This is a genomic window from Limnospira fusiformis SAG 85.79 (assembly GCF_012516315.1).
Taxonomy (GTDB): Bacteria; Cyanobacteriota; Cyanobacteriia; order Cyanobacteriales; family Microcoleaceae; genus Limnospira; species Limnospira fusiformis.
Window position 1 is genome coordinate 2,015,226 of sequence record NZ_CP051185.1, and the last position, 115,343, is coordinate 2,130,568.

A 115,343-nucleotide genomic window follows, 5' to 3' on the forward strand; every position below is an offset into this window, starting at 1 on the left:
AAAAGGCTTTGAAACTAAAGGTTGGAGGGTTAGAAGCAGATTTAGACTTTGAAGACGTTTCTGTTTCAGAACTTGACTGAGATTGGAGTTTGGCTGCATCCTCTAATTCAGTGCGAGAGTTTAGGAACTTCTGATAGCGTGGAAATTCTCGGATCTCCACATCTCCATTCTCATTACTCAAGCGCAATTCCCGCGTCACCAAGTCCTCAATTTCGTCACAATCCTGTTCACTGTGACTAATCGCCAAGATCGTTTTTCCTTGCTGTTCAAACTCCCGCACTTGTTTCCAGAAATTCGCCCGCGCTTCCACACTAAGATTGTTAGTCGGCTCATCGAGAATCAAAATATCAGGGTTTCCCACAATAGCTAGGGCAAAATAGAGGGATTGAGCTTGACCTCCCGCCAGAGTTGTGGCGAAATCATTTTGCTTACCTGTTAGGCGCGATCGCTCTATCGTTTCAGCTAAACCCAATGGCTCAGGATAATAACTTTGAAACAGATGAATAGTCTCTTTTACTTTCAACCCTTCCACAGGTTTCGCTCGTTGCAACATCGTTCCGAGTTTAAGATGTGCTTGAGGGTCTTCGGGAGATTTGCCAAAAATTGCAATCAACCCCTCATCAGGAGGCTGCAAGCCACAAATTAGGTTGACGAGCGTTGTTTTGCCCGAACCATTATCACCCCGTAGCAAGATAAACTCGCCGGGCAAAATATCGAGACTCACGTTATCTAAAACCTTTTGTTTTTGTTGGTTGATCACGTAAGTTTTGGACACATTCCGAATCTTGATAGCAGTTTCCATGGGATAAATCCTACAATAAGCAAAGAGATAAATGAGATTAATGCATCTGAAACCAACCTAGATTATGAAGCAAAAACCACACCCCACAACCAGACAATAATGCCAGAGGTAGGGGAATTGGAAACATACTCATTAAAATCAATGCCACTACTCCACCAATCGCCAGTTCTGGGGTGACAATTCCAGAAGTAGTAGTTGTGCAAGTTGAGAAAATACAAACTTGGCTAGAGAGAAAAAAAGCGATTAGCAAAAATACCACTAACCCAGCTATAATTTTTGCCAAACTTTTAGGAATGCCGAAGATTTTATCTGAGTCATTCATGAGTTCTGCTCCAATAATTTATAGGGAGGTTTCTAATTTACCTGATCATATACCCAACAAATTCCACTAGCAGCCGCACTTCCCGCCGCTACCGCTATGGGAGGAGGAACCAATAAGGCAGCGCTTCCGACAGTAACCGCCGCCCCAATCGCCGCCGCCGCAACAGGAGAACATCCCCCAGAGTTGACAGTCACCTTAACCACAGCCACCTGATTGGAATTACTGACTGAACTAGCCTTAACCTTAGTTTTCCCTTTCTTCACCCCAGTCAAAATTCCCTGTGCATCCACTTGAGCAATTTTGGCATTCTCTGAACTCCAAGACACAAGTTTGTTGAAATCGCCTCGTCCATCAAGTATTGCCTGAACCTTGGTCTGGCTATTTACTCCAAATTTTACTGAAGAGGGTTTAACGGAAATATTAGTGACGATAGGATCTACAACCTTAATGGTAAGAGAGCGGGACTGACTATTATCGATAATTGAAGTCGCGGTTAGGGTTACTTCTCCCGCGTTTGAGGTGTTGATATCTCCATCAGAGGAAATCATCGCCAGGTCAGGATTATTGGAAGACCAGTAAACTCGGGTATCCGCCACCGTACAATTTCCCTGACAACTTGCTTGTGCGTCCAGATGAGCCGTCTCGCCAACATAGAGTGATAATGATTTGGGGTTAGATAGAAATTCTATCCCGGTAATTCGAGGTGGATTCTCAAGCACAGAAACCTGAATGGTCTGACTCACACGAGGGTCTTGTGTCCAAACGGCTTTTAGGGTTGTGGTTCCAGTTTTCAGAGCTTTAACTCGATTGTTTCCATCAACTTGGATCAGGTTAGGATTGGCGACTTGCCAATCAATAGACTTATTCTTGGGCTTGTCAATACCGATTAAGTTAACCTCAAATTGCTTATCGCTACCTTCTTTAATCCGTAACTCTGGCGGTTTAATGCTTAAACTCGGCAAAACTTCGATGGGAACTTGAAACTGAACAGAGTTCTCGGCAGACATCTTATTTTCTAAGCCAATTGTGGCGGATATTTCTGTTTTCCCCGCACTTTTTGCTGTAACTGAAACCTCTTTTCCCTCGTCTTTTTCCTCTAAAGAGGCGATCTTTTCATTTTTCAATTTCCAGTTAATTTCTGGACTATAGTAGCCTGTCCCCGTCGCTTTAGCTTTTACTGTGGCACTTTCCCCCGGTCTGAGTTCTAAGGATGTGGGTGTGACTGAGGTTTGCCAACAGCTTACCTGATCACCCTGTTGCCACCAGATAATGGCACTACAGCCATGTTGCTGGACTAGGGTATAGGTGGTTAGGATGATAGTCCAAATCACAAAGATAGCAATCCAACCCCTAGAATACTTAGGAACTTGTGTCGGAACTCCTGAGTTGGAAGGAGATTCTGACGAAACTTTTGTAGTCATGACTAGCGGATTTTGTTTTAAGTTTAGAGTTTACTTGATCTCGTGCCTTCTGCAAGTCAAAACGAATACTAATATCCGAGATAATCCTGATTATATCACCATGACACAAGCATCAACACAATCAGTCTGAGTCTCTTGAGAGTTTGCCAGAATTTGGGCAACCAGTTCAGCATCTGCAAGACTGAAGGAAATCACTTGAAATCGGCTTTGCTGGACCGAGATAGCCGAGCCATGTGATCGCCACAATTCAACTACTGTCAGAGTCCCCACATCTCGTCCCTCAAAATAGGCAATTTCCATCAGTGCAGGTTGAGGTAGGGCAATGGTTGACTATTGTTTATAAATGGTGACAACAGGACTATGATAACGATCCTTACCCTTGAGTAAGGTAAGCACAAATCCAGTATAAGCGATCGCCCCTATACCCTTTCGCCTTAATTATCGCTAACCGTTGAGTTGGCAGAACTTTGCCCCTCTCTCCCCTCAACCCCAAATGATTTACCATCTTCAGCTTTTCAATCCCCGCAAATACTCTCGATATTTACTCAACCCAATCCGCGATTTTCGGGTAAATATTCTGAACATTAGCCGCAGCTTGCCACCTAGTCTCATCATTTATATAGACTCATACCTATGTTCGCAAATTTCACCATAGCGACAGGTTTGGCAGTTTTCTCGTGATGGTTTGGGGGGATAGTATCCCTCTACTATATCTCGAACTATGCTTTCTGCCTCGTGGGCAGTTTTGGCTAATATTTCCGGTGAAAAAGAGTAGCATTTTTTATGGCGTAAATAGGCAATATGTGCCTCGGAACAGTTTAAGGCTTTAGCATAAGCCCATAGTTGTAGATTATGGTGTTCTGGGCGCATGACTTTATCGGTTTTATAGTCTAGCACCCAATTATCCCCAATTAAATCGGCTACGCCATTAAAGGTAACCCCTAATATATCTAATTTTAACTCAACTTCTCGCTGATTTTTGGGGTGTATGAATCTTTTAAATTCTTCAGTATTATCAAACTCTTGAGCGAGGTAAATTGCCTCCCTGAGTGATTGTTCATTACTGCCATTTTGGGCGAATTTGCCGAGTTGATCAATGTCTCTGATATCATATTCTAAAGCGTTGTGAACTAACTGACCAATTATCATGCCTTGATTGGCTTCTTCTGATAAGCCTGGATGTCCGAGAATATACATGAATTGAAACCGGGCTGGACAACGTTTATATTCACTTAAAGAGGTTACAGGAAGTTCAAATAAACCAGAGGTCATCGCGTTGGTCAGTAGGGGATGGTTAATGGCTGGAGGTGGGGGACTTGGGGGGACTGGCGGGATGATATCATCACTATTAATTTCTAGGGTGGTTATGGGAATATTGGCGGCTTGTAACCCTAAGTATAATTTATCTAAATAATTACCTTTTTCCTGGGGGGCGGTTAATAAGATATAATCCCGACTGCGAGTTAATGCTACATAAAGTATTCGCAAGGCTTCGGCTTCTTCTCGCTGTTGATTTCGATATTTTAACCAGTTGTAAAGAACTGGATCTTTCAGGTCTTTGTCGTCGTCTTTGCAGCGGATAGCGACACCATATTCTGGGTCAAAATAAACGGGTACTGATGAGTTGGGACTTAGGCGGCTGAGGTCGGCTACAACTACCATCGGCCATTCTAATCCTTTGGCGGCAAAAATGGTCATTAATGATACTGCATTGCTGGTATTAATGGGGGGACGTTCTACGGTTACGGCTTTATCTTTTAGGCGCTTGAGACGGCGAACTACTCCGAATAAATCATCGGTTCCTTGTTCTAAAATTTGCACTAATTCTCGAAATCCACTAAAGTCGGCTAGGCGACGATTAGAGGCTGGTAAATTGGCGATTATGGCTGTATATCCTGTTAATTGATCTGCTATTTGTAAGAGGCGAGATGGTGGCTCAATCTGGCGTTGTTTGAGCAGTGTTTTTAAAGTATCGATCGCCTTAGCAAATTCGGCGGGTGACGCAGTGGTTAAAATTTGCCACCAACTGATATTTTCTGATGTGGATTTGTGGGATAATTGAGATTGTCTACTAACATTGAATAAAAGGCGATCGCTAATGGCAAAAAAGGGACTTCTTAACAGGGCTACTAATGCGATATCATCTCCAGGGTCGGCTAAGAATTTTAGCAGTGACCAAGCATCTTTAGCTTCTTGGGTTTCTAATAGGTTTCCACCTCCTGAAGGCGCTAAGGGTATTTGGGCGGCGGCTAGGGCTTCTCCATAACTGTCTAAGGGTTCCCAAGTGCGGGTTAAAATAGCGATATCGCCTGGTTGAATAGGTCTTAATTGTTGAGTTTGTTTATCAAATACTGGGATTTGATTATCTAACATTTCTTTTAAGGTTTTAGCAATCAAGTTTCCTTCTGCTATCCGTCTTTGATTAATATCAGTTTCGGCGGTTTTAGGTATCACAAATACTTGCAATGTTTCCCTAGGGGATGGCGGGTCAATGCGGACAGCTTCCAAGTCTTGTCTTAAATCTCCTAATAACGGAGAAAATACCTGATTAATTTGATTGATTAATTTCTGATGAGTCCGGAAACTTTGATTAAGAATTATCTCATCTCCCTGATGATCAATAATGCGTTTTCTAAATTTATTAAAAACCCCAATATCTGCCCGCCTAAACCCATAAATTGACTGTTTTTTATCCCCCACTATAGTTAAATCTCCTGTCTGGGTTAAAAGTTCTAAAATTTCCCCTTGAATAGGGTTGGTGTCTTGAAATTCATCAACTAAAAAGCTGCGCCAGCGTTGTTGATAATAGAGTTGAATCGTGGGATTATTTTGTAATGCGGTCAATGCGCCAATTTCTAAATCTGCAAATGTCAAAACTCGCCCTTGCCATTTTAACTTTTGTAAATGGTCTTTAACTTCTCGGTAGGCTTCTTTTAAGGCGGCTAACATTTCGGCTAGTTTGTGGTCGGCTTCCCCAACTTCTGCATTGATTAAATTTTCGTTGAGAGAAGGTTTAACTAATTCTTCTCGTAAGGCTTTTAAGGCATCTTTAACAGTTTGTATATTTTCCCCCCAGTTTTTTTTGCTACCATATCTGATATCGATTTTATATAAAACTTGCATATTCTCCGAGATATTATCACCGTTTTCTAGGGATAATATGGCGCTAACTGTCCCTTGTCGGATGGCTTCGAGTTTGTCTTCTGGTTTGCCAATATTTGACGTTAAAATGTCTTTTAATTCCCGCCATTGGGGATGATTTACGAGGTCTTCTAAGGCGCGATCGCGCAATTGTTGGGCTAACTCTGACCAGTCTATTTGTTGATTTAATGACCTTTCTGCCATCAAGGGGTCATCTAATAAGGTTGCCAAAATTCGCGATAATAAAGAATAAGGTATGGTTTCAAAAACCTGAATAGGCAATTTAGATAAAGCAGTTTCTAACCCTTCATAAAGCCAGATTTTGCCTTCTAAATCTTCTAAAACTTGGAAGTCAGCAGCAACGTTAGCCGCCTGGGGATGTTCGCGACAAATACGACTAGCTAAAGCGTGAATTGTACTAATGGGGGCGGCTTCTAATTCGGCTAGGATATCGGGACGGTTAGGAAGTTGTTGCCTTACCTGTGAACGAATACGCGATCGCAATTCCTGGGCGGCTTTTTCAGTAAATGTAACCGCCACTATTTCCAAGGGAGAAAGTCCCTTTTCTACTAAATAATATAAATACCTTTCTACTAACATATAAGTTTTGCCAGTCCCCGCCCCGGCTGTGACGATAATACTTTGAGGACTGGTAGCAGCGGCTTGTTGTTCATTGGTTAAACTCATGGTTAATTAATCCTTACAAATTGACGAAAAATCTGGAATTATTTTGATGATGTTTTGCGACTTAGACGGTTACCCTTACGACAAACAGAGTCAAATTCACAATATTGGCAGACTTGCTGTTTCTGGTCTGGCGCTACTGGATAATTACCCTGTTGTAGGCGTTGTTTAACCTCCTCGGCAAAGGCTTCTAAAATGGCGGGTTCGGTGACTTTCGCCTTTAAGTAACGCTGTTTGTTAAGAGAATACAACTTGACATCTACCTCTGGGACTTCGTTAAAGTTTTGGGCGATCGCCTGTTGATATAATGGCATTTGAATATTGATTTTGGCTTTTCCAGAATCATCTTTAATTCCCAATGGTGAGCTACTGGTAGTTTTATAGTCTAACACTAATAGACCCGTGGGGGTGCGATCAATGCGATCGACCCTAGCAATTACCTTTAACCCATACCATTCAGCATCAAAGTAATTTTCACGACTAATAATTTCGGCATTAGCCTGCAAAAAATCTTCAGCTTGTAAATTTAATTCTAACATATTTAAACCTTCTAATCGGCGCGCTTCCCAACCTATAAACTTGTCAAAATTCACATTTTCTTCAGCTTGTAACGCCGCTTCTGCCTGAGATAATGCTTGGTTAATATCTTGTATGTCTAACCGCCTTAAATCCGTTTGAGTTTTGATGTCTTTTAACAAAATTTCTAAGCAGCGATGATATAACCGACCTCGGAGACTGCCAGTGATTTCTGCTTCCGCTTCCGATGGTTCTTTTAAGCATAGTAAATAGGTGGCAAACCACTTAAACGGACATTGACCTAATGCCGTTAATTGCGATGCACTAAAAATCCGATTTTGATAATCAACTCCTATGCCAATAACCCCATCATATTCATCAGGAGATTCGCCACTTTCTCGGCGCTGTTCAACTTGCCAATTTTTGATGATATCATTAACTATAACATCATTAGATAACTGGTATGGCTGCTGTAAGTAATAGCGTCTAGCTTCCTCAATACTGGCTAAATTCAATAGGGGTGGGGGAGTTGTTTCTATTCCTAAACGGGTAGAATAAGGACTAGGTAACAGCGGTTTTTTGTGATGCTGTTCGGCACAAGAAAAAGTCAAAGATTTTGTGGGTATTCTTAATAGTTCATAAAAACATAATTCATTCCGTTGGGCGATATCTATAGCCGTTTCTAGGGTAATGTTGAATTGAGATAGTCGCCGGGATTCGTAAAAGTCTAAAACTGGATCATTTTCAATGGCTGCGGGTAGGATACCTTCCTGAAAACCGATTAAAAAAACATGGGGATAACTCGCACCCTGTAGAGATAATGGGGTGTGAACTTCTATCCCTCCTTTTCCTGGTTGCATGGGGACTTTTAGCTTGGTGATTATCTCTAAAATATCTTGAAAAAACTCTTGTCGATTAAGGCGATCGCCATCAAGTTTTGATAATTCCAGCCAAGCTGTTTCTAGTTGATTAAAGGCGACTATCTCCCGAGACCATTGGCTGCTATTTTTGCGGATATCAAAGAATTTTAAAACTTGTTTGATCCGGTCTACCCAATTTGGTAGGGTATCGCTTTGGGGGAATTTTAATAATGATAAATTTAACCCTAATTCTTCCCATTCAGCTAGGTTATTTGGTCGCTTTTGTCGCGCTTCTAACCATTGTTTATATGTTAAATATCGGGCTAAAGGATGATGCAAAAGTTTAGCGGTAGACTCAAAGGGAAAATTATTTTCGATGACTTCTATCAATAATGCGATCCAATACCCCAGGCGAATATTCCGCAAGGGAATTTTATAAAATAATCGCAGTGGTAACTGATATTCCCAAGCAATATCTAATAATAAAGGCGCATAGGTTTTTTCATCCTGGGTCACTAGGACAATTTTACTGGCTGAGACTCCATCTATTATTAACTGCTTAACTTGGGAGAGAACCCCCCTAATTTCTGCCTCTAAATTTGGGTAAATATGGCATTGGACTTTATGGGGAAGTTCCCCTTTACCCAAAAAGCAGTTTTGCAGTTTTTCTCCTAAGCTAAAGTTATCATCATTTTCCTGATAATTGACCTGCCATCCTTTACTCTCTAAATAGGCGATCGCCTCTCGATTTTTGGCAAAAATTTCCTCTGTTCCTGTCGGTAAAACCCAGATGCTACCTTCCCCTGCTACTAGGTTAATAAATTTTACCTGATCAAGTTGAGGTTGAAAATAACCATAAATTAATAAAGTTTGTGCTGGAGTTGGTGCTTGGGTTTGATAATTAATGGCTTCCCAAAATAATTGATCCTGGTCAATATAGCCCTGATCGTGTAATTCTTGTTTATAGAGATCAGTTACTTTGGCTAAATCCCTAATTCTCCGAGAATTATGATTAGTTAATAAGTTTAAGTCTACTCCAGATTTTAAGAGTTTTTGGCGGGAGGGTATTAACATTTTCGCGATACCATCAGGGTCATTACTGTTGATATTCTCAGCCACAATGCGCCGCCAAGTTCGATCCATAGTTAACACTGGCGCTATGGTAATTTCATGATTATTTATAGTTTTGATAGCCAGCTTGTCTAAAGATTTATAAGGGACTTTTAAACAACGGGCTACTGGTTGAGTTGGGGTAATAGTAGTTATTTGTGATGGTAGATGGTTTAAATTGTGGGGATTAACAATAAGCGATCGCATAATTAATTACACTCGTTGACAGTATGATAATTTTACCCATAAGTGGCTGTTCTAGTCAAATAGGTGCTGATGATTGTTAACATTTCCCAATTTTCTGGTAACATTAGTCAAGGCTGACCGTCAAATTGAATGCTGAGTTAATCCCTTGAACTTCCCAAAATGATTAATACTGCGCTGCTGTCAGGTCAAATTCTCCGCCACCACTATCTGATCATTCGTGAATTAGGTCATGGTGGCTTTGGACGCACCTATTTAGCTAAAGACCAACACCGCTTTGATGAGTTGTGCGTGTTAAAAGAATTCGCACCCCAACTCAAAGGTAATTATGAGTTAAAAAAATCCCGAGAGTTATTTCAACGGGAGGCGCAAACTCTCTACCAACTTAAACATCCGCAAATTCCCAGATTTCAAGAAATATTTGAGGAACAAATATGCGGTCAAATTTATATGTTTGTAGTTCAGGATTATGTCCAGGGTTTCACTTGCCGAGAATTACTCAAAGAGCGACTGCAAAAAGGTGAATTTTTTAGCCAAGCTGAAATCACCGAAATTCTGTTAAAATTGCTGCCAGTGTTGGATTATATCCACTCATTAGGAGTTATTCACCGTGATATTTCCCCCGATAATATCATCTGCAGAGACTCTGATGGGTTGCCAATTTTGATTGATTTTGGAGGTGTAAAACTGATGAAAGCGCACATCAATTCCGAGTGGTCTTCTCAGAGTTTACACCCCAGCCCCGCCACTCGATTAGGAAAGTTCGGCTATGCGCCAGATGAACAAATGCAGATGGGTATTGTTTATCCCCATAGCGATTTATATTCTTTAGCGGCGACTTTGTTAGTGTTGCTAACTGGTAAAGAACCTCAACAACTTATTGATAGTTATAATTCTACTTGGAAATGGGAACCATATCTAACTTTAAATCCTGAGTTATATCGGATTTTTCATAAAATGTTAGCACGTCAACCTAGCGATCGCTATATTTCCGCGCGTCAAATTTTACAGGATCTTAACCAGATCTCAATATCTCCTCAACCTATTCCCACTCAACCGCCACCAGAGTCAGTCACCCCTGACATATTACCGCCCCCAAAAAACCAGCCCCCTGTGGCTAATTTTAGTCCTCCTACTGTTCAACAAATAACCAAATTCGAGTTTTCTCCTAGGTTGAAAATGGCGAGTTTAGTCCTGTTGTCAATGGTGGTAATGGGTAGTTTTGGCTGGTGGGTGGGTAATGTTTGGGCCGATCGCTTTTTTGTTATGGAAACAGCCAAAGATGAATTTGGTAAAATGTCCGAACTTGAAAGGATAGAAATATTACGCGATCGCCGTCGCCATTTAGGTGTTAATTATAACTTTTTTATGACTTTAGTCAATGAAGAGTTTTATTTTCGCTACCCCCAACAACAAGGGCGACTATTAACTAATGATCCTGTTGATTTCGTTTGGCGAAAACGTTGGGATCAAATCGCCCATGAAGTCTTAAATGAGTTAGAAACCCTCAGTTATGAATCTCGACAAGGTTTAGGAACCTATACCCAAGCCGATCTAAATAGTTGGATTAGTACAGCCAACCGCCTTAATCTTAGCACGGCTGAACTGTTTAATTTAGCCGATACTCAATTCTATCAACTCTTCCCAGAAAGACGTGATCAAGGCTCCATAGAAGCTGAACCTTTAATTCAAATATGGCGGGGAATTGTTCGCGATCGCCTCTCTAATTGGGAATCAATTAATCGTGAAAGTTGACATGGGCGGCATCAATACATCATCTAAGGCTTGGCGATCGGGTAGAGAAGACTGCGCCCCTACCTGGGTAGTCGATAAAGCCCCCGTTGCCGCCCCCCAGAGAATCGCCTCCTTTAGCGATCGCCCTTCGTCTAAAGCCGCCGCCATTCCCCCATTAAAAGCATCTCCCGCCGCCACAGTATCCACCGCATTAACCGCAAAAGCCGGAACCCAAAAAGATTCTGATTTAGTCGCCCAAAATACTCCCTTAGACCCCAACTTAATTACAGCAGTTTTTACCCCAAAATCCAACAGAGTATCCGCAGCTTTTTGGGCAGTTTCTACATTATTGACCGCAAAGCCCACCAGTTGACTCGCCTCCGTTTCGTTGGGGGTAATAATATCCACCAACGGATATAATTGTTGAGGGAAAACATCAGGGGCTGGGGCAGGATCAAGAATTACTCTCACTCCCGCATTTTTAGCCGCATGAATAGCCGCTTCCACTGCTTTTAGGGGAATTTCTAATTGCAATAATAAAGATGTTGCTTCCTCCCATAAAGGTTCTAGTCTCTGCACATCTTCTGGACCAACACAACCATTAGCACCAGGAATAACAATAATCTGATTTTCGCCGTTATTATCTACTGCAATAGTCGCTAAACCAGAATGGGTACAATTATCGCGCAAAACCCCTTCACAACCGACGCGATTAGCTTTTAATCCCTCCAGAAGTTCTTGAGCAAAAGCATCCCCGCCAACTCTTCCTACCATCTCAGTTTTTGCCCCTAACCGCGATGCTGCTACGGCTTGATTTGCACCCTTTCCACCTGCTACCGATAAAAAATTATATCCGGTTAAAGTTTCCCCAGGTTGAGGGAGTCGAGGAGTTTGCACCACTAGATCCATATTGATGCTGCCAAAAACTAAAATACTCATAGTTTGCTGTTAATATTGGGGTGATTAAGGGGATTATTTTTGCTTTAAAATAATCAAGGTAATATTATTAAATATTCGCTGACGACCAATATGCTCAAAAACATCAGAAACAATGGCATTTTTTCTGTCTTCAGATGTCTGTTCATGATGACATAGTGCCACTTCACACAAGCGGTCAATGCCATAATGTTGGCCATAGCTATTTTCCCCCTCAGTAATCCCATCTGTAAATAATATTAGCACATCTTTGGGATTTAGTCTAACCGTAATTTTATGGACAAATTGACTAATATCTGGTTCCAAACCCACAGGAAATCCTAAATCAATGGTATCTATAATTTCTACTTGAGGATCATCACCCGATCGCAGTCAAATCGCTTGTTCATGCTGGCCACTAATTTCTAATCATCCCTGACAATAATCTAACAGCATGAGAGTTCAATTTTGAGCACAATTCATCCGAGCCACATTCTCATAACTCGTCAAGCTGGAGTGACTGACGAATTATCAGAGCAATTTCAGCTACAATATTAGATGTTTCGGATTGCAGCCATCAGGGGGGTGTGTTGACGGTCATGGGTTAATTTTACCTAAAATAAACAGCTTAATTATATCCTATCTAAGATACAGATCGGCTAATTTTCAATTGTAGAATGCGATCGCCAATATCCACTCGAATCGGCATGACAGACAAACGATTACCCCGCCGCACCAGTAACAAGTCATCAGGATCAAATTGCTGTTTGAGGTCGCCAAGAGAAATCATCTGGGGAAATTTATCAATAAACTCTACTCTGACCGTATACCAACGAGGATGGTTAGCCGTAGCTTTCGGGTCATAATAGGGGCTATTTTCATCAAATTGAGTAGGATCAACTATATCAGATTCAATGACTCGCACCAAGCCGACAATCCCCGGAATTTTGGTATTAGAATGATAAAAAAAACACAAATCATTAACTTGCATTTTCCGCAAGAAATTCCTAGCCATGTAGTTACGAACACCATCCCAAATACAAGTTGTATCCGACTGCATTTGGTCAATACTATAAGTTTTTTCCTCAGATTTGATCAACCAATAAACCATTGATCCCAACTCCCGCTGGCCATGATGCTACAATTACTTTAATCCTAGCCGTCTTTCGGAAGCGACTCTCAAAAATTTAATTTTTCTTAATCTAATCTCTAGTTAGAGTTGAGCATCGACTTTCATGGCTGGTATAATATTAATAATGATTTAAGATAAGTCCCTAAAAATCACCCCAAAAAATGATAGTATAGAAAGATTTGGCTCCCACACAATGACTGATAATCAACAGAGTTCCTGCTGTTCATGCAATGGAGACGATCGCCATTCTGATAATCTGGTATCCGAAGTGATACCCCTGGCAATAATCACCGCCATTTATATCCTAGCCTTAATCTTCAACAATTGGCTCAAACTCGCGGTTTGGGGTTGGGGGGAATATATAGTATTAATTCCTGTATATTTACTCACAGGCTGGGAAATCTTAGTCAGCGCCGGAAAGAATATCTGGCGAGGTCAGATATTTGATGAAACCTTTTTAATGAGTTTAGCCACCCTGTGCGCCATTGCTATTAATGAAGTTCCCGAAGCCGTGGCTGTCATGCTATTTTATCGAATTGGGGAAGGTTTCCAAGAGTTTTCTGTGCAGCGTTCTCGGCGTTCAATTAAATCATTATTAGCAGTACGTCCAGACAATGCAAACCTGCTAATAAATGGCGAAATAAAAACCATGTCTCCGCAGTTAGTAAATGTCGGCAGTAGTATTGTCGTCAAAGCCGGAGAAAAAATCCCTTTAGACGGAGAAATCATATCTGGAACCTCCCAAATTGACACTTCACCCCTCACCGGAGAATCCTTACCTCGTGCCGTTAAACCCGGAGAAATAGTCCTAGCGGGAACCATCAATCAAACCGGACTACTAACCATTAAAGTAACCAAACCATTTAACGAATCTTCGATTAGCAAAATTTTAGAATTAGTAGAAAGCGCCCAAAGTCGGAAAGCCAAAACCGAAAAATTTATCACCACCTTCGCACGTTATTATACCCCAATTGTGGTAAGTTTAGCCATAGCGATCGCCTTAATTCCTCCCCTAGTCAATTTGGGCAGTTTTCAAGAATGGTTTTCGCGGGCATTAATTCTCCTAGTAATTTCCTGTCCCTGCGGTTTAGTAATTAGCATTCCTCTAGGCTACTTTGGGGGAGTCGGAGGAGCAGCCCAGCAGGGAATCTTAGTGAAAGGCTCGACATTTTTAGACGATTTAGCTGCCGTTAAAACCGTGATATTTGACAAAACAGGAACCCTGACCGCTGGCGTATTTGAGGTGACAAAAATCGTCCCTCATCATCACTTTACCGAAGCAGAATTAATCGAGATTGCCGCCAAAATAGAATCCCTATCTAACCATCCTCTCGCCCAAGCAATTCGTGAATACTATGGAGATTCACCTACCGAAACCTTAATCGAAGATTATCAAGAAATCCCCGGCTGTGGAGTCAAAGGAAACCTGCAAAATCGGACAGTAATTGCGGGAGGCGATCGCCTGTTACACTTAGAAAAAATCGACCATCCTCTCTGTGATGTAGGCGGCACAGTAATTCATCTAGCCGTAGACTATCGCTATGCCGGATATATCCTAATTGCCGATAAAGTTAGACCCGATTCTGTGGCTGCTATTAAAGCCCTCAAAAAACAAGGAGTGCAGAAAATAGTCATGCTAACCGGAGATAATCAAACCGTAGCCGATCGCCTAGCCAAAACCTTAAATATTGATGAATATTATGCCGAATTAAGGCCCGAAGATAAAGTCAAGCAACTGGAAAAACTACTAAGTCCAGATCATCGTAAAGTTGCCTTTGTCGGAGATGGAATCAATGATGCGCCAGCCATTGCTAGGGCTGACGTAGGTATAGCCATGGGAGGTATGGGTTCAGACGCAGCCATTGAAACTGCCGATGTAGTAATTATGACCGATTCTCCCTCTTATGTCAGTCGTGCGATCGCCATCGGACGAAAAACCCGCCGCATTGTCTGGCAAAACATCGGTTTAGCCATGGGAATTAAAGGCTTTTTTATCATCTTAGGAATTTTCGGACTAGCCAGCATCTGGTCAGCAGTATTCGCCGATGTGGGAGTAGCATTATTAGCCATTCTCAACGCTACCCGCATCTTGGGGAAACCAGTTAATTGATAGCCCTCCACCGCTGAATTGTCATGCAATCAAAACTCAACGATCAGCGGTTTGTCAGATATCTGGCAGAATAGGGAGGTATTAAGTTTAGATGCAAATTGGCTTTTATGTCCCTTATCTCTGCTAAACCAGCTTTACTGGTTCTGATTGATGGTACCAGCTATCGAGGTTGGTCCTTTGGCGCTCCAGGTACAGTTTTAGGTGAAGTGGTGTTTAACACCGGAATGACAGGTTATCAGGAAGTTTTGACTGATCCAAGTTATTGTGGTCAGATTGTCACCTTTACCTATCCTGAATTAGGGAACACAGGAGTTAACCCAGAAGACGAAGAATCCCAAAGACCCCAAGTCCGAGGCGCGATCGCCCGTAATATTTGCACCCGTCCCAGTAACTGGCGTTCTACCCAATCCTTACCGGACTATCTCAAAGAACATAATATTCCCGGCATTTATGGCATAGATACCCGTGCCTTAACCCGCAAACTGCGAACTGTCGGGGCCATGAATGGTGGCATATCCACCGAAATTCTCGACCCCGCAGAATTATTATCCTTAGTCGAACAGGCTCCCAATATGGATGGGTTGAACCTAGTTAAAGAAGTAACTACACCAGAGAGCTACGAGTGGTCTGAGTCCACCGATACAGTTTGGGAATTTAGCCCCAGCTTGGAATCAAAAGACAGCCCAACACCCCCACCCCGTTATACAGTAGTTGCCATTGACTTTGGAGTAAAGCGTAATATTCTACGTCGCCTAGCTAGTTATGGTTGTCGGGTGATCGTAGTTCCCGCCAGCACCCCCGCCGCCGAGATCCTCAAATATAATCCCGATGGCATTTTCCTCTCTAACGGTCCAGGAGACCCGGCGGCCGTTTCCGAAGGTATTTCCACAACCCAGGAGTTACTGAAAAGTAACAAACCAGTATTTGGGATCTGTATGGGACATCAAATCCTCGGTTTATCCCTAGGTGCGAAAACCTTTAAGCTAAAATTCGGACATCGGGGATTAAACCAACCTGCTGGTTTAGAAAAGCGTCAGGTGGAAATTACCAGCCAAAATCACGGCTTTGCTCTCGATCCTGATAGCCTAGCGGAGGATGTAGAAATAACCCATCTGAACCTGAACGATCGCACTGTTGCTGGTCTCAAGCACAAAACCCTACCGCTATTTTCAGTGCAGTATCACCCAGAAGCCAGTCCCGGTCCCCACGACGCTGATTATCTGTTTGAGCAGTTCGTTAAGGAAATGGAAAAAGGCAAGTAATTACCTAGCCAGGTTATTGGGGGACAAGCCGATCACTCGTCCCCCTGTCTCTTGCTAATCTCAAATTTGATCCAACCGAATCAGATACCATAGACAATTATGGCAAAAATGGAATATACTAATAAGGCAGTATATGTGCTATCCAGTTAGGAGGGGGCTATTCCTGAGCAACTACACCTGACCGTTAGCCTCAGAGGGACTCGCGACGTTAAAGATAACTATCAAATATTTCGTCTGACCGGATTACTCGATGCCTTCTCAGAAGGTACGTTTCGGAAAATTATGTCCAAGTGTATCGATAATGGACCAAAACACATTGTGTTGGATCTTTCCCAGATAGACTTCGTAGACAGTTCCGGTTTGGGCGCTTTGGTACAACTCGTCAAGAAGGCTCAGACTAACGGAGGAACTTTACAAATTGTTTCTAATCCTCGCGTCACCCAAACCGTGAAACTGGTTCGTTTAGAAAAGTTTCTATCTCTACAGCAAACCGTTGAGGATGCTGTGGCGGCGGTAAAAAAAAGTTGAGTGACTGCTAGGAGTCTACCTATTTCCAGTAGACCGATAGGGGGTTTCTCTGTCGGTCCTACTATTTGTTGATTAAAAATTGCCTAATCTTCGAGGGTTTTTTAATGAGACCTCCTTCATCTCCCCATCGCAAATCTGGCCCGAACCGAGGAAAGGTTAAGCCTTCTTCTAAGCCACCGCATTCTCCTCGGGAAGATAAACCAGCTATCCATCCCCGTCGTCGCGATCGCCCTGTGGCTTCAGCAGAGACAGAACCGCCAGAGGAAGATCTAATTTATGGCCGCCACACAGTCTTAGCAGCCTTAGAAAACGGCCGATCGCTTAACCGAGTTTGGGTAATTTCCCAATTGCGATCGGATACCCGGTTTCAACCTCTCTTACAAGAGGCGAAAGCTAAAGGTGCTATTGTAGACGGAGCCAGCTATCAGCGCCTAGACCAAATTACCAGAGGCGCTAACCATCAGGGAATTGTCGCACAGGTTACACCGTATAAATATTGGGATTTAACCACCCTAATTACCCAGGCTAAATCTGCCAATAGCCAGCCTGTCCTAGTCGCGGTTGATGGTATCACTGACCCCCACAACTTAGGCGCGATCGTTCGCACCGCTGAAGCGATCGGAGCGCAAGGCTTGATTCTACCCCAGCGCCGGGCTGTTGGTATTAATGCTACAGTGATGAAAGTAGCGGCCGGAGCCTTAGAGACTTTCCCGGTAGCGCGGGTGATCAATCTTAACCGTAGTCTAACTGAACTCAAATCAGCCGGATTTTGGATTTATGGGACAGTAGCCGGGGAATTTCAACCCCTGTATAATGCCAATTTAACCGGAGCGATCGTTCTGGTGGTTGGTAGTGAAGGGGAAGGATTGAGTCATGCGATCGCCGAAAACTGCGATGTACTACTTTCTATTCCCCTACAAGGAACAATCCCTAGTCTGAATGTCTCAGTAGCCACTGGTATGGCACTTTATGAGATATTCCGCCAGCGTCAGAATCAGAATCAGAATCAGAGTCAATAGCGATCGCTGCTGAAAATATGGAGTAAATTATTCGGTAATTACAGGTTCTTGAACCAAAACGCCCAGATCCGCCGATTCCAATAGTTTACTCCAAGCCTCTGAGACTGCCGGATCAGGATTACCATGAGACCGCAACTCAGCCAAAGTTGACATAGCATCAAACCACAGCCCAGCCTTTAAATATAGATCCACCTTTTCTAGTGGACTGGCTTGGTTGATTTGACTAGCCAATGCTGGGTCTATTTCTGCCCACCGGATGCCACCTTCGACTATGATATCCTCCGAACGGTTATCAGGATTACAAACGATGGAAAAGTACCACTTGTAATTATTGTTGGTTTTAATGTTTTGAGTGCTGTGTGATGGTATAGTCACACCCATAATTCCAGCTTTACCTCCGATTTTCAGGGTCTCTTCATAAATCACTGTGTCATTGGTGTTATCAATCAGCACAAACTCTGCCGTTTGGACAGTTTCCATAGCAGGTAAGTAAAAATATAACCTAGGAGAGGCTTGAGCGGTTAATCCTATTGATCGAGAGGGAGCGATCGCCATCAAGGGAGTTTGATCAAATCTACAATTAGGGTTGCCACTCCTAGTCCCTCCTCCCACCAAGCGACCTGGGGGCTGATCATCATCACCTAGCACAGATTCTATTAAAGGTGGTGTCATAGAAACCGCTAACAGAGACACCGTACCGAGGACAACCCCTATCGGACCCGCAAAAAGTTTAAGTTTCATAGTTATATCCCGATTATTCCCTGATTCCGAACATTATGATTATAGCAAGGTCATTAACAGACAGCCATCAATCAAATTACTGATCCTTAACCATGGTGAGTTAAATATATTAAGCGCCATAGTTAACTCAATCGTCAGGATGATCAACTATTTTGAGGATAAATAAAAATAAGTAAGTCATCATGATTACCATGTATTTCCACCATTGGCAGCCTAAACTCAATGGCTTTTGTCGTCGTATCTTCAAACACTTAAATCAGTATAGACCGATAAAAGCGCATTTACCATCACTAAAAAAGCTAATTAGTATCATTCTAGCCAGTCTATTAAGCACAGGATTAATATCGGGAATTAGGACTTTGGGAATTTTACAACCCCTAGAATTAGAATCCTTTGATAGAATCATGCGCTTAAATAGTGATAATATTCCTGACCCTCGCCTATTAATTGTAGAGATTACAGAAGCAGATATTCAAACCTACCAAAAATGGCCGTTTTCCGATGAAATTTTAGCCCTAGCCTTAGCCAAACTGCAAGAATACCAACCTAGAGTCATTGGTTTTGATATTTATAGAGATGTTCCACAACCTCCGGGACATTTACAAATTGTCGAACAATTCCAAGCAGATAATATTATTGCCATTAAACAAATAGGAACAGTTGATCCACCGCCATCTATATCAACTAATCAAGTGGGCTTTAACGATTTGGTTTCCGATTTAGATAATACTATTCGCCGCAACTTAATGTATGTTCGCTATGATGGGGAAGAACTTTATTCTTTTGGCGTAAAAGTTAGCCAAAAATACTTAGAATCTCTCAAAAATCACCCAATTATCCTTGATGCACAACCCGGCTTACTGCAAATAGACGAAACTATTTTTCCGGCTATCAGATCTAATTCTGGTGGCTATCAACTACCCGCATCGGAAGTTGGGGGTAGACAAATATTGATGGATTATCACACCAAAGAAATAGCTAAAACTATCACCATTACCGAGCTATTACAGGGAGAAATTGACGGGAATTTGGTCAAGGATAAAGTGGTGTTAATAGGCACAACAGCCACCAGTTCAAGAGACCTGCATCCCACCCCTTTTAGTGCGGCTAAAACTACTCATCATTTAATGCCAGGAGTAATGATTCATGGTTACATGATTAGCCAAATTCTGAAAGTGATTTTAGAAGGAGAATCTTTATTTTGGTTCTTGCCCATGTGGGGGGAGGTTTTATGGTTGTGGCTTTGGTCATTTTTGGGGGGGATTTTGGTAGTCAAATTTCATCGCCCCTTGTCTTTGGGATTACTAATTAGTATCAGCACGATCGCTCTATGGACTATCTGTTTTATAGTATTTTGTCAAAAGGGATGGATTCCCCTAATTCCCCCAGCTTTAGGCTTATTATTTACTGGTGCAATTGTCTTGGCTTATAAAGTTATTTATGGTTTATCCTATGATATTCTTACCGATTTACCTACCCGGATCCTACTCAATCAAAAAATTCAGCGCCTTAGTAATCAGTCTAAATATACCCAAATCGCCCTGTTGTTTTTAGATTTAGACCGCTTTCGTCTCATCAATGAAGGTTTTGGTCATGCCATCGGTGATCAACTGCTAATTTCCACTACCCAACGCATGAAAAAGTGTTTATATTCTCAGACAATTTTGGCGCGAGTTGGCGGGGATGAATTTGCGGTAATGATGCCGAATATCCAGAATATTGACCAGGCAATCGCCATGGCAAATAAACTGCAAAAAGCTCTCGCCGCGCCCTTTTATCTCAACGGTCAACAGGTATATACCACCATCAGTATTGGCATTGCATATAGTAACCAAAATCAAGATTTAGTTGCCCATGATTTATTGAGAGATGCCCATACAGCCATGTATCGCGCCAAGGCTTTGGGAAACAGTCGTTATCAGGTGTATATCTCCACCATGAAATCTCATGCTTTGCAGCAGTTACAACTAGAAGCCGACCTGAGAGAAGCCATTAAAAATCAAGAATTTCAACTGTATTATCAGCCGATTATCAATTTAAAAACTAATCAGATCGCTGGTTTTGAAGCCTTAGTGCGTTGGATATCTCCCCAGCGGGGGTTTGTGTCTCCTGGGGAATTTATCCCAGTTTCTGAAGAGAGTGGTTTAATTATTCCCTTGGGGGAGTGGATTTTATTAGAAGGCTGTCGTCAGTTGGCAATCTGGAATCAAAAATATTGCCAAAATGACCCTTTTATGTTAAGCATAAATCTGTCAACCCGTCAATTTTCCCAAGTTAACTTGATTGAATGTGTCGATCAGATTTTGACTCAGACTGGGGTTGACCGCAGTTGTATTAAATTAGAAATTACCGAGAGTGCAATTATGGATGATGTCGATGAGGCGATCGCACTATTAGAAAGATTAAAAGCCCTAGGTATTAAACTGAGTATGGATGATTTCGGCACTGGTTATTCATCCCTCAGTTATTTGCATCGCTTTCCCATAGATACTCTCAAAGTTGATCAATCCTTTGTGCGTCGGATGGATGACAGCCAGCAAAATACAGAGATTGTCAAAACTATTATTATGTTAGGGCATAACTTAAATATGGATATCGTCGCGGAAGGTATAGAAATCGAAGGTAATGTCCAGACTTTGAAAAACCTAAATTGCGAATACGGACAAGGGTATTTTTTCTCCAAACCTTTGCCGGTCACAGCCTTGGAAGACCTGTTAAATAAGACCCTGTATCAATCATGAACTTAACCATAATTTAAGAATGACGCTTGCGGAACAGACCAAAACCCAAGATCCCCAAAACTAAGAAGCCGATCGCGCTATTAGGTTCCGGTATACTCACCTGGTAACCCATCAGGTTATTGGCAGTTAAATCACCTTCTCCATTGAAATTCATCCACCAGCGGAAGCGGTTATTAGCAGCATTTTGGTTAGCCGCAGAAGGTAAACGCAAATATCTGCACCCCCTCTAGGTTGAGTCTGGTTTTGATTGCCAAATATGGTATCCAAATTAGTGATCTTCACATCCCAACCCAATATATCCATTAATTGGCGATCGCCATACCACCCCCTCGAATGATGGCATATATGCTATCATTTGATTGAGTTAGCGATCGCCGGCAATGGCGAGGCAATTGTCACCCAGAATGTTAAAGAGTTTCAGCAGCGCGAACTCATCTTTCCCCAGCTTTCTATTATTTCCCCTGAAGCATTGATTAGGGAGTCAGTACAATATGGCAACTTTAACGATTCGTTTACCCGATGAAAAACATTCTCGCCTGAAAGCACTGGCTCAATCTCGTGGCATCATTGTGAATAAATTAATGGAAGAACTCTCGGCGCTTGCACTAGCTGAGTTTGATGATCAGACACGCTTTCAAGCCTTGGCAATGCCGGGTGATGTGGCGCGGGGGTTCGAGATTTTGGATCGGTTAGATGCTTTCAAGGCAACGACTTTGTTATAGTTTATGAAATGGAATGTTATATTCGATCCCGATTTTAAGCTCTGGTTTTATCAACAGGAACAAGAACTTCAAGATGAAGTCTTTTCGGTTTTAATTCTGTTGATGGAATTCGGCCCGTCTTTGGGCAGACCGAGAGTTGATACTCTTAAAGGCTCTTCAATTAAGAATATGAAAGAGCTTCGCATTCAATATAAAGGAGAACCTTGGCGGATTTGATTTGCGTTCGATACCGAACGACAAGCTATTTTACTGGTTGGTGGCAACAAAACGGGTAACAAGCGATGGTACAAGGAAAATATTCCTATAGCAGAGCGACGTTATGAACACTATCTTGAACAACTGAAGCAGGAAGAACAATGAAAGACTATACAACCTTATCATCAGAGTTAGCCAAACTTTCTCCAGAACGACAGGAACGGATTAAAGCTAGAGCGGATCAAATTTATCTTGAAGAATTGACTTTCAAGTATCTGCAAGAGAAGTTAGGATTGTCTGAAGACGAGTTGGAGCAATATTTTACTGAATCGGATCTCGGAAAAGCAAAACTGGAAAGTCGGGAATGTCTGGACTTACATACACTTCACGAGGTGGTCAGTGCATTAGGGGGAACTCTGGAAATTACGATCAAAATTCCCCAGAAAGAGCCTTTTGTTCTGATCGGCGAATAGTAGAAACTAGAGCAGATAAACCGTAGGGTGGGCAATGCGGTGGGAAATGCCCACTCTACCAGTTAAATTTTTGTCTGAGATAATCTTCAAGCTGTTGGTTATACGGTCGAAAATATTTTGTAAGCTGTTGATGTAACTGTCGGCTAATGGCGTTGTATTTTCGAGGATTAAGATTGCGATATTCCGGTAAGGGGTGATGTTCCAGACCTAAAAAGTTGTAAATCTGTTGCATAGTGGCGGGGGAATTTTGAAATAAGTCTTCGCTGGGAAGGACGAGAATCTGTTCTCTGGGAAACTGCTCAAACCACTGGGGGAGATAGCGGATATACTGACTAAAGGCTAAGTGATGAGCTAAGTTTAAACTGATGTCAGTTTGATCAATTGCCTGTTGTTTCAGTAAACATTGCAGCCAGCTAACTCCTGTTGGTAAGGCAGTATAAGTTTGTTCGGAAATGGCGGGATTTAACGCACCGATTAGGGAGATTCTTGTATTCATCCTTTCCGCCTTGGCTTCGAGGTATAATGTGGTCTACCTCAACTAAATCTGATGGGGTAAAGTATTGCCCGCACCAGTTACACTTGCCTTTTTGCGTATTGAGTAATTTGGCTACCCTGTTAGGCGTGTCAATTGCTTGTCCTTTTCTGGTTGCCCAGTAAGTCCAATTTCGGTCATGTCGATGAGGCGATCGCACTATTAGAAAGATTAAAAGCCCTAGGTATTAAACTGAGTATGGATGATTTCGGCACTGGTTATTCATCCCTCAGTTATTTGCATCGCTTTCCCATAGATACTCTCAAAGTTGATCAATCCTTTGTGCGTCGGATGGATGACAGCCAGCAAAATACAGAGATTGTCAAAACTATTATTATGTTAGGGCATAACTTAAATATGGATATCGTCGCGGAAGGTATAGAAACCGAAGGTAATGTCCAGACTTTGAAAAACCTAAATTGCGAATACGGACAAGGGTATTTTTTCTCCAAACCTTTGCCGGTCACAGCCTTGGAAGACCTGTTAAATAGGACGCTGTATCAATCATGAAACGAAAACAGGTAATGGTGCTATCGTTGCATTATCCGGAACCGAAAAAATGTCGCGTAAATGTATCAGTAGAGAACTTAGTTGACACTCCCCTCCCTGCCTAAAGGGGAGGGGATTCTTGATTCATAGACCCAACTGGCTTTGACAGGATTGCAAAAGCCAGAGTAATGGTCGAATCTCAGTCGCACGTTTGCTACGCAACGTTTCACGAACGGGTCTACGACCCTTCGCGCTTGCCCTAGCGTACACAAGGCTTCCTTGAGGATGTTGATCGCAGCATTCCAAATTAGTCACCACCCGCCGAAAATCCCAGAGTCCCATATCCGGCACGGTTGCTCAGGAAGCCTTGAGCCGAAATCGCTTTGTGGAAATGGCGCTCGGACAAAAACTAGCGGGTTCCGGTCGTTTGTTGGACAATACCCAAGTGGCGATCGCCCATCCTGACACTTTTCTAGGACAACTGGAATTGTCAAACGGGTAGGCAATGCCCTCCCTCCTACTACGACTTACCCCAAACTCGACGCAAATCTAATACAAAACCAGGTAACAGGTTCTCTCCGGATAACTCAGTTGGATTGGATAGCATTTCTACGTCCGAATCGGCTCGATAAACTTCTACTATTCGACGTTGCGGGTCGATTAACCACCCCAATTTTGCGCCATTTTCTAGATACTCTTGCATTTTTTCTGGCAGCGATTTTAGAGTATCCGAATCAGAACGTAACTCTACGACAAAATCCGGACAAATCTCTGGAAAAGTTTTCTTTTGTTCCTGGCTTAGTGCATCCCAACGGTCTTGACTCACCCAACAGGCATCGGGAGAACGATTTGCCCCATTGGGTAAAATAAACCCCGTGTTACAGTCGAATGCTTTCCCTTGTTGATAATTTTCGTACCAACAATACAATTGCCCAATGATACTAAAATTACGTTCTCCGGTTTCCCAACCCGTTGGTGGATTCACAATTAACTCTCCTGTGGCGGTTCTCTCCAGTTGTAATTCTCGATTACTGGCGGCTAGGGCGGCAAATTGTTCTTGGGTGACGTGAAGTTTCAGGGTTTTGGGGTATGCCAGCAATAGGGTATCGGTTTCCGATGTTTGAGGGGTCTGTACCATTTTGACTTCTCCGATGTAGAGATAGGCTAGTTAAATTTTAGGCGATCGCCCCCACTCCCTCTACCGACATCAGCCGCGATCGCCTCTAACCCAAGCAACACCGGCTTCAACCCCGTGGTTTCCGGTGCGGGGGCTCGAACTCTTTGCCGGTCATCTACGACCGGCGAACTGGATTCTACAGGTCAAGCTGGTGATATCACTATCAATACTAATCAATTAACTATTTCCGGTGATGGGGCGACTATTTTCAGTGCTACACAAGGTAGCGGTCAAGCGGGGAATATTAGCATTCAAACCCGACAACTACAAGTTAATAATGGCGCTCAAATAGTTGCCACTACTCTCGGTGACGGACTAGGCGGAAATATTGACCTTTTGGCTGAGTCTATCCAGTTAGTCGGAACTTCCCCCACTAGGGAAAATCCCAGCGGCTTATTGACTTCTACGGGAACCCCAGACCGGTTTGGTCAAGGAACCGCACCCGCCGGAAATATCCAAGTAAGAACTGGACAATTACAAATTTTAGACGGCGCTCGCATTTCCGCATCTAGTCAAAATCAAGGGTTAGGAGGAAGCCTGAATATTATCGCTTCCCAAGGGGTAGAATTTACCGGAACTTCACCGGATGGCTTTTTCCGTAGCGGCTTATTTGCGGAAAGTCGCAGTGAAGGAGAAGGGGGAAATATTCACCTCAGCGCGCCGAATGTGCGACTAGACAATGGCGGGACTATTACCACGGAAACAGCATCTAATAATGGGGGTAATATCAGTTTGGCGATCGCCGATACCATCACCCTCCGTCGCCAAAGTAGCATATCAGCCACCGCAGGTAGAAATAGCGGTCAAGGTGATGGCGGAAACATCGATCTAAACACCAAGTATCTATTTGCTATCCCCGTGGAAAATAGCGATATAACCGCCAATGCTTTTTTCGGAACTGGGGGTAATATTACCATCACAGCTAGGGGGATTTTTGGCATTGAGTTTCGCCCAGAATTAACTCCCTTGAGTGATATTACCGTTAGTTCCGCCTTTGGGGTTGATGGGGTAGTGACAATTAATAATCCCGACGCTGACCCCAGTCAAGGACTGTTTTAACTACCCACCAGACCCATTGATGCGTCTCGGTTAGTCATTCTTAGTTGTTTACCGGGGTCGGATAATAATCAATTTATTGTCACCGGACGCGGCGGTTTACCACCCAACCCCACCACCATACACACCGGAGAAACTCCCCTAGAAGATTTGGGTAATATAACTTTAGAATCATCAAATCTACAAGGTAGTGCTACAATTTACCAAGATTTTCCCACAGTAGGCAATTCTAGCCTAGTTGAGGCTCAAGGGTTAGTGGTGCATTCTGATGGTCGAGTTAGTTTAATTGCGCGTAGTCCTCATTCTTCCTCGCCTTCTATTCCCTGGCTGAACCCTCAATGTCGTCCTACTGTAATTCCCTAATCGTGTTGTGCCAATTCTATGAAATATCCTAGGCGTTTGACTTTTACCCTGCTGATTTTCTTGGGTTTATTGATTAGCCTGCTGTTAGCAGATACGATCTGGAAACCGGGTTTAACCGAAATTGTACCCACTAAACAGACTCCCATAATTAGCCAAGCCTCCCAGGGGTTACAGGAGGAACAACGGGGACGCGATCGCTATCGACAGGGGGATTTTCAGGAGGCGATCGCTATTTGGGAGTCCGTCGCGCAAACCTACGGAAACGAAGGATATTTCATAGCCCAAGCGCGGGTTCTTAGTAACCTATCTCTGGCTTATCAACACCTGGGAAAATGGCAACTAGCCACCGAAGCGATCGCGCGCAGTATCGCGTTATTAGAGAATGCCGGACTCTCTGGCTTATCTGTTTTCGCCCAAGCCATGAATACCCAAGGTCAATTATATCTGGCGACAGGAAACCCAGAAGCCGCCTTTAGTGCTTGGGAAACCGCCGAAGAGTTATATCATCGCGATCGGCAGGAAATGGGAGTGTTTAAAGCCAGAATTAATCAAGCCACAGCCCTACAGCAACTGGGATTATATCGCCGCGCTTCTTTACTGTTAGCCGATATTAACAACAATCTCCAGCAGCAAGAAACCTCCCCCGAAAAAGCGATCGTCCTCATTCGACTCGGCAACCTACTTAGTACCCTCAGCCGTTTTAATGAAGCCCAATCAATCCTACAAGAGGGTTTAACTATAGCCACCAATTTAAACCTAAACTCCGAACAAGTTACCGCCCTCATTGGTTTGGGAAATGTCGCCAAAAACCGTAAAGATTATACCACAGCTTTAGACTATTATCAACAAGCCCTAAATAGATCTCCTTCTCCTCAACAGCAGGCGGTTATAGAACTCGCTAAATTAAGTTTATTTGCTGAAAATCAACAATGGCAAGCCTTTAGTCAACTATTACCCCGCACCAAATATAACCTAAATCAGTTACCATCAAACCAGACAACTATCTATTATCGTCTGAACCTAGGAAAGCATTGGTCAGCCTTTCACCAAGCACAAAATCCCCAATCATCTTGGCAGGATATTCTGGAACTGTATACCCAAGCCACTCAAGAGGCGATCGACCTAGGAGACCAACGCGCACAAGCCTTTGGGTTAGGTTATATAGCCAGTGTTTATGAACAAACCCAACAATGGCAAATTGCCCCAAATATCACCCAAAATGCCTTAATCTTGAGTCAACAAATTAAAGCCCCAGATATTTCCTACTTATGGTTATGGCAATTAGGTCGCATTCAACAGGCACAAGGAAAACCAGAAAAAGCCATATATTCCTACTTGGAAGCCGTCAACCTCATTGGCTCCCTAAGTCAAGATATCGCATCCGTCGGTCGAGAGTTTCAGTTTTCTTTTCAAAATAGTATTGAACCCGTATATCGAGAATTAGTATCCTTACTATTAGAAACCACACCGCCGGGTAATTCTATCAGTCAGAATAACTTATCCCAAGCTATTAATGTAATCGAGTCTTTAAAAGTTGCCGAATTAGATAAGTTTTTTAGGGCTGATTGTGTAGATATTGTCACTAGAAAAATAGATGAAATAGACCCCAGCGCCGCCGTTATCTATCCCATCATCTTAAAAGATAATCTTCATGTGATTGTCAGTAAACCCAATCAACCCCTAGTTCATCATCAAATTAATGTCAGCCAAACCGAAGTAGAAGCCACCATTAAACAACTCTCTGAAGCATTAGTTATTCGCAGCCGCCGCGATTTTTATGAACCAGGACAAAAACTCTATAATTGGGTAATTCGACCCATCGCTGAGGAAATTAATCCCGAACAAATTAAAACCCTTGTTTTTGTCCCTGATGGTTCCTTCCGTAATATCCCCATGGCAACCCTTTATGATGGCGAAAAATATCTCATAGAGACCTATAGTATTGCCATTACTCCCGGCTTACAACTACTATCCGATAAATCCATCAAACAGCTAGATTTAAAAGTTCTAGCCGGGGGATTAACCGAAGAAAGATATGGCTTTAGTCCTCTGATTTATGTAGCCGACGAAATCGCCACTATTCAATCAGAAACAGCCAGCAAAGTCCTACTTAATCAAGATTTCACCAATCAATTAATCCGCCAAAAGCTAGAATTAACTAACTACCCAATCGTTCATTTTGCTACCCACGATCAATTTAGTTCTCAGCTAGATGAGACATTTATTTTGGCTTGGGATGGCAGTTAAAGCCGGATCCCGCAGTACAGTTGGCACTCTCTGGTCAGTGAATGACCAAGCCAGCAGTGAGTTAATGAGTCAATTCTACAGATTTTTAAACCAAAAGCAATTAAACAAGTCCGAAGCACTCAGGGAAGCGCAATTAAAACTCTTAAACACTTCCTTGTTCCGCCATCCCTTTTATTGGAGTCCCTATATTTTAGTCGGTAATTGGTTATAAACATTTCTCCCCACTGATGGTATAATCATCTAACACCGATGTTGACCAAACACCTGGCTAAGACCCATGACCACCTCAACCGCTAAAACAACCTTTATCGACCTATTTTCCGGAGCCGGAGGGATGTCCTGTGGCTTGGAAATGGCAGGTTTTGAATGTTTGTTAGGTGTCGATTTCGATAAATCTGCGATCCAAACCTTTCAAAATAATCACCCTCAAGCGGAAACAATTTGTGGCGACCTGCGGGAGATTTCTACCGAGCAAATTAGGGAATTAATTGGCGATCGCCATATTAACTTAATTTGTGGAGGTCCCCCCTGTCAAGGTTTTTCCACCATTGGGAGTAACAATAATCTGGATAAACGCAATTTTTTATTTTTAGAATTTCTACGGTTTGTTGAACAACTTAAACCCGACTATATCATCATTGAAAACGTCACGGGTTTATTATCCCGAAAAAACGAAAACACCCTCACATCAATTTTAACTTGTCTACAGAATATCGGATATACTGTTGATGTCCGGGTCCTATCTGCTCATCATTACGGAGTCCCCGAAAAACGCAGGCGCACCATTTTTTTAGGTAATCGTTTCGGCGTACCCAATTTATATCCATCCCCACAATTTCAAGATAATGAACCGGATTTAGACTTTCTTCCTGCTGCTAAAACCGTAGGATTTGCTTGGGAAAATTGGTTAGAATACCAGGGAAAAACGTACAACCACGACCTCAGCACCGCCCAAATTCCCAATCATTTAGAACGTCAAAGAATCCAGCATATTCCCGAAGGTAAAGGCGTTCGTTATCAACCAGACCAACAAGCTTATTTGCCCCCCGAATTATGGTATGATATAGATTGGGAAAAGCTGCGAGAATCCCGATTTAGGGAAACCAAACTTAAACGCCTAGCGCGAGATAGTTATTCTCCCACCATCAACACCAGTCGCACCACTTACTATCACCCCACAGAAAACCGTTATCTGACCCCCAGGGAAGCCGCAGCCATTCAGTCTTTCCCCCCCAATTTCATCTTTTACGGAACCGTTACCCAACAGTGGCGACAAATTGGCAATGCTGTTCCCCCTTTATTAGCCAAAGCATTAGGGAAAGCCATGTCAAAATTAGATTTAAAATTAGATAACTCCCAAAACTCAGGAGATAGTCTGAATACAGAATCAGGTATTGAGCAAATTAGAGCTAATGCCTTTAATTATAAAACCAGTGCCTGAGCTTAAAAATTATCGGGTTATTTGACAGATAGGGTACTAAGTCTTAGTACCCTACTGTTAGACTAAGCCATCACAGAATGTTCTGGACGGGCGAAAATCATGCGGCCGGCCGAAGTTTGCAGAGAACTGGTGACAACTACCCGCAGTTGGTCGCCGAGGTATTCGCTACCCGATTCTACCACAACCATCGTGCCATCCTCAAGATACCCAATTCCTTGGGAAGGTTCTTTACCCTCCTTGCGGATTTTCAATTCCAGAATATCCCCAGGTAAATAGGACGGACGCACCGCCTGGGTGAGATCATTAATATTCAGCACTGGAACCTGTTGGACGGTTGCCACTTTAGACAAATTGTAATCATTAGTCAGCAGAAACCCATTAATTTCTTGAGCAAACCGCACTAATTTCGCGTCTACAGTGGCAATATCCTCATAGTCCGCCGAGTGAATTTGAATTCGTTCTGGGTATTCTTCCCGGATACGGTTAAGGATATCAAGTCCCCGTCGTCCCCGCGCCCGTTTTTGATCATTAGCAGCATCAGCTACCAATTGCAATTCTTGCAGAATAAACTGAGGCACGAGAATTTTACCTTCCAGAAATCCAGTTTCTAGTAGAGGTTCAATGCGACCATCAATGATGCAACTGGTATCGAGAACTTTGGTATGAGCAGATTTGAGAGTTCCCTCAGCCAGTAGTGTAGTTTCCAAACTATTGGGGTTGATTAGCTGTAGAAAAGCCCGTCCATGGGTATCAGCCAGGTTAACCCCAGTGTAGCCAAATAGAACACTACATAACACAGCCCCCAGGGGTTTGATAAAGCCAACCTCTTTAGGAATGGGTAACAAAAAGAGGGGAGCGAGCATGAGGTTAGCAATCAGTAAACCGATTACCATACCAATAGAACGGGTGAGTAATACCTCAAGAGGCATTTGGCGGATTTGTTCCTCGACCCGGTGATAAGTGGTTTGTACGACTAAACCGATTACCATACCAATTAGGCCAGTAAAAGCGGCGGTGACAGACCGTAATCCCTCAATATTAGTTACCTGTTCTAGGACACTGCTGGGAAGCAGTTCTATCCCGTAAAAGCCGGTTCCGGCTCCTGCTATGATAAATAAAATGATAATGGTGGCATCTAGCATAGTTCTGGAGAATCCCAATTAAATCTCAATTCCCCTAGAGGGATTGAGTGGTTTTGTATTTTGCTTAATTATATCTTTCACTGGCTAACCGATTTAGTTGTGGGTAATTTCGGTAATCACGACTGGTCTGGGGGTGTTAGTGGTTTTCCTGTCTGAGGTTTCGGGTGTTGATAAATTCCTATATTGGTTGATTGGAGGCGGATTGAGGCTGGTTGAGGCGTAACAATTATTTTATAAATTGCTAGAATTAGATCAGAGTCCAGCTAAAGAAGTGTCACTGTCAGCACCCCCGGCTGAAGCACGGGGGCTTCGTGCCCCCCTTTCAGGTAGCTGACCAGCTATAGCCTTAACTGGCTCCGTGAGCGAGCAAGAGTTAAAGTTCCTACCCTGGAATGCGTGCTAGTTCCAGGCCCTAGAACCGAATCGTTAAACATCTCTAAGGGGTTAAGGACGTGCGATTTGGATAGTACCGACTCTGAACATTGGCGTTCGCGCAGCGTGCGCGTTAGCGCAAGCGCAAACATTACCCCGCAAGGGAGTCGGAGCCAACCATAGCTCCATGGAGGGGCAACCATACCCCTCCACCCCGCAAGGGGGTGCTGGCGGCTAAAGCCACTTGAGTCGGTTTTCCTCTCCGTGATAAATCACGGAGCTTCCAACCCTCCCAGGAGTTTTACGTGAGGAACAATAACTAGAGGCAGTCGAGAGCATGATTTAATCACAAATTAGGTTAATATTTTAGGGCAATACGGTATAATAAGCGAGAAGAGTTGAGGATAAACCTATTGCCAAATATGTCAAACCCAAGGAAGCCGCCCAAATCCTTGGAGTCCATGAAAGAACACTCCGCAGATGGGACGACAATGGCTCAATCGAGACCATCAGAACCCCCGCTGGGCAACGACGATACAACGTTGAGTGATATACTGCTGCCAAATCAGGCAGTGACAAACGCAAAGTCGTTATCTATGCCAGAGTTAGTAGCCGCGCCCAGCAGTCCGACCTCAACCGACAGGTGGCCGCACTGTCCAACCTCTACCCCGAAGCAGAAGTCGTCTCAGAAATCGAAGGCGGGCTCAACTTCAAGGGAAAGAAAATGCTGGCTTTACTGGGACATCATTTGTCAGGAGATGTCGGCATGGTTGTCGTTGCCCACCCAGACCGATTGGCAATATGGGGATTTGACTTGTTTCGATGGCTCTGTGAGCAAAACAGGTGCTCACTCATGGTTCTCAACGAGACAAGTCTCAGTCCAGAACGAGAAATGGTTGAGGACATCCTCGCCATCCTCCACTGCTTCAGTTCCCGATTATACGGAGTGCGTAAATACAAAACTCAGGTCAAAGAAGATCCGGATTTACCCCAGCCCCGAGCTAAATCAAGTCTGGCGCAAATGGTTGGCCGCTTGTCGGTATTGCTACAACCAAGCAATTGCATTATCTAGGAGTGGTAAACGACTAAGCAAACTGAAATTACGCAACGAAGTGATGCAGAGCGACTTGCCTGCATGGGTCAAAGAAACACCCGGCTATATTCGGCAGAATGCTATCTTTGATGCCTATCTCGCCTTTTCAGCCAGTCCTGGCGCAAGGTTTAGGAGCTGTCGGGATAGTTCTCAAGCGATTAAGTTTAACGATGCTAATTTCTCTTCAGGGAGTTGGTATCCAAGACTCACGAAAGGATGAACTTTCATGGTTTCCGAAGCTATCCCTAAAACTTGCGGGCAAGGGACTCAGTTGGTGTTTACCAAAGGTCGATGGTTGGCGATTTTCCCTGAACCAGTTGCCGTTACCCCAACTGACGCTACTGGCGTGATTGCATTAGACCCGGGTGTGCGAACTTTCATAACTGGGTTTGATGGCTCTCGGTTTCTGGAATTGGGCTCCGGGGATATTGGAGGCATTACTAGGCTATGTCAACATTTGGATGATTTGATGAGCCGAATCGCCAAGGAACCCTGTCGTTCAAGAAGGCGACGGATGAGGCAAGCGGCTCAACGAATGAGAACCAAAATCCGCAATCTAGTGGATGAGGCCCACAAACAAATTGCTCACTACTTGACTCATAACTACAGTATAATTTTTCTGCCGACCTTCGAGACTTCCAACATGGTTGCCAAGGTGAAGCGTCTAATCAAATCCAAGACTGCCCGCACCATGCTGACATGGGCGCATTATCGATTCAAACTAACCCTGAGACATCAAGGGGAAATAACTGGAACCACAGTTGTAGATGTGACGGAAGAATACACCAGCAAAACCTGTACTCACTGTGGTCATGTGCATTCCCAGCTAGGTGGCTCAAAAGTGTTCCGATGTCCGGAGTGCGGGTTCACTCTACCACGGGACTGGAACGGTGCTTTTGGAATCTTTCTAAAAGCTTTGCGGGATACCGCCTCTGTTACCTTAACGGGTAATAGTGCTATCGTCGCATTGTCCGGCAATAGCCGGATAAATGTCGCGTAAATGTATCAGGATCACTAACCGATGTTAGAACTGATGGAAACATTCCATTTGTGGGAATACCAACTGAGAATTTATCGAGTTTTTCAGGAATATCGGATTGAACTTTGCCGTCAGGGTAGATATTACCTGCATCAAAAATCGTTTTCTGATTTAGATAACTGTGTACTCTGGGCTTGGTTGGAATTGACCGATCGCCTTGAAACATCACTGACAGAAGATGAATGGGTAGCCCTGTCTCAGGGTATTACCCATTCACAAAACTATATACAATGGCTGAATATAAGTCAACCCCCACAAGCGCAGGCTAAATCATCAGTTGCTGCTGCTATCTGAATTAACACCCTGGCTATTAGGTAGATAGTAACTAGCAATCAGTGCCACCATTAACCACCAAAGAGTATTAACTTGGGGACGATACAACACTGTATCAAACAGACCATGGGCTAACATTCCGGCTAAAGTGGCGATCGCAGCTATTAACCAGAAACCATTAGGATCTTCCCACTCTCGTAGCCTTTTAAGTTGTAGCCATCCTTGGTTAAAAGTCACCGTCAGCAACCACAAGAAGGCGGTTAACCCTACAAACCCAGTTTCTACGATAACCTCTAAGATGACAGAATAGGCACTCAAAGCAGAGTATCGGGGGCGCATATATAACGGATAAACCTGATTAAAAGCATTATTACCAGGTCCAATTCCCAATATAGGGCGATCGCGGATCATCTCTATGACCGCCGCCCAAACATTAATGCGGAAATTATTACTACTATCACCACGTCCCGCAAAGATAGTGGCGACGCGATCGCGCACTGGTGGCACAATGACTATGGCTAACACCAGCAACGCCGCCAAGCCACCGACACCAATAGGAACAGCCCATTTTTGCCAAAAAGGTGGGAAATATTGGCTAATCCAGTACAGCAGCAAAACGGCAAAAGTAAACAATAACGCCACAAACCCCAGCCATCCCCCACGGCTAAAGGTTAGGACCAAACACACAGAATTGACGACAGCCATAGTAATTGCCAACAATTTCGGCATCACGCCGCGCCAAACCAAAATCGCCCCGAGACTCAATCCGACGGCTGGGATGAGATAGCCAGCGAGTAAATTAGGATTACCCAAGTAACTGTAAATTCTGGTGATATTAGCTTGGGCTGATGTAGGGTCCACCCAAGTAGCTAAAGCCTTAGTACCAAAAAACCATTGCCGCATCCCATAAACCCCGACAATCAGGGTAATATGCAGATAGAAGCCGATAAAAAGCGATCGCAAACGAGGCGATCGGAAAACCCGCGCCATCAGGAAAAATAGGACTAAGTAAAGAGTCAAGCGCACCCAACCATTAAAGGCGGCCTGTTTGACGGGAGATAGGGATGTAGCGATCGTGGCAATTCCCCAATACAACAATACCAACAGGTGAATAGGGGTAAATGCCACTTGTGAGGGTTCATCACTAAGGGTCAGCAGAACCCAAAAGCCACCACAGGCGATCAGCAAAACTCCAATCAAAGCGGTATTAACAAAAGGCGCTAACCCAAACACCGCAGCCACCAACAGGGCTCCAATTAATTCTCCCCATTCCATGAACCAGCTTCCCTGTCGCCACGATCGCAAACTCCCACTAATGCGATAGAGTAGACTTCCTCCCCGCCACTGGTAGAGCCTCAGATTCCGCAAAGTAATAGACTGCCAAATTGATGCCACACTGGTCATGATCGTAAAATTCGATAAGTTTGCCTCGGTCATCGAGTACGGGGCGCGCCCAGGAAACCCGAAACCATCAAATAGCGCGATCGCACTTTCCCATTTTAGGCTGGACGATAAATCGCATCTGCCACCCGCGCCACATCTACCAGTTGTGGCACATCATGTATTCTGAGAATATCAGCAGAATTAGCGATCGCAGCCACACAAGCCGCCGCCGTCCCCCAGACACGCCCTTGAGGATGAGGCTTGTCAAGAATCTTACCAATAAAACTCTTACGGGAGGGTCCCACCAATAGCGGACAATCGAGATCCTTCAATAGGGGCAATTCTCGCAGAATCTGCAAATTTTGCTCTAATGTTTTGGCAAAACCAATCCCAGGGTCAACAATCATGTACTCTGCTGGAATTCCCGCCGCCATTCCCGCGGCCAGACGTTCCGCCAAAAACCCTTTAATTTCCCCCATCAAATCCCCATAATCCGTCAAAGTTTGCATAGTTTGGGGAGTACCCCGTAGGTGCATTAACACCACTGGAACCCCCAAATCAGCCACCACTGATAGCATATCCGGGTCATATATCCCCCCAGAGATATCATTAATAATATCTGCCCCACAGCCCACTGCTGCCTCAGCAACCGCCGCCCGGGTCGTATCCACAGATATCACCATATCCCCCAGTTGTCGCAAACCCGCCACCACTGGAAGCACCCGTTCAAGTTCCGTTTCCAGAGACACCACCTCAGCCCCAGGACGGGTAGACACCCCTCCCACATCAATAATATCCGCCCCCGCCCGAACCATATCACCCGCCCGGACCAGGGCAGCATCTAGGGAATCGAACGCCCCGCCATCACTAAAGCTATCCGGCGTTACATTCAAAATCCCCATCAAATAAGTACGGCTTCCCCAATCAAAGGAATGACCCCGAATCGTGATTGGTTTAATCATCGCCAACCTATCAACGATAATTGACAATGCGGCTAAAACTATCCGGCTGCAAACTAGCCCCCCCGACCAAAGCACCGTCAATTTCCGACTGTGCCATAATTTCATCAATATTATCCGGCTTCACAGAACCGCCATATTGAATCGTCACGTTAGGATTACTCAATTTGCTACGGATGAGACCAATTACCCGATTAGCCTCCTCAGATTCGCAGGTGTCCCCGGTTCCAATCGCCCAAATCGGTTCGTATGCGATTACCAGGTTATTCTGATCTACATCTACCAGACCCTGTTCTAATTGGGAAAAAATATGAGATTCCGTCTCTCCCGCATCCCGCTGTTCCTTAGTTTCTCCCACGCACAAAATCGGAGTTAGACCGTGGTTTTGAGCCGCTTTCAGGCGCAGGTTAACTGTTTCGTTGGTTTCGCCAAAATATTGGCGACGTTCACTGTGACCTATGACCACAAACCGCACACCAATTTCCACTAGCATCGGGGGTGAGATTTCTCCAGTATAAGCCCCGGAATCTTCCCAGTGAACATTTTGCGCCCCTAGGCGTACCCGTGAACCATGCAAACTTTTGGACATCACACCCAAATCAGTGAAGGGGACACACAAAACCACTTCCCGATCTTCTGGGGTGTCCTCCAATTCCATCACAAACCCTTTCAGAAACTCCTGGGCTTCTGCTTGGGTTTTATACATTTTCCAGTTTCCGGCAATAATGATTTTTCTCACTTTTGGACCAATAAACCTCAAAAAACAATCAAAAGCCAACCCCTAGTTTAAAGGCTAGTGGGGTCATTTTGAGCAAATACTACCAGCGGTTTTACTACTGACCAAACTCAAGGCGTGCTTGTTCTACCAATTCCACTGTCACCTCTTCCTGGTCGGCTTCCCTGGCTAGTTGCTCAATCCTCTGTCTGGCTTGACCTCGGACGAAGTAGGGAATATTCTTGAGTTTGGCTGTGGCTTCTGGCTGCCACTTTAAATTGTTGATGTAGTCGGAATTGGACATAGCAAGTTCTGGCAACTGTTACCTAATTTTTTAGCTTATGCGACTTCTAGGGCTTTGAGCAAACTCCTAATTACGCCAATGGTTACGCCGGGTAATTCTAACTGCGGCGTTAGTCCTACGTCCTCGAGTTTTTGGAAAATTCGCACGGCCACGGGATTCAGATTGGCTAATCTTTCTCCCATCTCTGGACTGGTAAATTGGCTTTTTTCACCCCAAATCATGGCGGTGGGAGTGGTTAATTGGGGTATATATAACGATAAATCAAAGCATAAATCCCCTCGCACAAATGATAAAGCTGCATATTCGGCGTTAGGCTCTAGGGCGGATTCGAGATAGGCTTCGACGATTTCGTTATAAATTCGAGAGGGACGCGCAAATTGACGCTGCTCTAAAAAACTGCGAATTCCGATGGGGTTGGCTACGGCGGTGGCGTACAGAATTTGGTCTAAAATTGGGGTTTTGACAATTTGAGCAAATAAACTGTTAATATAATTTTGCCCAAAGTCCGATAAGCCGGAGGGGGTTGTGAGAATTAGCCCTTTGAATAATTCCGGTTTTTCGATCGCTACTCGCACGGTTAGGGCGGCGGTTACTGAGGAGGCGATCGCCATAATCGGTTCCTCGCAGGTGGCTTCTATGAATTCGGCGATCGTAGTTATATAATCCTCTGGGGTATAATCACGCGCCGGGTGTTCCGAACGTCCCCAACCTATCAGATCTGGCGCCAGAATTTTATAATCGGCTGCAAAGGCTGGATAGACTTTAGACCATTCATAAGCAGAAGAACCGCCCCCAAAACCATGCAAAAACAATAAAGACGGCTTTTTTTCGGCTTCCTTGTCTTCCGAGCTTATCCAGGGGCTTGTGGTAGCCGTATAATACACCATTCTACCTAGAGACGTAACTATCGAATCTGGCGTAAATCCAAGGGAATAAAACATTTTTAAAACTCCTTTAATTTTGGTTTTTTGCGAATATATCATGCCCATTAAATTGCCTTAATTGGACTATTCCGGTTGCTGAAAATTCCGGTTATATAACAGTGGATAAAATCGCGATAATGGGTAAATTGGCACTTTACCTCATCCCAGAGTGACTTTTGACTGTTATAATTCAGTGATGGGTAACACCCCTCACGGCTCTTAGCCCTCAGTGTACTGTCTTTAACTGTCCAGTGACCGGGTAATCAATGGGCCTAATTCCATGATGTTTTTTCCAAAATCTCCTGATTGGGGCTTGTCGTTCCTGAAAGCATGGCTAAGGGTATTTATTTAGCATCTAACCAACACAGATAGAACAGTCCCCGGTTGTCGGCTATAGCAGTAACAAAACCCTCAATTTCAATGCTGTCGAGGAATTTAGTTATGAGCATTTCTATGGTAGAGGATTTTAGCCCAATGGTGGCTCAGGAAGTGACTCGAATGCAGAATCACATCGGAAAATTAGACTCTAGCAAGCGAAAAGAAAAAACATCGGAACTGGTAGTTCATCCCGTGGGTACAGACTCACCGGGTTCTAGGGACAGGGCTAAATCTTCCGGGTCTGCTGACTATGAAAAATTGCCACAGTTGTCGCCCTCGACTCGCATTCGGTTAGCATTGGAAAAATTACAGGGATTTGAGAAAGTAGAGGAGCAATTCCAGCATTGGGGTATTAAATTTCATAATGCGATCGCCCTTCAACCCTCTAATCCGCGATTTGGCATTGAACCTGGGGTAACAGTTCTCATGGGCGCACCCAAGGGCGGCGCACTAGAAGTGACATTTTCCCACGCGGTGCGCCAAGTTTGGGCTAGGGTGACAAGTTCTCGACATACGGTGATGTCAGCCTTTGATGAAAATGGCCAATTACTGGCCACAGATGAGATCAAGGTTAATAAACCTAGTGATTCGATTGGGTCTGTATTACCGAACGCCGAATTAACCGTAACGGCGAAGAATATATCTAAAATTACCTTCTACACTTTTGATGCACAGTTAATTGTGGATCACCTCAAGGTTGAATTTTAACTGGTTTTGGGTATATGGGGCGATCGCACTATGGGGAATCTGAGCAACTATCGCAAAAGGTGCTACAAATTTTGCTAAGATGATGGCAGTTGGGTGGGAAACCATTAGCAATTCCTGACCTGGCGTACTTGGCTTGGTTTGATAACTTAGCCACAAAAATCGGATTACACAACCAAGGCTGAGTCAAAAGAAGCCATAAACCGCCTAGCTGAATCTTCCAAAAAAACCCATGTCCAGCACAAAACACCAATTTACGGTTCACTTTTGGGGCGTTCGAGGAAGTATTTCCTGTCCGGGAACGACAACAGTTCGATATGGTGGGAACACCCCCTGTGTTGAGATGCGGGTGGGGTCGCAACGATTGATTTTTGACGGTGGGACAGGCTTACGGGTCCTGGGACAAGCATTATTAGCAGAAATGCCAGTAACCGCTCATATGTTCTTTACCCATTCTCACTGGGACCATATCCAAGGCTTCCCCTTTTTTGCTCCAGCCTTTGTTCCCATCAATACGTTTAACATTTATGGAGCGATCGCACCTAATGGTTCCACAATTGAGCAGCGCCTCAACGACCAGATGCTTCACCCTAACTTCCCAGTTCCTTTACAGGTAATGGGAGCTAAACTTAACTTTATTGATCTCACTATAGGCGAGTCAATTTACCTCGAAGATGATCTAGTCATTGAAACGGCTTTACTCAATCATCCGGGGGAAGCCGTGGGATATCGCGTCAGTTGGAAAGGCTACACCACCGCCTATGTCACCGATACCGAGCATTTTCCAGATCGTCTTGATGAAAATGTACTCAAGTTAGCCCGCAATGCTAATGTACTGATTTATGATGCCACCTATACCGATGAGGAGTATTACTCGCCTAAGTCTAGTAAGGTAGGTTGGGGACATTCTACCTGGCAGGAAGCGGTGAAGGTCGCTCAGGCTGCGGGAGTTCAAAAATTGGTGATTTTTCACCATGACCCACTACACAACGATGATTTCATGGATAAAATAGGTGAAAACGTGGCTGATGCCTTTCCTAATAGTTTAATCGCCCGCGAGGGTTTATCCCTACAGTTGATTCCGCCGTTAAAGAATATTGCCACCAGTGAAAAGTGAAATTTTCAATAGCCCCCGCCTACTTCTTGAGGTGGGAGCAAGAATTTAATCCAAGATTTGCTTTACATCTTAGGACAATAAGGTACAATACCCCCAAAGATTCGCAACTCAATAATGAGTATACGGTCAAACCCCAGACCATGCCAAATTTCCCTGACGACATACTCATCAAGTCGGATTCATGGTAAAATCCAATCATGGTGCGAGACGTTTAGGAGTCAAATAAGGCTGCAATGCCTGAAATAACCTCCTAGTGGGACTTTCACCCCTTGGTGAAATATAAGGGACTCGTACCCTGACCATCCCATAACTGTTTATATGTCCCAACGTTTGGTATAGAAATATACAAAACAAGGCAGGGAACTCAAGGTCAAAACGCCCAACTGGAAATATTAATGATTCCTTAACAATTGCGTTGAGAGTAACGGCGATAGCCACCCCCAGTTTTGGGAATCATAACCCCAGGATTGAAGCGGGGAACGGAAGGCGTGAAGTAGAACCTACTACCAAATGCGACCACTGCCAACCATCCATGATTAGGGAAACCGAATGTCCGGCTTGAACCATCGTAATGATTTAGCAGCGAAACAGGTTGATACGCTGCGTTCAAAAGAGCAAGGGGAAAAGTAGGGTAATCATGACATCACCTACACAGACTTTTAAAAGTACCCCGGTGGAGAGGACAAATCTAAAGATGGAATGCCCGTATAAACGGAACGTTTAAACCCCTTTTAGGCTCTCAAGTGGCAGGATGTACCTGCGGAGTAGTGAAAGTGTAAGCGTATACCTTTAAGGGGAAAGGATGTGACTGAAAGCCAATGCCTAACTGTAATGGTTAGGATATGCCCACTAGTCACGGTGTGGATATAGAGACTGCGACAATTAGGAGTGTTTACGACGAAAGCGAGTTTAAACACTACGATGTTGTATTTAGCTCCAAAAGTTGAAATCACAAAAGCAGGGAGTCGTTACCCTGTTCCCGATGTCAAAAGGGGTATCCACATCAGGAGCCGTGTGATGTGAAAGTATCAAGCACGGTTTTGAATTGGAGTTGGGGAAGGCGACTTCCCTTTCGACCATAACCCTTACAAAGCTTTCCGGACAAAACTAAAACTCAATGACCGTCAAGCCACCTTGATGGCCAAACACGCCGGTTATGCTCGGTTCGTGTTTAATTGGGGATTACACTTATGGAGGTCAGCTTATGAAGAGGGACTCAAGCCTAATATCAACTCCATTAAAAAGGTTTTTACTAATTATGTGAAACCTCAATATCCTTGGATGTCCGAATTGTCTTCTAAAGTTTATCAATATGCCTTCATTAATCTAGGGGATGCCTTTAAGCGCTTCTTCAAGGGAATAAGCAGTTATCCTAAATTTAAGAAGAAAGGCCACCATGATAGCTTTACCCTTGACAATTCCGGAAAGCCATTCAAGTTGTCAGGAACTCGCCATAAGCTGCCTTTTGTGGGCTGGGTTTCTACATTTGAGGCACAACCCGAAAGTTGGGTTAAGAAAGTCACTATAGCCCGCCAAGCAGGGGACTGGTATATGAGCTTTTTCGTAGAAATCACACCAGAAATTACACCGAAATATCGAGAGAGAATCGGGGTAGACCTAGGAATTAACAATTGGGCGACTTGCTCCGATGGGACCCAATTCTCTAATCCCAAGGCTTATAAAGCAGCGACCAAAAAACTAGCCAGATTACAACGTCATTTAAGTCGCAAAGTCAAAGGCTCAAAAAATCGGGCCAAATGTCTCTTAAAAGTTAAAAAGCTACATCAAAGAGTCGCTAATATTCGCCGTGACACCATTCATAAAATCACTACTTTTTTGGCTAAAAACCACAGCCAAGTAGTCATTGAAGATTTGAATGTGTCAGGTATGCTGAAAAATCATGGTTTGGCGGGTTCTATCGCTGATGCTTCATTTTATGAGTTCCGTCGTCAACTAGGTTACAAGGCAGAACGTTATGGTTCAAAGTTGATTATTGCCGATAGATTTTATCCATCCAGTCAACTGTGTTCTAATTGCGGTTATCGTCAAAAAATGCCCCTAGTCCGTCGGACTTTTGAATGTCCAAACTGTGGCCTGAAGATTGATAGAGATTTGAACGCCAGTATAAATTTAGAAAAATCGCCTGGTTCCGACGATTACACTTGTGGACGGGGTGCTGCCGACAGTCCCGGACGAAGCCAGAAATAAACATCAATATCCGGCTATGTCCGGTTTTGTTTAAGTTTTATAGAGCAGCCATTGAATTAGTTGGGCGCACCTCCACCCTAAAGAGACAGAGCCACCAAACTCCCGTGTGATCACCGATCCATCCCCACAGTAAAAGACGGTGGGGAATTCCGGCGATCCGTGTTAATTAAACGGTTCGATAGTCGCAGTAACACCCCGTTGGCGCAATTGTTGTAATAACCTATTCGCCTCGTGTTGGCTGCGGAAGGCTCCAGCTTGGATAAGCGATCGCCCATTAATCACCGTCGTAAAGGCTTGGGGAACCAGCGATCGCACTCTTTGCAGAATTTGACTGCTAGTATCATTCACCACCACTCTATATCGCAACCCCAATATACCCGCCGTAGTTGCAGGCGCAAGACCTGCCGTTACTTGGCTTGGTAGTTGTCCTCCCCCAGTACCAATAGGAATATTACCACCAGGAACCCGGAGAATATCAGACGAAGCTGGTGGCGGTGGGGATGTAATCGTAGATTGTCTTTGGGGTGGTGGTACCGGGATATAAACTGTTTGGGAGTTTTCTTCAGGATTAGAGGCACTGGTCACAGCCCGTCTCACCAGAGACAGCAACAGCGAGCCGGTAGACGGGTTTTCCGCCGCCGTCTGGAGCCTCACTGGTGGAGGTGGGGAACCCGCTGCTACAGGGGCAGATATCACCTGCTGAGGACGTTCTGGCGGCGGTACCGGAATTACAATCGCCTCCGAGTCATCCACAGGAATGGGAGGCGGTGCGGTGTTTGAAAGTGGAGTCACATTAGACTCAGGTAGATAAATAGGTAACGAAGCCGCTTGATTAATGGGGGAAATTGACGAAGAATGATTTTGACCACCCTCCTCAGTAGAACTTCCCATAATGCGATTAGCGATCGCAGAAGGCCCAGCCCCACTCTGGTAACTACCCGCCAACTCTACAGAGCCAGCATTTTTAGTCATAGCCAACTCATTACCGTAGGCAAGAATCGTTAAACCCTTAGTACCATTGTTCACATCATAGCGGCCATTATTGCGGATCACATTCTCTCCCGGTTCCGTTGGCGTTCCCAAATCCGGCAAAGATTGAGCAATAACCACAATACCATCACGCTCATTTTGTTCGATATAGTTATTGCGTAGTACCGGACGAGCGCTCGATTGAATCACTATGCCATCACGATTATAGGCAATTCGATTACCCACGACAAACGGCTCTGACTGTTGGGCGATATTAATACCAAAACCAGTGTTTTCAAAATCATTATCGCGGATTTCCGGCTTAGATGAACCATAGACAGTAATGCCATTCGCTCCATTATTAGCAAAACTGTTTTGTTGAACTAAAGGCGCACTGGTTCCCACCACAGAAATACCATCATGAATATTGCCCGTAAAGGTATTATTAGATACAACCATCGAGCTAGATTCAATCCATAAACCATAACCGCGCGGGTGAGGATTAGTCACAGTTACCCCACTTAACCGGGCTGCATTCGCTCCCACAATAGCTACATTCTGGTTAGCAAAAACCCGACTGCTAAACACTCCCCCGCCATAAATAACCACATCCTGACCCTTATTCTCGGTATTACCCTGAATTGTAATATTAGGTTTAAGTATTAAGGGGAACGCCTCTCCCGTCTCGACGCTATAGGTTCCTGGTGCTAATAAAATAGCCGTATTCGGGGGGGCGACTCTCAAGGCTTGGGTTATGCTTCTCAGCGGTGAAGCCTGTGTACCTTCCCCAGAGTCGTTTCCCGTAGATGAACTCACATAAATTACATTGACTGAATTGGGAGCGGCGGAAGGTGTTTGAGCCAGTAGTAGGGGCGGGTGTATATAGTTGGCTGGTGTCTCCGATAGTTGCTCTCTGCACCCGTCTCTACAGGGGGTAGCGAATGCGGCTGATGCGATTCCCACTAATCCCACACTGGAGACTATAATCATTAAAATCAGCTTTAGAGATAACCAAGCTGTTTTAGGCCTAGGTGAACCTAGGGGAAAGAGAGGGCGGGGTAGCAGCTTCAGATCGCTGCTAGTTAAGTTCCCATCATAGGCTGACGAGGGTGAGTTCAGGGAACTGTTGGGCTGGGTGTCTGTCAATGAAAAAGCCTCGGGTGAGGTTTGCTTTTTAGGATATTGACAGTTGCGGGGGGATTTAGAACTCACGGCAAAACTCCGACAAACTGTAATATTAATTGGGAAAATTAATCTATTTTGGTCCAGTATCCCCTATTATGGCAACACCTGGTTTTTTTATATGATTAATTTTCGTAATGGTGGTTCCGCCCACGGCTAAAGAAAATCTGATATATTAACCTGCGCCGTGGTTGATCATGATTGGGCTTGATTATTTGGCTTGATGGAGTTGGTGAGGAGATTTCGATGGGCGATTTGAATCATAAGACTAAACTGGGACAACCAGCACTTTATCGGATTTTAGATGCCAACTTAGACCGGGCGCGGGAGGGTATCCGAACTATTGAGGAATGGTTTAGGTTTGGCTTGGATAATTCGGAAATGGCTGCGGAGTGCAAGAATTTGCGACAGCAACTGGCACAGTGGCACAGTAATGAGTTGCGGATGTCCCGGGATACTACCACGGATGTGGGTACTCAGTTGAGTCATCCCTCGGAGGAAAACCGAGAAAGTCTCGAACAGGTGATACAGGTCAATTTTTGCCGGGTAGAGGAGGCTTTGCGAGTCCTGGAGGAATATGGTAAGGTTTACCATCCCAATATGGGGGCGGCGGTTAAGCAGATGCGCTACCGGGTCTATACCCTGGAAAGTAATTTACTCGCCTACGGACGACATCAGAAGCTACAAAGGGCGAATTTGTATTTGGTGACTTCTCCCTCGGAAAGGTTGATGTCAGTGGTAGAGGCGGCTTTACAAGGGGGATTAAAGGTGGTTCAGTATCGCGATAAGGATACTGATGATCATCAGCGTTGGAAAAATGCCCGCCAGCTTTGTCAGCTTTGCCACCGTTATAATGCCCTGTTTTTGGTTAATGACCGGGTGGATATTGCGATCGCTGTTAATGCTGATGGGGTACATTTGGGACAGCAGGACTTACCTATTGCTGTGGCTAAACAGCTTTTGGGTCCTCAAAAAATTGTCGGTAAATCAACTACTAATCCCGAAGAGATGAAATTGGCGATCGCTGAGGGGGCCGATTATATTGGGGTCGGTCCGGTTTATGCTACTCCCACTAAGCCTGATAAGCAGGCGGCGGGTTTGGAATATGTACGCCATGCGACTCGTCATGCTTCGGTTCCCTGGTTTGCGATCGGCGGCATTAATATGAACAATTTTGATGATGTTTTGATGGCTGGGGCGACTAGGGTGGCTGTGGTTCGATCTTTGATGCAGGCGGAACAACCTACTCTGGTAACTCAATATTTCCTCTCCCAGTTTACCCGTGTTCAAACTTTACGCGATCGCCAGATTGTACCCGAAAATACTCCGGCAGATTTTTCCTGACCTGCTAGGGCGCTTGCCTTAATCATCGATAATTGAGCCTTGGGGGGCGAGGTGGTTGGTAGATGCGATCATAATATCGTCCCCATATCTGTGACGGCGAGTCCTGTCTCCCATCCGGTTAAACACCATAATAGGATTTATACCAAGCCACAAATTTTTCTACTCCCACCTCTATGGGTGTACTTGGTTTAAATCCTACATCTGCTATCAATGAATCTACATTAGCATAGGTAATCGGCACATCTCCCGGCTGCATGGGAAGCAGATTTTTCTGGGCTTTTTTGCCTAAGACATTTTCCAGGACTTCAATCAAATACAGTAAATTCACCGGCTTATTATTACCGATATTATAAATTTGATAGGGTGCCGTAGTTTTAACTCCCTGAATTTCCGCTTGATTGCTTCCCGGTTGTGGAATCTTATCAATTACCCTAATTACCCCTTCCACCACATCATCAACATAGGTAAAATCTCGCTGCATATTACCATAGTTAAATACCGGAATCGCTTGGTCGGCTAAGATGGCTTTCGTAAAAATAAACATCGCCATATCAGGACGATACCAAGGACCATAAACCGTAAAAAATCGTAATCCCGTCGTGGGAATATTATACAGGTGACTGTAGCTATGAGCCATCAATTCATTAGCTTTCTTAGTCGCAGCATACAGACTAACTGGATAATCTACATAATCACCTACCGAAAAAGGTACAGTTTTATTGGAACCATAAACCGAACTAGAAGACGCAAAAACCAAGTGTGGGATTTGATGATGACGACAGCCTTCTAAAACATTGATAAACCCCACTAAATTACTATCAATATAAGCGTAGGGATTTTGCAGAGAGTAACGGACTCCGGCTTGGGCGGCGAGGTGGGCTACTGCCTCAAATTGGTGTTCGGAAAACAGTTTTTTGATGCCGACTTTATCGTATAAATCTAGTTTATAAAACGTAAATTTTTCTAAGGGGGTAAGTTGAGCGATGCGGTCTTCTTTTAAAGATACTGCATAATAATCATTGAGATTATCAATACCAATGACTGTATCCCCCCTTTTCAATAGATGTTGACACAGATGAAATCCAATAAATCCCGCCGCACCAGTTACTAATATTTTCACGGTTTGCTCTCCTCATTTATATGGGGGTATTTAGATTATTACAGATAGTCTGTGCTACTATTCGTGGGGGTTAGACAACGGATTTAACAATCAATTTATGGGGGGATTTTAGGCGATCGCATATCGTAGCCTCGATTATTTGAGGGCTAGTCAATAATTACCACAAGATACCCACCCGACTACTGTTAGGTGGGTTCGGAGTCATCAATCAGTTGAGAGTTGAAACTTGCAACCAACAATTGATTTAGTCTAAATATCCCATCAATAGATCAGGATCATCAATGTCATTAGAAGCAATGGGACGGTTCATCACCATCGAAGAAATTTGTAGTTCAGTGGCTGAAACCGGACGGTTAGCCATAGAACCAGTAGGATTTTCCGATTGAATAAAAGTTACTGAAGCTGCATGAACAGCCTTCCCAATAGGGCGTTTGGCGGTTAACATTCCCGCTATTTCAAATTGGTTGTGTCCCACCGGACGATGATTAACGATCGCCGACGGTTCTGGCGATACTTGAATTTGAGTGGGTGCTGAATTACCTTCTGTCGAACTTGATTTACTAGCCACGTCTAATTTCTCCTTGAGAGTATCTGATTCAGGTACATTATCAGCCGCTTCTGTTTCAGCTTCATCGGCTGGAGTCACTTGATTTTGAGGCTGATTATCTGTATCCTTTCTTGTATTGCTACGGGTTCGTCTACTTGTGTTCCTCCTATTTGAACTAGAAGAGTTAACCACCATAGTTAAATACCTTGTTTATCAAATGGAACTAACCCGCTGCCTCATGCTAAAATTGCCCGGGCAACTTAGTCCCTAATCTTAATTCTAGCGTTTGATGTTCCCTAATTACAGCCCCATTTGGGGGGATGCCGGGACTTAAAAATCTCACCACAGGTGTTATTATTGTAAAATCTATCCGTGCCTTTAGTAAAGAAGATTTAACAAAAAATAACTTTTTGCCATCATAAGTAATAAAAATAAACAATCCACACCTATAGCCTGTGGCCAGAGTCCCCGGCTCATCCCCCAAATCTAACGGCTCACCGGAATTCACCAAAATTCCCGAAATTCAATGGTGGTAACTCCCCTACATTAGGGGTGGCAAATCTACACTTTCATGGGGCGGGATAATTTGTCAAGCTAGAATCATCAACAGATTCGATATGGTGTGGCCCAGACATGAAAAATATTGTGCAGTCCTTTTATCTCTGGTATCGGCAAACCTTGCGCCATGCGAAATATCGCTGGCTGCTAATTGGTGGGACTCTGATTTATCTGATATCGCCGATTGATATTGCGCCTGATTTTATTCCGGTGATTGGATGGATAGATGATGGTATTATTGCCACGATGCTGGTAACAGAAGTTTCTGCCTTGGTTCTGGAAAAAATAAAGAAACGCAAGGCTGATGAAAGTACCTCAGAAGTTGGGGAAGCAACTGATGTTCAAGCATCAGTGGTGGATGTAGCGGCACAGGAGTTTTAACTAAGGGCTTCGGACAGGTAATTAGCGGTCGCTTCCACAAGAGCGATCGCATTTTCGTAGACCATGCGAGTAGGTCCCAATATACCCACACTACCAATAGGCTGGGAATTTTGGCGATATTGAGCCGAGATGAGGGTGCAACTGCGGATGGGTTCGAGGGGATTTTCCGAACCAATGCGGATGTTTACCTGTTGGGAAGATTCTGGGGTAGCAAAAATGAGGGGCCAGAGTTGTTCCTGTTCATCTTCGAGCAGATGTAGAATAGTTTGGACTTGCTGAAGTTGTGAAAATTCGGGCAGTCGTAGGACTTCGGAAACACCGCTAACCTGAATCCTAGTATATTCTGGAGTTTGGTGGCGATCGCCTAAGCTCTTGAGCAACTGTTCGATAAAATTACTATATTGCTGAAAGTCTTGATCTATCTCAGTCCAGTCTAAAGTTGACAATTCAGCCAAAGCTAGTCCCCTAAGTTGGTGATTGAGAAAATTAGAGAGAATCTGTAATTCCTGTTCTAATATTTCGGTATCGTCGCCGATATCCTCAACTCCCGGGGCAATTTCCATCAAAATGGACTGGGTTTGATAGGTATGAGTCACCACAACTACCATAATTTTTCCTGAGCCCATAGGAACCAGTTGCAAATGTTGGAGCCTTTCGGTCTTGGTTTGTGGCATAGTAATCAGGGAAATATAGCCACTGAGGGTAGAAAGAATTTGGGCTGCACCTCGTAGCACAGCCTCCAAACTACAACTATCAAAATTTAGCTGTTCCCGTAGGAGTCTAGCGACTTCCTTAGCCAGAGTATCAGAGGGAGTCATCAGGCGATCGACATAAATCCTATAGCCAGAATCAGAAGGTACTCGTCCGGCGGAAGTATAAGGTTGATAGAGTAGTCCGGCTTTTTCCAAGGCTCCCATACCATTGCGGATAGTAGCGGGACTGACATTAAGATTATACTCTTGGGCTAAGGATTTTGAGCCAACAGGTTCTGCTGTCGCGATATAGTGGCGAACAGTTGCCCAGAGAATTTGTTGTTGTCGTGCGGTTAACTTGGATTGAACAAACATTGCACTAAAATTCAGTTACCGAACAATTGTTAAGATTCAAGCTCTGCACATACCTTGACACACTTTATGATAAATCGCTAGGGAATAGAAAACAGAGGGGCGAAACTTTCCGGCTACAAGTCAAGAGTTGAACACCTGACCCTTTGCCCGAAAGCCTCACCCCTAGGGGAAAGGTAGTCTAAACTGTTGGTTTCTGATTAACCTAGGGACTTACCAGCCTTTTTCAGCTTGGTCTACAACATAAGCAGCAACGTCTTCGATCTGCTTGGGAGAGAGTCGGCCATTAAATGCAGGCATGGCGTTTTTACCATTAGTGACTTGGTAAGCCACGGAGGCCACTGCATCCTCATCAAATCCTTTCAGATATTTAGCCAAATCAGACTTGCTGAGGGTTTTGTTGGCAACAATCACATTGCGTCCGCCCATGTGGCAGGCTGCACAGTTAGCAGAAAAAACAGAAGCGCCAGCGGCAGCATCTGCAGCCAAAGCGGGACGTGGCAGTGCAAAGGTCAACAGAGCCACACAGAGTAAAATAACTGACAGCAGCTTTTTCAAAATCGTTCTCCTCTTCTTTAGGTTAAACAGACAGTTAAATGTCAACGGGTTTTATTTTACCGGAGTCTGCCCACTCCAGAAAACTGATCAACTGTTTTTTGTTTAAGATAGATGGGGGTTAACAATGGTGGGACTAGGCGTAAACCTGTCGATAGTAGGCTTGGTACTCTTCGGATAGTAATGGTTCCCACCAATGGCGATGGGTAAGATACCAGCCAACGGTCTGCCGTAACCCTTCTTCTACGGTGACTAGGGGAGCCCATCCTAACTGGGTTTTTAGCTTGCTGGAATTGATCGCATAACGGCGATCGTGGCCGGGTCTATCTTTAACAAAGGTGATCAGATCCATGGAGGGTTTGACGGGTAGGTGGTGGGAGGCTAGTTCGTCCATGAACCGACACAGCATCTTCACCAGGTCTAAATTGGTTACCTCGTTATTCCCTCCAATATTATAGGTTTCTCCGGGTTTACCTCGGTGAATGACTACATCGAGGGCGCGACAGTGGTCTAGTACATATAGCCAGTCTCGCACATTTTGCCCATCTCCATATATGGGGAGGGGTTTACCCAACAGGATATTAATACACATCAGGGGGATGAGTTTTTCTGGATAGTGATAGGGGCCGTAATTATTGGAACAATTGGTGATGATGGTGGGTAGGTTGTAGGTGTGATAGTAGGCGCGCACTAGATGATCGCTACCAGCTTTTGAGGCAGAATAGGGACTGTTGGGGGTGTAGGGGGTGGTTTCGGTAAAGGGAGGATCTTCGGGGCCGAGACTGCCATATACTTCGTCTGTGGAGACGTGCAGAAAACGGTAATGATCAGGCTGTTGGTGCTGGTTCCAATAGTGTCTAAAGGCTTCTAATAGGGTTAGGGTTCCGACAACGTTGGTTTGAATGAAGGCATCGGGACCGAGAATTGAGCGATCGACATGGGACTCGGCGGCAAAGTGGGCAATGGTGTCGATCGCCTCTTCTTCTAGTAATTTGTCAATTAAAGTGCGATCGCAGATATTACCTTCGACAAACTTAAACTGTTCCCGGTCTTCTAAGGTGGCTAGGTTCTGGCGGTTTCCGGCGTAGGTGAGGGCATCTAAAACGACGATACGATCTTCTGGGTAAGCATTGCACCAGTGGTGGACAAAATTTGAACCAATGAACCCCGCCCCCCCAGTGACTAGAACCCGACGAGGATACAAATTTTCACTACTATCGTAGCTATATTGAACTGCCAAAGTGTTTTCCTCCAAACAGTCTTCTGGACTGGCGCTAACTGATCACTAAGTATATTTTGATTGATGGCAACTATTGTATCTTGAACCTAGTGGTTAACCAAAGCTGGCCAATATATCTTATTACTCGGTTATTCAATGCCTGTTGATTTATCGATGTTTTCCTGGGTCTCGGCTTCTCTTTGGCGATCGCCCATAGACTGCCACAGGGAAAAGGCCTGATTTAAATAATCTAGGGCCTGTTGTCTGTCCCCTAAAGCTAAGTGGGCTAGACCAATATTATTGAGGGTTTGCGCTTCCCCTGATAGATATCCCACGGATTGAGAAATCGATAAAGCCCGCTGGTAATACTCCAAACCACCAGAGATTTCCCCTAGGTTTACATAAACCTCACCGATCTCATTAAGTATATTAACTTTCCGATAAGGTTCCCCTATTTCGTCAAAGATAGATAGGGCTTGCTGGTAATAATCTAAGGCTGTGGTAGTTTCCTCCATGCTTAGGTGAACCTGACCAATACTTTGCAAAGTGTTAGCTTTACCAAACCCAGGGGGTAGCCTTTGTTCCTCTGGCGAATCGATTATATCCCACATTGACAGGGCTTGATTTAAATAATCCAGGGCGGGTTGATTTTCTCCTAATTCCGAGTAAGCGGAACCTATAGCGGTCATAGTGGCAGCGATCGCAAAAGAATCCCCGATTTGGTCTAATAAGGGCATCACCTCTTTAAATTTAGCGATCGCCTCCCGCAATGCGGATGGTGTTCCCTGTTTGGTCAGGAAAATAGCTTCTTGAAATAATTGGTTGGCCTGGTCCTGTGGGTTCTCCTGAGCCACCAACCTTGGTAACCGAATAGATAGGATTTCCGATGCGGAGGCGGTTAGTCCCGGTAAAACTAACCCTGCTATCAGCCCCATTGCCAAAACCCGAGTCAAATTAATCATAATTTCGTCCCCCTCCCCTATCAATTTTTTGCCATCATATCTTGACATACTCCCCTGTTTAGAAAAGGGGGGATTCTCCGGTAAAACAGCAACCGCAGGCTTAACCCGTCTCACGTCGCCTTCCCGGTGCGCCGTTGATATCCCAACCGCTTTCATGTTTTTACTGCCATTGTGATCACGGTCGATCAGGTTTGCTCAGGACGGAAAAGGCCAAAGCGCGAGTCATAAGACAGTGAAATACTCAAACCAGATTAGATGGTTGAAAGCTAGGGTGACGATCGCCACAATTATATAAACTTCAACCCTACCCCATGTCTCCAGCATAGATGGTCCGTGATTCAAAATGCTTGTGGAGACGATCTGGCGGGGGTTCAACAATTAACTTTGTTGGCTCTAGTTAAAAGTCGGTGAATTAAGAATCCCCGGTTATAATCTTTGATTTAACGAGGGAGTGTCAATTAAGATATAAGATATCCTAAAAGTTCCCATTCAGCCTGGGAGTTTGACAAGTAAGTGGTGTCAGGAGAGGAGATCTGTCAGTGAGTCAGCAAGAAATTCTTAGGTCTGCCTATCAGGGAGATCCAAAAGCGATCGCTATTTTACTCAACCAAGCCTTGAAACCTAAACAGGTGCAAGCACATCTCACTCTGGAATATAATCATCTCTATATTAGCCTAGAGTCCCCCACAATTCCCGACCAAGCTGCATCTGTCCGTGTCATTCACAAGGGATTAATGCGTCTTGAGCCTCCATCTATCTGGTGTGTTACGATCGCGGCACAATTAGGCGATGATCAGCACCCAGCTTGGATTGAGACTCTGGTACTAAAGTCGCCGCCTGTGGTGGTTAACCAGGTTAGCCCTAAAAATGCTCCGGTTTCTGACCCTAAACCTCCTCAAAAAACTAAGCGATCGCCTTTACCTAAGAATCAGAAAAAAACTCAGACTTCTGCGCCACCTAAAACCAAGAAGAAAACCAAAAAAGTGGCGACGGCTTCCCCAGTAGTATCTCAGATGGCTACTTCGGAAATTGCGCCTAATTCGGCAAGTTCGGCAACTACTAAAACCCAGAGAGTTAAAGTTGGACGGCTCAAATCTTTGTCTTTAGTGGGTTATATGACTCTGGCGATTTTGCCTTTGTCTGGGTTAATTGTCGGTGCTAAATGGGATAGAGTTTCGGCATCTTTGGCGACTATCCCACCGACTTTGGCGACAGCTTCTCAAGCGGTGCTGGAACAACTCCCCCAATTACCTAATTTCTCATTTGGATCTAATTCTGAAAATCCCCCGATGGAAGTTGATCCATTGCTGACTCAGGCAACTATTGAACAGATCCGAAATATATCTGAGTTGACTATTTCATCACTACGGAATCCCATTGATCCTGATATGCGGATTACGATTAAATCGGTGGGTGATATTATTCCGGGAAGCAATTATCCTTACAATAAATTACATCCCAACAAGCAGGTATTATTTGCGGGGGTTAAACCAGCTTTACAAGATGCTGATATAGTCTTTGGTAATTTTGAAAGTACCCTAACTAACTATCCTAATAGCGCTAAAAATGTGGGTCGTGGTATGGTGTTTGCGTTTCGGACACCGCCGGAATATGCGGCACTTTTAAGGGAGGCAGGATTTGATATTTTGAGTGTAGCGAATAATCACTCGTTTGATTTTTTTGAAACTGGCTTTAAAGATACGATCGCTAATATTGAAAAAGCGGGAATGAAGGCGGTCGGCAAAAAAGGTCAGATTGTCTATCATGAGGTGAGGGGTGTAAATGTGGCATTTATCGGCTTTAGTTATTTTAATTATCATAATAATATGAATGATTTGGAAGCGTCGCAAGCCTTGATTAAGGAAGCGGCGGAAAATGCTGATATTGTGGTGGTTTCTGTACACGCGGGGGCGGAAGGTACTAGGGCTTTACGCATTCAGAATAGAACCGAATATTTTTATGGGGAAAATCGCGGTAATAAGGTATTATTTGCACGCACAATGATTGATGCTGGGGCGGATTTGGTGTTAGGACATGGCCCCCATGTGCCGAGGGCTTTGGAATTATATAATGGTAAGTTAATTGCTTATTCTTTGGGTAATTTTTTGGGATATCGCACTTTATCAACTCGCGCGGAATTGGGATATTCTCTAGTTTTGGAAACTCAACTTGATGTCATGGGTAATTTTGTCGAGGGTAGAATTATTCCGGTTCATCTTGATGGCCAAGGGATTCCGTCTCTGGATAATTCTTTGCGGACTGTGGGGTTAATGCGACGTTTAACTAAAAGTGATTTTCCTGATACTCCTTTGGAAATTGATGCTCAGGGTAATATTTTCGTGTCTCAACCACAACCGGAAACCTCAACGGCGATCGCTCCTGAATAAAAGCTAAATTGCTAAAAGTTGGGTTTTATATTATACTACGGTGTGGCTGTTGTTTGGGAAATTGGCATAAGACTATGAACTCGGAAAATTTGGTGGTTGAACCTATTTATATTGTGGTGATTGCGTCTACGATATTCTCGATTATCTTGGGTCTGATTTTTAAGGATATGCTAGAATATCAGGTGGCAGTTTGGCGACAGGATGACCGGAAAAATAGGATTAACTATAAAACTCCTAACGCTAAGGTGGCTTATGTCGCTATGTCGCTTTGTGTGTTTGTGGCTGTGTCTTCCAGTTTGCTGGTGTTTATTCCGATTTACTGGTTGGCTACTTTGGGGGGGGCTATTGTGGTTTTTCCTACGGCTTTATTGATTTGGCTACAGTTGGGATCAATGCTGAATCTTTGGGAAGATAAAGGGGATGAGGCGATTGATTTGGATAGGTTTTTTGAAGGCGATCGCGAAAAAATTACCGGATCGAAAAGTGACCAATCATAGTTAACATAGATACTCAGTAAAAATGGGCAGAAAAGCTAAACTTAAACATCTGCGAAAGCAACAACAGACTAATCCGACTGCGGACACCCAAAACAGTGGAGAAGTGGAGGCTGATCCGACTCATTTTGTGGATGAACTTAAACACCAGGGCTATGATCTGAAAGTGAGCGATCGCTGTCCAGAAATTCCTGAAAAAATTGTCAACCCGCAAATTTAGCACTGATGAGTCATCTAAAAGCAATCATTTTTGATGTGGATGGGACCCTCGCTGAAACGGAAAGGGATGGTCACAGATTAGCCTTTAATCAAACATTTGCTGAAGCGGGTTTAGATTGGGATTGGTCTATTGAATTATATGGGGAATTGTTGAGGGTTTCGGGGGGTAAGGAGCGTATAGATTATTATATCAAACGCTACCATCCTAATGGTCAACCCCCCAATAATTTGGATGAGTGGATCGCGAAACTTCACCAAGCTAAAACTCGCCACTATCGGGAGTTATTAGCCAAGGGAGATATTCCCCTGCGTCCTGGGGTGAAGCGATTAATCACGGAGGCTCTGGGGGAGGGGGTCAGATTGGCGATCGCTACTACCAGCGCCTTTCCTAATGCGATCGCACTTTTGGAAGAAACCTTAAACCCCCATTGGTTTGAAGTAATTGCGGCTGGAGATATTGTCCCCCACAAAAAACCCGCCCCAGATATCTATAATTATGCATTAGAAAAATTGGGTTTGACTGCATCGGATTGTCTGGCGATCGAAGACTCCCGACAGGGGTTACTGGCGGCGCGAGGAGTGGGGTTAACCACGATTATTACTGTAAATAATTATACAAAAAACGAAGATTTTGAGGGTGCTGCCTTGGTGATCAATCATTTGGGGGAACCGGATCTTTCCTGTGAAGCGATCGCCTCTACAGCCTTGAATAGCGGTTATATCACCCTAGATTTATTAAGACATATCCACCAAATATCAACAGGTGTTATATAATAGCGACCAGTTTAATCGAAATATCCCTGGTGGCTTTGTAATTGGCAAGTTCTATGTCAGATTTTCCCATTGACCCCAATCTTTATTTGTTGCTGAGTGGCCACTGTTTGATTGGAGGGGTAGCGGCGGCGATCGCCTTCCAAAAAGGTCGTCGCCTCGGTGTTTGGTTAATTTTAGGACTAATAGGAGGGACGGCGGCTTTAGTCGCATCACTACTACTGAAACCAACTAAACCTAGTTAATAGCTATAACTAATCAACTTAACAGTAAGGCATCTGAAGCCCTCCCCAAGCATTTCATCTATTTATTAATGGGGTAATTAAGTCATGCTGAAAAGCCTTTGGAGTCTATTTTCTTTCCAACAAGGTAGCCTGCGCCAAAGAATTTTTAGGGGTTATCTGATTCCCTTAGTCCTATTTTTAATAGTTGCTGGCTTGGTCTATTTTATCGGTGTTCAGCCTGTCCAACAACAAATCAAAAATGTGGACAAAATTTATGGGGAAATTGAAGAGGTTAATAATCTAGCATTTAGCATTGTAGCAATGCAGCGGGCGGCTAGGGGCTATATTTTAGGTAGAGACTTGAGAGAGTTGGAGGAGTACGAAGAATGGGATACCCTCTTTTATGAACAATCGGAAAATTTGCGTAGTAGAATTCAAGAAACGGAACAGCGCCAAACATTAAATCGGATAATTAATATTGGTGATCAGGTTAATGAGTTCGATCGCCGTTTGATTTCCTACGTCCAATTAGGAAGACCAGAAAAAGTGACTGAGGTCTTACAACAAGCCGAAAATCAAGCCATTACAGAACAGTTAGAACAATTGGTGAGAGGTTTTGAGGCGACCAAGCGACAGCAACTTAATGACCAACAAAATCGGCAAATTAACCTATTAAGATGGCTGACAATTTTAATATTTGGCAGTACAGCCATTGGTGCGGTAGTTATCCTAACTATTGGCTTGGGAATTTCGGCTACTATTGACCGCGAAACGGCGCAAATTTCTAACTCTTCTAAGGAAATTACTAGCGCATTGGAGGAACAGGAACGCAGCTTAGGAGTTCAGGCGAGTTCAGTTAATGAAACTACGACGACTATTGATGAGTTAAATGCGGCAGTCCAGAACTCTACAGAACAGGCGAAAATTGCTACTGATGAAGCTCATCGCGCTTTGCTTTTGTCGGAAAAAGGTAGTGCGGCGGTTCAACAAACTTTGGATAGAATGGAAACACTGCGACAAACAGTAGAAGCGATCGCTAATCGTAGCCTAGAATTAAGTGAGAAATCCCTACAGATTAATAATATTGCTCAGTCAGTGAGTAACCTAGCTTATCAAACCAATTTACTAGCCTTAAATGCTTCTGTGGAAGCGGTGCGCGCGGGACAACAGGGGTTGGGTTTTGGGGTGGTGGCGGTGGAAATCCGTAAATTAGCCGATCGCAGTAAACAGTCAGCCGCAGAAATTAATACCCTGGTTTTGGATATTCAAAATGCTATTAACACCACGGTAAAAGTCACCGAATCAGGCAAATTAAGCGTTAGTGAAAGTGTGAAATCTGCTCACAATATGTCTAGTTCTTTTGCGGGTGTATCCCAAGCATTTCATCAGGTGTATCTCAATAATCAAACTATTGCGAGAACCGCAGAACAGCAATTACTGGCTCTACAGCAGGTCAGCGAAGCCATGAATAGTCTTAATCAGGTTGCTCGTGAAAATGCGGAGAGTATTGCCTTGTTAAGAACCAATACTCAACGACTCAATGAATCTCTGATTAATTTACGGTAAAATTTAGAGTAAATCTATCATGAAAACTCCTAATAAATTCAGCAAATACCTTGACAGAATCCCGCAAATGTGCTATAAATGTGGTCGATTTCATGATGTAAATTCGGACAGTCAGGATTTATCGGTCAATCTCAGCGACGCGGTAACTAAGGGATTAAATCATCCCCGAATGTTGTCTAAAAACTCCATCAGACGGCGACAGTTTTTGTTAGGACTAGCAGGGACATCAGCTTTGGGAGTTCTCAGCAATTGTGCGGCATCTCCAGACGCCAACTCTCAAGGTAATTCGTCGGGTGTTATGCTGGAAAAAACTCAGCTAAGAATTGGTTTTTTGCCGATCGCCTGTGCTACGCCTATTCTGATTTGTGAATCTTTAAACCTCTATGAAAAATATGGTTTAGATGTAGAACTGGTGAAAATGAATAGCTGGGAGCAAATCCGAGAGAGTGCGATCGCCGGAGAACTTGACGCTTATCATATGCTCTCCCCCATGCCGATCGCCATTAGTTTAGGGTTAGAATCTCGTCGATTTCCCATCAGACTTGCTAGTATTGAAAACATCAATGGTAGTGCGATTACGGTAGCCATCAAACATCGAGAAAAAGTCAAAACCGCCGAAGATTTTAAAGGATTTAGGATTGCTATTCCTTTCAATCACTCAATGCACAATCTCCTACTCAGGTATTATCTGGCTAATAGCAAAGTTCACCCAGATCGGGATGTAGAATTAGTGGTTACACCGCCGCCCAATATGCTGAACAGGTTAAGAAGTGGCGAAATTGATGCTATAGTGGCTCCTGAACCTTTTAACCAAATAGCAATTAATCAAGGTCTGGGTTTTATTCATCTTTTAACTAGAGACCTGTGGCCGGGTCATCCCTGCTGTTCTTTCACTACTTCTCAGGAATGGATCGACCGTTATCCTAACACCTTCCGTGCTATAAATAAAGCAATCATTGAGGGTTCCTATTATGCCAGCCAAAGTCAGAACCGCACAGACGTAGCGCGGCGACTAGCACAGTTACAATATCTGGATGCGTCGGAAGATGTGCTGCGACAGGTAATGACCGGACAGTTTGTTAACCGCTTAGGTGAATCTCTGAATATTCCCGATCGCATTGATTTTGACCCTTACCCGTGGAAAAGTTTTTCCTACTGGATTACTTCACAATTTGAACGCTGGGGATATGCTCCCATGGGAAGCCTTAATCATGAAGCGATCGCCGCCAATATTTTTCTAACTGGACTCGCACGCCAAATGGCTAAACAGTTAGGTCAGCAACCCCCTACCATCACCCTCCGCTATGAATCCTTAAAATTTGATACTTTCGACCCCAGTGAACCGGAAAACTATGCCATACAACAGATTGAAAAGTTTGGTTTTTAATGGCAATTGACCCACCAGAAAAGGGTAGCGTCAGAAATCCTGAATCATCATGAATATATGAGGGGGGAAGACTGACGCACCAGAAATTTGTAGGGTGTGTCAGAAATCCTGAATCATCATGAATATATGAGGGGGGAAGACTGACGCACCAGAAATTTGTAGGGTGTGTCAGAAATCCTGAATCATCATGAATATATGAGGGGGGAAGACTGACGCACCAGAAATTTGTAGGGTGTGTCAGAAATCCTGAATCATCATGAATATATGAGGGGGGAAGACTGACGCACCAGAAATCAAGTTAAGAATACTTATTTGTTAAGGCATCTCGCGCTTGTTCGCGGTCATCAAAATGCACTTTTTCCGTGCCAATAATTTGATAATCTTCGTGACCTTTCCCAGCAATTAAGACACCATCGCCGGGTTGAGCCTCGTCGATAGCGGTGCGAATAGCTTTAGCCCGATCGCCAATTACTATAGGTTTAACATCAGCCGGAATTCCCGCGAGAATATCTTGCAAAATGCGGTCAGGATCTTCGGTGCGGGGATTATCGGATGTGACTACGGCTAAATCGGATAAATCTGCCGCAATTTTACCCATTTTCGGGCGTTTAGTGCGATCGCGATCGCCCCCACACCCAAACACGCAAATCATCCGACCGGGAATAAACGGACGGGAGGCTTTCAGTAGATTTTCCAAACTATCAGGAGTATGGGCATAATCAACAATGACCGTAATATCCTGCTCTGGGGAAAGCTGGACCCTTTCCATGCGACCAGGAACGCCGCCAAAGGCTGGTAGAGAGTCCACCATAGCCGACAAATCCAAACCGAGGGCTAAACCCGCCCCCAGGGCTGCCAATAGGTTAGAGAGGTTATATTGACCGACTAAGGGTAGGGAAAATGAAGCCGATCCCATGGGGGTATGGAGAACTCCCTTAATACCTGTGGGTTGATAAACGAGGCTATCTGCCCATATATCGGCGCTGGGGTCACTGACGCTATAACTCCAAAAGCGATCGCTCCCCAACCGTGCCATCAACTTTTTACCATAGTCATCATCAGCATTAATAATCGCCTTACCCTGGAGATAATCATCACTAAATAGCAACGCTTTCGCCTCAAAGTAATCATCCATGGTGGGATGATAGTCTAGGTGGTCCTGAGTCAAATTAGTAAATACTGCCACCCGAAACGGACACCCCAAAACCCGGCCCTGGTGTAAAGCATGGGAGCTAACTTCCATGACCCCAAATTGGCAGCCTGCACCTACTGCGTCAGCTAATTGGTGTTGAAGTTCCACCGCAAAGGGGGTAGTATGAACAGCGACTTCTTGAAACCCCGGCCAACGGGTGTAAAGGGTTCCCAGTAAGGCTGTAGGTTGGTCAAGGTTGCTGAGGAGAAATTCGATCAGGTGAGTGGTGGTGGTTTTGCCATTGGTTCCGGTCACCCCCACTAATTTGAGGGTTTGGGCGGGATGGTTATAAAATGCTGTGGCTATCTCAGCGCAGGCTGTGGTCATGTCGGCGGCGGGAATGACACAGGGAATGGTATCAGAGTCTGTCTCTGGTGGGGTATTGCTGGCTGCGGACTGGGAAACTATGGCGGCTACCGCACCGGAGGCGATCGCACTTGGCCAAAAATCCCCTCCATCAACTCTTGTTCCCGGCATTCCTAAAAACAGATCCCCTGGCTTACAGGCGTGGGAGTTAGTCGCCAAGCCTGTGATTTCCATGTCTAAGGCGGGGTGATACTCTGGGGGTAGTAAGTTGGGGTTGAGTAAATCTTTGAGTTTCACGGGTCAAACTTCTGCCAATTTGATGATTATTGTTAATCTAATGTTTTACCAATATTTTTGTAGGATTTGTTCCAACTGGTAGGCGGAAATACGGGGAGATGGTCTGGGGATGGGTTCTTCGGTCAGGCTGCGATCGCCACATTTATACAGGACTGGGACTTCGTATTGATAGAGTGCATACCAGTCGGGTCGGGTGGTGATGTCCCTAACTTCCAGGTCAAACTGACAGGGACTATTGCTATCTGCTTGAATTTCTTCCAGTTTCTCCTGGAGGTTTTCGCACAAATGACAGCCAGGTTTACTATAAAGTATGAGTTTCATTGAGGACTAAAGTTCCGGGTTCAATCTATTTATTGGGGTTAGTTATCGAAGATGATAGTTAACTGGCAACTCGTTGGATATCTCCGGTGGGAATAGAGGCGATTAGTCGGCGGGTATATTCCTGTTGAGGATGGCGATAAATCTCCTCTGAGTCTCCGATTTCCTCGATTTTGCCTTGGTTCATGACTACAATGCGATCGCTCATAAATTTAACCACACTCAAATCATGGGAGATAAAGATATATGTTAGCTCAAACTCCCTTTGTAGCTCCCTCAGCAGGTTTAACACCTGGGCTTGTACAGAAACATCCAAAGCTGACACCGACTCGTCACAGATGATAAATTTGGGGTTTAAAGCCAGAGACCTAGCAATACAAATCCGTTGTCTTTGTCCTCCCGAAAACTCGTGGGGATAGCGTCTCATAAAATCCGGGTTCAGTCCGACTCTTTCTAATAAATAAGCAGTGCGATCGCGCCTTTGTTTATAGTTCCCGACCGAGTGAATTAACAGGGGTTCCATCACCGCATCCCCAATGGTTAAACGGGGGTCAAGGGAACTAAACGGGTCTTGGAACACAATTTGCATCTCCCGCCGCACCCACTTCATTTTTTGCTGAAATTCCCGGCGTTGGCGATAGTCTTTTAAACGATTAATCCAAGGACCAGAAGGCTGATAATTTGTAATATCTTCCCCAGCAAAAATCACCCGACCGCTATGGGGGAGAATCAGTTGTAAAATCGCCCTAGATAGGGTACTTTTCCCGCAGCCAGACTCTCCCACCAATCCTAATGTTTCTCCGGGGAATACATCAAAAGACACATCATCAACTGCCATAAATAGTCTTTGAGTACCTCCTAACACCCCAGGAATTTTAAATCCTACTCGCAAATTTTGCACCGATAACAACGGCGAATTATCCGGGTTGCTGGGAACCTTCTCGGCTGTCTCCCGCGTCTCATTAGCGAGGTTTTCCTGAGAGTCAATGCCTCTAATTTTTGTGCCAGATTCCGTGCTGACAACTTCCATAAAATCCGCAATCGTGGGCAGTTTTGCCCCCCGTCGGGTTTCCAATGTGGGACGACAAGCCAGCAATCCCTTGGTGTAGGGATGTTGGGGGTTATTAAACAGTTGATGAATCGGGTTTAATTCCACGATTTTACCCTGATACATCACCGCGACTGTATCGGCAATTTCGGCAATAACTCCGAAATCGTGGGTAATGAAAATTATCGACATTCCTCGGCGATCGCGTAATTCTCGCAGCAGGTCTAAAATAGTCGCTTGTACTGTCACATCCAAAGCCGTCGTCGGTTCATCAGCAATCAATAATGTGGGATTGCAGGAAATAGCCATCGCAATCATTACCCGTTGCAGTTGCCCCCCAGAGAGTTCGTGAGGATAGCGATCGAGAAATGCTCGTTTTTGGTCATTTATCCGAGTTTGCCACTCCCGCTGTGAGGGTGGGTTATTAATATCATCATTATTCGGGGGAGTTTCTAACTGTAGTTGCTTGAGGATTTGCTCATCACTAGGTAACAGTTTGACTTCCTGCAATAAACTCGTCGCTTTCCATAATCCTTCACGGGGGGTAATATCCTGATGCTGTCGGATAGCTTCTATCAGTTGAAAACCAATCGTATAAACCGGGTTGAGGGAACTCATCGGTTCCTGAAATATCATAGAGATTTCACCGCCGCGAAATTGCTGCTTTTGAGATTCTGGCAGTTGTAGTAAATCGATCGCTCCTTCTGTGCTATCATTGTTGTGATCAGCTTCATCCGCCTGGGGGTTTCCTGGCCGAAACCAGATTTCTCCCCCCACTTGAGATGTAGCCGGGGACAGCAACCCCATAATTGCTAAAGACGTGACAGATTTTCCTGACCCGGACTCCCCAACAATTCCTAGGGTCTGTCCGGGTTTGACCTGAAAGGAAATCTGATCGACCGCGCGCGTGATTCTCTGGTCAGATTTAAACTGAACCTGTAGGTTTTTGACATCAAGGACAAAATCTGGCATAGCTAGGGGGAGTTTTCAGGACTTGCGGGAAATTTCCCCGATTTTAGCAGAATTGTTAAGAACTCTCACCGAACCCCATCATAAAGCACCGATTAGGGTAAAATAAATGCCGATTGTTCAGCCCAGGTGAAGATGCTCCCATGATTTCGAGTAACGACTTTCGCACAGGTGTCAGTATTGAATTAGACGGAACTGTGTGGCGGGTGGTAGAATTCCTCCACGTTAAGCCAGGAAAGGGTTCCGCCTTTGTCCGCACCAAACTAAAAAACGCACAGACGGGTAACGTCATGGAACGGACATTCCGGGCTGGGGAGACAGTTCCCCAGGCGAACCTGGAGAAAAAGACCATGCAACATACCTATAAAGATGGTGATGATTATGTGTTCATGGACATGGACACCTTCGAGGAAGCTCACCTAACTCCTGATCAGATTGGTAATGGGGTTAAATACCTGATCGAAGGTATGGAAGTTAATGTACTCTACTGGAATGACCAAGTGCTAGAGGTGGAACTTCCCAACTCCGTTAGCCTAGAAGTGACGGAAACAGATCCAGGAGTTAAAGGCGATACCGCGACGGGTGGCACGAAACCAGCTACCCTACAAACAGGCGCAACTGTGATGGTTCCTCTGTTTATTTCTGTGGGTGAGCGTATTCGCATCGATACCCGCAACGATAGTTATCAGGGTCGCGATTAATGCTTCCAGTGTTAACCAAATTTCTGGGTAACATGATATGGGCGATCGCCCATAATTTTCGACAATGTTATTTTTAGGGAGATATACCAACTGTGCAACTAGATCTCAACCAGCTTCGAGAACTGCTGGCTGACATCGATAAAACTAATATTTCCGAACTGACGCTCAAAAGTAGTGATTTTGAGTTGATGGTACGCAAAGGTGGCAGTTCTATCGATCGCCCTCTATCTTCTGTTGATGTCGCCCTCAGTGGTGGGTTTCCTAGTGCGGAGTTGGTGTCGCCTCCAGGGACGGTTTCTACTGGCGATCGCTTATCAGAATCAACCGCCACCAGCACCCAGACTACTGCCGCCACAGGAAAGGTCTCTAGTCCGGTTGACGCTAAATGGGTAGAGGTAACATCCCCCATGGTGGGAACTTTTTACCGTTCTCCGGCTCCTGATGAGCCGCCATTTGTGGATAATGGCGATCGAGTCACTAACGGTCAAACTGTCTGTATCATCGAAGCCATGAAGCTGATGAATGAAATTGAGGCTGAGGTTTCTGGTCAAGTTATGGAAATTTTGGTAGCTAATGGCGCACCTGTGGAATATGGACAACCCCTGATGCGAATCGACCCCGACAATTAATAATTAATAATTAATAATTAATAATTATCATCCTCGTAGGGTGAGTCAGAGGGATCACCTATCGGGTGAACGGCACAGAGGTCAAGAAACCCGGTTTCTCAAAGAAACCGGGTTTCTCATGGGCAGAAAATTGACGGCGGAACCCACCCCGACAATGAATAATTATCGCCGTGGTCAAGAAACCCGGTTTCTCAAATAAACCGGGTTTCTCATGATAAAGGGTGGGAGGCGCGCCCCGACAATGAATAATTATCGCCGTGGTCAAGAAACCCGGTTTCTCAAATAAACCGGGTTTCTCATGGGCAGAAAATTGACGGCGGAACCCACCCCGACAATGAATAATTATCGCCGTGGTCAAGAAACCCGGTTTCTCAAAGAAACCGGGTTTCTCATGGGCAGAAAATTGACAGCGGAACCCACCCCGACAATTATTAATTATCGCCGTGGTCAAGAAACCCGGTTTCTCAAATAAACCGGGTTTCTCATGGGCAGAAAATTGACAGCGGAACCCACCCCGACAATTATTAATTATCGCCGTGGTCAAGAAACCCGGTTTCTCAAATAAACCGGGTTTCTCATGGGCAGAAAATTGACAGCGGAACCCACCCCGACAATTATTAATTATCGCCGTGGTCAAGAAACCCGGTTTCTCAAAGAAACCGGGTTTCTCATGGGCAGAAAATTGACAGCGGAACCCACCCCGACAATTATTAATTATCGCCGTGGTCAAGAAACCCGGTTTCTCAAAGAAACCGGGTTTCTCATGGGCAGAAAATTGACAGCGGAACCCACCCCGACAATTATTAATTATCGCCGTGGTCAAGAAACCCGGTTTCTCAAATAAACCGGGTTTCTCATGGGCAGAAAATTGACAGCGGAACCCACCCCGACAATTATTAATTATCGCCGTGGTCAAGAAACCCGGTTTCTCAAATAAACCGGGTTTCTCATGGGCAGAAAATTGACAGCGGAACCCACCCCGACAATTATTAATTATCGCCGTGGTCAAGAAACCCGGTTTCTCAAAGAAACCGGGTTTCTCATGGGCAGAAAATTGACAGCGGAACCCACCCCGACAATTATTAATTATCGCCGTGGTCAAGAAACCCGGTTTCTCAAATAAACCGGGTTTCTCATGGGCAGAAAATTGACAGCGGAACCCACCCCGACAATTATTAATTATTAATTATTAATTATTAAGGTTTGGGGTTCGGTGAAAATCATGGCGATCGCTTTTTCGTAGTAGGCTGCCTCATTGATAAAAATCGGCCAGACGGGGGTTTCTCCCTGGTAATAAATGGTGGTTCCGTCAAACTGTAAAAACATCGGATCGCCCGGGTTTAGCTGTTGATAATCCCTCCCCTGTAGTTGTGGGTGAATCATGGCGGCGAGTTCCCCCGTCGCCGTGCGGGGATAGTCTATCTGTTTGATAAACTGGTATATGGTGAGAGTGCGATCGCTGTGGATAATCTCCCCCCGATTATACTTTTCTATGTAGTCTAAAATCGCATAAATCACCTTTTCCGCTTTCAGAAATAATGCCGCATCTAACATCCCTGGCGCAATGGGTCCGACTTCGATGGAAAATCCGTAATTAGACAAAGATTTGAGGGAGGGGTTTGCCGGTTCCGATTCAGATTCGATCCAACTGTAGATATTTATTTCGGGAAAAATGCTTTTTAAATAGGCGGTAACTTGGCGATTAAAAGCATTATTTTTTACCCAAATTAAGGTTAATCCCATGTGGGCGGTGCTGCTGTGTAAATCAATGATGGTATCAACAGGAGATGGGCTTTGGGGTCCCCACTGGCTGGCTATCCATTGCGATCGCTGAATTTCATAAATATCAGAATTGGGATGTTCTAAATCTTCCCGCCGAAAACAGCGGTTTAAATCACGATCAACATAGCGACGATTAATTTCCCAGGCGCGGGGATTAGCTAATAGTGTGAAAGTCTCAAAATTAGAACGCCGCAATAATTCAGGCGATCGCTCAAATTTCTTAATCAAATAAACTCCCGTCCATTCATTGCCATGAGTGCCACCCACAATGGCAACTCGTTTGATTTTACCATGATTTTCTGCTGTTAATCCCATGAGATATTATGCCCAATTAATCAATTGATGATGGATAGTTAATAAGTTGGCTGACCGGGAACACCCCAAACCGGACAACCTCCATCAATTAAACAATCTCCGAAAAGTTGCCAGTGGGGCGGTATCCTGGAAATACCTGCCCTAACTGAGAAGCAGTTAACCCAAACTGAGAAGTTAAAATCGGGCTAATCACATCTCGAAAATCCGTCGTCACAGCCAGATCCCGTCCCTCGTATAACTCGGAGTCAGACAAACCTGGCCAACTCCCATAAACGCGACCACCACGCACGGAACCACCCAAAACCCATAAAACATTACCACGTCCGTGATCAGTGCCGCCATTGCCATTTTCTCGCACTGTGCGACCAAATTCTGACATCACCACAATAGTGGTATTGCTATAAACGGAACCCAGCCTATCCACTAGCGCCACCAAGCCCTCCCCTAACCTTTCCAGACGGTTCGCCATTAACCCCCGACTTGAACCCTGGTTAACATGGGTATCCCATCCCCCAACATCGAGAAATGCTAATCTAATCTGTGGGTCACGCACTACCAAAGTCGCTAATTGTTGAGCATTCCCAGCTAAACCAGCAGGTAGAGGCGCACCATTATTCGCGGCGACCATTTCCGCCTCTAATTCCCTAATGAGTTGATCGCGGGCGCTTCTACCTTCCTGATAAGCCACGCTGAGGGGGTCATTATTGGCATAGAGTCGGTCAAAGGTGGCTCGCACCTGATCGCGATCTATGGGCATTTGGCGGGAGGCATTGCGACCTAGGGAGATATTGCTAACTGGCTGAGAACCTGATAGAATGGCAGATATCGACTGACCGACACTCACCGCATCTACGGGGTTTTGTCCTGGTAACAAGCCCAGTAGGCGGTTCATCCAACCGTCGGGGGTTCTTTTATTTCCTGGTGTACCCACTTCCATATAGTGTTGAGCCTCAAAGTGAGACCGGGTGGGGTCAGGAGAACCGCAGGCGTGAACAAAAGCTAAACTTCCTTGGTTCCATAGCGGAAGCAGGGAGTTTAGGCTGGGGTGTAAGCCAAAGTGTTGGTCTAGCTTAATTGCGCCTCCCTCCTGTTGGGGTCGGGGAATGGCGATCGCTGGTCTAGCCTGATAATAGTCACTGTCGCCATAGGGGACAACTACATTTAATCCGTCAATTCCTCCCCGCAAAAATAGGACGATTAACCTTTTGGGGTTAGGGGTGGTGGCGGCACTTCTGGCGATCCAACCGTAGCTTCCTAATGTGGCGATCGTGGCGGCGCACAATTGAGCGCCAAAAGTTAAAAATTGTCGTCTTCGCATATTGACGGCTTCCTATCTATCGGCTGATTAATTTCCCACACTGCTATTTTAAGTTAAGTTTTCCCGGTTGTGGGAAAATCAACCGCAAGTCTAGTCTGGTTAATGAGGCTGATAGGGAAATTGGCTTAGTCTTTGCTGATTAATTTCCCATACTGCTATTTTAAGTTAAGTTTTCCCGGTTGTGGGAAAATCAACCGCAAGTCTAGTCTGGTTAATGAGGCTGATAGGGAAATTGGCTTAGTCTTTACCGCCATTGCTGTTTGTACCTAATACTTACTTAGATGTATGTGGGTGGGGTACTTACCGGATTATATCATACTCCTAAATCAAAGGTAAGACTATCTCAAATTCGGTGCCGATACCGGGGGTGGAAAGGAGATGCAAACAACCACCATGTTTCTCGTAAATAATTTGATGACTAATTGCTAGTCCTAAACCTGTACCTTTTTCGGCGGACTTGGTAGTGAAAAAGTTATCGAAAATCCGGTTTTGGATTTCTTTGGGGATACCAGGGCCATTGTCGGTAATCCGAATCACAATATATTGGCTATTCGGTGTTAATGGGTCTTCTGATGATTCTGTATTTTGGGGATATTCTGGGTTATTTTTTGGGGGAATTATGAGCGATCGCAATTGGGAAGGACAACTATCCGCTACATGGGTGGAAATCCAGATTTTGGCAGTATTAGGGCTATGATTGGCGGTTTCTTCTAAAGCATCGATCGCATTAGCCAACAGATTCATAAATACTTGACTAAGCAGCCCAGAATAACCCAAAAACTTGGGTAAATTCCCATAGCTTTTAATGACATCAATCCCAACTTTTAGGCGGTTTTTTAGAATAATTAGGGTACTGTCTAAACATTCATGAATATCTGTCTCCCGCCTTTGTTTATTCTCCATGTGGGAAAAGGTGCGTAAACTGTTGACTAGGTGCTTCAACTGTTCAGAAGAAACTTGAATACTTTTGAGCATTTGCAAGCCATCATTTTTGAGGAATTCCCAATCAATATCTTCTTTTAACTCTTCAATACTTGGTCGGGGAGTAATTAATTCCTGTTCGTAGGCGTTAATTAACTGCATAATATCTTCATAATACTGAGTTAAACAGTGAGTATTTCCGACAATGCAGCCTACAGGATTACGGATTTCGTGAGCCACTCCCGCGACCATTTGACCTAGACTTGCTAACTTTTCAGTTTGCATTAATTGGGACTGGGTTTGTTCTTGTAATAATTCGGTGGCTAGTTGATGAATAAAAGACTGAAAAATCAATAGTTGTTGGGTATCTAATAGCCGATAATCAGTCTCGGAAATTTGCACAATAATTGGCTCATAAATTTGTTCAGGCGATCGCATAATAGCCAGCCGTGCTGCATCAACTATCAGAGTATCTCCGGGAAGTATTAATAACTCCACCTGAGACAATTTATAGAGGGCTCGAATAGACCTAGGTAAAAACAGTTCCCGACCATAAGGACGACTGAGATGCTCCAAAAAACGCCGCCGGGAAATCATGCCAATAAACTGGCTATCATGGTTTAAAATAACTCCGGGGATAGTGGGGTTAGTTTCAAACATTTTCGCCAACACCATTCCCACTTGATCTAGATCTACTTGAAAGTCATACAGAGACAATTCTTGTAGGGTAGACTCTAAGCGCAAATTGCTACGTGAAAACACCGATGCAGACCGAGGGGTGCAATCTTCAATACAAACGTTCATGACTAATTTTTTCAACCTAACTCATTGTACGATGTTTTGCGGTTAACCTTCTGTAGATGCTAGTCTCCATTTATCAGTCTATCATGGTTTAATGCTCTGACCAGGAATTTAGCCAAAATTAACCATATCTTAATTAATGTTTAACCTTATATGGGCTAGTTATGGCATTGATTATATGTACCGTAAATTTCCTTGATCCCAGATAAGGAATTGACTAATCTTATGGGTTGTATATGTAATTAACAACCCCGTCGGAGAGGGGGGCAGAACCCGCGCCTACATGATATCCGTCGCCTTCACCCCAACCTCTGTCTCAAATAGTCAGATAGGGCGAGGGAAGTTTAGATGTACATCGCCAATGGCTATATAATTAGAAAAGACAGTATATATATCAAGGTATCTAACCCATGGACTTTGCATCAGAAGACCGTGCTATGTCTTTAAGTCCTGATGAGTATAGCTTACTAACAGATCTGTATCAATTAACAATGACAGCCTGTTATGTGGGGGAAGGAATTGAGAATAAACCCGCCAGTTTTGAACTGTTCACCAGAAAGTTACCGGATCACTTTGGTTACTTAATAGCTATGGGTTTAACCCAGGCATTAGACTATTTGGCAAACCTCAAGTTTAACTCATCTCAAATTGAACAACTGCAATCATTGGGAATTTTCAGCCATGTTAATAATCGCTTTTGGTCGGTGTTAGCCGAAGCCAAATTTAGCGGGAATGTGTGGGCTGTCCCGGAAGGTACGGCGGTATTTGCGAATGAACCAATCTTGCGAATTGAGGCTCCTTTATGGCAAGCTCAAATTGTAGAAACTTACCTTTTAAATACCATAAATTATCAAACTTTAATTGCTACCAAAGCAGCCAGAATGCGCGATGCAGCGGGACCTGATGCGAAATTATTGGAGTTTGGAACTCGGCGGGCTTTTAGTCCCCAAGCATCTTTGTGGGCGGCGCGGGCGGCTTTGGGGGCGGGTTTTGATGGTACTTCTAATGTGTTGGCGGCTTTGAAATTAGGTAGAAAACCAAGGGGAACAATGGCTCATGCTTTGGTAATGGCGATCGCTGCTATTGATGAAAATGAAGATGCGGCTTTTGAGGCTTTTCACCATTATTTCCCCGGCGCACCTTTGTTAATTGATACCTATGACACGGTGAAAGCAGCACAACGGTTAGCTGAACAGGTCAAAGCTGGAAAAATTCAGGTGCAGGGGGTAAGATTAGACTCTGGAGATATGGTAGAATTATCTAAACAAGTGCGATCGCTATTACCAGAGGTGGAAATTTTTGCTAGTGGGGATATTGACGAGGTAGAAATTGCTCGTTTAAAAGGGGCTGAGGCTCCTATTAATGGCTACGGAATAGGGACTAAACTGGTGAGTGGAACTCCGGTTAATGGAGTTTATAAGCTGGTAGAAATTGATGGTATTCCGGTGATGAAAGAGTCTAGTAGTAAGGTGACTTATCCGGGACGTAAGCAAATTTATCGGCTCATGGAAGGGGGTAAAATGAAAGGCGATCGCCTCTGTTTAATGGACGAAAGCGAGAGTATTAATCCATCATCTATCGGCTTATTGCAATTGGTCATGAAAGACGGAAAACTGGTCAATCAGCCAGAGCCTTTAGCCGCCATTGCTGAACGCACCGCCGCCTCGGTTGCCAGTCTTCCCCCAGAATATCGTAGGTTTGATCATCCGATTTTCCCGACCCTTGAAATTTCCGAAGAATTGGCAAATTTGAGGCAAAAAGTTAGCAAGTCAATTGAGGTAAAATAATGCAATATTCTCCAGTTTTGTCTGGTTTAATGGGAGTCTGTGTAGGCGATGCTCTGGGAGTTCCGGTAGAATTTAATAGCCGCAGTGATTGTCAAGAAAAACCGATAACAACTATGGTCGGCTATGGTACTTACCATCAACCCGCAGGAACTTGGTCTGATGATAGTTCTCTGACTTTTTGTTTGGCTGAAAGTCTCTGTAATGGCTATAATTTGCATGAGATAGCTAAGGCTTTTTGTAAGTGGATTTATGAGGGTTACTGGACACCTTATGGTAATGCGTTTGATATTGGTGGGACTACTTACAGGGCGATTAGTAGATTGCGTGAAGGGGTGGAACCTATAGCAGCAGGAGGAACAGATATTCGTGATAATGGGAATGGCTCGTTAATGCGAATTTTACCTTTAGCTTATGGTTATAAGTCCCTGGAATTTCCCGAATTAATTAAACGGGTTCACGACTGTTCTCGCCTTACCCATGGTCATCCGCGATCGCAAATGGCTTGTGGTATTTACATTAGTATTGCTGTGTGTTTATTACAGGGTATGGATATCAAAACCGCCTATATTGAAGGACTTAAAGCGGTTGAAGCTATTTATACTAAACCACCCTTTAAGTCGGAATTACCAGAGTTTAAACGAGTGTGGACTGGTGAAATTGAAAGTTTACCGGAAAATGCGATCGCCTCTGATGGTTATGTAGTTCATACCTTAGAAGCATCTCTGTGGTGTCTATTAAAGACTTCTTCCTATGCTGAAGCTGTCCTAACAGCAGTTAATTTAGGTTCTGATACCGATACGACTGGCGCGGTTACAGGAGGTCTAGCAGGGATTTATTATGGTTTTGAACAAATACCTTCCGAGTGGGTAAAGGCGATCGCGCGTCGAGAGGATATCATCGATTTAGCTAACCGTCTAGCTAAAGCCACAGAAAATAGTTAATTTTTGAGTCAAATAACCCTAGAGATTTAACCCATTTTTGGGGTTAATTAACCGGGGAGGTGGTTGGGTAACTAGATGAATGGTCAATCATCTAATTGGCTTAATGAATTGAGGATGGATAATCCAGGCGCATTAATAACCCTAACACCTGGGGGTAAACTGACCAAATCCGAAAAATAGCCCCCTTCATTTATCGCAATCAAAAACATAACTAAAGCATTCTTATTTTTTGAGGCGTTATAGAGATAGTTAGCCGCCTCAACTATAGTCTCATGATTACGTTGAACCCTAACCGGAATAGGACAACCATTAACATCAGACCTAAGAATTGCATCAATTCCTTTATTTCTGTGAACCACAGCAAAATCTAATCCCCATAGTAGTCCTAACACACTTTCATCAACATTTTTGTAAGAATCGCGACCTTTAGTGAGTAGATTAGAATTAGTTTTAATCGGGTCACTCAAACGTTTTTTAGTTAATTCGACAGCATCAGTAGATATATCAATTCCCACAGAATTTCGTCCGAGTAAACTAGCCGCCACCAAAGTGGTACCGCTACCACAGAAAGGATCTAAAATCAAATCACCTTCATTGGTAGCTATCTTAATAATTTGTTCCAGTAAAAGCAGCGGTTTTTGGGTAGGATAACCGACCCTTTCTTTAGCTTTAGGATTCAAATAGGGTATTTCCCAAACATCACTAAGAGGAACCCCTTTCTTACCGCCACTAGGGATAATATTACCATCTAGGTCTTTGTCATAAATAGACTTGCCATATTCATCTCGTTTTCGGCGCTGGAGAATTTGATCTACGTTGGTAGTTTCCGAATATTCGCCATAAATAAAATTAAATGTATAATCATCAGATTTGGTATAGTAAAAAATAGTTTGATGTGCTGGTAGCAAGGCTTTCTGGGAATTAGACCAGCGTTTATAGTGCCAAATAATTTCAGAGCGAAACATTTGCGGACTAAAAACATCATCCAACAACAATCTAATCAGGTGTGAAGCATGGCGATCGCAATGAACAAAAATAGACCCAGATGGCGACAAAATTCGCCACATTTCTTGCAAACGTTGATAGATAAAATTCCCATATTCTTGATGAGAAGACCACAAATCTTGAAAAGAAAACTCTTTGCGGCTATCTCTAGTTGTTAATTTATGGGTTTTTTGCGAAAAAAATGGCGGGTCAAGATAGATTAAATCAATGCTATCTTTCTCCCAAGTGCTGATGATATTAAGGCAATCACCTTGATAAACTAATGCACTCATAGTTAATTACTCAATATTTTCTAGAAACAGTAAGGGCGGGTTATGCGAGACTGCTCAACCCACCCTAGTAGCTTAATCTGCTAACTTAATCTGCTAATTGTTCAGGGAAATTATGGCTTTTCCTTCTCCAAACTTTGGACAGACTCAATGAGCGATCGCACTGTTTTAGTTCCCTCAGAAGGTTCAAAACCAAACGGAAACTTACCCCGTAAAAGCATCCGAACACCCAAAGGACCAATACTGAGAATACCTCGGACATCTCGTAAGTAGTTACCCACAACCATTAAGCCAAATTTACGCTCATCAACCCATCCCCCTTGCTTCACCAGTTCAACCATAACCTTACGGTGGCGCACAGGACGACTATCAGATGGCTGCTTACGTTCTAATATTTCATGCTTAATCTTACCAATTTGGTCCATAGGAGCCACCTCCATCGGACAAACTGTATTGCAGTTGTAGCAACGGGTACAGCCCCAAACTCCCTGAATATCCTGGTTATACTGTTCTAAACGTTCCTCAGTGCGTGCGTCACGAGAATCAGCAACCATTCTCTGAGCCTTAGCCAGGGCGTGAGGACCGACAAAAGCCGGGTTAACCTCTTTGGCATTGCATTCAGAATAACAAGCGCCACAGAGGATACAATTGCCATTTTGATTCAAACTTTCCCTTTCTTCGGGAGTCTGGAGAAACTCCCGCTCAGGAATTTTACGCGCCTGTGTACTAACATAAGGTTCCACCGCTTCCAGGTTATCCCAGAATTGGGTCATATCCACCACTAGGTCTTTGATTACAGGCATATTACCCATGGGCGCAATGGTTAATACAGGAATCTCATCGCCGCCTGTATAACTTGAATTAGCAGCAGCAATGTCTTGTAGGCGTTTGACTTCACTGGCCACATTTTCTTTACAAGCTAGGGCGGCGCGACCATTAATCCTCATTGAACAACTACCGCAGATGGTATTTCGGCAGTTTTTGCGAAAGGCTAAAGTGCCGTCAAGTTCCCATTTGATCCGATTTAGACTATCTAAAATAGTAGTAGCTGGATCAACATCTAGCTGATAACTTTGCACTTGCGGCGCGCTTGAAGCAGTTTGCCGGATAATATTAAATTGAACTTTCATTTGCTCAAACCAAGGTCTGTCCCTATTATAAATCAGGTTTCGTCTTCATACTCAACCCAGGAATTGGCTGTTTCGGAAACCATGACTTTTAGCTGTACTCCCTCTGGGACTCGCTTTTTGGTTTCATCATAGATAAATTTGGCAATCATTTCGGCGGTGGTTTCGTAGTTGGGGGGTAATATTTCATTGAGAAGACCGTGATCAAGTCCGCCTTTGCTGACATCTTTCTTGGCCCATCGCAGGCTGCGGAAATCGGCAACCATCACCGGGTGGGGACAAAATTCGGATCCGTGCAGTTGGTTTGATGTGGCTTCTACTCGGACTTTATAGGTGTGTCCGTGGAGGCGACCACAGGGGCCGTTGTAATCTTTGATATAGTGGGCGCTATCGAATGTAAATTCGGTTGTTAGTTTCCATTTAGACATGGGTGGCTGACCTGTGGTTTTGGTAACTGTTGACAATTAGCAAAAAATTGGGATGACTGATACGGGAAGATTAATTTTAGTAACTGGTCCGGTGCGATCGGGTAAAAGTGAGTGGGCGGAAAATTGGGCGGAAAATTACGCTAGAAATTACCGCAAGTCGGTGATTTATATAGCCACATCTGGTTTTGATGATGACGATCGCGAATGGTGCGATCGCATTCAAAAACATCGCGATCGTCGCCCTTCCGATTGGACAACTTTAGAGGTTCCCATCACATTATCAACTACTTTAGCATCTGTGGCAACGGCGGATAATTGTATTTTAGTAGATTCTCTGGGGACTTGGTTGGCTAATTTATTGGACTGGGAAGAATCACAATGGGAACAGGCGGTTACGGAGTTATTACAGGTTTTATTAACCGTCACTGGACCCGTGATTTTAGTGGCTGAGGAAGTCGGTTGGGGGTTGGTTCCCCCTTATCCCTTGGGCCGCCTTTTTCGCGATCGGCTAGGGGGTTTAGTCCGACTGCTGGGGACTCATGCTGATTCCGTTTATTTAGTTACTGGGGGTTATGCGTTAGACTTAACTCGCTTAGGTGTCAAAATATCCCCTGATTAATAACTAAAGTCTCTTGAATTTTTGCACTTCCGCGAAATCTTTTTCCAAATTCCGTTGGCTAGATTGATATTGGTCTTTTTGCATCCGCAACTCTAACTGATGTTTTTCGCTATTTAGTAAATAAGCATTATAGCACTCATTAACCGCCTCTAAATCATCTCTAATTCTTCTTTCCTCCTGTTCTAAAGCATAGCCCATATTTTGGACAATATTATTGCTGATATTTTTAATGAAAGATTGATAATAGCTATTCATATCTTTCTTGAGTTTTTCAGTATTATCTTGAATTTTCGCGGTTTTATCTTGATGATAAGATATCAGCGTAGTCACCATAAAAATAGGTAACAATATCGCCACTATCCTACCTTTGACATCCCCACCCGCTGGAATAAATAAACTACCCATCAGCATAATAGTTCCCACACCAGATATCACCTGACCTTTCAGATTTTTAAATAAATAACCGAACAAACTCGGTTGTTTATATCGACTCTCAAAAGTTGGCTCAATCACAGAAGCCTGTAATATGCTTCTAAAATCTATATCTTCTGGGGGGTGAAATAGGGATTCCGACCATGATAAATTAGGCACAAAGTTCAGGATATCATAGATACGTTTTAGCAGCCCATTTAAACCATCACCGCCATAAAAATTACCAATTCTTTGCCATTCTTCAGAAGACCATTTGATCAACTCTGTTTGACAAACATGAATGGCTTTTAAGTGCAGATAGTGACCCGTAGCATTAGGATTATCTCCTGCTTGTAGTCGGACATATAAATATGCGCCCCGCTGGACTCCGCTGGATTTTAAATCATCAGTAAACTGCTGAATTTTATAGAATAAACTACTTTTCCGAAACTCATCTAATAAATTATTTTTTGATTGATTGAGGTCATTTTTAAGCATTCGGAAAAACTTATCTTTCTCATCTCCAGCTTTTTTTAAAGCCTTTTTCATATCATCTTTTAAATCATTAGCCTGTAAAAGACTAAGCTGTGCTTCCATTTGTTGACAGCTCTGTTTAACTGCCTCAATTTCTCGTTCTAAAACCTGTTCGATCGCCTCTAGTTTTTCAAGAATATTTTGGCTGAAGCGTTTTAATAATAATTTTTCTCCCTGATTGGCTGCCAGTTTTTCTAAAAAATCATAATGTTTATCTAGTTTCTGCTTCACTTCTGCTTCAATATTTCCGGGATTATATGCTGCCAAATCTCCTGGCAAATCGATTACCTCAACGCCAGGATATTCGGTATTTAAACTGTTATATATATCCTCAAATTTTTGACAGTCTAAAATTACAAATATATGCTCTATTTGGTTTTTAATTGCTTGCTGAATTGCCGACTTATGACTCTCTATATGCTGTTCCTCATCAATGATTATATATAGTATATCCGCATCAGTTAACGCCTTGGCGCTGGCTCCATTGCTGATTGATGAATTAACTGGCTGTGATGCTTGTAGATGTAAAGCAATACAGCCTGTAATTGGTATTGCAGAACCCAAAAAAATCGACTCATCAGCAGTTAATAAATGATGATTGTCTAGCGGCGTATTATTAATAAAACTGCCATTGGTACTGTTCAGATCGTTAATTTCCCAGCCGCGAATATTACCGTTAACAATGGGTTTAATTTCCGCGTGTTTGTTACTAATTAAATGATACTCATTGGGAATTTTTACCCGACAACTACGATGGCGACCCACTTGGATAATCTCATGTTCCGAAAGAGGATAACGCTGGATTTCTGACCCGCTTAATCCATCAACAATAATTAATTCTGGAGATAACTGGGGTTGGGTTTGGCTGATTACCTGAGTTTCCCATTCATAGGATTCTAACAAATTAGGGCGATCGCTTAATAGATTGTCAAAACTCTCGCCTATCTCCGGGGAACTACTAACAATTTTACCTCTCAGTTTTCCGCTGTTTAACTCAGACTCTAGCTGTTCCAGGGTTTGGGCAATTTCCAGATAAGCCGGGTCTCGGTCACTTCTCAACCCCAAAAATCTGTGAATTTCCTGTATTCTAGTCGCGATTTTATCAGTTTTTAAAGACATAATCGAATCCCCAAAACTTAACTTTAATTTAGCCTATTACCACAGCAGAGGACCTTCTACCTGCTCAGGAATTGCTGATGGTGTTGCTGGAGGTGGTGGAACATCTCCCGTGGTTGCGGGTGGCTGATTGGTTTGTTCTGGCTGTGGCTGATTGGTTTGTTCTGGCTGTGGCTGTGGCTGCGGCTGTGGCTGTGGCTGCGGCTGTGGCTGTGGCTGTGGCTCTGGCTGTGGCTGTGGCTGATTGGTTTGTCGTTGCGCTTCTTGCTTGGCGGCTTCTGCTTCTCGCTTGGCGGCTTCTGCTTCTCGCTTGGCGGCTTCCGCTAGTCTCCTCGCTTCTGCTGCTTCCGCATTCAGCCTTTCTTGGCGCTGTTGTTCCGCAATGCGTCTTTCTTCCTCCCGTTTCTGATCATTAGCGCGATCGATAATTGGTTGCACTTTTTGTTTCCAATATTCGCTATCTTGTCGCGGTGATTCCCCCAATAATGCTACCCTTTCCGTTTCTGCGATCGCCTCCCTCCAAGCCTCTCGGTTCAACGCCTGTCTCGCATTTTCTAGGTAATTCTCATTCCGATTCCACTCCTGCTCCCATTGGGAAAGTTCTTGCTTAACTCTGGCGGCGTTGGGACTCGTTTCGGGGATAGCTTCAGCAATTTTTACCGCCTGCTGATAATTACCTTGGCGATATTGTTCCTGCGCTAATTCCTCCATCCGTTGAGATGCTTGCTTAAAGAAATTTTGCGCTTCTGAGTAGGAAGAAGTATTTTCGGGAACCTGTAAAGCCATATCGATCGCACCCCGCCAAGAACCCGCTTCCGCTAAACTATTCGCCTGTTTCATTAACACCGCCGCATGACCATCCTCACAACTTTTTAACAGTCTTGTTAACTCGGATTTTAATACAGGTGTCATCCCGGTAGTTGTCGGTTCTATGGTTAATGCCGTTTTACAAGTCTCATAAGACTCCTGGGATGCTACCATATTACCCTGTTGATGATAACTAGCTCCCTGGTCTAGTGCTTGTTCCGCCTCCGCGATCGCATTTCTGATCGGTGCAGCAGCCTGCCATTTATACACCCAAAATCCTCCCCATCCCAAGCCGATCATTAATACCACTCCACCCAACCAGGGTAATGCTTTCTTAACCGGAGAAACTGGCGGCGGTGGTGGCGGTTCCGGTGGTGGTGGCGGTAGTTCTAACCCTCCCGACACTGGCTGGGTTCCAGCGGCGATCGCTGTGACTTTAAAATCTATATTTCCTAACTGAATATGGCTGCCATTATTTAGGGGTTCCTCACCCACAGGTAGCAATTTACCATCTACAATTGGCGGGTTACTTTCCCGTAGCGATCGTAGATAAAATTGGTGATTCTCTGGACTAAAAAAAATTTCGATATGTAGACCGGATACCGTCTGATCCACGCACACTAAATCACAGCGACTCCCATCTCTACCTATACGGAAAACTCCCGGATGTTTGCTGGGTTGGTTGGCTCGAATACTGGCGCTATTCAACCTTCCCTCTTCTGCCCACTCTAAGGTTAGTTCAGCCATGAATCTGCCGCCTGCTATTATACTGGAAACTCTCTACTCCATTTTAGTAGATATTCCCTGGATTGGGTTAATCTTTTAACATTTTGTAAATCTTAGATACACCAAATTTTGATCTGATTGTCTTCACTACCACTAGCTAGATTTTGTCCATCGGGACTAATGGCGATCGCTCCTACTTGCCAACTATAACCGGAAATAGTGCGGATTTCTGTCTGCGTTTCCCATTGCCAAACTTTCACCGTTTTATCATCAATTCCAGCAATTAAAATTTTGCCATCTGGACTAAACATCAGAGCATTAATCGCCGTTTTACCACCCTCAATAGTCAAAATTTCCTCCCCTGTTTTTACCTGCCATAGTTTAATGGTTTTATCTCCACTACCACTGGCGATAATTTCACTATTAGGACTGATGGATAAGGCAGTTATAGCTAATCTGTGTCCTGATATATTGAGCGTTTCTAAACCAGTTTCGCGGCTCCATAATTTCACGGTTTTATCACCACCGCCACTGGCGATAATTTCACCATTCGGCGCAAAAGCAATAGCATTAACTGCCATTTTATGACCCGCTAAGGATTGGATTTCTTCTCCTGTATTAATATCCCAAAGTTTGATGGTTTTATCTTGGCTACCACTAGCTATAATTTGACCGTCGGGACTGAAAGCAACCGCATTAACTCCTGATCTGTGTCCCTCAAATGTGCGGATCTCTTCTCCATTACTCAGGTTCCAAAGTTTAACGGTTTTGTCAGCACTCGCACTGGCTAACATTTTACCATCTCCACTGAAAGCAACCGATCGCACAGAGTTAGAATGTCCCCCTAAAGTTCGGATATCCGCTTCTGGGTTCAGAGTCCACAAACTTCGACCCGGTGCTGATATTTCCCCTGCTTGTATCCCGAAAATCTTACTCTGACTCTTTTCGTCTTCCCCTTCTGACTCCGCTACAGGTTCGGGTTCTGACTCCGCTACAGGTTCGGGTTCTGACTCCGCTACAGGTTCGGGTTCTGACTCCGCTACAGGTTCGGGTTCCGACTCCGCTACAGGTTCGGGTTCTGACTCAATTATGGGTTCGGGTTCTGACTCAATTATGGGTTCGGGTTCTGACTCAATTATCGGTTCGGGTTCTGACTCAATTATGGGTTCGGGTTCTGACTCAATTATCGGTTCGGGTTCTGACTCAATTATGGGTTCGGGTTCTGACTCAATTATCGGTTCGGGTTCTGACTCAATTATCGGTTCGGGTTCCGACTCAATTATCGGTTCCGCAATGGGTGGGAGAGAATTATCAGAAGTTGGCGGCTGAGGCTTGGTTTGATATTCAAATACAAATTCGGGTCCATCCTCACTAAGTTTAATGCGATCGCCTGCTTGGAGGGGATGATTTACCGCCATACGCACACCATTAATAAAAGTGCCATTGACACTATTAAGATCCTCAATTTCCCACAGTTCTACAGAACCTTCTAATACTGGCTTAATTTTGGCGTGATACCGCGATACCATTGTATATTGAAGAGAATCAACTACAATATGAGCATCTTTACCACGACCCAAAATAACTTCTTTAGCCGCAGATAAATCATACTGAAACACAGGATGATCTGGTTTTTTATTACCGGGAATACACAATTTAATGACAGCACATTTGTTTAGGTTAGATTCAGACATATCGACTAATCCAATCAACTATTATAATAATTTTTGGGGGGTTATGTTTGGGGGGGTTATGCACAATATAGGGTGTCCGCTCCCTGATTAAGTTAAGTTATCTGAATATATTATGATCGATTTTGCCTCCCTCGTCAATTCTAAAAAAAACCTAAATTTTCCGACCAAAACTCGATAAATATGGTAATGAAACAAACCCGCCCTGATTTATATAAAAAATTGTAACGTAATTGTGGGCATCTCAGTGTGAGTTAGCATATAATAAAAGCACGGCAATTTTCTCAACCCATCCCCATCATTAAATTGGGAGGACGTTAGTATGGCAGATATTGCAACCATTGAAGATTTAATCGAACAGAATGAGGCGAGAACCCAAGCCTTATCTGAAGAAGTAGATCGAGCTATGATCAGTGTCACTCTGGTTGAGCAGTTTCTGACAGCGATCGATAATAACTTAACCGTCGCTGGCGACACCGCTAAGGCTCAATTTGAAACGATGCTCGCTGCTCTCAACAGCACGGACGAAGCCATAGAGAGTGAACTAGAAACGGCGAAAGAAAACCTCAGCAGTCTCCAGGAAAAAATTAGCGAAGTTGATGAAAAAGTAGAATCTACTTTAGCGGAGATTAAAGCTAAGTTAGATGAGTTAAAAAGCCACGCAGCCGAGATATTATCAGATTTAGAGTCGGAGGCTGAGTCAACAAATTCGGGGTTATTGGAACTTTCCCAACAGGTGGAAACATCAGAGGCGGAAACCCAGACCCAAAGTGAAACGGCTAAAGCTAATGTGGAGGAATTTCGCAATAAAATAGAACAATTGCAGGAGGGTTTTAATAGTCAAAAAAACAGCCTTTTTGAGCAATTCGAGGCTTTACAAGGTGAAATTGAGGCTAAAATTGAACAAATTGCCTCGGATTTTGAGACATTGCGATCGGAAAGCAATAACCAAAAATCCGAGATGGAAAATGCCTTAGACACGGCTTCGGAAGACGCTATCAATACGATAACTAATAAATTTGTGGATGAGGCGAAAAGTCAGCTTTTAGGAAGTGCAGAATCTCTGAGTGAGGCTCTCAGTGCTTTAGGAGAAGCTGGAGAGAAATCCGAGGAAATGTTAGACGGACAATTGGGGGATATTATCGATAATATTAATAATGTGGTGGACGCGGTGCGACCGGTTTTAGATGTGTTGTCAAGAGTTAGAGATTTATTAGGTTAATTTTAGGGAGTTAAGACCATGGCGATCGCTGAAGATTTTGGTCAATCATTAGAAGAATCGGCTGAGAATTTAACCAACTTGTTAAATGTCTTAGATCAAGCCTATGATCAACTTGATCAACTCTGTGAACAATTGGAAGGGGAGAGTGACGACCTGGAAGAAACCCCAGAAATTGTCGAAACCTCATTTTCTAATTTGGTGGAAACCCTAGAAACTGAAGAGTCTAATGTTACCTCGGCTCAAGAGGAGTTGATTTCGGCCTTAGAAGAACTACTACAAAGTATTTCTGATGCTGAAGGTAGCCTAGATGAAACCTCAGCCAATATCGAAGAAAATTACAGCACATTTGAATCTGAGTTAGATAATGATATCGCGGAAATGGATGGGGATATGGATGAAACCAAATCCACATTTGAGGAACTCAAAGACAGCTTCGAGCAACTAACAGAAGCGATAAATCAAGCCATGGAAACCACTATCGGGGTGTTTGAAACCTTGGGTGATGCGATATCGGATCTTGAGGAACGAGTGACAACCAATCAGGAAGAAACAGAAGGTAATTTTGAGGGTTTAGTTACGGAAATTTCCGATAATCATAGGGACTCGTTAGAATCATTGTTGGGAAACTTTAGCCAATTTTTGGCTCAAGATAAATTATCAGAAATTACTGATGATTTTAGTAATTTTAAGGGGGTTTTGACGGATGTATATAACACCCTTGGTAGTCAAGCGGCGGCAGTAGCCGATAATCTTCAAGAAAGGGGAAGCGCAATTTTTGAGAATGTCAAAGATTATGCTGAGGACTCGCTCAAGGACAATTTAGAGGATTCCTTTAAAGATGCTATTGATGATGTGGTCTCGGATATGATTCAAGAGGTAGGAGAAAATATGGTTATGATGAAAGTGGGAGCGACCGTTACTTCATCACTAACTCCGATTTTACCGCAAATTGTAGCAGCTAAGGTCGCCACCGGAACTATCAAACAAGTTTTGAGTTTGGGAGGCATTTTATCTTGAGTTTGACGGTTGAATGCTGCTTGTGCTTATTCAAATATTAAGGAAAAGTGACAATGGAAGAAGTTTATAATTCTTTGGCTCAAATGTCTTCGGTAGCACCGGATAAATTAAATAGTTTAATTGGGGGAGCTACAGAAATTAAAGATGCGGTGCGTGTCCTCGAGTCTAATGTTGAAGAAAAACAGGGTTTAATTGAGGCTTTGATGGAGCAAATAGCTGATGCTTTGAATGAATTTCAGCAGGAGGTTGGGGAACAACAAACGGAAATAGAAAGTGAGGTTGAGGAAACTAATAATATTGCGGAAAGTTGGCAAGAAATTATCAGTGATGCTCAACAACAATTAAGCTCGGAAATGCAGACGGCTCAGGAAAAATTAATCGCTCTGAAAGAGGAGTTGGAGTCGGGTAATGATGAGATTAATAATGCGGGAGAAGAAGCACAAAATAGCCTGACTGAATTACAGGCAAAGTTGCAGGAGGGTCAACAGCGACTTCTGGAGGCTCAAGAAAACCTGAGTGATGCTATTCAAGTTTTGCGAGATAAAATTGAGGAGGCAAAAAATAGCGCTCAGGAACAGGTAGAAGAGTTAAATGATCAGGTGAATGAGGCTGAGGAGGAAGTGAGCGATCGCCTGGAAGAAATGGGTAATAGTTTTACGGAAATTCAGGGAGAATTTGAAACTAAAATCGGTGAAATTACCAGTGACATTATTGAGTCAAAAATTGATGAATTACTGGATGAGTTACAGGAGAAAATCGAAACGGAGTTAAAAGAATTGACTGATTCTGCGGTGTCTGAGGTGAGAGAAACCCTTGACAACATAATGGATAAACTCAGGGGTGCGAAAGATGATGCGGCTAGTCATAGACAAGTAATTAGTCCGCTAATCGAACAGTTAGAGGACTTTATTCAACCTATGGAACTTTTAGTAGACTCGGTGCGAAATTTGGCGAGTAAAGTTGGGGTTTCTTTTGGTTAAATCACCCTAAATATATGGGAATCAGCAGAATTTGATATTACGGAAATTAGGAGTTAGAAATGACTTTAGAACAAGCAGCCAATGAAGTGGTTTTAAAGATGACTCAATTTTTAGAAAAAATTGACTTGGAAGAGGACCGCATTGATAATTCTCGCCAACAGTTAGAAACGATAACGGAAGAAGTGGAAACTGACTGGTCAAGCCTACAAGAACGCGCTGAGGAACTGTTAGAAAAAATAGCGACCGGGAGGGAAGAGTTGGCGGCGGAACGGGAAGCGGTTAGTAATGAACTTGGGGAATTACGGTCAAAAATTGAAGCAGCACAGGAAGAAGTTAATCAAGAATTAGAAGAGACTCAAGCTGCTTTATCTGATTTTTATAACCGAGTTGAAGCGGTTACGCCAGAGTTGGTTGAGGTGATTAACCAGGTAGGAGAATCGTTTAATGCTCTGACGCAAAAGGCGGGGGAACTGAGTACAGAACAGGAACAAAACTTATCGGAAACTCAAGAGTTTATAGCTGAAGAGGTGAAAAGTGATATCGAAACTCACCAGTCAGAAATTGAGGAACGGAGTGGCGATTTTGAAACTTTTATCGGGACAACTATTCCTGAACTGAAAGATGTGTTGAGCGAATTTACGCAACAGGTTAATGAAATTGTTGAGGGGGTAACAGACAAGGTACAAAACTTACAGGAAGTGGCGGAAAAAACGGCTGAAGATACAATTGAGGAAATTACGGAATCTCAACAGGGTAGAATTGAGGAGTTGTTGGATGCTGCTAACCGTTTAAAGGATATGATGGAACAAATTAGTAATATCATCGACCAAACCAGTGATACGGTGGTGACGACTAAAGATACTATGGTTGATGCAGCAGATACTACTAGCACCGGTTTAAATGCGGCGATCGGTATTTTTGATGACCTCAAAAGTATTTTAGGAGGGATTTTGTAATTATTGATAACTGCTGCTGATGACTGGGTGAAATCATGGTTAAATATTGGCGATCGCCATTAGGGTACACTCCCAGACTAAGCGAGGTTGAACGTAAGCCAGCAGATGTTTTCTCGCCTGTTCTAACTGGTGAAGTAATCCGGGAATGGCTAGGCTATTGTTACCGTTAACCCCCGGATTATGGTATTGTTCCCAATAGGAATGTTGCAGATAATCCACTAACCATAACTGAGCCTGAGTGTCAAGAGAGCGGCTAATTTCTGCGGCTAATTCGAGAGATTCTCGTAAACTTTGGGGGAGTTTTTTCACTTTGGCTAATAGTTCCGGTGGAATAGTTTGTAATTGTTCCCAACAGGCGATCGCTTGTCCGGGACTACCCTGCGCCATTGCCATGATCTCAGCATGACGGCAAATTTCACCATAACCCTTTTGAGTTAATATCTGAATTATATCAGTATTTGACAGTCTAAAAAAAGGGATTTTGGCACAGCGAGAAACCAAGGTAGATAACAATGAATCCACACTGGGAGCAATTAAAATTAACACGGATTTACCCGGTTCCTCTAGGGTTTTTAATAAACCATTAGCCGCTCCCTCAGCCATAGTTTCCGCCGCCTCTAAAACCACCACAGACCGCAGAGACTCCAAAGCTGGACGGCTGACAAACTGACTAATTTCTCGGACTTGATCAAGGCGAATTTGTGGCGGTGCGCGACGTTTGAGACCAGAGGCGGCGGCTTCGGCTGCTGACAGCAATTTTCCTTGGTGTAAATAGGTGGGTTCTACCCAAAGTAAATCGGGATGATTTCTCATCTTAACTCGATGTTTAATAGATTGTTTGTGTGCGTCTTCCTCGGATGAATTTAGCAGATTTTTGCGACCTTTCTGCAATAATAATTCAATAAAATATTGAGCGGCTAAACTACGACCTACTCCGGGTATCCCGACGAATAAATAAGCGGGAGCGATCCGATTTTGGGCAATAACTCGGCTCAGAAGTTCGATCGCTTGAGGTTGTCCAATTAAATCGCTAAACGCATCCATAATTATTTGAGATTAACCCCCATTCTAGGAGTTTTTGGTTGAGTATATTTTGGATTTGTTGGGTAACACGATCGCGATCGCCATTTCCATCAATAGGGACAATCCGCTGGGGATACATTTTGGCTAGAGTCGCAAATCCCTCAGCAACCCGATAGTGAAATTCTAGATCAGCCTGTTCAATGCGATCAGCTTTTTTTCTGGCTTTAATCCGGGTGAGTCCTGCTTCTACAGGAACATTTAACCACAGAGTCAAGTCCGGCACAACACCCCCAGTCGCGATCTGGTTAATTTGGTGAATTTGCTGCAAATCTAGTCCCCGACCATATCCCTGATAAGCTAGGGTAGAGTCGGTAAAGCGATCGCATAAAATAATCGTCCCCTGGTCTAACAGCGGTTTAATCAGAGTTTCGATATGTTGTGCGCGGTCCGCCGCATATAATAATAACTCACTGCGATCGCTCAGAGGTTCCCTGATATCATGGTGAAGTAGTAAATCCCGCAAATGCTGACCTAACTGGGTTCCCCCCGGTTCCCGCGTCACTTGAACCCCCCGTTGGTGGAGTTTCCCCCCGGAAGAATGGTTTAACGACAAGCGATCGGCTAACCACGGCTGAATTTGCTGTATTTGCGTAGTTTTACCGCATCCTTCTATACCTTCAAATACAATTAGTTTTCCCGCCATTTTTGTATTTAGAACCTCCCTAGATCTGATTCAGTCATCGCATATTATGGCAGTTTCGTTAATCAAAATCCGAAAATTTGAGCAAATCTGGTGGGGAGTTTTTACTAAGCCACACCCGAAGCGCTATAATAATCCCGGCTTAATCACCCATCTCTAGGGTTTTGTACCAGAAATGCCAGTTTCTCTGTCAGGGAACCATAAAAACAGTTAGTCAATATAGCACTACAGCTTGTTCACCAGTCGCTTAATACATTGCCCTCACCCTAAATCCCTCTCCCAGAGAGGGAGAGGGACTTTGAGAGGTGATCAGATGATTTCTGAACAGGCTGTAACCTGCTTATTGGTATTAATTAAACTTGGAAATTATCGGGAGTTTTTCGATGGCTCGTTATACGGCTTTTTTTGTGATTGCTATCAATATTGAAGATGCCAGAGAAATATTAATAGATATTATGGAATCTTGCAACCTTGATCTGATTTATCAAACCCCCAGTTCACTTATTGCTAGGGAGGCGATCGGTCAAGTTTCCATATCTCAATTAGTCACCTTAGAGGTAGTATTTGATACAGCCACCTCCACAGACACAGAAATCAAAATGACTGTGGTTTTAAAAAATGAAGAATTACCCCTACAACCCGATAATCACTGTCGCCAAATGTTTGAATTGGTCAGCGAAATGATTATCAACCATCGCCAGTGGGTATTACTAGAAAGCATGACACTCTAGTCATTTTCATTTCAGTTAATTTGCACACAAAAAAGCGCCCCCCAATTCGGGAGACGCTTTTTTTTACATACAAATTAGCTACAAATTAGCCGATGTTAGGAGCAACTAAATTGACCGGTTTAGACTCAGTAGAAGCCAAATCTAACGGGAAGTTGTGAACGTTACGTTCGTGCATAGCTTCAATGCCTAAATTAGCGCGATTAATCACATCAGCCCAAGTATTTAGGACTTGACCCTGGGAATCTAAAACCGAGTGGTTAAAATTAAACCCATTCAGGTTGAAAGCAAAACAAGCTACTGCTAAAGATGCAAACCAGATGCCAACAACAGGCCATGCACCTAAGAAAAAGTGTAAAGCGCGACTGTTGTTAAAAGAAGCATACTGGAAAATCAAACGACCAAAGTAACCGTGAGCAGCTACAATGTTATAAGTTTCTTCTTCTTGTCCAAAGCGATAACCCCGGTTTTGGCTTTCAATTTCAGTGGTTTCACGTACTAAAGAAGATGTCACCAGAGAACCGTGCATAGCTGAGAAAAGAGCGCCACCAAAGACACCAGCTACTCCCAGCATATGGAAGGGGTGCATTAAAACATTATGCTCTGCTTGCAGCACTAACATAAAGTTAAATGTGCCAGAAATCCCCAGCGGTAAACCATCAGAAAAAGAACCTTGACCGATAGAATAAACTAACAGTACCGCCGTCGCAGCAGCTACAGGAGCGCTATAAGCAACAGCAATCCAAGGACGCATTCCTAACCGATAAGACAGTTCCCACTCACGACCCATATAGCAAAAAATGCCGATTAGGAAGTGGAAAACAATCAACTGGTAGGGGCCGCCGTTATAAAGCCATTCATCAATATTTGCCGCTTCCCAGATGGGATAAAAGTGCAACCCAATCGCATTAGAACTGGGTACAACAGCGGCGGTGATGATGTTATTGCCGTACAACAGAGAACCGGAAACGGGTTCGCGGATGCCGTCAATATCCACAGGAGGTGCAGCTACAAAAGCTAACACAAAACAGATGGTGGCAGTTAGCAAGGTAGGGATCATCACAATACCAAACCAACCTACATAAAGGCGGTTATTGGTAGATGTTACCCAAGTGCAAAACTGTTCCCAAACATTGAGATTTTCCCGTTGCTGTAAGGTAGTGGTCATATCAAATATGATTGCGTTATTGAGTTTTCGAGGTACATATCCGGTAGTTGTTTTTCTACCGTGTCTGTAATATCTCACACTTAACTCATATATGTCAAAAGTTTTATAACTATTTAGTTATATGTTTAATCTGATAAATGAGAGCTATAAGTTTTGCTTATTAATTGCCCTAAATCCCTAAACTCACGCCACTGCGTCGGATATCCCCAGTTCCTAAAATAGTCCCATCAGCATTAGTGGCGACTCCATTAACCCCACCAAAAAACATATTCCGTTCCCCCCATTGGACAATTTCGCTATGGTCAGCAAGTTGCAGATGATTAATCTCGGTTTGATTAAAACCGGGTTCGACATCAAAACGATAATTCTCCCAATGGACACGGGGACGATTAACGGCGGCGGCTAAGGACATCCCAAAATCGAGATAATTGGAGATTACTTGCAAAATGGCGGTGCGAATACGATTAGACCCGCCAGACCCGATCACCATCTCTAAACGATCGCCATCTAAAATCAAAGTAGGAGCCATCATCGAGGATAGTCGCACATTTTCCCGCCACTCGTGGAAGCCGTGGGGGTTCAAATCTTCCTCACCCAACATATTATTAATCATAATCCCGGTCCCCGGAATCATATAACCCGACCCCTCCCCGTTAGAAGTAGTAACACTAGCCGCATTCCCCTCACTATCCACAACACTAATATGAGTGGTACTCCCCCACTTATTCACGGTCTCCTGTAATTCTTGTAGATAGGGTTGTAGATGTTCTGGGGACAGGAACTCAGCAGCCATATTCTGTTCATGAAGGCGATCGTCAAACCCCTGTTTTCTAACAGTATTAGTTAATCTCATTACATCCGCTAACATACGGAGATGCCGACAACTACCAAACTCCAGATTAGCAACTTCAATTCCCGACAGCAGTTCCAACCCCAAGCCAATGAGCGTTCCCCCGGAACTCGGAGGCGGATTAGTCAAAATCTGTTTTCCCCGATAACCAATTCTTAACGGTTGGCGTTCAATCACCCGATACCGTCTCAAATCTTCCTCAGTCAAATAGCCACCCCCCTGCTGACAATCAGCCACCAATTGCCGAGCAATTTCCCCCTGATAAAACTCCTCAAATCCCTGTTGCACCAGATATTCCAGAGTATTCGCTAGATTTTTCATAACTATTCGTTCACCAGCTTGGAGAATCGAGCCTTGGGGAGCATAAATTTCCCGACCTTCCGGGGAACTCAATAAAATGGACGAGAGAATCGGGTTAAAAGTATAGGCTTGGAAAGTATTAATTTCTAAACCATTTTTAGCCAAATTAATCGCGGGTTCAGCCACTACCTTTAAAGGCAGTTTTCCTAGGGTCTGGTGAACCTTAAACACCCCAGCCGCCACACCCGGAACGGCCATAGAACCCAAACCAATATGAAATTCCTGAACACTGCCACCAAAATTGACATCAACCGGGTAAAAATCTACTTGACTTTTTGATTGTTTAATGCTTGGTGTTTGTGTAAAGAAATCAAATAAAATATTCTGATTGGTGTGGGTGTGAGCCAACAGGAAACCTCCCCCACCTAGGGAAGTTAACCCCGGTTCAGCCACACAAGCAGCCAGCATGGACGCGACGGCTGCATCAAAAGCATTACCCCCCAGGGGGAACATTGCTAACCCAGCCAGTGCGGTTTCTTGATGGCCGGCTGCGACGACACCATTTAGTTTCTGCATATTTGAGGAACTTCTGATCTACAAAATAATTCAAAATAATTATGCTGTGTTATAGCCTGATCCTGTTCGGATTCTTAGAATTATGGGGCAGGTGTTGGCTATGTCTAAATACAATTTCCCCTGAGTGAGGGGTGATTAATGCTTGTTGCTACTTGGAGACGCGGATATATGAATTCTTGGCTGGCTTCTGTCTATAATCCCATGAGCCGAAAAGGGTTACAAACACTTTTGGTCGGTATTTTCGCGGTGTTTGGAGTCCTTAGCGGAGTGGTCCCGGACTTGTTATCCCCTACAGGTCGGTCAGGGACTTTCGCTCACGCACAGCAAAGCCCTAATATTACTGATGATGAAATTCGCAATTATGCCCGTGCCGTTTTATTGATTGAACCTAGGCGCAAACAGGCCTATGATGAGATTAGGGGAATTGCAGGGGGTACGGTTCCAGAGGTGATCTGTAGCGATCGCCGCCGTATTAATAGCTTGAATCGAGATTTAAGGGCGATCGCCGTTAATTATTGCAATCTGGCTAAAGATTTTATTGAACAGCACAATCTAACCATTAATCGATTTAACGAGATTACTCGATTACAACAAGATAACCCACAACTGCAACGGCAAATTCAGGCAGAGTTACTTCGTCAACAGCGTAGTAACGGCAACTAATTCTATATTACTCCCCTAAGCATTTTAGGGGAATTTGTGTTATTTATTGATTACCTTACGGAGTAACCAACTACTATGAAACTACTACATCATGGGCATTTACATCGGCTACTCATTCAGTCCACTGCCATCACTATTTTATCTAGTGTCGGACTGGTGACGGGGTGGGTTCCTAATTTAACGGCTCCATCCCTAACCGCGAGTTTTAGCACGACCGCTAGAGCCGGAAATCCTACCTTTACTAATCAGGAGATTACCAGCTACGCTCAAGCAGCGATCGCACTAGAATCCAGACGGCATCAGGCGGTTGAGGAAATTAAAAGAATTGTCGGACAAGTGCCGCGCATTCTCTGTGACGAGCCGACTAGCATTAATATGCTACCTGGAAATGCTCCCCAAATTGCGGTTAGCTACTGTGACCAAGCCAAACGCATTATTGAAAGCAAAGGATTAACTGTTAGTCGCTTTAATGAAATCACCCGCCATCAACAATCTGATAGCCGATTCCGAGAGCGCATTCAAGCGGAAATTCTCCGAATTATGCAATCTCCTGATGGACGATAGTTAGGAATTGGGGATTCTGCGACTGTGTTGTATTATCCCCATCAACAACTGATTGGCGATCGCATAAATTCCCCTCCATTCATCTCGGCGGATTTTGCGTAAATAAAACCAAATCCCTCGATACAAATCGACCAAACGCCGACCGCGATACTCTTTTTGAATGCCACCCATATCAAGTCGGATACCGTCAAGGTTATAGTTATTTAGGTTTAAGGGGTTGAGTTTAGTCAACCCTTCTTTCTCCGCAAATTCTTGATATGTTAAACCTTCGCGATTACATAACCTCGATTTCTCATCATCAATCCACTCACTCACCACCCAATTTTTACTCGCAAATAAAAACTCAGCCATATCTTTTGTTACCCCACAATATTTTAAACGAATCCCCACCGGAATTTCACCCCAGGGACCATGAACCCATATAAAATCGGGGTCAAAAAATGCTTTAAATGCTATCGGTTCCGCCCCATTTATGGTGATTTTTGCCACTCTACCCACCATCCCACAACCGATAATTTTCGCAGTGATATTTATCGATTTTTCCGATTCTTTATCAAGACAATTTATCCAAAAATTAACAGTAAAATTAGTGGTGTTAATCAGCCGGACATAAATTGCCAAGCCATCCAGAAACGCCCTAATTTCCGATACCCCCAAGCCTCTATCCGGGTCTAAATAAGAGGCGATCGGTTCGCCAAAGTATAACTTATTGGTACCCGTTTTTAGACAAAACTCCTGGCAGAGCTTATAAAATCTATAGGGTGAGATTAATTCAGTTTGTGCCATAACTATGATCGACCCTAACATCCCCTGATGACAGTTCAAAATCCCCACTCTCCCCTCTAATAATTCCTGGTTGAACACAGGGTAAGCTATATTTCTGAGTGAACTTCTGTTAACAAATGTCCACTACATTGATTTTATGAGAAATATCATCCGGGTTTTGCTGACCCTAACTCTGTGTAGCCTATTTCCCCTAAATGCGATCGCCGGAACCGTCCTCGAAGACATCAGAAGAACAGGTATTCTCAAAGCCGGAGTTAGACAAGATGCCGCTCCCTTGGGTTATCTGTCTCCAGAAACCGGAGAATGGGAAGGGTACTGTATCCAACTCATGGAACTTCTAGCTAGTCGCCTCACCCAACAACTACAACTTAATCAACCCGTCCAAGTCCAACTGCTACAGTCCACCCTCGAAAATCGGGAGTCTATCGTCGCTGATGGAACCGTCCACCTAGAATGTGGCCCCAACACTGTCACCCGCACCCCTCCACCTGGGATAGTCTATTCCGATCGCTTTATCGCCACAGGAAATCACCTATTAGTTGCCGCAGATAATCAAACCTTAATCAACCCAGATGGTGCCATGGAAAACATCATTATTGGTGTACTTCCTAACACCCTTACCCAGCGATTTATCAGCAGTCGTTATTCCCTAGCTCAAATCGTGCAATATCATGGCACATCAGGCCGCGCCGATGCCGTGCGCGATGTTCTTAATCGGGAAATCAACGCCTTCGCCAGTGATGGTTTATTGCTAATTGGGGAAGTGTTGCGCCAACCAGATATTAACCCTCAAGACTATGCCATCATCCCCCAACAACCGCTAACCTGTGAGTTCTACGGCATGATCGTACCCGAAGGAGACATCGCCTGGTTAAATACCATCAACTCATTGATTTTAGTTGAAGAAACCCTGGAAATTCTCCAAAGTCTCTATGGTCGCGACTCCGCCTATGTAGCCACCACACAAGCCGCCTTAGAAAAGTGTACCCGTTAGCTAATCACTTAGCTTTCATCAACCCTCCTCTTCACCCAGGGGAGGGTCGGGGAATGTTATTGAGCAGTTTCCGAAGTGGGAATACCTAATCGTTTCCGTAAAGACTCAGCGCGACGTTTAGCAATTTGATTATTAGGTTCTAAACTCAGAGACTTTTCGTAGGCTTCTAAAGCCTGAGAAGTCAGCTTTTTGCGTTCGTAAGCATAACCTAGATTATTGCAAGCCGTCGCATATTCAGGAGTTAGCTTTAATGCTTCCTTATAATTACGAATCGCGATATCGTATTCTTCCTTAGCAAAGTGAGCATAACCCAAGGCATTATAAATCATGGCTATGTTCTCCGGCGACTCCTCTTCCTCTACTGCTTTCAGAGCTTTTTGCAAAACAGCGATCGCCTGAGAATACAAATTTTTATCATTATAAATACAGCCTAATTGGTAATATTCCTGAGCTGTTCCTTTACCCTGAGAAAGCTGCTGTTGCAATTGCGACATCTTACTCTCAACTTCGCGAGTTCTGAAAATCTGACGCACAATAAAAAAGCCAGAACCCGACAAAAAAACCAGCAGTAATACCAGATAAACAACTGCGAGATTACTATCCATTTTTAATCTTAAATTACCAATTTTATCCTACCTTGAAGAAGGATAGAATTATCTCCATCCTTCGTTCAAAGTTTACCAAGTTAAAATCCCCTAGGATTGAGCTTGAGCAGCTTTAGCGACCACTTTTTCAAAGGTATCTGGGTCAAGAACTGCCATTTCCGCCAGCATCTTGCGATTGATTTCAATGTCAGCTTTTTTCAAATTTCCCATCAGTTGACTATAACTGATGCCGTGAACTCTAGCAGCGGCATTAATCCGGGTAATCCACAGGCGGCGGAAGTCGCGCTTGCGTTTCTTTCTATCCCGATAGGCGTTACGCAGCGCCTGCATAACCCGCTGATTAGCAATTCGGAAATTTTTGGATTGAGAGCCGCGAAATCCTTTGGCAAGTTTCAGAATTTTTTTGCGACGTTTACGGGCAACATTACCACGTTTAACTCGTGTCATTGTTGTTTTTCCTTAAAATTGAGTTGATCGAACTATAACGTTACAAATACGGCATCATCAGACGCACGTTTTCAGCATCGCGCTCATCGACAATAGTCGTTTTTGACAAACGGCGCTTGCGAGTTGCACTTTTGTGTTGCAGCAGGTGACTCTTAAAAGCCTTGCGGCGTGCGAGTTTGCCGCTTCCCGTTACCTTAAAGCGCCTAGCGGCTGATTTACGAGTTTTGAGTTTGGGCATGAAATGGCTGGAATTCGACACAAGCTATGATTATAGCATTTGCTGGGATTCATGAGAAGGAAAATTGATTAACTTTCGGGATGTTGTTTATGATGATGCACCTCAACGACGGTGTGAACATTACCTCTGGGGTTAAAGTCGCCTTTGATGTGAACTGACAGGGGGTCACAGGCGGCTACAAAGTCATCAAGGATCTGGTTAACTGATTCCTCATGGGATATGTAGCGATCGCGATAACTGTTAATATAGAGCTTGATGGACTTTAACTCTACCACCGACTGATCAGGCACATAGGTTAAATCAATGGTGGCAAAATCTGGATATCCAGAAAACGGACACTTACAGGTAAACTCCGGTAACACTATGTTAATTTGATAGCTGCGTCCGGGTCGGGGATTGGGGAAGGTGATTAACTGTCCCTCAGTAATCTGTCTCTCACCATATTTAAGTTCTGTATTAGTAACCGATTCAGTCTCAGAGGATTTTACCTGGGAGTTACTCATATTTGGCTCAACAATGAACAACCAATTGCGATCGCCCATTTCCTTGACTAAATGACCCGTGGTTGGTCTAATAGCAATATCATCAAGGCGATCGCCATTTAACTAATCCCGTTGATCATACCCCAAAGTTTATCCATAACAGCCATGTCAAATCCTATACAAAATTCTACAGCCTCCAACCCCACCCCACCCGAAGGCGGAAATAGTAGTTATTCACCCTCAGTCCCCATATCCCTATATCGAGAGGTGACAGCGGAATTACAGGGGTCTCAAAACCTAATCAATTCTCTGAGAACCCAAAATCAACAACTTCTCGAAGAAAATCAAAATTTGCGCGAAGAACTTAATCATGTAGTTCAGGCGGCCAATCAATTCTATCTAGCCGTTGAATCAGTCCAAGGGAAAAAACAGATGCCATCGATGGGAGTTCCCCCTGTCAATCCTAGCTTTAGTGTTAATCCCGTCTCGCCGCCACCGAACTTTTATGAACAGCCGACAACCGAGACTCCCCAACCAGATCTAGTCTTTCCCCCAACCAGCGACGGGCCAGACATCCCGCCGCCCCAATTTACCGAGGAACCAGAAGGACGACTGCGACCCGCATCAAGACCCGATAGGGCCGAATTAAGTGGGGTCTGGCTAATTGTTTCCATCGCCCTAATTGTAGTAGCCGCCTTTGGTATGGGCTATTGGGTAGTTCGTCCCCTGTTGCAGCAACAAGGGCGCTAATCGTTGATGAACCGGACAATCAGACCCAAATCAGACCCAAATTCCACGATCGCAGATGACTAAAGATCGTGGAATTTTCTAGGTGGCGATCGTCTAACGACCAGCAAAACTGGTTTCTGGGAAAGCCGTCAAATTAGTGGCTGGTGAGGTTTCAGAAACACTAACCGAGGAAGTCTCAAGACTGACTGAAGGTTCAAAACCGCGCTCAAACTCACGTCTATTGACCTCACCCGCTTGTAGTGCAGTTTCCAAATGTTCAGCAGCTTTGCGAGGATTACCACGGCCACAGAAAAACAGATCAGCCGCAAAATAGCCATACTCAGGCCAGGTGTGAATAGCAATGTGTGATTCAGCCAAGGTAGCTGTTGCCGTCACTCCGTGGGGGCTAAATTGATGCACACAAAAGTCAATCAGGGTCGCTTCTCCTGCGGTGACTGCATCGAGTATAGCAGTGCGGATACGTTCAGGGTCATTTAAAATATCTGCAGGACAATGCCAAGCGTCAATGACCAGATGGGTTCCCAATTGTTTCATGCTGCGCGGTTTTACCTCCACCCTTAAATGGTCTCAAACTTTTTCAGTCTATCACATCAGTTAAATTGCGATCGCACCATTACAAAATCCTGTCGTTCCCTCTTAATCCCTCTTAACTCTGAGATACGGCGATCGCCTAGGGGCGCGCCTGGGCAGTTCCCCGAAGCCGCCCCCGGACCTCTCCTCTAGGAGAAGGCGATCGAGCTATTGGTGGGTAGCCCCATTAGGAAGAATAGTTCCTTCCATAGTAGTATGATCCAAATTAGCCACACTCAAACTCGCCCCAATCAGATTCGCCTGATTCAGGTTAGCCCCCGCCAAATTCGCCCCCCGTAGTGAAGTCAGTAGCAGTCCAGCACCACAAAGATTAGCATCAGTCAGGTTAGCCAAGCGCAGATCAGCTTCTAACAAGTTAGCCCCCGCCAAATTCGCCCCCGTTAAATTCGCCCCCCGTAAATCAGCTTTACTGAGATTAGCCAACCGTAGATCAGCGGATTGTAACGTTAAGCCATTGAGGTTAGCCCCCGTCAAATTCGCCCGCGTCAAATTCGCCCCCGTCAAATTCGCGCCATTGAGGTTAATTCGCCCCCGTCAAATTCGCCCCCGTCAAATTGGCAATACAGAAATTACTATTTTGTATAACTGACTCACTCAAATCAGCCCCCGTCAAATTCGCCCCACTCAAATTTCCTTGATTTAAGTGAACCCGGATCAGAGTAGCCCCCGTTAAATTCGCCCCACTCAAATCTATCTCACTAAGAATAGAGCGGTTTAAATTAGCTCCCGTCATGTGCGCCCCACTGAGAACAGATCGAGTCAGGGTCGCCCCAACCAAAATAGCATCAGTCAGTTGAGAACCATTCAGCAGACAAGTTCCAATCAAACTTGCTCCGGTGAGGTTAACCCCTGTTAAATTAACCTGAGACAAAATCGCCCCGCTCAAACTCGCCCCACTCAGGTCAGCTTGATGCAAAACTGTTTCCGTCATAGTAGCCCCGGTCAAATTCGCATCAATCAAAACCGCCATTGATAGATCCGCATAACTCAACTGAGATCTACTCAGGTTCGCACCAATCAAGCGGGTATGAACCATCAGGGCTTCTGCCAAATTCGCCCCGCTCAAGTTGATCCGATTTAGGGTAACTTCATTGAAAATTGCTGCCATTAGGGAGATATCGCTAAAGTTTCGCTCCCCTTGGGCATATCGAGTTAAAAGTTTATTAACAGTAACCGTTTTAGGCTTGCTCATACAAAAGGAATAATTGACTAACTCTATTGGAATAGAAATTGAAAAGGGATATTTTCCATGAACTCCAACCGAAAAAGCTCATAGAATATGCGGGTGAACTGATGGTTAACAACAAAAAGATCTACTCGCCCCGGAGTCGATACCCACAGGCTACCTGCTGACCGCCTCAGAAGGCTTTAGCTAATTGCCCCCATTCAGCTTGTATCACCAGCCACCATCCCATAATGTTCCTGGGAAGCTAAAGATACTAGGACTAAATCAAGGTGCCAGGGTTCGGAAGTCTTAGATGACAGGAGAAGATATACTCGCCAAAACTGATCCCCATCGTGGTGGTTATGGGGATAGGCGATCGCCTCAATAATCCAGGATTTGATGATTTTAGCTAACAACACATTTGGCTGATGATTGGGAAAACCCTTAACCCATCGCCAACCTACAGCGGACGGATCCCTTGCAACTCCCATAAAGTGTGTATTCCTTACCCCAATACCCAGGTCAAACTCTGATTGAACCTAAGACAGGAGCACCCATCTGGGGAATTAGTCGATTTATGCTATTAACTTTGATGCAGCAGCAGCCAGAACATTTAGGACATCCACTATCCTGAAACCTGGGAGGTGGACTCTTTTGGGCCCCTATTCCCTGTTCCCTATTCCCTGTTTGCTGCTATACATTGTTAAAATTGCCCCTTAACTAAAGATAATAGCTGAGGGATATACTGAGCAAGACTGCCCTCAAATCAATTTGAGAAATGGGGAACAGTCTACGGATTGGCGGGTTCATTCCCCGAAAATCCTCAATATGAAAACCAAGTTACTGGCAACCGGAGGGACTATGGAAGTTCGTGGGATTTGGCTAACTACTACTGATAGCAGGGTTCTCTACTCTAGGGCAACTATTGCTGAAGCAATGGACTTTTTAGCCGACACAGGCTTTAATGTCGTGTTTCCAGTGGTTTGGAATAAAGGGGTCACTCTCTATAAATCTCAGGTGATGAGCCAAAAATTTGGCGTTGAGATTGATTTTTATGTTCGCGGACGTGACCCTCTCGCCGAAGTGATTGAGGAAGCCCATCGCGTCGGACTCAAGGTGATACCCTGGTTTGAGTATGGGTTTGCTAGTTCCTATCAACAGAATGGGGGCCGCATCCTTAACCAAAAACCTAACTGGTCGGCGATTAATTCCCAGGGGGGTATGGTGGTGAAAAATGGCTTTGAGTGGATGAATGCCTTTGATAGCGAAGTTCAGGACTTTATTATGAGTCTGATTTTGGAGGTCGTCCGTAAATATAATATTGATGGCATTCAAGGCGATGATAGACTCCCCGCCTTACCTTCGGAAGGGGGATATGATCAGCAAACGGTGCAGCGTTATGTCAAAGAGTTTGGCCGTCAACCTCCCCTACATCATAAGGACTCTCAATGGCTACAGTGGCGCGCTAATATTCTCACCGATTTTCTGGCGCGGATTAAACGAGAGGTTAAGGCTATTAAACCCAATTTGATTGTTTCTATGTCTCCTAGTGTTTATAGTTGGGGATTAAATGAATACCTCCAGGATTATATTGCTTGGATTGACCGCGATTTGGTAGATATGATTCACCCGCAACTTTACCGCCGCAATTTTTGGAGCTATAAGGGGTTGGTTGATCAGTTGGTTGATGTTCAATTCCGAGATTGGCAATTGCCTAAATTGTCCCCAGGAGTTTTGATTAAAGTGGGGTCCTACCGAATTAGTGCCGATGAACTTTTAAAGTCTATTGACTACAACCGACATCGCGGCGTGAAAGGGGAGGTTTTATTCTTTTATGAAGGACTCCGGGAAAATAATGATGAGTTGGCTAAAGCACTCCGCCGAGGACCTTATGCTACTCGGGCTCGTTTATAGATGATATTGACTTAAAAAAACTGGCTATTTTCAGCAGAGATGACGCGATTTTGTGACGGCTTATTATGGGGATATTTAACCATAATTAAACGCTGTAACTTTAACTGCCTCTCTGTTGGATGATAGCTGCTGCTATTCCTTCGCCTCTATGAGAGGGGGTTGATGGTTCTCCTGGTTGGGAAATATATGGTAATTAATTGTTAGGATTTGGTCATGTATGATAGCCGGGAAGTCACCATAGACACTCCCTTAGTTAGTGTGTGTATTCCCACCTACAATGGGGAGAGGTTTGTGGCTGAGGCTATTTCTACTGTTTTATATCAAACTTATCCCGGAATTGAGTTGATTATTTCTGATGATGGTTCGACAGATGAAACTGTGGCGATCGCTAATTTTTTTAGGGAAAATTCATCTCTGGAAATTCGAGTAATTACTAATCAGAATCAGCGGGGAATTGCGGGGAATTGTAATCATTGTATTACTCAGGCTCAGGGTAAATATATTAAGTTCCTATTTCAAGATGATTTGTTGGCTCCAGAATGCCTAGAAAAAATGGTTGGCTTGGCTGAAACTTACCCGGAAATATCCTTAGTATTTTCCCGGCGAGAAATGTTTTTTAACCAAGGGGCAGAAAGTGACCCATATCTAATCATGGTTTATCAGGATTTCCAGGATTTGGCGGCGGGTTGGTCTCAATTAAAACCTGTGCAATGGGGTAGAGATTTATTGTCAGACCCGCGATTATTTGAACATCCCATTAATAAAATTGGCGAACCCACTACGGTTTTACTCCGTCGGGAAGTATGCGATCGCTTAGGAGGATTTGACCCCCATTTAAACCAATTAGTTGATTTGGATTTATGGTGGCGAATTATGGCAGAATATCAGGTGGGTTTTATTGATGAAACTTTATCTTATTTTCGGCTACATCAGCATCAAAAAACCTATCAAAATATCCAGGAAGGGACAGATACAGATCTTCACTTTTTTGCCAAGGTTTCCTCTCACCCAGACTATGATTTTTTGCCCTTAAACATCAGGCAAAAACTACATTAAACCTGACCAGTTACATCAATCTTCAGTCCCTCTCACCTCACGGGAAACAAATCTATCAAGATTTTGTCAATAAACTTGGTAAAGTTTAAGCAGATATGGTTTTGAAAAGGAGTCCCCAATTATGACCAGCTTTCTCACCCCTAGCGCTAACTTAGGTATATTCGGAGTTAATGCTTTATTGGGTTCCCCTGGAGATGATATAATTTTTGCAACTCCAGGTCAGTCTTTACCGTTTCCTGATGGGATTTTATTACTAGCAGGAAATGATAGCCTCCAAGCAGGTCACATCACGGATCCCTTACTGGTCAATGGCAACCAAGGCAATGATACCATTAGTGGGGGAAGCAATAATGATACACTGTTCGGGGGGCAAGGAGATGATTTCTTGTATGGTGGACCCGGTAATGATCTCTTATTTGGAAATTTAGGGGATGATTTATTAGAGGGTGGTCCGGGAAATGATACCATTTATGGCGGTCAGGGAAATGACACGATCCGGGGAAATGATGGCGATAATCTCTTATTTGGAGATTTGGGTAATGATTTTCTCTACGGAGGCGCGGGTCGCAATACCCTGATCGGTGGTGAGGGTGATGATACCTATTTCTTAGACCCCATACATAGGAGTTCACAACTGCGAGATGTTGATGAAATTCGCGGTTTTAATGTGGTCAATAATCCGTTTTTTGGTGATAAAATTGCTGTCCCGGTGGGAACTCGCATTGATGAATTGAGTTTAGAACGCGATCGCCCCGATTTGCGCCCCAGCCAAAATGATGTCAATGGTAACGGCTTAAATGACATTATTCTTGAGCTGGAAAACGGAGATTTTCTGGGGGTTCTGATTAACGATGGCAACCTGCCGCGACGGTTGCTGTTGGATATCGATTTTATTTTCATCTAAAATGGGTTAAAATGGCATCTAACTTGGGAAGTCTCGTGAATTGATGAGAGTCAACCCCCAAAGTCCTCAAATCAGGTGTTTTATATGGATAACCATGCCAAGCCCAGCGTTTTTACATCCCCCAAAATAGTCCGGTTTTGTTTTTCGGCGATGCTGTTATTAATGGGAACAACCGCCACCCAGGCGACAGCTACAGCAGAGGTAATTACTAAAATTCAGGAACTCGGTAGCGATAACCGACAACATCGACTAGCGGCGGTGAAAGTGTTAAAACAAATGGGGTCTACTGTGGTTCCGGTTTTGGTGGAAGCCTTAGAAGACCCAGACCCGGCTATCCGTCGCAGCGCGGCCTATGGTTTGGGGGTAATGGGTTTACAGGACTCCCACGCGATCGCCGCTTTGCTATCTCACCTAAAAGACCCAGACCCGGCGGTGAGAATGGATGTGGCTGTTGCGCTTCAGCAATTGGGGCCTGCTTCTGATCAGATCCAAAAAACGGCGATCGCTGATTTTATCGAAGCCCTCAACCATGAAGATAAGGCGGTCAGGGAAGGGGCAACTTTTGCCTTGGGAACTCTGGGAAAAGAAGCAGCCCCGGCGGTCCCTCAGTTAATTGCTGCCCTCAAGGATAGTGATGAGGAGGTGAGGATTAGCGCGGCTATCGCCCTGCGGCGCATCGGTTCTCCGGCAGTTCCTGCCCTCACTAAGGCACTTACGGACGCAGATATGCAAGTTCGCACCAAAGCGGCTTTCGCCCTCGGTAAGATTGAATCAGCCCTGATTCCAGCTATGACCGCCGCCCTGGAAAATAGCGATCGCCAACTGCATCAGAATGTGGCTAAATCCCCGGAAAAGACCACCAATCGAAGGGTTGAGGCTAATCGTCCCTTTCCGGTCGGTTCTCAGCCTATCCGCCCTAACACCAGTCCGAGTCCTTCCCCTAGAGGTTCTCAGCCTATCCGTCCTAATTCCAGTCTCCGTCGGTCTCCTGGGGGGGGCTCCGCCTATCCCCCTAACCAGCAGATCTAGCAATTCTACTGTGGGTTATCTGTCCCCCCCCCTCCAGGGGGGCTTCATCACTGAGACCAATCATGACGGATCAAATAATTTCTCCTGATGTTGAGTTGGCGACTTTTCATTGTCAGTTAGGGTCGCAATTCCTGGAGTCGGGACGGTTGGCGGCGGCGGAGTCTGAATATCAAAAAGCGATCGCTATTTGTCCAGGTCTGACTAATGCTTACTTGGGCTATGGTGCTTTATTGTTGTTGCAAAATCAACCACAACAGGCTATAAACACCTATGAAAAAGCCCTTGAATACACCAGCACCCCCCCGGAAATTCTTTCAGCCCTAGGGTTGGCTTGGTTAGCCCTAGGAAATGAACCCCAAGGCTATTATTATCTAGGATTGTCAGCCTCTTATAGTTGTGACTATCAAACAGCTATTAATTACTATAATCAGTATTTGGCAAATTGTCAAGAGTACGAATCATCTATTAATCTGGAAGTTAAGGTAAACCTGGCTAACTGTTATCAACGGCTAAATCAATATAATTATGCAGCGGCTATCTATCGCGGTTTAATTGATGAATTCCCTCAAGTTGTGGAACTCTATGCTAACTTGATTTTATCATTGTCAGAAATCGGCGAAATGGCGGAAGCTATAACTATGGCGACTGTGGCTGTTAACAATTTTCCAGATCAGATTTCTCTGAAGTTTGCCAAATTGCGATTATTCCCGATCATCTACAATACTACTGCGGAAATTTTCGCCTCTCGACAAGGGTTTGCTAAAGACCTCAACGCCATTATTGAGGAAACCTCGATTTTTGATAATGCTACCCTCCAGGCTGTGGGAGAAGGGACAAATTTTTATCTGCAATATCAGGGAGATGAACAGTTATTTAAAGGTGGTTTGTCTGAAAAAAACTTACAGCGCCAATATGGGAATTTTTTACATCGGGTAATGGTCGCCCACTATCCCCAATGGCGAGAAGCACCGCCCCCTAGACGCAGGGCAAAATCTGATAAAATTCGAGTTGGTTATATCTGTTCGTTTTTACAATGGCACACGGTGGGTAATCTATTTTTAGGATGGGTGAAAAATAGCGATCGCCAAAAGTTTCAGGTCTACTGTTATTATACCGGACAGGAAGCGGATCAGATTACGGATTTATATCAACAATATTCGGAGGGATTTTATCATATCTATAATAACATTGAACAAGTCAGCCAACAAATTTATAGCGATCGCCTGGATATTCTGGTATTTTTAGAGTTGGGAATGTGTCCGCAAACCCTACAAATAGCCGGACTAAAACTCGCCCCTATTTATTGTGCTACCTGGGGACATCCAGCCACTACAGGATTACCAACTATCGATTATTTTATCTCCGCTGAATTGCTGGAACCTGCTCACGCCGAAACTTACTACAACGAACATTTAATTTGTTTACCTAATTTAGGGATTTACCTAGACCAGCCATCATTTCCCCCCTTAGAAAAATCTCGGTCAGATTGGCAGATATCCGCCCATGATATCATCTATTTATCCTGTCAGTCTCTGTTTAAATATTTACCCCAATATGATGATATTTATGGTAAAATTGCCCAACGGGTACATCAATCTAAATTTGTATTTATCTCCCATTGGTATCAGGAAGTTACCGCCAAATTCCAAAAGCGTCTGTATGCTGCTTTTGACAAATTGGGTTTGTCGGGGGAAGATTACTGTCTATTTTTGCCCCGTTTAAATTATGCCGAATATCTGCAATTACAGAGTTTGGCTGATGTGGGTTTAGATACGTTTCAGTTTACCGGATTTGCGACTACCTTAGATGCGATCGCTGCTAATTTACCCCTAGTCACTCATGAGGGTACAATCATGAGAAGTCGCCAGTCAGCGGGGATTTTACGGCGCTTAGGAGTTACCGAAACCATCGCCTATTCCGAAAGCGAATATATAGAAATTGCGGTAAAATTAGGGTTAGACCATGAAACCAGAACCGCCATTAAACAGAAAATCAAAAACCGTCGATTTCGTCTGTATAATGATTTAAAATGTATTGAGGGATTAGAAGAATTTTATCAAACTTGTGTCCCAGTTAAATAGGCTCAATTCCGGTAGGGTTGATTATAGTTAGATGTCAATATTTGCGAGTGATATAATTATATGGGTTCGTCAATTTTAGTTAATTTAAGAGAGGCATTTTTAACCGCCCCAGGATTTTGGGAAAGTTGCCTTAATCCTAAATTAGGTAATTGGTGTAAATTAGTAGAAGGAATAGACCGCAGTCAGACTGATGGTTATTCGATTGAGGGACCTTTTGTCAGTCAAATTGACCAATCAGCTTTACAGGTTCCGGGATTATATCTTTATTGTCAAAAAGGAAGGCGAAAACGGGGAAATTGCGATCGCTTATATACCCTCTTTGTGTTGGAACCTGACGGGACGGTGAAAGTAATTCATGAAATGAAAACCGCCAGCCGCGACTGGGCGATTGAATTATGGCCGCCAATAGAAGCCTATTTTAATAGTCAAACCCAGTCGGTAGAAAAACGCCGTCAACAGTTATTAGCGGAAATTGAATCTTTGGAATTTCAACTGAGTCAGCGGCGGTCAGAATTATTAGCTTTAGAAACTAATTATGACGGGGAATAGGCACGAAAATCGACCAATTGAAGGCGGCTTGGTAAAATTAGTAATAACGGACTAAGGCGACTCGTCCAAAACGCTGATCAATTTCTATAGCCCTGATCTCAATTTCGGGAATTGCAGGATTAGCATAAATAGTGGTTTCTCCGAGAGGTAAAGATAAACAGCAATTAAATATAGGCTGTCGGTGTTCTGGGGGTAAAAATTTATCCTCTCCCATAGCCATAACTGCGGCATTACAAAAAGAAAGCTGACCCTCTAAATTCAGAACCCCAGCCGGAGTAGTAAACTGTTCACACCAGCGGAGAGTTAAAAACCATTTCGCGTCTGACAGTCTTTTAAATACGCGATCTGGCTTCGGATATTGCAGGACTTTATATCCTCCTTGAATAGCCACAACAGTGCCGCCCAAAAAACCAAATATAGTGCCGATATCGCTCATATTCCCCCCCTATTCTTCGACCCGATAACCCAACTCAGCCAACTGATTTCGCGACTGTCGCCACTTAGGTTGAACGCGCACAAACAACTCGAGATAAACCTTTCCATCTACTAACTTTTGAATTTGTTGGCGGGCGGCGCTACCAATAGTTTTGAGCATTTGTCCGCCCTTCCCAATTAAAATGCCTTTTTGGGAAAGACGTTCGACATGAATGGTGGCTAAAATGCGGGTAATCTTAACATCTTCCTCTACTTTATCAATAGCGATCGCCACAGAGTGCGGTACTTCCTCGCGGGTGTGTAGCAAAATCTGTTCACGAATTAACTCACCCATAATAAACCTTTCCGGTTGGTCAGTCACTAAATCGGGAGGGTAATAATAGGGACCGGGATCTAAACTGTTAATTAACAGATTTTGTAATGTTTCTAGCCCCGCACCAGTAGAGGCAGAAAACTTGACCATTTGCCATTGATTAGCTTCAGCGAACTGCTGATAACTCTGGTCGATCGCCTCATATTGATCTGGCTGTAAGTCCCACTTATTTAAACCCAAAATCACGGGGACTTTAGTATGAGTCAGTAAATCGACGATATAGCGATCGCCACCCCCCGACATCACCGAACTATCCACCACAAAGACTAACACATCCACCGAGGCGATCGCCAATTTGGCATTCTTTACCAACACCTTACCTAACTGATGATGTGGCTTATGAATTCCCGGCGTATCGACGAAAATAATTTGAGCGGACTCAGTAGTAAGAATTCCCCGTAAGCGGTTACGAGTAGTTTGAGCGATAGGAGAAGTAATCGCAATTTTCTGTCCTACCAACTTATTCATCAGAGTTGATTTCCCCACATTGGGGCGGCCGATAATGCCGACAAAACCTGATTTGTAGCCTGCTGGCGCGACCGGAATACTCACCGGAAACATAGAGTCCATCTTTCCAATTACCTAAAATTTTGATAAAATTGATATGTGGCTAACTGATCAGATTCAATCGTAAATACTGATCGAGTTGGTCAGTTCGTGGATCGAGAGGAAACATAATGTTAACAGATCCCAAACCCGAAACCGAGTCCCCTAACGGTCTCGTTAAGCATGACTTCCAACCCCCAGTAGTAGCAAAACCGCCCCGACGTAGACCCAAATGGTGGGCGATCGCACTGCTGGCTTTAGGAATTCTCGCCGTTCCCATGGTCGCGCACCGAGTCTATCATCGCAAGCCTAACTCACTACAAATGGTGGAAGCGTTGACTGTACCAGTGGAAGCCAAGGATCTGACTGTAACCGTTAGGGCGAGTGGAGTTGTACAACCCGTGCGCCGGGTCAATTTGAGTCCCAAAACTCAAGGGCGTTTAGCTCAATTGTACGTTGAACAGGGCGATCGTGTCGAAGCCGGTCAAATTATTGCGCGCATGGAGAGTAACGAACTCGAAGCGCAACGGCTACAAGCGCAAGCCAGGTTAGAACGCACCCAAGCCAATTTGGCAAAACTGCGCCAAGGCTCTCGTCCCGAAGCCATTGCGAGCGCCAGAGCCCGCCTAGAACGCGCGATCGCACGCCTAGCAGAGTTGCAGGCTGGAACACGCCAAGAAGAAATTGCCGTGGCATCTGCGAGGCTTAGAGAGGCGGAAATTCGCTTATTTGATGCCCGGTCCGGGAGCCTGCAAAATGAAATTGACCAAGCGCAATCAAGAATACAAGCTAATTTAGCTGAGTTGGAATTGGCCCAAGGACGGGTACAGCGCTATGAAGAATTGAAAAGTCAGGGGGCTGTTTCTGAGGATACTTTGGATGGCTATAGGCGAGATCAACGCCGCTTGGAGGCTTTACAGGATGAGGCTAAACAGCGACTAGCACAACTTCAGGAAAATAGGCGATCGCAAATTGAACGATTGGAAGCTACCGTTGAACAGGAACGTCAGAATTTGCAACAGTTACAAAATGGCACTCGTCCTGAAGTTATCAGACAGGCTGAGTCTGATGTTACCGAGGCGCGTAGTCAGTTGAATGAGTTGGAAAATGGCACTCGTCCTGAAGATATTGCCGCCGCTGAAGCTGATGTCCGCGAGGCTGAAAGTCAACTGCGCTATTATCAAGTGCTGTTAGAAGATACTAATATTCGTGCGCCTTTTGCTGGAATTATTACTCAAAGATATGCCGTTGAGGGCGCTTTTGTCACTCCGGCTACTTCCGCCTCTGATGCTAGTTCTGCTACCTCTACTTCAATTGTCGCTTTGGCTAAGGATTTGGAAGTTTTAGCGAAAATCCCCGAAACTGATATTGTCCAAATTGAACCATTACAAAAGGTGGAAATTGTCGCCGATGCTTACCCAGATCAGGTCTTTGAAGGTGCAGTGCATTTAATCGCCCCGGAAGCTATTAAAGAACGGGATGTTACCCTGTTTCAAGCCAGGATTGATATTCGCACCGGACAGGATGTATTACAGTCGGGAATGAATGTTAATTTACGGTTTGTCGGTCGCCAACTTAATCAAGCTGTTGTGGTTCCGACTGTGGCGATTATTACTAATCGGGGAAATACCGGTGTACTCATTCCTAACCAGGAAGGTCAACCAGAATTTAAACCGGTTACTATCGGTTCACAAATTGGTAATGAAATCCAGATTTTGCAAGGAGTTACTACAGGCGATCGCGTTTTTATTGAATTGCCACCCGGACAAAAACTTGAAGATATTATACAATAAAATAGCATCTCAATCCTTAACTACTTATCCCTAATTATGCATATTGTAGAAAGTATCAAAATGTCCTCAGCGACATTATTGGCTAATAAAATGAGAAGCAGCCTAACTATGTTAGGCATTATTATAGGTAATGCCTCAGTTATTGCTATGATAGGTATTGGAGAAGGCGCGCAAACCTTTGTCGAAAATCAAGTTAATTCCTTGGGTCCTAATGTATTATTTATTGTACCCGGAAGCCCGGAAGCCCAGAGAAGACCTGTTTATCCCCCTCAAAATTTAATCCTAGAAGATGCACTGGCGATCGCTGAACAAGTCCCCTCAGTCGAAGCCGTTGCCCCTTCCTTAACAGCTAGTGAATTAATCTCTTATCAGAGTAGGAATGCCTCCGCTTCTATAATTGGCACTACCCCAGAATATATGAGTGTCCGCAGCTTTGATATTGCCAAAGGACGGTTTATTTCTGATTTGGATATTCAGCGAAATGAACAGGTAGTCGCCCTCGGTTCAGAAATAGCAGAACAATTATTTGGTAATGAAGACCCCATCGGTAAACAAGTCCGACTCAAAGATATTACATTGCAGGTAATTGGAGTCATGCAACCCAAGGGTTCAAGTTTAGGAAGTAATGAGGATATGAATGCTTTTATCCCCATTACCACCGTGGCTAATCGCATTACTGGGCGCAGTTCTCCCTATGGTTTACAAGTTACCTTTATTTCCGTTTCTATTAAAGAAGCACATCAGATGAGGGCGGCACAATTTCAAATTGAGAATTTGCTACGTTTACGACATAAAATTACTGATGAAGATGATTTTACGGTTCGTAATCAACAGGATTTAATGAATATCCTCGGACAAATTACTGGCGCTTTAACCTTGATGTTAGCAGCCACGGCGGCGATTTCCTTGTTAGTTGGGGGAATTGGAATTATGAATATTATGTTAGTTTCCGTCACAGAAAGAACCCAGGAAATTGGTCTGAGAAAAGCTATAGGCGCTTCCCAAAATGATATTCTCATTCAGTTTATTATTGAAGCGATTATCTTATCTGTAGCCGGGGGATTAATTGGTACAGGTTTAGGTGTTAGTGGTGTGTTAATGGTGGGAATACTAACACCTTTAGAAGCTGGAATTTCCACAAGTGCGATCGCAGTCGCGGTCAGCGTTTCTGGGGGTATTGGCTTATTTTTCGGTGTAGTTCCCGCCAGACGCGCCGCCGCCCTTGATCCAATCGTCGCCCTCCGCAGTATTTAATAGTTGATAGGCAATGAATAATTAATAATTAATAATTAATAATGAATTACCGGGGATAGGGCGGGTTTATTTATCCGGTCGTGGGAAGTTGAGTTGACACCGGAACCCGCCCCTACAATTGTCAATTGTCAATTAATTACCGGGGATACGGCGGGTTTATTTATCCGGTCGTGGGGAGTTGAGTTGACACCGGAACCCGCCCCTACAATTGTCAATTGTCAATTAATTACCGGGGATAGGGCGGGTTTATTTATCCGGTCGTGGGGAGTTGAGTTGACACCGGAACCCGCCCCTACAATTAATAATTATCAATTAATAATTAATAATGAATTACCGGGGATAGGGCGGGTTTATTAATCCGGTCGTGGGGAGTTGAGTTGACACCGGAACCCGCCCCTACAATTGTCAATTGTCAATTAATTACCGGGGATAGGGCGGGTTTATTAATCCGGTCGTGGGGAGTTCGCGCCCCCACAATTAATAATTATTAATTATTAATTATTAATTATTAATTATTATTGGACTTGGATTCTAGCGAGAGTTGTATTTCGATAATAATGAGCGAGAATTTGCTGATAATTATATCCAGCATTAGCTAAACTATAAGCCCCCCATTGACTCAAACCCACACCATGACCAAAACCGCGACCAGTGACTACAAAATTGCCAGAAGCATTGTTACGATCCACCCTAAATCTGGTGCTACGCAACCCCAAAGCCCTAGCGATCTGCTCACCGCTAATAGTGCGAGTTCCGCCACTTCCGACCACTCTCATGGAAATCACACTTCCAAAAGCGGAGGTTCTTTCTGGTGTCATAGAGGAAATTTGACCAACTCCTGAAATGCGGTTACTAAGGTCATTAGTGGAAAAAGTCCTTGTCCATTCAAAGACGGGAGAACCACTATCAAAATCTGGAACCCCCCGCAGGTAGGGTAAGGGATTTTCCCAGACATCCTCAACATTTTCGGTGTGACCCCCAGAGGAAGAATGGAAAACAGCCAAAATCACCCGACCATTGTAAGTTAACACCTGACCTGCTGTCGCCCTAACCGCCGTCTGAGTCCCTGGCGACTCCCCAGACACACCGCGATAGACCTGATAGGTTTGAGTATCCCCCAAATCATAAATCTGACTGCTATTATTTTGGCGCTTATACAGTGCATAGGTCCGCGCCGCCACAGCTTGGGCTTTCAGGGCTTCCTGGGGCCAATTTCCCCCCATTTCCGCCCCTAGGACACTGTAGAGATACTGATCGAGATCGACATAATTAATAGCCATTAGCCCACCATTGCGCTGGACTAATAACACCCGCCCCCGATACCAATTATCACCTATCCATACTTTGCCATTTTGGGAGGGTTCGACCCAAATTTGACCTGCTTTCCATTGACTGAGGGATACCTGACCAGATGCAGATTGGGCGACAGTTGCGCCCATATTGGGAATTTGTCCCAAGACCCTACCGCTACCGTCGCGCACTGTTGCTGGGGTGGAACTTCCGACTTTAATTTGATTGCTGTCAGTGGTTATCGCCACCCGCATTAACACGGAAGCGGCTGCTGGGGACATCATCAGCAGCCACAGCAGCAGGGATAGCCAGCCATAACGCTGGAGGGGACGAATCAAGAGTGAAACCAAAAATATTCCTGAACTCATATCTTAACTATCAGATGTGGGAGATACAGCTTGTTCACCAGTCGCTTAATACATTGCCCTCACCCTAAATCTGGATCCCAGAGAGGGAGAGGGACTTTGAGAGGTGATCAGATGATTTCTGAACAGGCTCTACTGACCTTGACTGTACTATTGGCGAGGGTAGCATTTACAATAATTTTGTATACCAAGCTCAGGTCACAAAATCAAGTCGGTTCAGATTATATGCTTAATATTACTCAAATTCTAGTTCAGGAACTTTCGTTAAAACGGGTTCAAGTTGAAAATACATTGGCATTATTTGCGGAAGGGGCGACTATTCCATTTGTTGCACGTTATCGCAAAGAAATGACGGGTTCCCTTGATGAAATTCAACTGCGGACTCTGGCGGAAAGATATAGTTATTTAACTGAACTTGAGGAACGAAAAAATAGCATTTTGGAGGCGATCGCCTCTCAGGGAAAACTCACGGATGAACTACAGACCCAAATTGAGAACTGTTTGTTAAAAACGGAACTTGAGGATTTATATCTTCCTTACCGTCCCAAACGTCGCACCCGCGCCACTATGGCTAAGGAAAAAGGATTAGCACCCCTAGCTGAGTTGATTAGTTCCCTTAACCAACCCCAAGCGCCCAAGGTTTCCCTAGAGTCAGAAGCGGCTCAATATATCGATGCAGAAAAGGGGGTTAAAACGGTGGCAGATGCCCTGGCTGGAGCCGCCGATATTTTAGCGGAACAGGTGGCAGAGACGGCGCATTTAAGGGCAGATGTGCGCGATTTTTTAATCAATGATGGTGCGTTTGTATCCAAGATTAAAGATGATTACCCAGAAGGTTCGACTAAATTTGAAATGTATCGGAATTTTCGGGAAAATGTGATGGATATTAAACCCCATAACCTGTTGGCATTATTCCGGGGAGAAACTGAGGGGGTTCTCAAGGTGGATTTAGATTTTGATGAGTCTTTGGTGCTGCATCATTTGGAATCTCAAGTTATTCGCAGTAAAAATCGGGAGATTCGCCAGTTTTATCAGGATATGATTAAAGATGCTTTTAATCGTCTGATGAAAAATTCGTTAATTAGTGAAATTAGGAGCGATCGCAAATCCTACGCAGACCTAGAATCTATTAAGACGTTTGAAGCTAATTTGCGGGAATTATTACTATCTCCACCAGCGGGAATGAAGCCTACTTTAGCTATTGACCCTGGTTTCAGGACAGGTTGTAAAGTGGCGGTATTGTCGGAAACTGGCAAGTTTTGCGAATATCAGGCAATTTTTCCCCACCAGTCACAGTCACAACGTCAACAAGCGACCAAAACGATTCAAGACTTAATTAAAAAGTACAAAATCGCATTAATTGCTATTGGAAATGGTACGGCTGGACGGGAAACGGAAGAGTTTGTTAATCAGGCGATCGCCTCTTTAGAATCTCCACCTATTACGGTAATGGTAAACGAGTCTGGTGCTTCTATTTATTCGGCGAGTGATGTCGCGCGGGAAGAATTTGCTGATTTAGATCTGACAATTCGGGGGGCGATTAGTATTGGTCGCCGCCTCCAAGACCCGTTAGCAGAATTAGTTAAAATTGACCCCAAATCGATTGGTGTCGGACAATATCAACATGATGTTGACCAAAAATTACTCAAGAAAAAACTTGATGAAACGGTAGAAAGTTGTGTCAACTATGTGGGAGTTGAATTAAATACGGCTTCCCAACAACTCTTAACTTTTGTGTCTGGAATTACTCCCACTATCGCCCAAAATATTGTTAAATATCGCAATGAAAATGGGGCATTTAAAAATCGTAAACAGCTTTTAAAAGTGGCGAAATTAGGGCCGAAAGCCTTTCAACAATCGGCGGGATTTTTGCGGATTCGTGGGGGTGTTAATCCCCTAGATAATACGGCGGTTCACCCGGAAAGTTATTCGGTAGTTGAACAAATTTTAGCGGATGTGGAAATCCCTTTAAATGCGATTAGCAAAACTGCTGAAAAACTCAAAAAAATCGACTTAAAACGCTATGTAACAGATACGGTCGGCTTACCTACCCTCAAGGATATTATCGCCGAATTAGAGAAACCTGGACGTGATCCACGCGCTGAGTTTAAATATGCTACTTTCCGGGATGATATTAAAGAGGTGTCGGACTTAAAACCGGGAATGGAGTTAGAGGGAATTGTTACTAATGTGGTTAATTTTGGGGCTTTTGTAGATGTAGGAGTCCATCAATATGGGTTAGTTCATATTTCCCAATTAGCCGATCGCTTTGTGGAAGACCCTCAACAAATTGTCCGGGTCGGACAGGTGGTGAAAGTCAAGGTTTTGGAAGTCAACGAAAAGTTAAATCGGATTAGTTTATCGATGAGAATACGCAGTTAAACTCAGACTTACCCCCGGCTGCTTCCCTACCATTGGACGATCGCCAAAGGTTCTGTTAACACTTGGTGATATTCCCGTGAGAGTTGCTGAAGATATTGTAGACACATTTCTGACCTTTCTAGGTTGACAAAATAGCTAGAGTCAACATCTTGGTAAAAAATCGCACCTTGGTTAATTATATCGATTTGAGGATGTTTAGATATGGGAACAATTAGGGGGGTGTCTAATTCCGAGGGAATGAACCCGACGGGTAGTTGACCTTTGAGGATAGCTAAAATCTGAGATTTACAGCAACGAGTATTCACGCCTCTTTCTTCTAAACGAGTCATCACCTCTGGGATAGATAAAGGTAAATCCCCAAACACTCGCAGCAGTTCACCCAACAAGAAATAATCCCCATATTGTTGGCTAGAATAATTCAACAATTCGGGAAATAAAGGAAGTCTGGCTAAACCTTGGGCGATCGCATAATTACACCAAGATTCTGGGTCAGTAATTGAGATTATACTAGCATTAGGTAACTTTTGGCGTAGCCATTGACTCAACACCGACCATGAACCGTTACCACCCCGACAAATCGCCCTTTTAATTCCGACGGTCGAAACCCCAACTTTACTAATCAGATGATTGAACTCTCGGTTGAGGTTCTTCACAAAAGGAACTAACACGCGACGATCTAACTCATTAGCGGTAACTTTGACTTGATTTTCCTGTAGAGAAATAGTCACATTTTTGCCAGCTTGTAAACTGGGTTTTTGGGATTCTATCGCATCGATTAAAGCTGATAAAACTAACTTTTGTTGAAGGCGATCGCGGTGAGTGCGTTGGGATGTTCCCGGAGTAGGTAGGACTAAATAGGAACCATCCCAATCAATCATATTTTCGGCGCAAAATTGACAGATAATATCCAAATTTACATCATAGCCACCATAGGTCACACTGACACCAAAACAGTCAGCATAAGTTAAATCATGCTCCTGAGATATTCCCATCACCATTAACTCGGTGGTAG

The 115,343-nt window shown here is 44.1% G+C and carries 112 protein-coding genes and 5 pseudogenes (2 of these 117 cut by a window edge); 58 read left to right on the forward strand and 59 right to left on the reverse strand.

Annotation, left to right across the window (positions count from 1 at the left end; translation table 11 throughout):
- The 6 genes from HFV01_RS09630 to HFV01_RS09655 form a co-directional block, all read right to left on the reverse strand.
- Positions 1–802, reverse strand: partial view of an ABC transporter ATP-binding protein/permease gene (locus HFV01_RS09630; protein WP_052741567.1) — the 5' portion only. It extends 752 nt beyond the left edge of the window; 802 of the gene's 1,554 nt are visible here — the first part of the coding sequence; the start codon lies at positions 800–802; its stop codon lies off the left edge, out of view.
- Positions 803–839: 37 nt separating this feature from the next.
- Positions 840–1,124: a hypothetical protein gene (locus HFV01_RS09635; protein ID WP_046319233.1), complete on the reverse strand. Its 285-nt coding sequence runs from the start codon at positions 1,122–1,124 to the stop codon at positions 840–842.
- A 32-nt stretch (positions 1,125–1,156) separates the two neighbouring features.
- A complete protein-coding gene (locus HFV01_RS09640) occupies positions 1,157–2,545 on the reverse strand; it encodes an Ig-like domain-containing protein (RefSeq protein WP_084831741.1) in 1,389 nt (462 codons plus the stop codon).
- A gap of 90 nt (positions 2,546–2,635) precedes the next feature.
- Positions 2,636–2,845, reverse strand: coding sequence for a hypothetical protein (locus HFV01_RS09645; protein ID WP_046319237.1), 210 nt, complete (start codon positions 2,843–2,845; stop codon positions 2,636–2,638).
- Positions 2,846–3,160: 315 nt separating this feature from the next.
- Positions 3,161–6,373, reverse strand: a complete 3,213-nt coding sequence (locus HFV01_RS09650) for a UvrD-helicase domain-containing protein (RefSeq protein WP_193521044.1) — start codon at positions 6,371–6,373, stop codon at positions 3,161–3,163.
- A gap of 38 nt (positions 6,374–6,411) precedes the next feature.
- Entirely contained in the window at positions 6,412–9,063 is a 2,652-nt protein-coding gene (locus HFV01_RS09655) for a PD-(D/E)XK nuclease family protein (protein WP_193521045.1), read from the reverse strand.
- Between the two features lie 159 nt (positions 9,064–9,222).
- On the opposite strand from HFV01_RS09655, the gene HFV01_RS09660 reads away from it, so the two are divergent.
- Complete coding sequence (locus tag HFV01_RS09660) at positions 9,223–10,815, forward strand: serine/threonine-protein kinase (RefSeq protein ID WP_006624917.1); 1,593 nt, start codon at positions 9,223–9,225, stop codon at positions 10,813–10,815.
- Here HFV01_RS09660 and rbsK read toward each other — a convergent pair.
- From rbsK to HFV01_RS09675, 3 genes are all read right to left on the reverse strand, one after another.
- Positions 10,795–11,733 (reverse strand): ribokinase, encoded by a 939-nt coding sequence (gene rbsK, locus HFV01_RS09665; RefSeq protein WP_006668249.1) that lies wholly within the window; start codon positions 11,731–11,733, stop codon positions 10,795–10,797. The two genes, HFV01_RS09660 and rbsK, sit on opposite strands and share 21 nt — an antisense overlap.
- Before the next feature lie 33 nt (positions 11,734–11,766).
- Positions 11,767–12,102 (reverse strand): PP2C family protein-serine/threonine phosphatase, encoded by a 336-nt coding sequence (locus tag HFV01_RS09670; RefSeq protein ID WP_318286279.1) that lies wholly within the window; start codon positions 12,100–12,102, stop codon positions 11,767–11,769.
- 250 nt (positions 12,103–12,352) lie between these two features.
- Positions 12,353–12,820, reverse strand: coding sequence for an EVE domain-containing protein (locus HFV01_RS09675; RefSeq protein WP_006624920.1), 468 nt, complete (start codon positions 12,818–12,820; stop codon positions 12,353–12,355).
- A 214-nt stretch (positions 12,821–13,034) separates the two neighbouring features.
- On the opposite strand from HFV01_RS09675, the gene HFV01_RS09680 reads away from it, so the two are divergent.
- The 4 genes from HFV01_RS09680 (at position 13,035) to rlmB (ending at position 17,760) form a co-directional block, all read left to right on the forward strand.
- Complete coding sequence (locus tag HFV01_RS09680; RefSeq protein WP_006668250.1) at positions 13,035–14,951, forward strand: heavy metal translocating P-type ATPase; 1,917 nt, start codon at positions 13,035–13,037, stop codon at positions 14,949–14,951.
- 107 nt (positions 14,952–15,058) lie between these two features.
- Positions 15,059–16,213: a glutamine-hydrolyzing carbamoyl-phosphate synthase small subunit gene (carA, locus tag HFV01_RS09685; protein WP_006624922.1), complete on the forward strand. Its 1,155-nt coding sequence runs from the start codon at positions 15,059–15,061 to the stop codon at positions 16,211–16,213.
- A 177-nt stretch (positions 16,214–16,390) separates the two neighbouring features.
- Positions 16,391–16,741 carry an STAS domain-containing protein gene (locus HFV01_RS09690; protein WP_174447161.1) on the forward strand — a complete coding sequence of 117 codons (351 nt, stop codon included), beginning with the start codon at positions 16,391–16,393 and terminating at the stop codon, positions 16,739–16,741.
- Positions 16,742–16,845: 104 nt separating this feature from the next.
- Entirely contained in the window at positions 16,846–17,760 is a 915-nt protein-coding gene (gene rlmB, locus HFV01_RS09695) for a 23S rRNA (guanosine(2251)-2'-O)-methyltransferase RlmB (protein WP_006624924.1), read from the forward strand.
- A 27-nt stretch (positions 17,761–17,787) separates the two neighbouring features.
- On the opposite strand, the gene HFV01_RS09700 is transcribed toward rlmB, so the two are convergent.
- Positions 17,788–18,501 carry a DUF928 domain-containing protein gene (locus tag HFV01_RS09700; RefSeq protein WP_193521046.1) on the reverse strand — a complete coding sequence of 238 codons (714 nt, stop codon included), beginning with the start codon at positions 18,499–18,501 and terminating at the stop codon, positions 17,788–17,790.
- 182 nt (positions 18,502–18,683) lie between these two features.
- Here HFV01_RS09700 and HFV01_RS09705 point away from each other — a divergent pair, with 182 nt between their 5' ends.
- A complete protein-coding gene (locus HFV01_RS09705) occupies positions 18,684–21,242 on the forward strand; it encodes an EAL domain-containing protein (protein ID WP_193521047.1) in 2,559 nt (852 codons plus the stop codon).
- A gap of 13 nt (positions 21,243–21,255) precedes the next feature.
- On the opposite strand, the gene HFV01_RS09710 is transcribed toward HFV01_RS09705, so the two are convergent.
- A complete protein-coding gene (locus HFV01_RS09710; protein WP_315639306.1) occupies positions 21,256–21,453 on the reverse strand; it encodes a PEP-CTERM sorting domain-containing protein in 198 nt (65 codons plus the stop codon).
- A gap of 280 nt (positions 21,454–21,733) precedes the next feature.
- Here HFV01_RS09710 and HFV01_RS09715 point away from each other — a divergent pair, with 280 nt between their 5' ends.
- The 3 genes and pseudogenes from HFV01_RS09715 (at position 21,734) to HFV01_RS09725 (ending at position 22,632) form a co-directional block, all read left to right on the forward strand.
- On the forward strand, positions 21,734–21,964 hold the full coding sequence (locus tag HFV01_RS09715; protein WP_006624929.1) for a hypothetical protein: 231 nt from the start codon (positions 21,734–21,736) through the stop codon (positions 21,962–21,964).
- A gap of 3 nt (positions 21,965–21,967) precedes the next feature.
- Positions 21,968–22,324 (forward strand): annotated as a pseudogene (locus HFV01_RS09720) (type II toxin-antitoxin system RelE/ParE family toxin).
- Positions 22,321–22,632 carry a helix-turn-helix domain-containing protein gene (locus tag HFV01_RS09725; protein ID WP_006624931.1) on the forward strand — a complete coding sequence of 104 codons (312 nt, stop codon included), beginning with the start codon at positions 22,321–22,323 and terminating at the stop codon, positions 22,630–22,632. The pseudogene HFV01_RS09720 and the gene HFV01_RS09725 overlap by 4 nt, the downstream one beginning before the upstream one ends.
- A gap of 55 nt (positions 22,633–22,687) precedes the next feature.
- Here the strand turns inward: HFV01_RS09725 and HFV01_RS09730 are convergent, their stop codons facing one another.
- Both HFV01_RS09730 and HFV01_RS09735 read right to left on the reverse strand, forming a co-directional pair.
- The gene (locus HFV01_RS09730; RefSeq protein WP_006624932.1) at positions 22,688–23,128 is read right to left on the reverse strand and encodes a sulfotransferase domain-containing protein; all 441 of its coding nucleotides are present in this window, start codon (positions 23,126–23,128) and stop codon (positions 22,688–22,690) included.
- Positions 23,046–23,306 (reverse strand): annotated as a pseudogene (locus HFV01_RS09735) (HNH endonuclease); the annotation flags it as partial. The gene HFV01_RS09730 and the pseudogene HFV01_RS09735, both read right to left, overlap by 83 nt.
- On the opposite strand from HFV01_RS09735, the gene HFV01_RS09740 reads away from it, so the two are divergent.
- Complete coding sequence (locus tag HFV01_RS09740) at positions 23,279–23,674, forward strand: EAL domain-containing protein (RefSeq protein WP_006624933.1); 396 nt, start codon at positions 23,279–23,281, stop codon at positions 23,672–23,674. The pseudogene HFV01_RS09735 and the gene HFV01_RS09740 overlap by 28 nt on opposite strands.
- Before the next feature lie 346 nt (positions 23,675–24,020).
- Positions 24,021–24,155, forward strand: coding sequence for a hypothetical protein (locus HFV01_RS30425; RefSeq protein WP_006624934.1), 135 nt, complete (start codon positions 24,021–24,023; stop codon positions 24,153–24,155).
- 18 nt (positions 24,156–24,173) lie between these two features.
- On the opposite strand, the gene HFV01_RS09745 is transcribed toward HFV01_RS30425, so the two are convergent.
- Complete coding sequence (locus HFV01_RS09745; RefSeq protein ID WP_006624935.1) at positions 24,174–24,791, reverse strand: Uma2 family endonuclease; 618 nt, start codon at positions 24,789–24,791, stop codon at positions 24,174–24,176.
- Positions 24,792–24,905: 114 nt separating this feature from the next.
- Here HFV01_RS09745 and HFV01_RS30430 point away from each other — a divergent pair, with 114 nt between their 5' ends.
- From HFV01_RS30430 to HFV01_RS09760, 5 genes are all read left to right on the forward strand, one after another.
- Entirely contained in the window at positions 24,906–25,889 is a 984-nt protein-coding gene (locus HFV01_RS30430) for a hypothetical protein (RefSeq protein ID WP_318286231.1), read from the forward strand.
- A 147-nt stretch (positions 25,890–26,036) separates the two neighbouring features.
- Complete coding sequence (locus HFV01_RS30435) at positions 26,037–26,249, forward strand: hypothetical protein (RefSeq protein WP_318286232.1); 213 nt, start codon at positions 26,037–26,039, stop codon at positions 26,247–26,249.
- A gap of 18 nt (positions 26,250–26,267) precedes the next feature.
- Positions 26,268–28,496, forward strand: coding sequence for a CHAT domain-containing protein (locus HFV01_RS09755; protein WP_318286233.1), 2,229 nt, complete (start codon positions 26,268–26,270; stop codon positions 28,494–28,496).
- On the forward strand, positions 28,486–28,707 hold the full coding sequence (locus tag HFV01_RS30440) for a CHAT domain-containing protein (protein WP_187758008.1): 222 nt from the start codon (positions 28,486–28,488) through the stop codon (positions 28,705–28,707). The genes HFV01_RS09755 and HFV01_RS30440 overlap by 11 nt, the downstream gene beginning before the upstream one ends.
- Before the next feature lie 66 nt (positions 28,708–28,773).
- On the forward strand, positions 28,774–29,937 hold the full coding sequence (locus HFV01_RS09760) for a DNA cytosine methyltransferase (protein WP_187758009.1): 1,164 nt from the start codon (positions 28,774–28,776) through the stop codon (positions 29,935–29,937).
- Between the two features lie 62 nt (positions 29,938–29,999).
- Here HFV01_RS09760 and HFV01_RS09765 read toward each other — a convergent pair whose 3' ends face one another.
- Positions 30,000–31,079, reverse strand: coding sequence for a PIN/TRAM domain-containing protein (locus HFV01_RS09765; RefSeq protein WP_006624941.1), 1,080 nt, complete (start codon positions 31,077–31,079; stop codon positions 30,000–30,002).
- A 523-nt stretch (positions 31,080–31,602) separates the two neighbouring features.
- Positions 31,603–31,790, reverse strand: a pseudogene (locus tag HFV01_RS30445) (hypothetical protein).
- A gap of 73 nt (positions 31,791–31,863) precedes the next feature.
- On the opposite strand from HFV01_RS30445, the pseudogene HFV01_RS09770 reads away from it, so the two are divergent.
- The 4 genes and pseudogenes from HFV01_RS09770 to HFV01_RS09780 form a co-directional block, all read left to right on the forward strand.
- Positions 31,864–32,439, forward strand: a pseudogene (locus HFV01_RS09770) (IS607 family transposase); the annotation flags it as partial.
- Positions 32,440–32,566: 127 nt separating this feature from the next.
- A complete protein-coding gene (locus HFV01_RS32070; RefSeq protein ID WP_438861268.1) occupies positions 32,567–32,764 on the forward strand; it encodes a transposase in 198 nt (65 codons plus the stop codon).
- Positions 32,765–32,770: 6 nt separating this feature from the next.
- Entirely contained in the window at positions 32,771–33,544 is a 774-nt protein-coding gene (locus HFV01_RS09775; RefSeq protein ID WP_006668260.1) for an RNA-guided endonuclease TnpB family protein, read from the forward strand.
- Positions 33,545–33,565: 21 nt separating this feature from the next.
- Positions 33,566–33,877 carry a hypothetical protein gene (locus HFV01_RS09780; RefSeq protein WP_006624944.1) on the forward strand — a complete coding sequence of 104 codons (312 nt, stop codon included), beginning with the start codon at positions 33,566–33,568 and terminating at the stop codon, positions 33,875–33,877.
- On the opposite strand, the gene HFV01_RS09785 is transcribed toward HFV01_RS09780, so the two are convergent.
- The 5 genes from HFV01_RS09785 to HFV01_RS09805 form a co-directional block, all read right to left on the reverse strand.
- A complete protein-coding gene (locus HFV01_RS09785) occupies positions 33,857–35,260 on the reverse strand; it encodes an IctB family putative bicarbonate transporter (RefSeq protein ID WP_035759431.1) in 1,404 nt (467 codons plus the stop codon). The genes HFV01_RS09780 and HFV01_RS09785 overlap by 21 nt on opposite strands.
- 95 nt (positions 35,261–35,355) lie before the next feature.
- Positions 35,356–36,201: a dihydropteroate synthase gene (gene folP / locus HFV01_RS09790; protein ID WP_006668262.1), complete on the reverse strand. Its 846-nt coding sequence runs from the start codon at positions 36,199–36,201 to the stop codon at positions 35,356–35,358.
- Between the two features lie 10 nt (positions 36,202–36,211).
- Entirely contained in the window at positions 36,212–36,937 is a 726-nt protein-coding gene (gene tpiA, locus HFV01_RS09795) for a triose-phosphate isomerase (RefSeq protein ID WP_008048775.1), read from the reverse strand.
- Between the two features lie 94 nt (positions 36,938–37,031).
- A complete protein-coding gene (locus HFV01_RS09800) occupies positions 37,032–37,217 on the reverse strand; it encodes a PCP reductase family protein (protein ID WP_006668263.1) in 186 nt (61 codons plus the stop codon).
- Between the two features lie 35 nt (positions 37,218–37,252).
- Complete coding sequence (locus tag HFV01_RS09805; RefSeq protein ID WP_006668264.1) at positions 37,253–38,158, reverse strand: alpha/beta fold hydrolase; 906 nt, start codon at positions 38,156–38,158, stop codon at positions 37,253–37,255.
- A gap of 423 nt (positions 38,159–38,581) precedes the next feature.
- Here HFV01_RS09805 and HFV01_RS09810 point away from each other — a divergent pair, with 423 nt between their 5' ends.
- Positions 38,582–39,226 (forward strand): hypothetical protein, encoded by a 645-nt coding sequence (locus HFV01_RS09810; protein WP_006624951.1) that lies wholly within the window; start codon positions 38,582–38,584, stop codon positions 39,224–39,226.
- On the opposite strand, the gene HFV01_RS09815 is transcribed toward HFV01_RS09810, so the two are convergent.
- Entirely contained in the window at positions 39,194–39,382 is a 189-nt protein-coding gene (locus HFV01_RS09815) for a hypothetical protein (RefSeq protein ID WP_193521048.1), read from the reverse strand. The genes HFV01_RS09810 and HFV01_RS09815 overlap by 33 nt on opposite strands.
- Before the next feature lie 73 nt (positions 39,383–39,455).
- Between HFV01_RS09815 and HFV01_RS09820 the strand changes: the two genes are divergently transcribed.
- Positions 39,456–40,340: an MBL fold metallo-hydrolase gene (locus tag HFV01_RS09820; RefSeq protein WP_006624953.1), complete on the forward strand. Its 885-nt coding sequence runs from the start codon at positions 39,456–39,458 to the stop codon at positions 40,338–40,340.
- A 403-nt stretch (positions 40,341–40,743) separates the two neighbouring features.
- On the opposite strand, the gene HFV01_RS09825 is transcribed toward HFV01_RS09820, so the two are convergent.
- Positions 40,744–40,950, reverse strand: coding sequence for a hypothetical protein (locus tag HFV01_RS09825; protein ID WP_158536364.1), 207 nt, complete (start codon positions 40,948–40,950; stop codon positions 40,744–40,746).
- 527 nt (positions 40,951–41,477) lie between these two features.
- Between HFV01_RS09825 and HFV01_RS09830 the strand changes: the two genes are divergently transcribed.
- Positions 41,478–42,548 carry an RNA-guided endonuclease InsQ/TnpB family protein gene (locus HFV01_RS09830; protein WP_318286281.1) on the forward strand — a complete coding sequence of 357 codons (1,071 nt, stop codon included), beginning with the start codon at positions 41,478–41,480 and terminating at the stop codon, positions 42,546–42,548.
- Positions 42,549–42,710: 162 nt separating this feature from the next.
- On the opposite strand, the gene HFV01_RS09835 is transcribed toward HFV01_RS09830, so the two are convergent.
- Positions 42,711–44,729, reverse strand: coding sequence for a DUF1565 domain-containing protein (locus tag HFV01_RS09835; protein ID WP_193521049.1), 2,019 nt, complete (start codon positions 44,727–44,729; stop codon positions 42,711–42,713).
- Between the two features lie 216 nt (positions 44,730–44,945).
- On the opposite strand from HFV01_RS09835, the gene HFV01_RS09840 reads away from it, so the two are divergent.
- Positions 44,946–46,043 (forward strand): thiamine phosphate synthase, encoded by a 1,098-nt coding sequence (locus tag HFV01_RS09840; RefSeq protein ID WP_006624957.1) that lies wholly within the window; start codon positions 44,946–44,948, stop codon positions 46,041–46,043.
- Between the two features lie 118 nt (positions 46,044–46,161).
- Here HFV01_RS09840 and HFV01_RS09845 read toward each other — a convergent pair whose 3' ends face one another.
- Together HFV01_RS09845 and HFV01_RS09850 are read right to left on the reverse strand one after the other, a co-directional pair.
- Positions 46,162–47,163 carry an NAD-dependent epimerase gene (locus HFV01_RS09845; protein WP_006668268.1) on the reverse strand — a complete coding sequence of 334 codons (1,002 nt, stop codon included), beginning with the start codon at positions 47,161–47,163 and terminating at the stop codon, positions 46,162–46,164.
- Positions 47,164–47,407: 244 nt separating this feature from the next.
- Positions 47,408–47,905, reverse strand: coding sequence for a hypothetical protein (locus HFV01_RS09850; RefSeq protein WP_006624960.1), 498 nt, complete (start codon positions 47,903–47,905; stop codon positions 47,408–47,410).
- A gap of 438 nt (positions 47,906–48,343) precedes the next feature.
- Between HFV01_RS09850 and HFV01_RS09855 the strand changes: the two genes are divergently transcribed.
- Positions 48,344–48,649 (forward strand): YkvA family protein, encoded by a 306-nt coding sequence (locus HFV01_RS09855; protein WP_006624962.1) that lies wholly within the window; start codon positions 48,344–48,346, stop codon positions 48,647–48,649.
- Here the strand turns inward: HFV01_RS09855 and hrcA are convergent.
- From hrcA to HFV01_RS09875, 4 genes are all read right to left on the reverse strand, one after another.
- Positions 48,646–49,716: a heat-inducible transcriptional repressor HrcA gene (gene hrcA, locus HFV01_RS09860; RefSeq protein WP_006624963.1), complete on the reverse strand. Its 1,071-nt coding sequence runs from the start codon at positions 49,714–49,716 to the stop codon at positions 48,646–48,648. The two genes, HFV01_RS09855 and hrcA, sit on opposite strands and share 4 nt — an antisense overlap.
- 210 nt (positions 49,717–49,926) lie before the next feature.
- Positions 49,927–50,271, reverse strand: coding sequence for a cytochrome c6 PetJ (petJ, locus tag HFV01_RS09865; RefSeq protein WP_006624964.1), 345 nt, complete (start codon positions 50,269–50,271; stop codon positions 49,927–49,929).
- Between the two features lie 133 nt (positions 50,272–50,404).
- Positions 50,405–51,508, reverse strand: coding sequence for a dTDP-glucose 4,6-dehydratase (gene rfbB, locus HFV01_RS09870; RefSeq protein WP_006624965.1), 1,104 nt, complete (start codon positions 51,506–51,508; stop codon positions 50,405–50,407).
- 128 nt (positions 51,509–51,636) lie between these two features.
- A complete protein-coding gene (locus tag HFV01_RS09875; protein ID WP_006624966.1) occupies positions 51,637–52,605 on the reverse strand; it encodes a tetratricopeptide repeat protein in 969 nt (322 codons plus the stop codon).
- A 383-nt stretch (positions 52,606–52,988) separates the two neighbouring features.
- Between HFV01_RS09875 and HFV01_RS09880 the strand changes: the two genes are divergently transcribed.
- From HFV01_RS09880 to HFV01_RS09910, 7 genes are all read left to right on the forward strand, one after another.
- Complete coding sequence (locus HFV01_RS09880; protein WP_193521050.1) at positions 52,989–54,836, forward strand: CapA family protein; 1,848 nt, start codon at positions 52,989–52,991, stop codon at positions 54,834–54,836.
- Between the two features lie 74 nt (positions 54,837–54,910).
- The gene (locus tag HFV01_RS09885; protein ID WP_193521051.1) at positions 54,911–55,333 is read left to right on the forward strand and encodes a hypothetical protein; all 423 of its coding nucleotides are present in this window, start codon (positions 54,911–54,913) and stop codon (positions 55,331–55,333) included.
- 22 nt (positions 55,334–55,355) lie between these two features.
- The gene (locus tag HFV01_RS09890; RefSeq protein ID WP_046319270.1) at positions 55,356–55,550 is read left to right on the forward strand and encodes a hypothetical protein; all 195 of its coding nucleotides are present in this window, start codon (positions 55,356–55,358) and stop codon (positions 55,548–55,550) included.
- Between the two features lie 5 nt (positions 55,551–55,555).
- Complete coding sequence (locus HFV01_RS09895) at positions 55,556–56,323, forward strand: HAD family hydrolase (RefSeq protein ID WP_006624971.1); 768 nt, start codon at positions 55,556–55,558, stop codon at positions 56,321–56,323.
- A gap of 53 nt (positions 56,324–56,376) precedes the next feature.
- The gene (locus tag HFV01_RS09900) at positions 56,377–56,565 is read left to right on the forward strand and encodes a hypothetical protein (protein ID WP_006619610.1); all 189 of its coding nucleotides are present in this window, start codon (positions 56,377–56,379) and stop codon (positions 56,563–56,565) included.
- An 84-nt stretch (positions 56,566–56,649) separates the two neighbouring features.
- Positions 56,650–58,110, forward strand: a complete 1,461-nt coding sequence (locus HFV01_RS09905; protein ID WP_006624972.1) for a methyl-accepting chemotaxis protein — start codon at positions 56,650–56,652, stop codon at positions 58,108–58,110.
- A 19-nt stretch (positions 58,111–58,129) separates the two neighbouring features.
- The gene (locus HFV01_RS09910; protein WP_006624973.1) at positions 58,130–59,497 is read left to right on the forward strand and encodes an ABC transporter substrate-binding protein; all 1,368 of its coding nucleotides are present in this window, start codon (positions 58,130–58,132) and stop codon (positions 59,495–59,497) included.
- A gap of 298 nt (positions 59,498–59,795) precedes the next feature.
- Here HFV01_RS09910 and HFV01_RS09915 read toward each other — a convergent pair whose 3' ends face one another.
- From HFV01_RS09915 to HFV01_RS09925, 3 genes are read right to left on the reverse strand one after another with little or no spacing between them, the layout of a single operon-like run.
- Positions 59,796–61,292, reverse strand: a complete 1,497-nt coding sequence (locus tag HFV01_RS09915) for a UDP-N-acetylmuramoyl-L-alanyl-D-glutamate--2,6-diaminopimelate ligase (protein ID WP_006624974.1) — start codon at positions 61,290–61,292, stop codon at positions 59,796–59,798.
- 45 nt (positions 61,293–61,337) lie between these two features.
- Positions 61,338–61,613: a glutaredoxin family protein gene (locus HFV01_RS09920; RefSeq protein ID WP_006624975.1), complete on the reverse strand. Its 276-nt coding sequence runs from the start codon at positions 61,611–61,613 to the stop codon at positions 61,338–61,340.
- 58 nt (positions 61,614–61,671) lie between these two features.
- On the reverse strand, positions 61,672–63,630 hold the full coding sequence (locus tag HFV01_RS09925) for an ABC transporter ATP-binding protein (protein ID WP_193521052.1): 1,959 nt from the start codon (positions 63,628–63,630) through the stop codon (positions 61,672–61,674).
- A 140-nt stretch (positions 63,631–63,770) separates the two neighbouring features.
- Here HFV01_RS09925 and efp point away from each other — a divergent pair, with 140 nt between their 5' ends.
- On the forward strand, positions 63,771–64,328 hold the full coding sequence (efp, locus tag HFV01_RS09930; RefSeq protein ID WP_006619604.1) for an elongation factor P: 558 nt from the start codon (positions 63,771–63,773) through the stop codon (positions 64,326–64,328).
- Between the two features lie 92 nt (positions 64,329–64,420).
- Positions 64,421–64,957, forward strand: coding sequence for an acetyl-CoA carboxylase biotin carboxyl carrier protein (accB, locus tag HFV01_RS09935; RefSeq protein ID WP_006624978.1), 537 nt, complete (start codon positions 64,421–64,423; stop codon positions 64,955–64,957).
- 58 nt (positions 64,958–65,015) lie between these two features.
- On the opposite strand, the gene HFV01_RS09940 is transcribed toward accB, so the two are convergent.
- Entirely contained in the window at positions 65,016–65,501 is a 486-nt protein-coding gene (locus tag HFV01_RS09940; RefSeq protein WP_193521053.1) for a hypothetical protein, read from the reverse strand.
- A gap of 33 nt (positions 65,502–65,534) precedes the next feature.
- Here HFV01_RS09940 and HFV01_RS30455 point away from each other — a divergent pair, with 33 nt between their 5' ends.
- Positions 65,535–65,801 (forward strand): hypothetical protein, encoded by a 267-nt coding sequence (locus HFV01_RS30455; RefSeq protein ID WP_318286234.1) that lies wholly within the window; start codon positions 65,535–65,537, stop codon positions 65,799–65,801.
- Positions 65,802–65,906: 105 nt separating this feature from the next.
- Positions 65,907–66,080: a hypothetical protein gene (locus tag HFV01_RS09950; RefSeq protein ID WP_193521054.1), complete on the forward strand. Its 174-nt coding sequence runs from the start codon at positions 65,907–65,909 to the stop codon at positions 66,078–66,080.
- A 59-nt stretch (positions 66,081–66,139) separates the two neighbouring features.
- Here HFV01_RS09950 and HFV01_RS09955 read toward each other — a convergent pair whose 3' ends face one another.
- The 3 genes from HFV01_RS09955 to HFV01_RS09965 all read right to left on the reverse strand — a co-directional run bounded on the left by HFV01_RS09955 (position 66,140) and on the right by HFV01_RS09965 (position 70,097).
- Entirely contained in the window at positions 66,140–67,054 is a 915-nt protein-coding gene (locus tag HFV01_RS09955) for an aspartoacylase (protein ID WP_006624981.1), read from the reverse strand.
- 88 nt (positions 67,055–67,142) lie between these two features.
- On the reverse strand, positions 67,143–68,372 hold the full coding sequence (locus tag HFV01_RS09960; RefSeq protein WP_006670640.1) for a DUF1501 domain-containing protein: 1,230 nt from the start codon (positions 68,370–68,372) through the stop codon (positions 67,143–67,145).
- A gap of 321 nt (positions 68,373–68,693) precedes the next feature.
- Positions 68,694–70,097, reverse strand: a complete 1,404-nt coding sequence (locus HFV01_RS09965) for a sensor histidine kinase (protein ID WP_006624983.1) — start codon at positions 70,095–70,097, stop codon at positions 68,694–68,696.
- A gap of 407 nt (positions 70,098–70,504) precedes the next feature.
- On the opposite strand from HFV01_RS09965, the gene HFV01_RS09970 reads away from it, so the two are divergent.
- Together HFV01_RS09970 and HFV01_RS09975 are read left to right on the forward strand one after the other, a co-directional pair.
- Positions 70,505–71,881 (forward strand): nicotinate phosphoribosyltransferase, encoded by a 1,377-nt coding sequence (locus HFV01_RS09970; RefSeq protein WP_006624984.1) that lies wholly within the window; start codon positions 70,505–70,507, stop codon positions 71,879–71,881.
- The gene (locus tag HFV01_RS09975) at positions 71,881–72,822 is read left to right on the forward strand and encodes an ADP-ribosylglycohydrolase family protein (protein WP_193521055.1); all 942 of its coding nucleotides are present in this window, start codon (positions 71,881–71,883) and stop codon (positions 72,820–72,822) included. Before HFV01_RS09970 ends, HFV01_RS09975 begins: the two co-directional genes overlap by 1 nt.
- 83 nt (positions 72,823–72,905) lie before the next feature.
- On the opposite strand, the gene HFV01_RS09980 is transcribed toward HFV01_RS09975, so the two are convergent.
- From HFV01_RS09980 to HFV01_RS09990, 3 genes are all read right to left on the reverse strand, one after another.
- Complete coding sequence (locus tag HFV01_RS09980) at positions 72,906–74,099, reverse strand: DNA-methyltransferase (RefSeq protein WP_006624986.1); 1,194 nt, start codon at positions 74,097–74,099, stop codon at positions 72,906–72,908.
- Between the two features lie 110 nt (positions 74,100–74,209).
- Positions 74,210–75,226 carry a succinate dehydrogenase/fumarate reductase iron-sulfur subunit gene (locus HFV01_RS09985; RefSeq protein WP_006624987.1) on the reverse strand — a complete coding sequence of 339 codons (1,017 nt, stop codon included), beginning with the start codon at positions 75,224–75,226 and terminating at the stop codon, positions 74,210–74,212.
- A gap of 32 nt (positions 75,227–75,258) precedes the next feature.
- Positions 75,259–75,651 (reverse strand): 6-pyruvoyl trahydropterin synthase family protein, encoded by a 393-nt coding sequence (locus HFV01_RS09990; protein ID WP_006670643.1) that lies wholly within the window; start codon positions 75,649–75,651, stop codon positions 75,259–75,261.
- Positions 75,652–75,703: 52 nt separating this feature from the next.
- Here HFV01_RS09990 and cobU point away from each other — a divergent pair, with 52 nt between their 5' ends.
- Entirely contained in the window at positions 75,704–76,270 is a 567-nt protein-coding gene (gene cobU / locus HFV01_RS09995) for a bifunctional adenosylcobinamide kinase/adenosylcobinamide-phosphate guanylyltransferase (RefSeq protein WP_006624989.1), read from the forward strand.
- A 3-nt stretch (positions 76,271–76,273) separates the two neighbouring features.
- Here the strand turns inward: cobU and HFV01_RS10000 are convergent, their stop codons facing one another.
- The 3 genes from HFV01_RS10000 to HFV01_RS10010 all read right to left on the reverse strand — a co-directional run bounded on the left by HFV01_RS10000 (position 76,274) and on the right by HFV01_RS10010 (position 81,558).
- Positions 76,274–78,334 carry an FHA domain-containing protein gene (locus HFV01_RS10000; RefSeq protein ID WP_187757685.1) on the reverse strand — a complete coding sequence of 687 codons (2,061 nt, stop codon included), beginning with the start codon at positions 78,332–78,334 and terminating at the stop codon, positions 76,274–76,276.
- A 36-nt stretch (positions 78,335–78,370) separates the two neighbouring features.
- Positions 78,371–79,885: an FHA domain-containing protein gene (locus HFV01_RS10005; protein ID WP_006624991.1), complete on the reverse strand. Its 1,515-nt coding sequence runs from the start codon at positions 79,883–79,885 to the stop codon at positions 78,371–78,373.
- Positions 79,886–79,977: 92 nt separating this feature from the next.
- Complete coding sequence (locus tag HFV01_RS10010; protein ID WP_193521056.1) at positions 79,978–81,558, reverse strand: WD40 domain-containing protein; 1,581 nt, start codon at positions 81,556–81,558, stop codon at positions 79,978–79,980.
- 319 nt (positions 81,559–81,877) lie between these two features.
- Between HFV01_RS10010 and HFV01_RS10015 the strand changes: the two genes are divergently transcribed.
- From HFV01_RS10015 to HFV01_RS10030, 4 genes are read left to right on the forward strand one after another with little or no spacing between them, the layout of a single operon-like run.
- A complete protein-coding gene (locus HFV01_RS10015; RefSeq protein ID WP_193521057.1) occupies positions 81,878–82,777 on the forward strand; it encodes a hypothetical protein in 900 nt (299 codons plus the stop codon).
- Positions 82,778–82,795: 18 nt separating this feature from the next.
- Positions 82,796–83,794, forward strand: coding sequence for a hypothetical protein (locus HFV01_RS10020; protein ID WP_006624994.1), 999 nt, complete (start codon positions 82,796–82,798; stop codon positions 83,792–83,794).
- Between the two features lie 53 nt (positions 83,795–83,847).
- Positions 83,848–84,774, forward strand: coding sequence for a coiled-coil domain-containing protein (locus HFV01_RS10025; RefSeq protein WP_006624995.1), 927 nt, complete (start codon positions 83,848–83,850; stop codon positions 84,772–84,774).
- Between the two features lie 59 nt (positions 84,775–84,833).
- Complete coding sequence (locus tag HFV01_RS10030) at positions 84,834–85,730, forward strand: coiled-coil domain-containing protein (protein ID WP_006624996.1); 897 nt, start codon at positions 84,834–84,836, stop codon at positions 85,728–85,730.
- A 39-nt stretch (positions 85,731–85,769) separates the two neighbouring features.
- On the opposite strand, the gene HFV01_RS10035 is transcribed toward HFV01_RS10030, so the two are convergent.
- Together HFV01_RS10035 and tmk are read right to left on the reverse strand one after the other, a co-directional pair.
- Positions 85,770–86,774 carry a DNA polymerase III subunit delta' gene (locus HFV01_RS10035; protein ID WP_006670647.1) on the reverse strand — a complete coding sequence of 335 codons (1,005 nt, stop codon included), beginning with the start codon at positions 86,772–86,774 and terminating at the stop codon, positions 85,770–85,772.
- Positions 86,761–87,456, reverse strand: coding sequence for a dTMP kinase (gene tmk, locus HFV01_RS10040; RefSeq protein ID WP_193521058.1), 696 nt, complete (start codon positions 87,454–87,456; stop codon positions 86,761–86,763). The genes HFV01_RS10035 and tmk overlap by 14 nt, the downstream gene beginning before the upstream one ends.
- Before the next feature lie 380 nt (positions 87,457–87,836).
- Between tmk and HFV01_RS10045 the strand changes: the two genes are divergently transcribed.
- Positions 87,837–88,184: a hypothetical protein gene (locus HFV01_RS10045; RefSeq protein ID WP_006625000.1), complete on the forward strand. Its 348-nt coding sequence runs from the start codon at positions 87,837–87,839 to the stop codon at positions 88,182–88,184.
- A gap of 85 nt (positions 88,185–88,269) precedes the next feature.
- Here HFV01_RS10045 and psbA read toward each other — a convergent pair whose 3' ends face one another.
- On the reverse strand, positions 88,270–89,349 hold the full coding sequence (gene psbA / locus HFV01_RS10050; protein WP_006625001.1) for a photosystem II q(b) protein: 1,080 nt from the start codon (positions 89,347–89,349) through the stop codon (positions 88,270–88,272).
- A 169-nt stretch (positions 89,350–89,518) separates the two neighbouring features.
- Positions 89,519–91,075, reverse strand: coding sequence for a gamma-glutamyltransferase (ggt, locus tag HFV01_RS10055; protein WP_046319293.1), 1,557 nt, complete (start codon positions 91,073–91,075; stop codon positions 89,519–89,521).
- 168 nt (positions 91,076–91,243) lie between these two features.
- On the opposite strand from ggt, the gene HFV01_RS10060 reads away from it, so the two are divergent.
- Both HFV01_RS10060 and HFV01_RS10065 read left to right on the forward strand, forming a co-directional pair.
- Positions 91,244–91,738, forward strand: coding sequence for a DUF4168 domain-containing protein (locus HFV01_RS10060; protein ID WP_046319295.1), 495 nt, complete (start codon positions 91,244–91,246; stop codon positions 91,736–91,738).
- Between the two features lie 75 nt (positions 91,739–91,813).
- Positions 91,814–92,302: a DUF4168 domain-containing protein gene (locus tag HFV01_RS10065; RefSeq protein ID WP_062945992.1), complete on the forward strand. Its 489-nt coding sequence runs from the start codon at positions 91,814–91,816 to the stop codon at positions 92,300–92,302.
- Here the strand turns inward: HFV01_RS10065 and HFV01_RS10070 are convergent, their stop codons facing one another.
- Positions 92,303–93,088 carry a hypothetical protein gene (locus HFV01_RS10070; RefSeq protein WP_235677446.1) on the reverse strand — a complete coding sequence of 262 codons (786 nt, stop codon included), beginning with the start codon at positions 93,086–93,088 and terminating at the stop codon, positions 92,303–92,305.
- A 136-nt stretch (positions 93,089–93,224) separates the two neighbouring features.
- Between HFV01_RS10070 and HFV01_RS10075 the strand changes: the two genes are divergently transcribed.
- Positions 93,225–94,082 carry a transporter substrate-binding domain-containing protein gene (locus tag HFV01_RS10075; RefSeq protein ID WP_006625006.1) on the forward strand — a complete coding sequence of 286 codons (858 nt, stop codon included), beginning with the start codon at positions 93,225–93,227 and terminating at the stop codon, positions 94,080–94,082.
- Positions 94,083–94,138: 56 nt separating this feature from the next.
- Here HFV01_RS10075 and HFV01_RS10080 read toward each other — a convergent pair whose 3' ends face one another.
- The 4 genes from HFV01_RS10080 to queF form a co-directional block, all read right to left on the reverse strand.
- Entirely contained in the window at positions 94,139–94,687 is a 549-nt protein-coding gene (locus HFV01_RS10080) for a tetratricopeptide repeat protein (RefSeq protein ID WP_006625007.1), read from the reverse strand.
- 90 nt (positions 94,688–94,777) lie between these two features.
- The gene (gene rplT, locus HFV01_RS10085; RefSeq protein WP_006617370.1) at positions 94,778–95,134 is read right to left on the reverse strand and encodes a 50S ribosomal protein L20; all 357 of its coding nucleotides are present in this window, start codon (positions 95,132–95,134) and stop codon (positions 94,778–94,780) included.
- A gap of 40 nt (positions 95,135–95,174) precedes the next feature.
- Positions 95,175–95,372 (reverse strand): 50S ribosomal protein L35, encoded by a 198-nt coding sequence (gene rpmI / locus HFV01_RS10090; protein ID WP_006625009.1) that lies wholly within the window; start codon positions 95,370–95,372, stop codon positions 95,175–95,177.
- 68 nt (positions 95,373–95,440) lie between these two features.
- Positions 95,441–95,875: a preQ(1) synthase gene (gene queF / locus HFV01_RS10095; protein ID WP_035760159.1), complete on the reverse strand. Its 435-nt coding sequence runs from the start codon at positions 95,873–95,875 to the stop codon at positions 95,441–95,443.
- Positions 95,876–96,019: 144 nt separating this feature from the next.
- Between queF and HFV01_RS10100 the strand changes: the two genes are divergently transcribed.
- Positions 96,020–96,604, forward strand: coding sequence for a hypothetical protein (locus tag HFV01_RS10100; RefSeq protein ID WP_006670800.1), 585 nt, complete (start codon positions 96,020–96,022; stop codon positions 96,602–96,604).
- 93 nt (positions 96,605–96,697) lie between these two features.
- On the opposite strand, the gene speD is transcribed toward HFV01_RS10100, so the two are convergent.
- The 3 genes and pseudogenes from speD to HFV01_RS10115 form a co-directional block, all read right to left on the reverse strand.
- Positions 96,698–97,138: an adenosylmethionine decarboxylase gene (gene speD, locus HFV01_RS10105; RefSeq protein ID WP_193521059.1), complete on the reverse strand. Its 441-nt coding sequence runs from the start codon at positions 97,136–97,138 to the stop codon at positions 96,698–96,700.
- Positions 97,139–97,342: 204 nt separating this feature from the next.
- A pseudogene (locus tag HFV01_RS10110) lies at positions 97,343–98,387 on the reverse strand (pentapeptide repeat-containing protein).
- A 194-nt stretch (positions 98,388–98,581) separates the two neighbouring features.
- A complete protein-coding gene (locus HFV01_RS10115; protein ID WP_006625014.1) occupies positions 98,582–98,851 on the reverse strand; it encodes a hypothetical protein in 270 nt (89 codons plus the stop codon).
- A gap of 337 nt (positions 98,852–99,188) precedes the next feature.
- On the opposite strand from HFV01_RS10115, the gene HFV01_RS10120 reads away from it, so the two are divergent.
- The 6 genes from HFV01_RS10120 (at position 99,189) to HFV01_RS10145 (ending at position 105,893) form a co-directional block, all read left to right on the forward strand.
- Positions 99,189–100,274, forward strand: coding sequence for a glycoside hydrolase family 10-like protein (locus tag HFV01_RS10120; RefSeq protein ID WP_008048673.1), 1,086 nt, complete (start codon positions 99,189–99,191; stop codon positions 100,272–100,274).
- A 213-nt stretch (positions 100,275–100,487) separates the two neighbouring features.
- Positions 100,488–101,330, forward strand: coding sequence for a glycosyltransferase family 2 protein (locus HFV01_RS10125; RefSeq protein ID WP_187757677.1), 843 nt, complete (start codon positions 100,488–100,490; stop codon positions 101,328–101,330).
- A 121-nt stretch (positions 101,331–101,451) separates the two neighbouring features.
- Complete coding sequence (locus HFV01_RS10130; protein WP_006625018.1) at positions 101,452–102,234, forward strand: calcium-binding protein; 783 nt, start codon at positions 101,452–101,454, stop codon at positions 102,232–102,234.
- Between the two features lie 150 nt (positions 102,235–102,384).
- Positions 102,385–103,263 (forward strand): HEAT repeat domain-containing protein, encoded by an 879-nt coding sequence (locus HFV01_RS10135; protein ID WP_006670803.1) that lies wholly within the window; start codon positions 102,385–102,387, stop codon positions 103,261–103,263.
- A gap of 62 nt (positions 103,264–103,325) precedes the next feature.
- On the forward strand, positions 103,326–105,344 hold the full coding sequence (locus HFV01_RS10140; RefSeq protein WP_193521060.1) for a tetratricopeptide repeat protein: 2,019 nt from the start codon (positions 103,326–103,328) through the stop codon (positions 105,342–105,344).
- A gap of 60 nt (positions 105,345–105,404) precedes the next feature.
- Entirely contained in the window at positions 105,405–105,893 is a 489-nt protein-coding gene (locus tag HFV01_RS10145; protein ID WP_006625021.1) for a hypothetical protein, read from the forward strand.
- A 37-nt stretch (positions 105,894–105,930) separates the two neighbouring features.
- Here HFV01_RS10145 and HFV01_RS10150 read toward each other — a convergent pair whose 3' ends face one another.
- Both HFV01_RS10150 and era read right to left on the reverse strand, forming a co-directional pair.
- Positions 105,931–106,329, reverse strand: a complete 399-nt coding sequence (locus tag HFV01_RS10150) for a hypothetical protein (RefSeq protein WP_193521061.1) — start codon at positions 106,327–106,329, stop codon at positions 105,931–105,933.
- A 9-nt stretch (positions 106,330–106,338) separates the two neighbouring features.
- The gene (era, locus tag HFV01_RS10155) at positions 106,339–107,271 is read right to left on the reverse strand and encodes a GTPase Era (RefSeq protein ID WP_006625023.1); all 933 of its coding nucleotides are present in this window, start codon (positions 107,269–107,271) and stop codon (positions 106,339–106,341) included.
- A gap of 107 nt (positions 107,272–107,378) precedes the next feature.
- Here era and HFV01_RS10160 point away from each other — a divergent pair, with 107 nt between their 5' ends.
- The 3 genes from HFV01_RS10160 to HFV01_RS10170 all read left to right on the forward strand — a co-directional run bounded on the left by HFV01_RS10160 (position 107,379) and on the right by HFV01_RS10170 (position 110,651).
- Positions 107,379–109,040, forward strand: a complete 1,662-nt coding sequence (locus tag HFV01_RS10160) for an efflux RND transporter periplasmic adaptor subunit (protein ID WP_006625024.1) — start codon at positions 107,379–107,381, stop codon at positions 109,038–109,040.
- A gap of 36 nt (positions 109,041–109,076) precedes the next feature.
- Positions 109,077–110,294: an ABC transporter permease gene (locus tag HFV01_RS10165; RefSeq protein ID WP_006625025.1), complete on the forward strand. Its 1,218-nt coding sequence runs from the start codon at positions 109,077–109,079 to the stop codon at positions 110,292–110,294.
- A gap of 93 nt (positions 110,295–110,387) precedes the next feature.
- Positions 110,388–110,651 (forward strand): hypothetical protein, encoded by a 264-nt coding sequence (locus HFV01_RS10170; protein ID WP_008048653.1) that lies wholly within the window; start codon positions 110,388–110,390, stop codon positions 110,649–110,651.
- A 158-nt stretch (positions 110,652–110,809) separates the two neighbouring features.
- Here HFV01_RS10170 and HFV01_RS10175 read toward each other — a convergent pair whose 3' ends face one another.
- A complete protein-coding gene (locus HFV01_RS10175; protein WP_006670779.1) occupies positions 110,810–111,952 on the reverse strand; it encodes a SpoIID/LytB domain-containing protein in 1,143 nt (380 codons plus the stop codon).
- A 222-nt stretch (positions 111,953–112,174) separates the two neighbouring features.
- Here HFV01_RS10175 and HFV01_RS10180 point away from each other — a divergent pair, with 222 nt between their 5' ends.
- Positions 112,175–114,331: a Tex family protein gene (locus tag HFV01_RS10180; RefSeq protein WP_008048647.1), complete on the forward strand. Its 2,157-nt coding sequence runs from the start codon at positions 112,175–112,177 to the stop codon at positions 114,329–114,331.
- A 26-nt stretch (positions 114,332–114,357) separates the two neighbouring features.
- Here the strand turns inward: HFV01_RS10180 and HFV01_RS10185 are convergent, their stop codons facing one another.
- Positions 114,358–115,343: the 3' portion of a hypothetical protein gene (locus HFV01_RS10185; RefSeq protein ID WP_006670781.1), read on the reverse strand. Its footprint extends 631 nt past the window's final position; only the last 986 of its 1,617 coding nucleotides appear in the window; its start codon lies beyond the right edge, outside the window; its stop codon occupies positions 114,358–114,360.

What these genes read in the sequence shown, in the direction of transcription:
- HFV01_RS09635 (WP_046319233.1), bottom strand. Translation starts at nt 1,124, where the DNA reads ATGAATGACTCAGATAAAATCTTCGGCATTCCTAAAAGTTTGGCAAAA.
- HFV01_RS09675 (WP_006624920.1), bottom strand. Translation starts at nt 12,820, where the DNA reads ATGGTTTATTGGTTGATCAAATCTGAGGAAAAAACTTATAGTATTGAC.
- HFV01_RS09905 (WP_006624972.1), top strand. Translation starts at nt 56,650, where the DNA reads ATGCTGAAAAGCCTTTGGAGTCTATTTTCTTTCCAACAAGGTAGCCTG.
- HFV01_RS10070 (WP_235677446.1), bottom strand. Translation starts at nt 93,088, where the DNA reads ATGGCACAAACTGAATTAATCTCACCCTATAGATTTTATAAGCTCTGC.
- HFV01_RS10045 (WP_006625000.1), top strand. Translation starts at nt 87,837, where the DNA reads ATGGCTCGTTATACGGCTTTTTTTGTGATTGCTATCAATATTGAAGAT.
- HFV01_RS10115 (WP_006625014.1), bottom strand. Translation starts at nt 98,851, where the DNA reads ATGGGAGTTGCAAGGGATCCGTCCGCTGTAGGTTGGCGATGGGTTAAG.
- HFV01_RS10175 (WP_006670779.1), bottom strand. Translation starts at nt 111,952, where the DNA reads ATGAGTTCAGGAATATTTTTGGTTTCACTCTTGATTCGTCCCCTCCAG.
- tmk (WP_193521058.1), bottom strand. Translation starts at nt 87,456, where the DNA reads ATGGCGGGAAAACTAATTGTATTTGAAGGTATAGAAGGATGCGGTAAA.
- HFV01_RS09910 (WP_006624973.1), top strand. Translation starts at nt 58,130, where the DNA reads ATGAAAACTCCTAATAAATTCAGCAAATACCTTGACAGAATCCCGCAA.
- HFV01_RS09785 (WP_035759431.1), bottom strand. Translation starts at nt 35,260, where the DNA reads ATGACCAGTGTGGCATCAATTTGGCAGTCTATTACTTTGCGGAATCTG.
- HFV01_RS10165 (WP_006625025.1), top strand. Translation starts at nt 109,077, where the DNA reads ATGCATATTGTAGAAAGTATCAAAATGTCCTCAGCGACATTATTGGCT.
- HFV01_RS30440 (WP_187758008.1), top strand. Translation starts at nt 28,486, where the DNA reads ATGGCAGTTAAAGCCGGATCCCGCAGTACAGTTGGCACTCTCTGGTCA.
- HFV01_RS09840 (WP_006624957.1), top strand. Translation starts at nt 44,946, where the DNA reads ATGGGCGATTTGAATCATAAGACTAAACTGGGACAACCAGCACTTTAT.
- HFV01_RS09640 (WP_084831741.1), bottom strand. Translation starts at nt 2,545, where the DNA reads ATGACTACAAAAGTTTCGTCAGAATCTCCTTCCAACTCAGGAGTTCCG.
- rplT (WP_006617370.1), bottom strand. Translation starts at nt 95,134, where the DNA reads ATGACACGAGTTAAACGTGGTAATGTTGCCCGTAAACGTCGCAAAAAA.
- HFV01_RS09725 (WP_006624931.1), top strand. Translation starts at nt 22,321, where the DNA reads ATGAAAGACTATACAACCTTATCATCAGAGTTAGCCAAACTTTCTCCA.
- HFV01_RS32070 (WP_438861268.1), top strand. Translation starts at nt 32,567, where the DNA reads ATGCAGAGCGACTTGCCTGCATGGGTCAAAGAAACACCCGGCTATATT.
- HFV01_RS09900 (WP_006619610.1), top strand. Translation starts at nt 56,377, where the DNA reads ATGTCAGATTTTCCCATTGACCCCAATCTTTATTTGTTGCTGAGTGGC.
- HFV01_RS10140 (WP_193521060.1), top strand. Translation starts at nt 103,326, where the DNA reads ATGACGGATCAAATAATTTCTCCTGATGTTGAGTTGGCGACTTTTCAT.
- speD (WP_193521059.1), bottom strand. Translation starts at nt 97,138, where the DNA reads ATGAAACAATTGGGAACCCATCTGGTCATTGACGCTTGGCATTGTCCT.
- HFV01_RS10060 (WP_046319295.1), top strand. Translation starts at nt 91,244, where the DNA reads ATGAATTCTTGGCTGGCTTCTGTCTATAATCCCATGAGCCGAAAAGGG.
- HFV01_RS10005 (WP_006624991.1), bottom strand. Translation starts at nt 79,885, where the DNA reads ATGGCTGAACTAACCTTAGAGTGGGCAGAAGAGGGAAGGTTGAATAGC.
- folP (WP_006668262.1), bottom strand. Translation starts at nt 36,201, where the DNA reads ATGATTAAACCAATCACGATTCGGGGTCATTCCTTTGATTGGGGAAGC.
- HFV01_RS09805 (WP_006668264.1), bottom strand. Translation starts at nt 38,158, where the DNA reads ATGTTTTATTCCCTTGGATTTACGCCAGATTCGATAGTTACGTCTCTA.
- HFV01_RS09975 (WP_193521055.1), top strand. Translation starts at nt 71,881, where the DNA reads ATGCAATATTCTCCAGTTTTGTCTGGTTTAATGGGAGTCTGTGTAGGC.
- HFV01_RS09780 (WP_006624944.1), top strand. Translation starts at nt 33,566, where the DNA reads ATGTTAGAACTGATGGAAACATTCCATTTGTGGGAATACCAACTGAGA.
- HFV01_RS09730 (WP_006624932.1), bottom strand. Translation starts at nt 23,128, where the DNA reads ATGAATACAAGAATCTCCCTAATCGGTGCGTTAAATCCCGCCATTTCC.
- HFV01_RS09890 (WP_046319270.1), top strand. Translation starts at nt 55,356, where the DNA reads ATGGGCAGAAAAGCTAAACTTAAACATCTGCGAAAGCAACAACAGACT.
- HFV01_RS09800 (WP_006668263.1), bottom strand. Translation starts at nt 37,217, where the DNA reads ATGTCCAATTCCGACTACATCAACAATTTAAAGTGGCAGCCAGAAGCC.
- cobU (WP_006624989.1), top strand. Translation starts at nt 75,704, where the DNA reads ATGACTGATACGGGAAGATTAATTTTAGTAACTGGTCCGGTGCGATCG.
- HFV01_RS10130 (WP_006625018.1), top strand. Translation starts at nt 101,452, where the DNA reads ATGACCAGCTTTCTCACCCCTAGCGCTAACTTAGGTATATTCGGAGTT.
- carA (WP_006624922.1), top strand. Translation starts at nt 15,059, where the DNA reads ATGTCCCTTATCTCTGCTAAACCAGCTTTACTGGTTCTGATTGATGGT.
- HFV01_RS09820 (WP_006624953.1), top strand. Translation starts at nt 39,456, where the DNA reads ATGTCCAGCACAAAACACCAATTTACGGTTCACTTTTGGGGCGTTCGA.
- HFV01_RS10015 (WP_193521057.1), top strand. Translation starts at nt 81,878, where the DNA reads ATGGCAGATATTGCAACCATTGAAGATTTAATCGAACAGAATGAGGCG.
- ggt (WP_046319293.1), bottom strand. Translation starts at nt 91,075, where the DNA reads ATGCAGAAACTAAATGGTGTCGTCGCAGCCGGCCATCAAGAAACCGCA.
- HFV01_RS09965 (WP_006624983.1), bottom strand. Translation starts at nt 70,097, where the DNA reads ATGAACGTTTGTATTGAAGATTGCACCCCTCGGTCTGCATCGGTGTTT.
- HFV01_RS10075 (WP_006625006.1), top strand. Translation starts at nt 93,225, where the DNA reads ATGAGAAATATCATCCGGGTTTTGCTGACCCTAACTCTGTGTAGCCTA.
- HFV01_RS09985 (WP_006624987.1), bottom strand. Translation starts at nt 75,226, where the DNA reads ATGAAAGTTCAATTTAATATTATCCGGCAAACTGCTTCAAGCGCGCCG.
- HFV01_RS10150 (WP_193521061.1), bottom strand. Translation starts at nt 106,329, where the DNA reads ATGAGCGATATCGGCACTATATTTGGTTTTTTGGGCGGCACTGTTGTG.
- HFV01_RS09760 (WP_187758009.1), top strand. Translation starts at nt 28,774, where the DNA reads ATGACCACCTCAACCGCTAAAACAACCTTTATCGACCTATTTTCCGGA.
- queF (WP_035760159.1), bottom strand. Translation starts at nt 95,875, where the DNA reads ATGAGTAACTCCCAGGTAAAATCCTCTGAGACTGAATCGGTTACTAAT.
- HFV01_RS10065 (WP_062945992.1), top strand. Translation starts at nt 91,814, where the DNA reads ATGAAACTACTACATCATGGGCATTTACATCGGCTACTCATTCAGTCC.
- HFV01_RS10100 (WP_006670800.1), top strand. Translation starts at nt 96,020, where the DNA reads ATGTCAAATCCTATACAAAATTCTACAGCCTCCAACCCCACCCCACCC.
- HFV01_RS10145 (WP_006625021.1), top strand. Translation starts at nt 105,405, where the DNA reads ATGGGTTCGTCAATTTTAGTTAATTTAAGAGAGGCATTTTTAACCGCC.
- HFV01_RS09875 (WP_006624966.1), bottom strand. Translation starts at nt 52,605, where the DNA reads ATGAAAGCGGTTGGGATATCAACGGCGCACCGGGAAGGCGACGTGAGA.
- HFV01_RS10180 (WP_008048647.1), top strand. Translation starts at nt 112,175, where the DNA reads ATGCTTAATATTACTCAAATTCTAGTTCAGGAACTTTCGTTAAAACGG.
- HFV01_RS09660 (WP_006624917.1), top strand. Translation starts at nt 9,223, where the DNA reads ATGATTAATACTGCGCTGCTGTCAGGTCAAATTCTCCGCCACCACTAT.
- HFV01_RS10125 (WP_187757677.1), top strand. Translation starts at nt 100,488, where the DNA reads ATGTATGATAGCCGGGAAGTCACCATAGACACTCCCTTAGTTAGTGTG.
- HFV01_RS09810 (WP_006624951.1), top strand. Translation starts at nt 38,582, where the DNA reads ATGAGCATTTCTATGGTAGAGGATTTTAGCCCAATGGTGGCTCAGGAA.
- HFV01_RS09955 (WP_006624981.1), bottom strand. Translation starts at nt 67,054, where the DNA reads ATGGGATTAACAGCAGAAAATCATGGTAAAATCAAACGAGTTGCCATT.
- HFV01_RS10000 (WP_187757685.1), bottom strand. Translation starts at nt 78,334, where the DNA reads ATGTCTTTAAAAACTGATAAAATCGCGACTAGAATACAGGAAATTCAC.
- HFV01_RS10120 (WP_008048673.1), top strand. Translation starts at nt 99,189, where the DNA reads ATGAAAACCAAGTTACTGGCAACCGGAGGGACTATGGAAGTTCGTGGG.
- efp (WP_006619604.1), top strand. Translation starts at nt 63,771, where the DNA reads ATGATTTCGAGTAACGACTTTCGCACAGGTGTCAGTATTGAATTAGAC.
- HFV01_RS10025 (WP_006624995.1), top strand. Translation starts at nt 83,848, where the DNA reads ATGGAAGAAGTTTATAATTCTTTGGCTCAAATGTCTTCGGTAGCACCG.
- HFV01_RS10010 (WP_193521056.1), bottom strand. Translation starts at nt 81,558, where the DNA reads ATGTCTGAATCTAACCTAAACAAATGTGCTGTCATTAAATTGTGTATT.
- HFV01_RS10030 (WP_006624996.1), top strand. Translation starts at nt 84,834, where the DNA reads ATGACTTTAGAACAAGCAGCCAATGAAGTGGTTTTAAAGATGACTCAA.
- HFV01_RS30455 (WP_318286234.1), top strand. Translation starts at nt 65,535, where the DNA reads ATGGGCAGAAAATTGACAGCGGAACCCACCCCGACAATTATTAATTAT.
- hrcA (WP_006624963.1), bottom strand. Translation starts at nt 49,716, where the DNA reads ATGTTTGTTCAATCCAAGTTAACCGCACGACAACAACAAATTCTCTGG.
- rlmB (WP_006624924.1), top strand. Translation starts at nt 16,846, where the DNA reads ATGAGACCTCCTTCATCTCCCCATCGCAAATCTGGCCCGAACCGAGGA.
- HFV01_RS09655 (WP_193521045.1), bottom strand. Translation starts at nt 9,063, where the DNA reads ATGCGATCGCTTATTGTTAATCCCCACAATTTAAACCATCTACCATCA.
- HFV01_RS09830 (WP_318286281.1), top strand. Translation starts at nt 41,478, where the DNA reads ATGGCCAAACACGCCGGTTATGCTCGGTTCGTGTTTAATTGGGGATTA.
- HFV01_RS09885 (WP_193521051.1), top strand. Translation starts at nt 54,911, where the DNA reads ATGAACTCGGAAAATTTGGTGGTTGAACCTATTTATATTGTGGTGATT.
- HFV01_RS09775 (WP_006668260.1), top strand. Translation starts at nt 32,771, where the DNA reads ATGGTTTCCGAAGCTATCCCTAAAACTTGCGGGCAAGGGACTCAGTTG.
- HFV01_RS09950 (WP_193521054.1), top strand. Translation starts at nt 65,907, where the DNA reads ATGGGCAGAAAATTGACAGCGGAACCCACCCCGACAATTATTAATTAT.
- HFV01_RS09755 (WP_318286233.1), top strand. Translation starts at nt 26,268, where the DNA reads ATGAAATATCCTAGGCGTTTGACTTTTACCCTGCTGATTTTCTTGGGT.
- HFV01_RS09960 (WP_006670640.1), bottom strand. Translation starts at nt 68,372, where the DNA reads ATGCGAAGACGACAATTTTTAACTTTTGGCGCTCAATTGTGCGCCGCC.
- HFV01_RS10160 (WP_006625024.1), top strand. Translation starts at nt 107,379, where the DNA reads ATGTTAACAGATCCCAAACCCGAAACCGAGTCCCCTAACGGTCTCGTT.
- psbA (WP_006625001.1), bottom strand. Translation starts at nt 89,349, where the DNA reads ATGACCACTACCTTACAGCAACGGGAAAATCTCAATGTTTGGGAACAG.
- HFV01_RS09645 (WP_046319237.1), bottom strand. Translation starts at nt 2,845, where the DNA reads ATGGAAATTGCCTATTTTGAGGGACGAGATGTGGGGACTCTGACAGTA.
- HFV01_RS09705 (WP_193521047.1), top strand. Translation starts at nt 18,684, where the DNA reads ATGATTACCATGTATTTCCACCATTGGCAGCCTAAACTCAATGGCTTT.
- HFV01_RS09765 (WP_006624941.1), bottom strand. Translation starts at nt 31,079, where the DNA reads ATGCTAGATGCCACCATTATCATTTTATTTATCATAGCAGGAGCCGGA.
- HFV01_RS09990 (WP_006670643.1), bottom strand. Translation starts at nt 75,651, where the DNA reads ATGTCTAAATGGAAACTAACAACCGAATTTACATTCGATAGCGCCCAC.
- HFV01_RS10080 (WP_006625007.1), bottom strand. Translation starts at nt 94,687, where the DNA reads ATGGATAGTAATCTCGCAGTTGTTTATCTGGTATTACTGCTGGTTTTT.
- HFV01_RS09925 (WP_193521052.1), bottom strand. Translation starts at nt 63,630, where the DNA reads ATGCCAGATTTTGTCCTTGATGTCAAAAACCTACAGGTTCAGTTTAAA.
- HFV01_RS09850 (WP_006624960.1), bottom strand. Translation starts at nt 47,905, where the DNA reads ATGGTGGTTAACTCTTCTAGTTCAAATAGGAGGAACACAAGTAGACGA.
- HFV01_RS09650 (WP_193521044.1), bottom strand. Translation starts at nt 6,373, where the DNA reads ATGAGTTTAACCAATGAACAACAAGCCGCTGCTACCAGTCCTCAAAGT.
- HFV01_RS09895 (WP_006624971.1), top strand. Translation starts at nt 55,556, where the DNA reads ATGAGTCATCTAAAAGCAATCATTTTTGATGTGGATGGGACCCTCGCT.
- HFV01_RS09745 (WP_006624935.1), bottom strand. Translation starts at nt 24,791, where the DNA reads ATGGTACAGACCCCTCAAACATCGGAAACCGATACCCTATTGCTGGCA.
- HFV01_RS09680 (WP_006668250.1), top strand. Translation starts at nt 13,035, where the DNA reads ATGACTGATAATCAACAGAGTTCCTGCTGTTCATGCAATGGAGACGAT.
- HFV01_RS10135 (WP_006670803.1), top strand. Translation starts at nt 102,385, where the DNA reads ATGCTGTTATTAATGGGAACAACCGCCACCCAGGCGACAGCTACAGCA.
- rbsK (WP_006668249.1), bottom strand. Translation starts at nt 11,733, where the DNA reads ATGAGTATTTTAGTTTTTGGCAGCATCAATATGGATCTAGTGGTGCAA.
- HFV01_RS09715 (WP_006624929.1), top strand. Translation starts at nt 21,734, where the DNA reads ATGGCAACTTTAACGATTCGTTTACCCGATGAAAAACATTCTCGCCTG.
- HFV01_RS09700 (WP_193521046.1), bottom strand. Translation starts at nt 18,501, where the DNA reads ATGAAACTTAAACTTTTTGCGGGTCCGATAGGGGTTGTCCTCGGTACG.
- HFV01_RS09920 (WP_006624975.1), bottom strand. Translation starts at nt 61,613, where the DNA reads ATGAAACTCATACTTTATAGTAAACCTGGCTGTCATTTGTGCGAAAAC.
- HFV01_RS10020 (WP_006624994.1), top strand. Translation starts at nt 82,796, where the DNA reads ATGGCGATCGCTGAAGATTTTGGTCAATCATTAGAAGAATCGGCTGAG.
- HFV01_RS10035 (WP_006670647.1), bottom strand. Translation starts at nt 86,774, where the DNA reads ATGGATGCGTTTAGCGATTTAATTGGACAACCTCAAGCGATCGAACTT.
- era (WP_006625023.1), bottom strand. Translation starts at nt 107,271, where the DNA reads ATGGACTCTATGTTTCCGGTGAGTATTCCGGTCGCGCCAGCAGGCTAC.
- rpmI (WP_006625009.1), bottom strand. Translation starts at nt 95,372, where the DNA reads ATGCCCAAACTCAAAACTCGTAAATCAGCCGCTAGGCGCTTTAAGGTA.
- HFV01_RS09980 (WP_006624986.1), bottom strand. Translation starts at nt 74,099, where the DNA reads ATGAGTGCATTAGTTTATCAAGGTGATTGCCTTAATATCATCAGCACT.
- HFV01_RS09970 (WP_006624984.1), top strand. Translation starts at nt 70,505, where the DNA reads ATGGACTTTGCATCAGAAGACCGTGCTATGTCTTTAAGTCCTGATGAG.
- HFV01_RS09855 (WP_006624962.1), top strand. Translation starts at nt 48,344, where the DNA reads ATGAAAAATATTGTGCAGTCCTTTTATCTCTGGTATCGGCAAACCTTG.